Annotated in this window: 91 protein-coding genes, 16 tRNA genes and 2 rRNA genes (2 of these 109 cut by a window edge); 21 read left to right on the forward strand and 88 right to left on the reverse strand. The window is 44.0% G+C overall.

Features of this window, described 5'->3' with window-relative positions:
- Positions 1-360, reverse strand: the beginning of a protein-coding gene (locus MHI32_RS26065) for a response regulator (RefSeq protein WP_076184797.1). The gene continues 1,179 nt to the left of window position 1, outside the view; only the first 360 of its 1,539 coding nucleotides appear in the window; its start codon is at positions 358-360; its stop codon lies off the left edge, out of view.
- A 261-nt stretch (positions 361-621) separates the two neighbouring features.
- On the opposite strand from MHI32_RS26065, the gene MHI32_RS26070 reads away from it, so the two are divergent.
- Positions 622-1,824 carry an MFS transporter gene (locus tag MHI32_RS26070; RefSeq protein ID WP_340011311.1) on the forward strand — a complete coding sequence of 401 codons (1,203 nt, stop codon included), beginning with the start codon at positions 622-624 and terminating at the stop codon, positions 1,822-1,824.
- On the forward strand, positions 1,817-2,482 hold the full coding sequence (locus MHI32_RS26075) for a TetR/AcrR family transcriptional regulator (protein WP_339188480.1): 666 nt from the start codon (positions 1,817-1,819) through the stop codon (positions 2,480-2,482). The genes MHI32_RS26070 and MHI32_RS26075 overlap by 8 nt, the downstream gene beginning before the upstream one ends.
- A gap of 37 nt (positions 2,483-2,519) precedes the next feature.
- Here MHI32_RS26075 and MHI32_RS26080 read toward each other — a convergent pair whose 3' ends face one another.
- From MHI32_RS26080 to MHI32_RS26120, 9 genes are all read right to left on the reverse strand, one after another.
- Positions 2,520-3,590 carry a trifunctional transcriptional activator/DNA repair protein Ada/methylated-DNA--[protein]-cysteine S-methyltransferase gene (locus tag MHI32_RS26080; protein ID WP_340011314.1) on the reverse strand — a complete coding sequence of 357 codons (1,071 nt, stop codon included), beginning with the start codon at positions 3,588-3,590 and terminating at the stop codon, positions 2,520-2,522.
- Positions 3,591-3,597: 7 nt separating this feature from the next.
- Complete coding sequence (locus MHI32_RS26085) at positions 3,598-4,386, reverse strand: isocitrate lyase/phosphoenolpyruvate mutase family protein (RefSeq protein WP_340011317.1); 789 nt, start codon at positions 4,384-4,386, stop codon at positions 3,598-3,600.
- Between the two features lie 162 nt (positions 4,387-4,548).
- Positions 4,549-5,475: a DMT family transporter gene (locus MHI32_RS26090; RefSeq protein WP_076130480.1), complete on the reverse strand. Its 927-nt coding sequence runs from the start codon at positions 5,473-5,475 to the stop codon at positions 4,549-4,551.
- 208 nt (positions 5,476-5,683) lie between these two features.
- A complete protein-coding gene (locus MHI32_RS26095; RefSeq protein ID WP_340011319.1) occupies positions 5,684-13,060 on the reverse strand; it encodes a pectinesterase family protein in 7,377 nt (2,458 codons plus the stop codon).
- An 80-nt stretch (positions 13,061-13,140) separates the two neighbouring features.
- Positions 13,141-14,727 (reverse strand): glycoside hydrolase family 43 protein, encoded by a 1,587-nt coding sequence (locus MHI32_RS26100; protein ID WP_076130459.1) that lies wholly within the window; start codon positions 14,725-14,727, stop codon positions 13,141-13,143.
- A gap of 75 nt (positions 14,728-14,802) precedes the next feature.
- Positions 14,803-16,173: a glycoside hydrolase family 28 protein gene (locus MHI32_RS26105; RefSeq protein WP_076130458.1), complete on the reverse strand. Its 1,371-nt coding sequence runs from the start codon at positions 16,171-16,173 to the stop codon at positions 14,803-14,805.
- Positions 16,174-16,178: 5 nt separating this feature from the next.
- Positions 16,179-17,336, reverse strand: coding sequence for a glycoside hydrolase family 88 protein (locus MHI32_RS26110; RefSeq protein ID WP_076130479.1), 1,158 nt, complete (start codon positions 17,334-17,336; stop codon positions 16,179-16,181).
- 94 nt (positions 17,337-17,430) lie between these two features.
- Complete coding sequence (locus MHI32_RS26115) at positions 17,431-18,987, reverse strand: extracellular solute-binding protein (RefSeq protein ID WP_076130457.1); 1,557 nt, start codon at positions 18,985-18,987, stop codon at positions 17,431-17,433.
- Positions 18,988-19,075: 88 nt separating this feature from the next.
- Positions 19,076-20,041 carry an ABC transporter permease subunit gene (locus MHI32_RS26120; protein ID WP_305953707.1) on the reverse strand — a complete coding sequence of 322 codons (966 nt, stop codon included), beginning with the start codon at positions 20,039-20,041 and terminating at the stop codon, positions 19,076-19,078.
- A 275-nt stretch (positions 20,042-20,316) separates the two neighbouring features.
- Between MHI32_RS26120 and MHI32_RS26125 the strand changes: the two genes are divergently transcribed.
- The gene (locus MHI32_RS26125; protein ID WP_076130456.1) at positions 20,317-21,201 is read left to right on the forward strand and encodes a carbohydrate ABC transporter permease; all 885 of its coding nucleotides are present in this window, start codon (positions 20,317-20,319) and stop codon (positions 21,199-21,201) included.
- A gap of 64 nt (positions 21,202-21,265) precedes the next feature.
- Here MHI32_RS26125 and MHI32_RS26130 read toward each other — a convergent pair whose 3' ends face one another.
- The 8 genes from MHI32_RS26130 to ascB all read right to left on the reverse strand — a co-directional run bounded on the left by MHI32_RS26130 (position 21,266) and on the right by ascB (position 36,926).
- A complete protein-coding gene (locus MHI32_RS26130; RefSeq protein WP_036685428.1) occupies positions 21,266-23,512 on the reverse strand; it encodes an AraC family transcriptional regulator in 2,247 nt (748 codons plus the stop codon).
- Between the two features lie 198 nt (positions 23,513-23,710).
- Positions 23,711-26,380 carry a copper amine oxidase N-terminal domain-containing protein gene (locus tag MHI32_RS26135; RefSeq protein ID WP_340011322.1) on the reverse strand — a complete coding sequence of 890 codons (2,670 nt, stop codon included), beginning with the start codon at positions 26,378-26,380 and terminating at the stop codon, positions 23,711-23,713.
- Positions 26,381-26,559: 179 nt separating this feature from the next.
- Positions 26,560-28,632: a penicillin-binding transpeptidase domain-containing protein gene (locus MHI32_RS26140; protein ID WP_340011324.1), complete on the reverse strand. Its 2,073-nt coding sequence runs from the start codon at positions 28,630-28,632 to the stop codon at positions 26,560-26,562.
- Positions 28,633-29,177: 545 nt separating this feature from the next.
- Entirely contained in the window at positions 29,178-31,235 is a 2,058-nt protein-coding gene (locus MHI32_RS26145) for an iron ABC transporter permease (protein ID WP_076130323.1), read from the reverse strand.
- Between the two features lie 8 nt (positions 31,236-31,243).
- On the reverse strand, positions 31,244-32,266 hold the full coding sequence (locus tag MHI32_RS26150) for an iron-siderophore ABC transporter substrate-binding protein (protein WP_076184809.1): 1,023 nt from the start codon (positions 32,264-32,266) through the stop codon (positions 31,244-31,246).
- A gap of 149 nt (positions 32,267-32,415) precedes the next feature.
- On the reverse strand, positions 32,416-33,255 hold the full coding sequence (locus MHI32_RS26155) for a PRD domain-containing protein (protein ID WP_076144575.1): 840 nt from the start codon (positions 33,253-33,255) through the stop codon (positions 32,416-32,418).
- Between the two features lie 130 nt (positions 33,256-33,385).
- Positions 33,386-35,230: a beta-glucoside-specific PTS transporter subunit IIABC gene (locus MHI32_RS26160; RefSeq protein WP_339169753.1), complete on the reverse strand. Its 1,845-nt coding sequence runs from the start codon at positions 35,228-35,230 to the stop codon at positions 33,386-33,388.
- Positions 35,231-35,513: 283 nt separating this feature from the next.
- On the reverse strand, positions 35,514-36,926 hold the full coding sequence (gene ascB, locus MHI32_RS26165; RefSeq protein ID WP_340011327.1) for a 6-phospho-beta-glucosidase: 1,413 nt from the start codon (positions 36,924-36,926) through the stop codon (positions 35,514-35,516).
- 112 nt (positions 36,927-37,038) lie between these two features.
- On the opposite strand from ascB, the gene MHI32_RS26170 reads away from it, so the two are divergent.
- Both MHI32_RS26170 and MHI32_RS26175 read left to right on the forward strand, forming a co-directional pair.
- Positions 37,039-38,007 carry a LacI family DNA-binding transcriptional regulator gene (locus MHI32_RS26170; protein ID WP_076098815.1) on the forward strand — a complete coding sequence of 323 codons (969 nt, stop codon included), beginning with the start codon at positions 37,039-37,041 and terminating at the stop codon, positions 38,005-38,007.
- A gap of 89 nt (positions 38,008-38,096) precedes the next feature.
- Complete coding sequence (locus MHI32_RS26175) at positions 38,097-38,690, forward strand: YdeI family protein (protein ID WP_076098816.1); 594 nt, start codon at positions 38,097-38,099, stop codon at positions 38,688-38,690.
- A gap of 20 nt (positions 38,691-38,710) precedes the next feature.
- Here the strand turns inward: MHI32_RS26175 and MHI32_RS26180 are convergent, their stop codons facing one another.
- On the reverse strand, positions 38,711-39,622 hold the full coding sequence (locus tag MHI32_RS26180; RefSeq protein ID WP_076280281.1) for a LysR family transcriptional regulator: 912 nt from the start codon (positions 39,620-39,622) through the stop codon (positions 38,711-38,713).
- 134 nt (positions 39,623-39,756) lie between these two features.
- Here MHI32_RS26180 and MHI32_RS26185 point away from each other — a divergent pair, with 134 nt between their 5' ends.
- The 7 genes from MHI32_RS26185 to MHI32_RS26215 all read left to right on the forward strand — a co-directional run bounded on the left by MHI32_RS26185 (position 39,757) and on the right by MHI32_RS26215 (position 45,946).
- Complete coding sequence (locus MHI32_RS26185; protein WP_340011329.1) at positions 39,757-41,370, forward strand: carboxylesterase family protein; 1,614 nt, start codon at positions 39,757-39,759, stop codon at positions 41,368-41,370.
- A 44-nt stretch (positions 41,371-41,414) separates the two neighbouring features.
- The gene (locus MHI32_RS26190) at positions 41,415-42,212 is read left to right on the forward strand and encodes a sulfite exporter TauE/SafE family protein (protein WP_076098819.1); all 798 of its coding nucleotides are present in this window, start codon (positions 41,415-41,417) and stop codon (positions 42,210-42,212) included.
- 279 nt (positions 42,213-42,491) lie between these two features.
- Positions 42,492-42,989 (forward strand): DedA family protein, encoded by a 498-nt coding sequence (locus MHI32_RS26195; protein ID WP_076130315.1) that lies wholly within the window; start codon positions 42,492-42,494, stop codon positions 42,987-42,989.
- A gap of 30 nt (positions 42,990-43,019) precedes the next feature.
- Entirely contained in the window at positions 43,020-43,583 is a 564-nt protein-coding gene (locus tag MHI32_RS26200) for a methyltransferase domain-containing protein (protein ID WP_076144587.1), read from the forward strand.
- Between the two features lie 31 nt (positions 43,584-43,614).
- On the forward strand, positions 43,615-44,295 hold the full coding sequence (locus MHI32_RS26205) for a response regulator transcription factor (RefSeq protein WP_036685458.1): 681 nt from the start codon (positions 43,615-43,617) through the stop codon (positions 44,293-44,295).
- A gap of 55 nt (positions 44,296-44,350) precedes the next feature.
- Positions 44,351-45,385 (forward strand): HAMP domain-containing sensor histidine kinase, encoded by a 1,035-nt coding sequence (locus MHI32_RS26210; protein ID WP_340012771.1) that lies wholly within the window; start codon positions 44,351-44,353, stop codon positions 45,383-45,385.
- Between the two features lie 6 nt (positions 45,386-45,391).
- Positions 45,392-45,946 (forward strand): methyltransferase domain-containing protein, encoded by a 555-nt coding sequence (locus MHI32_RS26215; RefSeq protein ID WP_081383349.1) that lies wholly within the window; start codon positions 45,392-45,394, stop codon positions 45,944-45,946.
- A gap of 181 nt (positions 45,947-46,127) precedes the next feature.
- On the opposite strand, the gene MHI32_RS26220 is transcribed toward MHI32_RS26215, so the two are convergent.
- Positions 46,128-46,913, reverse strand: a complete 786-nt coding sequence (locus MHI32_RS26220) for an RNA methyltransferase (protein WP_076280285.1) — start codon at positions 46,911-46,913, stop codon at positions 46,128-46,130.
- A 41-nt stretch (positions 46,914-46,954) separates the two neighbouring features.
- Positions 46,955-47,614 carry a TrkA family potassium uptake protein gene (locus MHI32_RS26225; RefSeq protein WP_036685517.1) on the reverse strand — a complete coding sequence of 220 codons (660 nt, stop codon included), beginning with the start codon at positions 47,612-47,614 and terminating at the stop codon, positions 46,955-46,957.
- 234 nt (positions 47,615-47,848) lie between these two features.
- On the opposite strand from MHI32_RS26225, the gene MHI32_RS26230 reads away from it, so the two are divergent.
- The gene (locus MHI32_RS26230) at positions 47,849-48,085 is read left to right on the forward strand and encodes a small acid-soluble spore protein SspI (protein ID WP_076130310.1); all 237 of its coding nucleotides are present in this window, start codon (positions 47,849-47,851) and stop codon (positions 48,083-48,085) included.
- Positions 48,086-48,186: 101 nt separating this feature from the next.
- Here MHI32_RS26230 and MHI32_RS26235 read toward each other — a convergent pair whose 3' ends face one another.
- From MHI32_RS26235 to MHI32_RS26325, 19 genes are all read right to left on the reverse strand, one after another.
- The gene (locus MHI32_RS26235; protein ID WP_076184819.1) at positions 48,187-49,785 is read right to left on the reverse strand and encodes a peptide chain release factor 3; all 1,599 of its coding nucleotides are present in this window, start codon (positions 49,783-49,785) and stop codon (positions 48,187-48,189) included.
- A gap of 556 nt (positions 49,786-50,341) precedes the next feature.
- Positions 50,342-51,892 (reverse strand): glucose-6-phosphate dehydrogenase, encoded by a 1,551-nt coding sequence (gene zwf, locus MHI32_RS26240; RefSeq protein ID WP_036685526.1) that lies wholly within the window; start codon positions 51,890-51,892, stop codon positions 50,342-50,344.
- A gap of 205 nt (positions 51,893-52,097) precedes the next feature.
- A complete protein-coding gene (locus MHI32_RS26245) occupies positions 52,098-52,913 on the reverse strand; it encodes a YwmB family TATA-box binding protein (protein WP_340011333.1) in 816 nt (271 codons plus the stop codon).
- A 193-nt stretch (positions 52,914-53,106) separates the two neighbouring features.
- The gene (locus MHI32_RS26250; RefSeq protein ID WP_036685532.1) at positions 53,107-53,760 is read right to left on the reverse strand and encodes a response regulator transcription factor; all 654 of its coding nucleotides are present in this window, start codon (positions 53,758-53,760) and stop codon (positions 53,107-53,109) included.
- Positions 53,761-53,778: 18 nt separating this feature from the next.
- Positions 53,779-54,813 carry a sensor histidine kinase gene (locus MHI32_RS26255; RefSeq protein WP_076130326.1) on the reverse strand — a complete coding sequence of 345 codons (1,035 nt, stop codon included), beginning with the start codon at positions 54,811-54,813 and terminating at the stop codon, positions 53,779-53,781.
- 31 nt (positions 54,814-54,844) lie between these two features.
- Entirely contained in the window at positions 54,845-55,492 is a 648-nt protein-coding gene (gene liaF / locus MHI32_RS26260) for a cell wall-active antibiotics response protein LiaF (protein WP_036685537.1), read from the reverse strand.
- Positions 55,493-55,689: 197 nt separating this feature from the next.
- Entirely contained in the window at positions 55,690-56,394 is a 705-nt protein-coding gene (locus MHI32_RS26265) for a PspA/IM30 family protein (protein WP_340011335.1), read from the reverse strand.
- Between the two features lie 3 nt (positions 56,395-56,397).
- Complete coding sequence (locus tag MHI32_RS26270) at positions 56,398-56,865, reverse strand: PspC domain-containing protein (protein WP_076184838.1); 468 nt, start codon at positions 56,863-56,865, stop codon at positions 56,398-56,400.
- Between the two features lie 4 nt (positions 56,866-56,869).
- Entirely contained in the window at positions 56,870-57,547 is a 678-nt protein-coding gene (locus tag MHI32_RS26275) for a PspA/IM30 family protein (RefSeq protein ID WP_036685541.1), read from the reverse strand.
- Positions 57,548-57,591: 44 nt separating this feature from the next.
- Positions 57,592-57,897 carry a hypothetical protein gene (locus tag MHI32_RS26280; protein ID WP_076130307.1) on the reverse strand — a complete coding sequence of 102 codons (306 nt, stop codon included), beginning with the start codon at positions 57,895-57,897 and terminating at the stop codon, positions 57,592-57,594.
- A gap of 270 nt (positions 57,898-58,167) precedes the next feature.
- Positions 58,168-60,681, reverse strand: coding sequence for an ABC transporter permease (locus tag MHI32_RS26285; RefSeq protein WP_217696589.1), 2,514 nt, complete (start codon positions 60,679-60,681; stop codon positions 58,168-58,170).
- Positions 60,682-60,703: 22 nt separating this feature from the next.
- Positions 60,704-63,205, reverse strand: coding sequence for an ABC transporter permease (locus MHI32_RS26290; protein WP_076281977.1), 2,502 nt, complete (start codon positions 63,203-63,205; stop codon positions 60,704-60,706).
- 11 nt (positions 63,206-63,216) lie between these two features.
- Positions 63,217-63,882 carry an ABC transporter ATP-binding protein gene (locus tag MHI32_RS26295; RefSeq protein ID WP_076130305.1) on the reverse strand — a complete coding sequence of 222 codons (666 nt, stop codon included), beginning with the start codon at positions 63,880-63,882 and terminating at the stop codon, positions 63,217-63,219.
- Positions 63,883-63,955: 73 nt separating this feature from the next.
- Positions 63,956-65,653, reverse strand: a complete 1,698-nt coding sequence (locus tag MHI32_RS26300; protein ID WP_340011337.1) for an ABC transporter ATP-binding protein — start codon at positions 65,651-65,653, stop codon at positions 63,956-63,958.
- The gene (locus MHI32_RS26305; protein ID WP_076220403.1) at positions 65,613-66,650 is read right to left on the reverse strand and encodes a S8 family serine peptidase; all 1,038 of its coding nucleotides are present in this window, start codon (positions 66,648-66,650) and stop codon (positions 65,613-65,615) included. The genes MHI32_RS26300 and MHI32_RS26305 overlap by 41 nt, the downstream gene beginning before the upstream one ends.
- A gap of 113 nt (positions 66,651-66,763) precedes the next feature.
- Positions 66,764-66,943, reverse strand: a complete 180-nt coding sequence (locus tag MHI32_RS26310; protein WP_076220402.1) for a hypothetical protein — start codon at positions 66,941-66,943, stop codon at positions 66,764-66,766.
- A 42-nt stretch (positions 66,944-66,985) separates the two neighbouring features.
- A complete protein-coding gene (locus MHI32_RS26315; protein WP_175620029.1) occupies positions 66,986-67,159 on the reverse strand; it encodes a hypothetical protein in 174 nt (57 codons plus the stop codon).
- 61 nt (positions 67,160-67,220) lie between these two features.
- Positions 67,221-68,273, reverse strand: coding sequence for a radical SAM protein (locus MHI32_RS26320; protein ID WP_340012772.1), 1,053 nt, complete (start codon positions 68,271-68,273; stop codon positions 67,221-67,223).
- Between the two features lie 6 nt (positions 68,274-68,279).
- A complete protein-coding gene (locus MHI32_RS26325) occupies positions 68,280-69,524 on the reverse strand; it encodes a radical SAM/SPASM domain-containing protein (RefSeq protein ID WP_076220400.1) in 1,245 nt (414 codons plus the stop codon).
- Positions 69,525-69,867: 343 nt separating this feature from the next.
- On the opposite strand from MHI32_RS26325, the gene MHI32_RS26330 reads away from it, so the two are divergent.
- The 4 genes from MHI32_RS26330 to MHI32_RS26345 all read left to right on the forward strand — a co-directional run bounded on the left by MHI32_RS26330 (position 69,868) and on the right by MHI32_RS26345 (position 74,917).
- A complete protein-coding gene (locus MHI32_RS26330; RefSeq protein ID WP_340011338.1) occupies positions 69,868-70,551 on the forward strand; it encodes a response regulator transcription factor in 684 nt (227 codons plus the stop codon).
- Entirely contained in the window at positions 70,548-71,585 is a 1,038-nt protein-coding gene (locus tag MHI32_RS26335; protein WP_340011339.1) for a HAMP domain-containing sensor histidine kinase, read from the forward strand. The genes MHI32_RS26330 and MHI32_RS26335 overlap by 4 nt, the downstream gene beginning before the upstream one ends.
- A 102-nt stretch (positions 71,586-71,687) precedes the next feature.
- On the forward strand, positions 71,688-72,386 hold the full coding sequence (locus tag MHI32_RS26340; RefSeq protein ID WP_076184824.1) for an ABC transporter ATP-binding protein: 699 nt from the start codon (positions 71,688-71,690) through the stop codon (positions 72,384-72,386).
- A complete protein-coding gene (locus MHI32_RS26345) occupies positions 72,383-74,917 on the forward strand; it encodes an FtsX-like permease family protein (protein ID WP_340011340.1) in 2,535 nt (844 codons plus the stop codon). Before MHI32_RS26340 ends, MHI32_RS26345 begins: the two co-directional genes overlap by 4 nt.
- 88 nt (positions 74,918-75,005) lie before the next feature.
- On the opposite strand, the gene MHI32_RS26350 is transcribed toward MHI32_RS26345, so the two are convergent.
- The 9 genes from MHI32_RS26350 to MHI32_RS26390 form a co-directional block, all read right to left on the reverse strand.
- Positions 75,006-75,836: a MetQ/NlpA family ABC transporter substrate-binding protein gene (locus MHI32_RS26350; protein ID WP_036685556.1), complete on the reverse strand. Its 831-nt coding sequence runs from the start codon at positions 75,834-75,836 to the stop codon at positions 75,006-75,008.
- Between the two features lie 42 nt (positions 75,837-75,878).
- Positions 75,879-76,541 carry a methionine ABC transporter permease gene (locus MHI32_RS26355; RefSeq protein WP_340011343.1) on the reverse strand — a complete coding sequence of 221 codons (663 nt, stop codon included), beginning with the start codon at positions 76,539-76,541 and terminating at the stop codon, positions 75,879-75,881.
- Complete coding sequence (locus tag MHI32_RS26360) at positions 76,534-77,295, reverse strand: ATP-binding cassette domain-containing protein (protein WP_081387310.1); 762 nt, start codon at positions 77,293-77,295, stop codon at positions 76,534-76,536. The genes MHI32_RS26355 and MHI32_RS26360 overlap by 8 nt, the downstream gene beginning before the upstream one ends.
- 485 nt (positions 77,296-77,780) lie before the next feature.
- Positions 77,781-79,178, reverse strand: coding sequence for an ADP-ribosylglycohydrolase family protein (locus MHI32_RS26365; protein WP_340011345.1), 1,398 nt, complete (start codon positions 79,176-79,178; stop codon positions 77,781-77,783).
- Between the two features lie 3 nt (positions 79,179-79,181).
- Positions 79,182-80,138, reverse strand: a complete 957-nt coding sequence (locus tag MHI32_RS26370) for a nucleoside hydrolase (RefSeq protein WP_340011346.1) — start codon at positions 80,136-80,138, stop codon at positions 79,182-79,184.
- Positions 80,139-80,178: 40 nt separating this feature from the next.
- A complete protein-coding gene (locus MHI32_RS26375) occupies positions 80,179-81,117 on the reverse strand; it encodes an ABC transporter permease (RefSeq protein WP_036685567.1) in 939 nt (312 codons plus the stop codon).
- Positions 81,114-82,160 (reverse strand): ABC transporter permease, encoded by a 1,047-nt coding sequence (locus MHI32_RS26380; RefSeq protein WP_036685569.1) that lies wholly within the window; start codon positions 82,158-82,160, stop codon positions 81,114-81,116. The genes MHI32_RS26375 and MHI32_RS26380 overlap by 4 nt, the downstream gene beginning before the upstream one ends.
- Positions 82,153-83,715 (reverse strand): ABC transporter ATP-binding protein, encoded by a 1,563-nt coding sequence (locus MHI32_RS26385; RefSeq protein WP_076308849.1) that lies wholly within the window; start codon positions 83,713-83,715, stop codon positions 82,153-82,155. Before MHI32_RS26385 ends, MHI32_RS26380 begins: the two co-directional genes overlap by 8 nt.
- A gap of 117 nt (positions 83,716-83,832) precedes the next feature.
- Positions 83,833-84,972 carry a BMP family ABC transporter substrate-binding protein gene (locus MHI32_RS26390; protein ID WP_076308848.1) on the reverse strand — a complete coding sequence of 380 codons (1,140 nt, stop codon included), beginning with the start codon at positions 84,970-84,972 and terminating at the stop codon, positions 83,833-83,835.
- Between the two features lie 327 nt (positions 84,973-85,299).
- Between MHI32_RS26390 and MHI32_RS26395 the strand changes: the two genes are divergently transcribed.
- Entirely contained in the window at positions 85,300-86,055 is a 756-nt protein-coding gene (locus MHI32_RS26395) for an AraC family transcriptional regulator (protein ID WP_340011349.1), read from the forward strand.
- Positions 86,056-86,191: 136 nt separating this feature from the next.
- On the opposite strand, the gene MHI32_RS26400 is transcribed toward MHI32_RS26395, so the two are convergent.
- The 19 genes from MHI32_RS26400 to MHI32_RS26490 form a co-directional block, all read right to left on the reverse strand.
- Positions 86,192-86,270: transfer RNA gene (locus MHI32_RS26400), tRNA-Leu, on the reverse strand.
- Positions 86,271-86,284: 14 nt separating this feature from the next.
- A tRNA-Cys gene (locus tag MHI32_RS26405) sits at positions 86,285-86,358 on the reverse strand.
- A gap of 9 nt (positions 86,359-86,367) precedes the next feature.
- Positions 86,368-86,442, reverse strand: a tRNA-Gly gene (locus tag MHI32_RS26410).
- A 6-nt stretch (positions 86,443-86,448) separates the two neighbouring features.
- Positions 86,449-86,523: transfer RNA gene (locus MHI32_RS26415), tRNA-Gln, on the reverse strand.
- 19 nt (positions 86,524-86,542) lie between these two features.
- Positions 86,543-86,618: transfer RNA gene (locus MHI32_RS26420), tRNA-His, on the reverse strand.
- A gap of 43 nt (positions 86,619-86,661) precedes the next feature.
- Positions 86,662-86,737, reverse strand: a tRNA-His gene (locus MHI32_RS26425).
- Positions 86,738-86,760: 23 nt separating this feature from the next.
- Positions 86,761-86,834 (reverse strand) — tRNA-Trp (locus MHI32_RS26430).
- A 6-nt stretch (positions 86,835-86,840) separates the two neighbouring features.
- A tRNA-Tyr gene (locus MHI32_RS26435) sits at positions 86,841-86,926 on the reverse strand.
- 5 nt (positions 86,927-86,931) lie between these two features.
- Positions 86,932-87,007: transfer RNA gene (locus tag MHI32_RS26440), tRNA-Thr, on the reverse strand.
- A 28-nt stretch (positions 87,008-87,035) separates the two neighbouring features.
- A tRNA-Phe gene (locus tag MHI32_RS26445) sits at positions 87,036-87,111 on the reverse strand.
- A gap of 10 nt (positions 87,112-87,121) precedes the next feature.
- A tRNA-Asp gene (locus MHI32_RS26450) sits at positions 87,122-87,199 on the reverse strand.
- A 25-nt stretch (positions 87,200-87,224) separates the two neighbouring features.
- Positions 87,225-87,301, reverse strand: a tRNA-Met gene (locus MHI32_RS26455).
- A 17-nt stretch (positions 87,302-87,318) separates the two neighbouring features.
- Positions 87,319-87,394 (reverse strand) — tRNA-Val (locus MHI32_RS26460).
- Between the two features lie 55 nt (positions 87,395-87,449).
- A tRNA-Glu gene (locus tag MHI32_RS26465) sits at positions 87,450-87,524 on the reverse strand.
- A gap of 18 nt (positions 87,525-87,542) precedes the next feature.
- Positions 87,543-87,635, reverse strand: a tRNA-Ser gene (locus tag MHI32_RS26470).
- A gap of 3 nt (positions 87,636-87,638) precedes the next feature.
- A tRNA-Asn gene (locus MHI32_RS26475) sits at positions 87,639-87,714 on the reverse strand.
- Between the two features lie 60 nt (positions 87,715-87,774).
- Positions 87,775-90,700: ribosomal RNA gene (locus MHI32_RS26480) — 23S ribosomal RNA — on the reverse strand.
- A gap of 232 nt (positions 90,701-90,932) precedes the next feature.
- Positions 90,933-92,490, reverse strand: a 16S ribosomal RNA gene (locus MHI32_RS26485).
- The 16S and 23S rRNA genes sit together here with 16 tRNA genes alongside, the layout of an rRNA operon.
- Positions 92,491-92,915: 425 nt before the next feature.
- Positions 92,916-93,794 carry a nucleotidyltransferase-like protein gene (locus MHI32_RS26490; protein ID WP_076128632.1) on the reverse strand — a complete coding sequence of 293 codons (879 nt, stop codon included), beginning with the start codon at positions 93,792-93,794 and terminating at the stop codon, positions 92,916-92,918.
- 127 nt (positions 93,795-93,921) lie between these two features.
- On the opposite strand from MHI32_RS26490, the gene MHI32_RS26495 reads away from it, so the two are divergent.
- Positions 93,922-94,287: a DUF2614 family zinc ribbon-containing protein gene (locus MHI32_RS26495; RefSeq protein WP_036680151.1), complete on the forward strand. Its 366-nt coding sequence runs from the start codon at positions 93,922-93,924 to the stop codon at positions 94,285-94,287.
- Between the two features lie 117 nt (positions 94,288-94,404).
- Here the strand turns inward: MHI32_RS26495 and MHI32_RS26500 are convergent, their stop codons facing one another.
- From MHI32_RS26500 to MHI32_RS26585, 18 genes are all read right to left on the reverse strand, one after another.
- Positions 94,405-96,126 (reverse strand): glycosyl hydrolase family 18 protein, encoded by a 1,722-nt coding sequence (locus MHI32_RS26500; RefSeq protein WP_340011351.1) that lies wholly within the window; start codon positions 96,124-96,126, stop codon positions 94,405-94,407.
- Between the two features lie 210 nt (positions 96,127-96,336).
- Positions 96,337-96,768: a peroxide-responsive transcriptional repressor PerR gene (gene perR / locus MHI32_RS26505; RefSeq protein ID WP_036680160.1), complete on the reverse strand. Its 432-nt coding sequence runs from the start codon at positions 96,766-96,768 to the stop codon at positions 96,337-96,339.
- 126 nt (positions 96,769-96,894) lie between these two features.
- Positions 96,895-98,796 carry a DUF4097 family beta strand repeat-containing protein gene (locus MHI32_RS26510; protein ID WP_340011353.1) on the reverse strand — a complete coding sequence of 634 codons (1,902 nt, stop codon included), beginning with the start codon at positions 98,794-98,796 and terminating at the stop codon, positions 96,895-96,897.
- A gap of 45 nt (positions 98,797-98,841) precedes the next feature.
- Positions 98,842-99,312 (reverse strand): GNAT family N-acetyltransferase, encoded by a 471-nt coding sequence (locus tag MHI32_RS26515; protein ID WP_076146333.1) that lies wholly within the window; start codon positions 99,310-99,312, stop codon positions 98,842-98,844.
- A 122-nt stretch (positions 99,313-99,434) separates the two neighbouring features.
- Positions 99,435-100,868 carry an Asp-tRNA(Asn)/Glu-tRNA(Gln) amidotransferase subunit GatB gene (gatB, locus tag MHI32_RS26520; RefSeq protein WP_172628862.1) on the reverse strand — a complete coding sequence of 478 codons (1,434 nt, stop codon included), beginning with the start codon at positions 100,866-100,868 and terminating at the stop codon, positions 99,435-99,437.
- A 23-nt stretch (positions 100,869-100,891) separates the two neighbouring features.
- Positions 100,892-102,349, reverse strand: a complete 1,458-nt coding sequence (gatA, locus tag MHI32_RS26525; protein ID WP_340011355.1) for an Asp-tRNA(Asn)/Glu-tRNA(Gln) amidotransferase subunit GatA — start codon at positions 102,347-102,349, stop codon at positions 100,892-100,894.
- Between the two features lie 27 nt (positions 102,350-102,376).
- Positions 102,377-102,664 carry an Asp-tRNA(Asn)/Glu-tRNA(Gln) amidotransferase subunit GatC gene (gene gatC / locus MHI32_RS26530; RefSeq protein WP_036680166.1) on the reverse strand — a complete coding sequence of 96 codons (288 nt, stop codon included), beginning with the start codon at positions 102,662-102,664 and terminating at the stop codon, positions 102,377-102,379.
- 249 nt (positions 102,665-102,913) lie between these two features.
- Positions 102,914-103,297: a hypothetical protein gene (locus MHI32_RS26535; RefSeq protein WP_036680170.1), complete on the reverse strand. Its 384-nt coding sequence runs from the start codon at positions 103,295-103,297 to the stop codon at positions 102,914-102,916.
- 147 nt (positions 103,298-103,444) lie between these two features.
- On the reverse strand, positions 103,445-104,215 hold the full coding sequence (locus MHI32_RS26540) for an ABC transporter permease subunit (protein ID WP_076179765.1): 771 nt from the start codon (positions 104,213-104,215) through the stop codon (positions 103,445-103,447).
- On the reverse strand, positions 104,212-105,126 hold the full coding sequence (locus MHI32_RS26545; RefSeq protein ID WP_076179764.1) for an ABC transporter ATP-binding protein: 915 nt from the start codon (positions 105,124-105,126) through the stop codon (positions 104,212-104,214). Before MHI32_RS26545 ends, MHI32_RS26540 begins: the two co-directional genes overlap by 4 nt.
- Positions 105,126-105,317 (reverse strand): PLDc N-terminal domain-containing protein, encoded by a 192-nt coding sequence (locus tag MHI32_RS26550; RefSeq protein WP_036680175.1) that lies wholly within the window; start codon positions 105,315-105,317, stop codon positions 105,126-105,128. The genes MHI32_RS26545 and MHI32_RS26550 overlap by 1 nt, the downstream gene beginning before the upstream one ends.
- 55 nt (positions 105,318-105,372) lie before the next feature.
- Positions 105,373-105,588, reverse strand: coding sequence for a hypothetical protein (locus tag MHI32_RS26555; protein WP_076179763.1), 216 nt, complete (start codon positions 105,586-105,588; stop codon positions 105,373-105,375).
- Positions 105,585-105,914: a YxlC family protein gene (locus MHI32_RS26560; RefSeq protein WP_076136947.1), complete on the reverse strand. Its 330-nt coding sequence runs from the start codon at positions 105,912-105,914 to the stop codon at positions 105,585-105,587. Before MHI32_RS26560 ends, MHI32_RS26555 begins: the two co-directional genes overlap by 4 nt.
- The gene (gene sigY / locus MHI32_RS26565; RefSeq protein ID WP_076179762.1) at positions 105,901-106,446 is read right to left on the reverse strand and encodes an RNA polymerase sigma factor SigY; all 546 of its coding nucleotides are present in this window, start codon (positions 106,444-106,446) and stop codon (positions 105,901-105,903) included. Before sigY ends, MHI32_RS26560 begins: the two co-directional genes overlap by 14 nt.
- A gap of 545 nt (positions 106,447-106,991) precedes the next feature.
- Positions 106,992-107,621 (reverse strand): MBL fold metallo-hydrolase, encoded by a 630-nt coding sequence (locus MHI32_RS26570; RefSeq protein ID WP_076128651.1) that lies wholly within the window; start codon positions 107,619-107,621, stop codon positions 106,992-106,994.
- A gap of 4 nt (positions 107,622-107,625) precedes the next feature.
- Positions 107,626-108,192 carry a thioredoxin family protein gene (locus tag MHI32_RS26575; protein ID WP_076128653.1) on the reverse strand — a complete coding sequence of 189 codons (567 nt, stop codon included), beginning with the start codon at positions 108,190-108,192 and terminating at the stop codon, positions 107,626-107,628.
- Positions 108,189-108,803 carry a DedA family protein gene (locus tag MHI32_RS26580; protein ID WP_036680184.1) on the reverse strand — a complete coding sequence of 205 codons (615 nt, stop codon included), beginning with the start codon at positions 108,801-108,803 and terminating at the stop codon, positions 108,189-108,191. The genes MHI32_RS26575 and MHI32_RS26580 overlap by 4 nt, the downstream gene beginning before the upstream one ends.
- 350 nt (positions 108,804-109,153) lie before the next feature.
- Positions 109,154-109,912 carry a glucose 1-dehydrogenase gene (locus MHI32_RS26585; RefSeq protein WP_076219277.1) on the reverse strand — a complete coding sequence of 253 codons (759 nt, stop codon included), beginning with the start codon at positions 109,910-109,912 and terminating at the stop codon, positions 109,154-109,156.
- 216 nt (positions 109,913-110,128) lie between these two features.
- On the opposite strand from MHI32_RS26585, the gene MHI32_RS26590 reads away from it, so the two are divergent.
- On the forward strand, positions 110,129-110,467 hold the full coding sequence (locus MHI32_RS26590) for an autorepressor SdpR family transcription factor (protein ID WP_051491108.1): 339 nt from the start codon (positions 110,129-110,131) through the stop codon (positions 110,465-110,467).
- Positions 110,467-111,123, forward strand: a complete 657-nt coding sequence (locus MHI32_RS26595; RefSeq protein ID WP_076303468.1) for an SdpI family protein — start codon at positions 110,467-110,469, stop codon at positions 111,121-111,123. Before MHI32_RS26590 ends, MHI32_RS26595 begins: the two co-directional genes overlap by 1 nt.
- Here the strand turns inward: MHI32_RS26595 and MHI32_RS26600 are convergent.
- Complete coding sequence (locus MHI32_RS26600) at positions 111,112-113,754, reverse strand: O-antigen ligase family protein (RefSeq protein WP_340011360.1); 2,643 nt, start codon at positions 113,752-113,754, stop codon at positions 111,112-111,114. The genes MHI32_RS26595 and MHI32_RS26600 overlap by 12 nt on opposite strands.
- Positions 113,755-114,745: 991 nt before the next feature.
- Positions 114,746-115,343 carry the 3' portion of an SAM-dependent methyltransferase gene (locus MHI32_RS26605; RefSeq protein ID WP_076303094.1) on the reverse strand. 593 nt of this gene lie beyond the right edge of the window, so the window shows 598 of its 1,191 coding nt (coding positions 594-1,191); its start codon lies beyond the right edge, outside the window — the gene reads right to left on this strand; the stop codon is at positions 114,746-114,748.

Here is a 115,343-nt window from a genome sequence, read left to right on the forward strand (position 1 = left end):
GATCCTGCTTAATAAAGCCTCTATTTCTTCATCATCAATGGGCTTTAATAAATATTCATTTACCCGCTGGCGCAATGCCGTACGTGCATATTTGAAATCATCATATCCAGACAAAATCACAAATTTAGGAGGTTTCTCCATCACCTCATTCAACTTTGTAATAAGCTCAAGACCGTTAATTACAGGCATATTAATATCCGTAAGAACCAGTTCCGGTTTATTCTCCTGGATAAGCCTCATCGCATCCGTGCCGTTTTGAGCTTCACCACAAACTTCATAACCGAATTTTTCCCAGTCGATCATCGTCCTTAGCCCCTCAAGAACCCAGGGTTCATCGTCCACGATCAGAACCTTAAGCATGATGTTCGCTCCAATCTTATTAAGATAAGCCCGCGCTTTACACCAAAATATATAGATCATGCTATCATACTTGGATAATGATGTGAATTCATAAATTTTCCTTCTTTTGTTTAAAACAGTACTTTTTTTACTTGAAAAAACGTACAAAAAACGACATATCCTAAATTTCAGATACGCCTTTACAAGGGCCCATCATTCCATTATCATGGTTTACATCGAGTAAAGAATTACATAGTGTAAACCATATGGGAGGGCTAAGATATGAGCAGCTTATCTAAGTCTGCTAGATTTCCACTTTTCATTCTGATGTTGAATCTATTTATCGCTTTATTAGGGCAAGGTATGGTTATTCCCATTCTACCTGAGTATCTGAAGCTGTTTAATGCGTCAGGAGCTGCTGCCGGATATCTTATTGCAGCTTTTGGAGCAGCACAGTTTATTTTTTCACCTATAGGGGGACAGCTTTCGGATAAATGGGGAAGAAAATCAATGATCATTTCCGGAATGTTTTTAACCGTGCTTTCAGATCTGATATTTGCTGTCTCTACGACATTACCCCTACTCTATATCGCAAGATTTATTGGGGGTATAGGTATCGGAATCATGGTTCCTTCCAATATGGCCTACGTCGCTGATATCACCACCCATGAAACCCGCGCTAAAGGTATGGGGTACTTGGGGGCTTCCATGAATTTGGGTATGGTACTTGGTCCAGGGTTAGGCGGCATTATCGCTGGGTTTGGCATACGGATGCCTTATTTTTTTGCGGGTGGACTTGGGCTTATCGCTACGATACTTTGTTTTTATATGCCAGAGACACTCCCAAAGGAAAAACGGAAATCCGTTAACAAATGGGCCCCTCGCGAATCCATTCGTAATCAAATCGTAAATTCATTCCGGACGTCCTATTTCCGCTATCTTCTGCTCATTCTGATCATGACATTTGGTCTGATGAATTATGAAACGGTGTACGCCCTTTTTGTGGAACAAAAATACGGTTTTGATGCAACGAAAATCTCAATCATTATTACGGTTGGTGCTATTATAGGCATTATTGTGCAGATCTGGCTGCTTGATCATCTGATTAAGAGACTTGGCGAGATAAAGCTTATACGTATATCATTGGTGATGACCGCTATAACCTTATTGTTGATGATATTCAAGATCAATTTAGGTTATTTATTAGTTGTATCCGGTTTATTTTTTGCTTTTAATGCTTTTTTACGACCCACAGTAAGTACATTGATTGCCAACTCAGCTGGTGATCGGCAAGGATATGCTGCCGGATTAAATACAACGTATACCAGCATAGGAAACATACTTGGACCCATTTTAGCAGGATTGATGTTTGACAAACACATGGATATCCCCTATATTTTTGGGGCAATTATTCTGGCCTCTGCCTTTTTCATCACCCTACAAAAAACAAAAAAAGAGCAAGAACGGAGTGTAACCCATGACTGAGAACTGGCACCAGAATTTAAAAAACAGAAACCGGGAAGAATTGATTGCTGCGGCGAAGGATCTTTTTATGAAGCAAAGCTTTCTCAAAGTTAATATTAAGGATGTCTGCGACGTGGCTGGTGTAAGCCGGGTTACCTTTTATAAGCATTTCCAGTCCATGAACGAACTGATTTTTGAGGTCCAGATGGAAATTCTGGAGAGCATGACGCAATTTGTTAGAAGCGCACCTTCTTCAATTGAAATGAATGGTAAGCAAATGCTTGCTTCGATGCTTAATGCTTGGATTGATTATGCCCGGCAACACCCAGGTTACATCAAATTCATTCTTCTATTCGATTTGCATTTTGAAGCCTATGATTACAGTAAAGAACTCAAAGAAAATTACAGAAATTTTGTGATGCGGGGTAAAGAACGACATTTCTTAATGGATGCTCTGGAGGCCGGAGTTAAAGATGGATCATTAAAATTTGATACAGAACCCTTATCCACTGCTCATTTCATCTTCACGTCTATGATGGGTTTATTGCAGAAAATGAGCCTGATTTCCAAAGACGATTTCAACAACGAACTTCAGGATATTCAAATTGCTAACCGATTTGTGGACATGTTAGTTCAGTATTTAAGTACAGAAAGTGATGAATCTCCTGCCTTGAGGTAAGGGGACCCATCACTTTCTCCGTAATAGAAAGAAGTAGTTAAATGAAATTATTCTGCTTTAAGGAGCGGTTAGACTCATGTTTGATTAACCATTCTTTTCTGGCAAGCCCGCCTCCATAGCCCCCCAATTCACCATTGCTATTTATCACTCGATGACATGGAACCAAGATTGAGAGTTGATTGGTGCCATTCGCCCTTGCTACAGCGCGGCAAGCAGAAGGATTGTTGATTTTCTCTGCAAGCTCCTTATAAGAAGCTGTCTGTCCCAGAGGTATTTTCCGGAGTTCATTCCACACCTTTTGCTGAAAGTCTGAGCCCAGATAACGAACCGGCGTTGTAAATTCCGTAAGTTCACCGGTGAAATACAGCTTCAATTCCTCCTCAATTTGGTCAAGGACGGCTACCTTTTCAGGTAATATAGTTGCATTTAAGCGAATGCGTAATCTCTTGATTTCATTTTCAAGTCCCTTGCGATCCACAAATTCCAGCAGTAAAAGACTCTCTTCATCGGAGATGGCCAGCATAGAACCCAATATCGTTTCTATCCAAGTACAGTACAGCACTTTAATCTGCTTGGAATGATTCGGGACAGTCCCCATCGTTCGTGAAAAAGCATCCCTAAACCCATTGCTCGAATCGTACCCGCTTTCCAGTTGTGCGTTAATGATTGAATCCCCATTCCTAATATGTTTGAATGCCAGTCCTAAACGTCTAGAACGTGCATATTCGATAAAGGTCATTCCAAATTGTTTCTTAAATTGGCGGCGTGCCGTGTTTGCACTAATAGACAGCTCATCAAAATCTTTATCTGTCCATTTTCGTTCCGGATTGCTCTCAATAGCTTCTACAAGCAGCTTTACTTCAGGAGACATTTTTGTTGGATTGGATAGCGGCTGACACCTTTTACAAGGTCTATATGAAGCTAATAAGGCTTCCTTGGCTGTAGCAAAAAACTCACAATTTTCTTTTAATGGCTTTTTAGCGGGACAAGTTGGCCTACACATGATGCCCGTTGTTTTCACTCCTACAAAAAATACGCCCTCATAATTCGAGTTTTTCTCGACCAGCATCTTATAATATTTATCGATATCCTGCTCATTAGTTATCATTGTGTGGTTAGCTCATTTCTAAATAAAGTCCTGAGGCATCAAGCATTTGCCGGGCATTTTCTTGGAGGTTATGTTGTGCCTGAAAGAAACTACGCGGTCCATAGCTAATCCGTTTCACGCCAATATTTTGCAATTCATGATTTGAAAGCATACTGTCCATAACCATGATATTCACAGGCAGTGGCGATTTTTTAACAAATTGTTCAATCAAGCTTGGATCAGCGAGCCCCGGTATAAAAATCCCATCCGCTCCAGCGTCAGCATAAGCATAGGTACGTTCTATAGCTTGATTGACTAGATCCATCGAATGTTCCTTAGCCTTGAAAAAGATATCCGTTCTAGCGTTAATAAACACGCGCTTTTGCAGTTTGGAGGCTACTTGTTGTATGGTTTTGATCCTCCGGCTTTGTTCGCTAGTCTCCCATAGTTCATTGTTAGGATGATTTACGATCTGATCTTCAAAATTGATACCACAGATGTCTAATTGAAATAACTGCTCCATGTTATGCGCTAAAATATCCTCATCTATAGCATATCCACCTTCGATGTCTACGGTCAATGGAACCGCTACTCGTTCGGCAATCTTTGAAATCATCCAAAGCATAAGCTCAAATGTAAGCTGTTCACCGTCCGAATATCCCCACGCTTCCGCCATGGAATAGCTGCTAGTTGCTACCGCCTTTGATCCAGCTTGCTCTATTGCTTTAGCCGAGGCTACATCCCAGCAGTTGTACAGGATCAGTGGATTTTTTTGATCATGCAGCGTTTTAAAATAGTCATAGTTTTTAGTGTTCATAAGTGGTCATCTCCATTTAGTTAAGAATAGAACCACTATATAATAGACATCCATTATCGATACCAGAAAAATTAACACCAATCTTTTTTTCCACAAAAAAAACACCGATAGATAATCTAATCCTCGCAGGATCAGATCATACCATCGATGCCAGTTTGCCGATTAAAGTTCTACCTTACGGAGTGATTGTTTTGGTGATGGTTTGGATGACTTTTTCCCTGTCCCCATCGGTAGGATTTGTGGAGCTGCGATCCCGATCAGAACTACGATAATCCCGATCCAGCGAAGTAATGATACCTCTTCTTGCAGAACTAACACGGAGGCTACTACAGCTGCCGGTAACTCCGCTGCCCCTAAAATCGCGCCTAGACCTGAACCTAGCTTCGGAACCCCGATCGAAAAGAACAGAACTGGAATTACGATGCCCAACAAACCTAGAGGTAGGCCGTATTTCCAAAGCCCATCGGTAATCGCACCGTCATATAAAAACGAAGGCGAAAAAACAGTCATAATAATAACCATTGCACTAGTGGTCATATACAAGCTTTTATTAACGGCAGGTACCTGCGTAGCTACTCTTCCACTGACAAAAATATAGAAGGCAAACGACACAGCTGACATTAAGCCAAAAATCACACCAGTGGTCGTAATTCCACCTATACTCGGCTCAAGGATGCCCCCCGCTAATACTGTACCAATTAGAAGGATAACCATCGAAATCACTTTTTCCCGACTAGGAAGTTTTCGATCTACAACCGCCTCCAGAATTACACCGATCCAAGTAAATTGGAATAACAGTACAATCGCAATCGAAGCAGGTAATTGTTCAACGGCGAAGCCATAAAAAATGCCAGTTAAACTGATGGTGATCCCAGCGGCTAATAATTTCCCGCCTGTTTTTAACCCTAATTTCTTTCGAGAAAATAATAAGACCAGCAAGAGCAGCATACACCATCCAAAAAAGTATTGTGATCCTACCAATTGTTTCATTCTAAAGCCATCGTTCATTCCAAGCTTGACGATCGTAGAGAGTGAGCCATAACTACAAGCGCCTAAAAAAACTAGTAAAGCATATTTGAATAACTTCATATTCATCGTAAACCTCTTCCCTTTCTCTTGAGCAAGCTCATTAACATAATAAAGCCCCTTGTCATCGAAATGACAAGGGGCGATTGAAACCAAAGAATACATCTTTGACAAAATTCCGCCACTCCATCCACTGGATAGAGTTTGGTTTATTTACTTATAACAACTCCAATCATAATATGATAAATCACACAGGGTGTCAACTTGAAATTTAAGGATTTAGCTGGAACAATCGATAGACAATAACAGCTGCCTGAGCACGAGTTGTATTGGCTTTAGGTGCAAAGTTATCTTTGCCCACACCTTGAATAATCTTTGCTCCGCTCATGAATTGTACAGCCTCACGAGCGTAGGCTGAAACGTCAGCGGCATCATTGAAATTCACTGGCTGGTCCACTCCCACGACCGTAAGCTTAGCGAGCTGTGCTGCACGATAAGCCATCAACGCCATTTCCTCACGGCTAATCGTTTCATTAGCACCGAAGGTTCCATCAGATCTGCCCTGAATAATTCCTAGCTGCTGAGCAGCAGCAACAGAGCTGTAGTACCAAGCATCCAGCGAAACATCCTTAAATGTACTTGCCGCATTACCTTCCTCTAGCTCTAATGCAAGCATCAGCATCTTTAGGAACTGTGCCCGAGTTACATTCAGCTGTGGCCCGAAATTATGATCTCCGGTGCCATTCAGGATGTCTCTGGCGGCGAGGGCTTGAATGCTATTTTGTGCCCAGCCTAGTCCAGCGATATCCTTAAAGGAATTTTCCGCATATGCTACTGCGAATCTGCTGGAATTGTCTGGTCTAAAGATGATCTTGCCAGTTGTCAGATTAAACTGAGAGTTTCTAACCACCTCCACAGTCCCGTCTTCACGGATTTGGTAGACTACTATTTGTTCTACACCTGAAGTTGTCTTTGGTTTGTAATCCCGTTCAACCTTCAGTCCACGCCCAAAGCTGTCAAACTGTTTGCCATCAACAAAGAACTTAAACTCATAAATATCCCCGACATCTGTCTGAAGCGACAGTGTCTTCGCGTCAACTTTGCCAACTACAAGCTTCACGCTTGCGGCGTCAGATCCTGCCATCTCAAGAAGCAGGTCAGCATTTATTCGGAACGTAGACAATCCCATGTCTATTTCTAAAAGTTGAATTGCTTTTGCTCCCGCTCCAGCCAACTCACGAGCTGGCAAGGTCAGTTCAACCACCGAGCTGGCAGAGGCTGGCTTCACTGTGATTCTCAATACTCCATTCTGCATTGAGCCAATTGCTTGTTGCAGAATCGCTGAGGATACCTCTGCAATAGCTTTACCATTCACATCCGCTGTCACGGAAAGAGTAACTCCATTTGCGTTCACAGTAGGTTCCGGTTGTTTCACTGGTTTGACTGTCGTTGAAGATGAAGTACCGCCCGATTCTGAAACCTGCGATTCTGCCATAATCTCAATGGACATCGTGCCTACAACACCAGAGCCATCTTTAGCTGTCGCTTTCACGGTTACCTTGCCTGCTGCAATTGCAGTGAGCAAGCCGGTATCCGTAATAGATGCTCGCTCAGTAGCTGATCCATCCTCATTCACCACTGACCAGCTCACTGCTGGATCGGATGCATGGTCCGGCAGGACTACAGCTGCCATTTGCAGGGTTTGCCCTGACTTGATTTCGCTCACATTATCTTTGGAGGAGACTTTTATCTCCATGACGGATATAGGCATGACATGAACAACCGACTGTGCCTCATGCAGGATGTCAAATTCAACATCTGTGTTGGATCCTCGGAAAGAAATAAATCCAAGCGGCACGGCGATTTCACGGGTTGTCTTCTTCGCTTTGAAGATCATTTCTAAGAATTCCGCATCATCGGTCAGGATATTTCCTGCCTCCGTTCCAGCTACACTAACTGTTATTAGACCTGGACTGTCCTCATTAATATGAGTGATGCTGAATCCGTCTGGCAAGGTCTGAGCGGATACGAATTCCACACCAGATACGTCATATGCCATGGTAAAGTCTACAGCATACACTTCCTTGTAGACGGAGGTAGTAACATTTGTAATCCCTACACGGTAAGTGAAATCCTGTCCTGCCACCACTGTGACCGGTCCGTTCAGCGTTGCAGCGGGCAGATTACGGGCAATCTCATCTTGTCCGCTGATGTTAATCTCTAGGCTTCCGGATACTCCACTTCCATCTATAGCTCGCGCAGTTACTTGTACGCTACCGTTCTTTCTAGCTGTCAGCAAGCCCTTCTCATTAATAACCGCTTTATCCGTAGAGGTTACCCCATCTGCTTCAGTTACCGTCCAGATAACTTTAGGATTCGTCGCATTCTCTGGAAGCACAGAGGCTTGCAGCTGCAAGGCACCGCCCTTCGACTCAATGCTGCTAATTCCATCTTTACCCGTTACAGTAATTGAAGAGACATGTGCCTCAGGTATCTGCTCTTGACCCACTAAGATCTTGGATTGCTGTGGATTCCAGCCATCACTTCCACCAAGCACAGCTTCAATCGTATAGGCAGCCGCCTCTTCTGCTGTTAATTGTTTGGACCAGCTGTAACGTGAAGCTGCATTAGCACCCTCTCCGTAACTTAAAAACTCAGAGAACCGTGCAGTTTTGGAACGACCTTCATACCATTCATGCCAGCCAGTAGCACGAATATGAGCTCCCAGCTCCGTGTTAATGAAGGTAGAGCTGCCATATTCTCTCCATGGCCGGCCCAAATCAACGGTTCCAGCAGCAACGTCCTCACTGGCAGTTAGTCGATTATTGATGAACACATAACCAGGCTTACCCGCTGCCGTGGAAGGCGCAGTAACATAGCCAGCACCCGCACTTTGAATCACATTATTCTCGAATACAGCAGCGGAATTACCGAAGATAAAGTCCACTGTACCTTCAATATGGCTGTCGACGAAATAAGCTCTTCCCTTATCTGCGAACAGGGTATCCTGATATCCTAGAAGCTTAACATTTCTGTACACTCCCCGGTCTCCTTCAGCATATAAAGCGACTGCCTGACCGGCATCCCGCCCAGCACTGTTCTCAACCGTCATGTTCTCCAGTGTGAAATCAGTTGCAGCAGCCTTTAGTGTATAACTGCCGCTGGTGCCCATTTCTTTACCATCTGAGCCAATGGTTTTCGCGGAGTCACCGTTAATAAGTACGGTACCTTCCCGGCTCTCACCGATGATACTAATATTCATCTTACTAGAAGGTACAAGCACCTTCTCCTTATACGTGCCGTTCTTCACTTTAATAATCGTGGTTAGGGCACTATTATCAGGTGCTGCTTGAATAGCGTCATTAATCGTTTTATAATCTCCTGTCCCATTCTGAGCAACAATAATGACAGGAGCTGGAATTCCCTTGACCACCTCGGATGGAAGACTGGCACCCTTATCACCGATGGCGATTACCGCATATTGATAGGCAGTCCCGTTGCTCAAGCCTTTATCGGTATAATCGGTTGCTTCGATGCCGTCGGCCACGACCGCATAACTGCCACCGCTCTCCGAGCGTAGAATTTGATAGCTGCTAGCTCCATCAGCTACATTCCAAGTCAGATGGATATCAGTGTTGCCAGGCTCAGCACTAACTCCTTGTGGAGCCTGCGGCTGGCCGGAATTCTGGTATGGAACCGCTGAGGCAACAGCTGAATCTAGACTACTACGGGTACCATTTATTGCTTTGACTTTGTAATAATACGGTGTTCCGTTTACGAGCCCACTATCAGTAAAGCTTGTGTCTGATAAATCAGACCCGAGCACTTCATAAGGACCTTTCGCCGATGAGGCACGTTTGACAATATACTGGTTCGCCTCCTCAATCGCTGGCCAGCTTAGTTTCACTACACTGTCACCAGCTTCAATGGAAACGACAGGCGTTCCCAAAGGAGATTGCGGAGTAGCTTCAACAGGCGCTGATTCTTTTCCCTCTCCGGCCACATTTGTTGCAGATACGACGTAACGGTAGGTTTGCCCGTTGGCCAGACCTCCGACGCGGTAAGTTGTGCCGGCGATTTCTTTTGCCACGAGTTCATAGCTGCCTGAAGTCTCATTCCACTTCTTGATGCTGTAGCTGGCTGCATTCTCCACAGCATTCCAGCTGAGATCCAGCTGAGTATTCCGGCTTACAGCCGCGAACGATTCTGGCGCAGGCAATTTCACCGCCAAAGCGGATGGGGTAATACTAATTTCATTGGAATTTCCCGATTCACCAGTCGGCGCCATCGCCGAGATAACATAATAATAGGTAGTTTCGTTGGTAACTTCAGTATCAATATATGATGTCTCTGTAATAGCGTTGGCAATAGTCTCATAAGGCCCCCCGCTCTTAAGACTTCTCTTAATATTGTAGGAAGTTGCCCCTTCAAGAGCAGGCCAGGATAGCTGGGCTGCTTGGTTTCCTGGAAGTCCAGTCAGTCCAAGCGGTGTTTCAATCGGCTCAACATAGATCTTTAAATTATCTAAGTAATAATTTCCTGAGCCGCCGCCTGGAGTCTTGGACAAAATACGCCCAATGCCATAGCTGGCGAAATTCGTAGTTGTGAACGGAAAAGAGCCCGCAGGCTGATCATCAATATATACATCCACTTTATCGTTGTTCACATCCACCTTTAGCTTCAGGTTATACCATTGTTTTAGGGAATAAGAGTTCATCAGTTGATGATACTGGCTGCTCCCCCTGCTCATGGTTAGCGTATATTTACCTGTAGCTTCAGGAAGCGTTGGCTTTCTGCTCTCAATGGAGAATGCCGTTTTGCTTCCATCTGTACTCTGGGCCTGCAGGAACACCGAGGTTCCCGATTCTGTCGCAAACATAAAGTCAGTGTCAATAACGAGTGCACCCGTAATTGGCGCGAATTTGCGGATAAACTGCACGCTGCCGTTCGCACCATCGAACACATTCAACACTTGATCTGACGTATTCCCCTTACTGTCAGACGGTGTGGGAGATACAATAACCTTTTGAATTTCAGTCTGTGGATTTGGAGTCACATCATAATACTCTGGTGTCACACCCACAGCAACCTGTTCAAAGTCTTCATCCACATAATACACATTACCTGCTTCACCTTCAGCCGTAGCGCTGGCCTCATCGGAATCAAAGCTTTCACCAAGCTCATTCACAGCACTGACCACGTAGTAATAAGTTTTTCCGGAGCTGAGTCCGGAATCAGTATACAGGCTATCTTTAATTTCAGTATTGATCGTCTTGTATGGACCGCCTGAAACCTCACTACGTTTAACACTATACGACTTGGCAGAACCAACATCCTCCCAATTCAGCTTCACTTTTTCCTCACCTGCTGTCGCTGTAAGACCACGGGGCGCAGTAGGAAACTGATCACTAAGCGGTTTCAGCTCCACCTCACTGAAGACAGATGCATTATAACGATTAACCTCGTTATCTACCTTAGCGGCATCGGCTGCAAGACCAAAATAAACCGTATCATTCAGGTCAAGCTTCACCGTGCCTACCTTGCTCCATGTTACTTTATCCGGCGATACCAGACCTGTCACTTCATTACCAAGACGAACCAGCTTCACCCAATAAGGTGTATTGATGAAGCTGTCCGGTTCTGTTTTTACCACCTTGGCTCCTGTGGTGGAGCGGGTAATCATAACTCCCTTCTTGCCATATTTGACATAAGGGATTGCCAGCATTGTCATTTTAGAGTTCTCATTGAGATTATCACGAATCATGACACCTGCTTTGGCATAATCGTCAGTTCCCGTTACGGAGTCGATTCTAGCAATAATTTCACCATTGCCTGTCAGGGTTTGATAAGCAAAATGAAAATTATCAACAGCCGTTTCGCTCTCTGATGTTGCTCCGATAAGTCCAGCCGATTTGAGCGTAATCTTCCCGCTATCCGGATGAAGCGTAGTCACTCCCGCTATCCCTGGATGGCCAATATCCACCGAAGTCCAAGGAAGAACGGATCCAGACGTGTTGACATGAATAGCCACGTTATCAGATTGTGTCTTGAGACCCTTATTGTCTATAGCCTGAACAACGAGGTAATAGGTACCATCCTGCACATTGTTCCAATCGAAACTATAAGGTGCTGTGGTAGCTTCGGCTTGCTTCACACCATTAACGATAAATTCCACCTTAGCAATACCATCACTATCACTGGCAGAGGCTGTAACCTTCACATTGTTGCCTGACTCTATGATTTGGTTATTCACAGGATAATTGATAGCGGTTACAGGATTGTCTGTATGCTCATTCCCTGCTTTTCCCAAAACAATCAGATCATTCAGATACACTTCTAGATTCGTATAGCCCTCCGCAGATAACGTCGTCTTCTTACCATCCTCAGAATCGGTAGGGTCTAGTCCATTAGCAATCTCCCAGCTGTCATCCATACCGTCATGATCCATGTCGATTACATTGGAAGCTGTCTCTGTATAGTCTGGGTAACCGCCTATTTCAATAGGTGAATTAATATGCTGTCCAGTGCGATTCTTCACATCATTAATGACCCGCGCATCGTAAGCATCACGCCTTGGCAAAGTGGCACCAGCATCCGCCATTACATTTGCGTAGGCTTCTTCCGCCGACACTGCCGCATAGGGGTTAGGCATCTTTGCCGGCTCCGTAAGCTTAGAGATATCCGAATACTTTTGCACACCCTTCCAGTTGTCTTCAGTAACCTTCGGATTACCATCCATGATGTTCCCATCTATAAACAACCGGGTTTCTGGTGACACTTCCCCAAACAATTGATTTTTTACACTGGTGTAGGTGTTTGGACCATTTTTATAATAATTGTTAGTGATATTATATCGATAATCTTCTGCTCCCCCACCATAGGTCGAAGCGAATCCCCAGTTATAGATAACGTTATTAGACATTTCCGTCAGGTCCACCAATTTGGTCACCGTCGGCAAACGGGGGTTGCGGCTGGTGCTATGAGCAATCAGATTGTGAAGGAAACTGGCATTTTTGCCACCCCAGATTCCTCCGTAGCCGTGACGTCCCTTCTGGTGTGTCGTCATCAGCATACTTTCAGCGGATATCGACCATTGCACAGTAGTATTCTCGTTATCATACAGACTGACCACTTCATCCACCGACCAGCTGAATGAGCTATGATCGATAATGAGATCCTTATGGTACCTTGATCCAAAAGCATCATCTTCACTAGCTACCCGGTCGCCTAACCGGAAACGCATATAACGCATAATAATATTGTCAGCTTCAACAGAGGTTGTGTAATCGGCAATTGTAATTCCGTCACCTGGAGCCGTTTGCCCGGCAATCGTCAGATTTGAGCCGGTAATCTTGAGGGATTCCTTCAGATGGATGGTTCCCCCCACTCGAAAAACAATGGTCCGATTACTTTGGCTTACCGCATCGCGGAAGGAGCCGGGGATCGGAGTTTCCTTGATACCATAATCAGCCAACGTCGTTACTTCATACACAGGTTGAGCTCTTCCGCCGGTTACATATTTGCCGCCGCCTTCCGCGCCCGGAAAGGCAGGAAGCGCTTCCAAAGAAGCGGCCTCGACACCACCAAATGGCATACATGTTGCAAGAAGACTCGCAACCAGCGCCCCGGATAACCATTTTCTCTTCATACAAGACCTCCTAATATCTATTGGAATAAGAAGGGGGCCCTGTCCTCAGAGCAACCCCTTCCTTAGTAAAGCCGTGTGTATTATTCCTTGCCCTGATAACGGAAATATGCGAAATCAGCACTGCTGCCACCGAACTGCTGCATATCATGCGCCGCAATGCCAACAAAGTTCCCAGTGAAGCCTCCCGACAAAAAGCTGATATTCTGCGGATCGCCAAGTGGCTTCCACTCCGTATTGTCACCCTTAAGATAAACAAATTGCCCAGTCACTTCCTGCACCTCAACCGCGATCCGCACTGTCTCCCCTGCATTTAGTTCAATCATTACAGGCTCCGCAGTGAATTCATCGCGCTGACAGCGCATTAACCGCAGCACCTTGCCACGTCCTTCTTCATGGCTGATATACGCATAAAGATAGTTATCCTCATTCAGGTATAACAGTAGTCCTGCCATCTGCAGATAAGTATTCGGTTCATATTCAAGCGCTGTTTCAGCGCGGAAGCTTATATCCGTCTGGCGAATAGCCAGAATATGATGCTCAAACAGACTCTGCACGGACTCCCCGGCCCTGATTCTTAACCAGCCCGGTCTTTCAGCAAGGGAACACCAGCTTTCATTCCTAGGAATCCGCAATGTATTCCAGTTCTTTTTCAATTCTGGGCCATTAAAATCATCCTCAAATTCAAGCGTCCGCACTTGGTTCAGGAACTGTGTTCCTTTAGGTGCTGGTACCTTGAGCTGTGGTGTATTTCCGCCTGAGGTTAGTCTTAACCAGCCCTCCTCATTCCAGTGCACCTGCTGAACGGCAGTCTCTCTCCCCAGTATGGCGTATTCGCCTTCCAGGGGTCGCGTACACAAATGGGCCATATACCATTCACCTTCTGGTGTCTCTACCAGACTTCCATGGCCGGCACATTGAAGCGGCAGCTCGGGATTATCCCGAGAGGTCAACATCGGATTGAGCGGATCCACCTCATACGGACCAAGCAGCGCCTTGGAGCGCGCTACGGTTACGGCATGCCCCGATCCAGTGCCGCCTTCTGCCGTAATTAAGTAGTAATAACCTCCCCGCTTGTAAATATGCGGCGCTTCCGTCTTCTTCAGCGGCGTGCAATCAAAGATTTTCACAGGTTCACCTATTAATTGGCACTGGTCTGGATCGTACTCCTGAATTACAATCCCGCAGGACTTGTTGCCCTCCGTAATCCGGTAATCCCACAGCTCATTCAGCAGCCATTTGCGCCCATCCTCATCATGATACAGAGATGGATCGAACCCGCTGCTGTTTAGGTATACCGGTTCAGACCAAGGTCCCTCAATACCCTCCGCAGTGATCAGATAGTTATGACAGTCTTTAAAAGGCCGTTTAGTGCTCTTAACATCGGTATAAATCAGATAAAACAAACCGTCATAATAACTAAGCTGTGGAGCCCAGATACTGCAATTTTTCGGATTTCCCCGCAGATCCACCTGATGAGTCAGAATATCTGTGCAATGCTCCCAGTCTGCTAAGTCCGCTGATTGATACACCCTCACACCGGGCAGCCATTCAAAAGAAGAAACAGCAATATAGTACATCTCCCCCGCTCTTACAATACAAGGGTCAGGATTGAAGCCTTTTAATATGGGATTGTGAATAACTCCAGTCTGAATGTTATCTGTAATCATCTTCATACTCCTTCCTATTTCCATACATCTGCACCCTTCACCCTAAGCAAATCTGCAGTCTATCCTGTTCAATTATCAGTCTGTCTGCTCACTTAGATCTTCCTGTGACGGGATAACGGTCACCTGCTGCACTAACTCTTCAACTTTACGGGTGTTTCTCGATTGGCAGCCGGTGATATCTACCGTTTCTCCATTTTCAATATAAAAAGCCGGTCCCTCATGATTCTCGATCGTCACTTGGCGGAAGCGAATATCTCTTACGTTGCCCAGATAGAACCCACGGTTGTTCATATCCTGGATTCCTGACATCATGGCTGGACGACCAGGGATTGCATTCTCTGCCATGGAAATATCAATATCGGAAAAGGTAATTTCTGAAATGTATTGCTCCGCAAGGCCGTAAAGAAAACCTGCAGCCGCGTGAACATTCCGAGCAGTAATATTAGCAAAATGAATCCGTCGGAAGCAGGGGGTCTCCTCCGTCACCGGATAAGGATTCTTATCCCATACATATTTGTCCTTACCACGTGGTCCGCAGAAATAATAAAGATTAAGAATAAACGGACAGATCACGTCCTCCATCACGATATTGCTGACACGAATATCTTCGACAACACCTCCGCGCCCGCGTCTGGACTTCAGCCGAATGCCGCGGTCCGTCTGCTTGAACACGCAATTGCTGATCACGATATTACGGATATCTCCGCTCATTTCGCTTCCCAGCACCACACCGCCATGACCATGAATCATCGTGCAGTTAGTTATCGTGATATTCTCGCAGGCAACCCGCTCCTTCGTATCCTCCGTCCCTGCTTTAATGGCGATGCAGTCATCACCCACATCGATATTGCAGTTGCTGATGCGGACATTCACACAGGATTCTGGGTCAATACCGTCTGTATTAGGCGAATCCGCCGGATTATAGATCGACAGATTATCAATCGTAACATCATGGCAACAGATAGGATTCACAGTCCAGCTTGGGGAGTTCACGAGTGTCAGATCTCTGAGCGTGACTCTACGGCAGTTGTCGAAGCTGATAAGCTTCGGGCGGGGATACAGCAGTGAATCAGGAGAATTCCGATGTTTATCCCACCAAGGTGCGCCCCTTCCATCCAGCTTGCCTGCACCTGTAACCGATACATTCTCTAGATTTATTCCAAAAATACATGAAGCATGGACGTTCTGCTTCACACCCTCCCAACGGGAATCCACCACCGGATAATCGTTAGGATCAGAGCTGAAGCTAAGCACAGCTCCAGGACTGAGCTTCAGCTCAATATTGCTTTTCATGAAGATAGCACCCGTCTGATAGTGCCCGGAAGGAACATAAACTGTTCCTCCCCCTGCCTCGCTTGCCGCATGAATGGCACTGGCTATCGCTTCCGTTGAAGGCTCTGCACTATTAGGATGTGCTCCGTAGTCGTTTATATTGTAGATAGACATGTGCTTCACTCGCTTCCTTTCGTCACGGCGGGACGCTGCAAATATTCATATTCTCCACAAGCCAGGAGGAATGCGCCAAGCCCCTTCTGATCATTGGTTACGATCGGTTCACTGATATAATAGGCGTAAGTACCATCTCTCCGGTCTTCACCACCGAGTCCAGCGACCTGGCAGTTTTTATTCAGGTTAACCCAGCCATTTTTGGTTTCCAGCACAAATTCAGCAATAAGGCCTTGATAAGCACGGTCAAGTGTCTCGAACCAACTATCATCGAGTACACCAATCCGAATGCCCTTAGCCATTGCATAGGTGATCATGCTAGAGGCGGAAGCCTCCAAATAATTGCCTTTACGGCCGCCCATGTTTACAACCTGATACCATACTCCAGCATCCGCATCCTGAACCTGACGAAGCGCTGTCAGCGTATCTGTCAGTATACGTGCCAAAATCTCATAATCCGCGTGTTCCTTAGGGAGCATGCCGAGTACATCCACTAGCGCCATCACATACCACCCCAGCGAACGCCCCCAAAAGTTCGGAGACAACCCCGTTTCAGGATCGCACCACGGCTGTACCCGCTTTTCATCCCATGCGTGAAACAGGAGACCCGTCTCAGCATCCTTGGTATGACGCTCGCACAGAATAAATTGCCGGGTCACATCGTCCAAACCCTTGCCGCCTTCATACTCAAGTAAATACTCCAGATAGAAAGGAGAGCCCATATACAAGCCATCCAGCCAAATCTGATAAGGATATACATTCTTATGCCAAAACGCACCTTCTGAGGTTCGAGGATGCGTTGTTATCTGCTTTCTTAATAAATCTGCAGCCATTTTATATTTCGCTAACCCAGTTTCTTTATGGAGCACAAATAGGATCTTTCCGTTATTTAAGTGATCAATATTATGTTCGCTCAGGCGATATCCCTTCACAGAGCCGTCTTCCTCAATAAAATAATCCATATTATCTTTGATGAATTGATAATATTTAACCTGCCCGGTCTGTCTCCACAGCAGCTCAAAACCCTTCAAGATGACTCCATAATCATAAGACCATTTTCCATGATATCCGTTATCCTCATATAATCTTGGCGTTCGCTCCATAATCGAATCTGCCATTCGAACACCCCAGCCCATACTCCTAAGTGCATTGTTGTCTTTCATTTTTTCCTCCTGTTTGAATAGATATGGTCCTAAACGCAGCCACCCCATTTAGGACCCCTCTACTATTTTCTTAGAATATAGTCTGTAGTACTTCTTAAGGATTTACAGCTTTATAAGCAGCTTCATATTCAGTAATGATTTTGCTGCCGCCGGATTTCTTCCACTTTTCAACCTCAGCTTTAAATCCGTCCAAATCAATTTTACCTAGGATATATTTATAAGTGGCATCTGTCATAATCTTCTGCAACTCAGATCCTTGAGTAGAATAGGTCTCAGATTCCAGAGAGTAAGCAGGATTCAGTACAGCATATTTAGCATTCTCAACGATCAGCTTATCAGCTTCAACTTTGAGTGGATCAGCATCATGGATAATGAATCCATTCTCTAATGGACGAGATGCCGAAAATGGCTGAACTTCTTGCTTCCAGAGATCTGTATCCTTAATCGTAACCGCTTGTTCTCCATCGATTGTATAGTGGACATCCTTAATACCATAAGTCATCAAGCCATAGACATCTTCATTCATAAGATCATTAACAAATTTCAAGATCCGTCTTAATTCATTTTCATCCTTGACTTCGGATTTCGGGAAAGACAACAGTCCCCCAATTCCGTTATTACCAGCCCAAATGGCGCGATCCGCTTCATTACCGGTGGAAGTGATATCGTTAACCATAACCAAATCCATACCATCCTGTATGCCTTTAGACAGATTCAGCAGGTTCTTGCTGTCAAACAAGGCACCCACATAAATTCCAGCCTTTCCTTGCGCAAAATTCTGCTGCTGATCTGTTTTAGCCGTCACAGCAAAATCCTGATTGATATAACCACCATCATAAAGAGTCTTCATATAATCCATGGTCTTGACATAAGCCTCTGTATCGAACTCTGGTGTCATTTTACCCGCATCATCTACACTCCAATAGTTCGGTGTTCCAAAGTATGAGCCCAATGTCTTAAATGCTCCATATACAAGATCGCTGCGGTCCATGAAGCCTGTGGTATCCTTTTTGCCATTACCATCAGGGTCTTTTTCGGTAAACGCTTTCGCAACTTCCATCAACTCATCTGTTGTTTTTGGAACCTGCAGTCCAAGCTTATCCAGCCAATCTTTACGGAGAACAACGCCGTTTCTAGCCAAGGACTTCTGGAAAGGAACCCCGTACAGCTTACCTGCAATCGATGCCGATGTACGTGTATCCTGTGAAATTTTAGCCAAATTCGGGAACTCATCAAGATAAGGACTTACTTCCCAGAACATACCGGCCTTCAGTGCATTACGTACAGAAGAGTTATCAAGAATAGTCAGGGTAACGATGTCTGCTAGGGAATTCGATGCTAATGAAGTATTAATACGTTCTTCTTTGGAAGGATCCGGAATCCATGAGAATTCAATCTCTGTATTCGTCAATTCTTCAATTTTATCCAGAATAGGACCCGTTGGTGTTGTAGACGTTTGTAAAATGTTCAGCCAGCTAATCTTTGCTTTAGCATCTAGCACATCTGCAGGTGCGGCAGTAGTTTTAGCCGTTGAATTCGTTCCCTCATTTGAAGAATTTGACTCCTTCGCGTTATTGCCTCCTCCGCATGCAGTGAGTACTAACCCGCTACACAACATTAAGGCTGCAATTTTTTTGTAATTGCGATTCATCAACATTACCCCTTTTACTAATGTATTTGTGTTGTATCTTCCACCTCTGCCTTTAAGGCAGAGGTAAGAATTCAGCATACTATGAAGCCTAGTAAACACCATCTTCGCCGATTTTTTTGGCTAACTTGTTCGACAGCATAACGAGAATCAAGCCAACCACACCCTTGAACAGACCTACTGTGGTACTGAAACTCAATTGTCCGTTCTTTAAACCAGCTGTATAGATATAGGTATCGAAAATTTCTCCAACTTCGCGGTTCAAGGAATTGATCAGCAAGTACATATGCTCAAAGCCCAGATCCAGCGTGTGGCCAATCTTCAGAATAAGCAAGGTAATAATGATTGGGCGAATCGCCGGCAAGGTGATATGCCATGTTTTGCGTAATCTTGCCGCTCCATCCATCTCAGCTGCTTCATATAACTGCGTATCCACTACGGTAATGGCTGCCAAATAAATAATGGTTGACCAACCAATTTCTTTCCAAATGATCTGTCCGATATACACGGTACGCAACCACTCAGGAGAAGTCAAAAAGCTGATCTTCTGCATCCCAAGGGCCGCCAACATCTCATTCAGCACCCCTCCATCCACATTCATAAATACATAGGAAATGGAGACGATGATAACCCATGACATGAAATGGGGGATATAAATAATCGTTTGAATGGTGCTCTTAAATAACTTGTGCTGAACTTCGTTAAGCATCAGCGCCACTATAATAGGTAGCGGGAAGAAAATAAAAATGTTTAATGCAAACAGGATAAGTGTATTACTCAATAGCATAAAGAAGGTAGGTTCTGTAAACAATCGGACGAAATGCTTAAACCCTACCCACGGGCTATCCGCTATACCCAGAAACGGCTGATAGTCCTGAAATGCAATGATAAGACCGCCCATAGGCAGGTACTTAAAAATAACAAAATACAAAAATCCCGGGAGTATCATTAGATACAATAACTTGTTTCTTTTTAAACTCAGCCAGCTAGGCCCCGTTCGCTTTTTTCTTACTGGATTAACTTTCGTGTTCAGCATGGTGACGTTTGCCTCTTTCACCTGATCGGCCTCCTTGATCGCGTTTCTTTACGATTCCCAGATTACGATCATTCGTCCATTACGTATATAATCATCAGATACTGATACTCCGAGAACCCTACAGCTATAAGGTTTTCCAGGCCCGTGCATCTTATAGTGATTACTACAATACATAAAGATCATCTATGCCTTATCACGCTTTTTCCTCCCAAAACAAAGCCCAAGCTAATGATTATATACGGAATAACAGACCCCTGTTAAAGTTTCAATGAAACGATTACAAGGAGGATATCTGCATGTCGCAATCATCTTTTAAAAAAGAAAATATGGGTAGCCGGCTGTTTACTATTGTAAATACCACACTGCTTACACTCATTGCCCTAGCCTGTCTTTTACCCTTTGTCAATGTGTTTGCCAGTTCCTTTGCTTCAACACAGGAGGTAGTAGAAAAAAGCTTCATCCTGTTCCCGACGACATTCTCTTTGGATGCTTACCGTTATATACTGTCAACGCCTACTATTTTTAAAGGGCTTGGCGTATCCATCGGTGTAACCTTAGTGGGTACAGTTGTCAGTATGGTTCTTACCTCTTTAATGGCTTATGGATTATCTAGAAAATATCTATACGGAAGAGATTTCATCAATTTCGTAATCGTGTTCTCCATGCTCTTCAGCGGGGGAATGATCCCTACTTTCCTGGTAGTTAAATATTTCGGATTAATCGATTCCTACTGGTCCATGATCATGCCTGTTGCGATCAATGCTTTTAACCTGATCATTATGCGTAACTTCTTCCAGGCGCTGCCGGAAGGGCTAGAGGAATCAGCCAAGATTGACGGCTCTAATGATTTTGGTGTATTTTTCAAAATCATGCTTCCGCTGGCGATGCCATCTATCGCGACCCTCTCCTTGTTCTACGGGGTAGCTTACTGGAACACTTATATGAGTGCAATTTTATATATGACAGACTCCACTAAGTGGCCTATTCAAGTCCTGCTGCGCCAAATTGTTATCGTCGCCAGCGGGATGCAGGGAGATAATGCTTCTGTTGATATTATCCCACCTGCTCAAACCATCAAAATGGCGGTTATCGTAGTCGCAACCGTTCCAATGCTGCTCGCCTATCCTTTCGTACAAAAACACTTCACCAAAGGAGCCCTGCTGGGTTCTGTAAAAGGCTAAAACATTGCAGCTGCACAAACAGCCAGCCCCGGTCTCCCGGGGCTGGCTGTTTGTGTTCAGCGCCTTACTTCTCCTGTTTCTGGGTTCGGTATGCACCTGGTGTTACATGTTCTTTTTTACGGAAGGATCGAATAAAGTTCTGTGGATTATGGTACTGCAGCCTTTCAGCAATCTCTTTAATGGTCATATCCGTTTCCACCAGCCACTTCTTAGCCATTTCCAGACGATAGTTCATCAGATACTCGCTAAACGTCATCCCGTACTCTTTTTTGAAAATACTGCTTAAATAGTTCGGACTGTAATGGAGACGATCACCAATTAATTCTAGCGTTAAGTCCTGATCAAATTCCGAGCGGACAATCACCGCAATTTTATCGGATAAGAGGCGGAACTGACGGTCTGTCTTCTCCTTAACGCTGGTCACCATCGGATGGATAACTTCTTTGACCAAAATGCGTTCGATCTCTTCCGGATTACGGATGTCTAACAATCGGTGATACAACGTAGAATTGTCCTCTGTCAGCAGAACCTCTACACCCAGCAGCTGCTCCAGCTGAATCAGATTGTTGACGAAACGTATTAATGTGACTTCGAAATTCAAAGGGTTCTTACTGTGCTTCATCATTTCCCCGAGTAATGGATACAGAGAACAGGAGACTTGTTCTTCATCTCCAATCCGAATCGCGTCAAATAACTGGGACTCAAACTCAGACGGATAATGCAGTAGAACTGGACCCGAGATCACCTTCGATATATCCTCATAGAAGATGATAGACTCTTTGCCCAGATTTAAACGATGATGCAGCGCCTGCTTACTCATCTCGCAAGCTTCCCTACTAAACAATAAATTATCATAAAAATTGCTGATTCCAACGCTAATGGATAGTTTCAGGATCTCTCTAGCTGTTCGAATAATTGTCTTGGCATAGTCCAGTGCTATTCTCCGGTTCTCCTGTTCATTCGCTCCCTCAAAGATCAGGATGGTTGCTTGTGTACGGTCATTTAATAGGATAGGAATCATCCGCTTCTCCTGCGGAATTAGCTCTTCCACCAGTTTGTTAACCGCTACAAGCAGAAGATCCTTATCGCTAGCCTGCCGTTCCCCATAGTTATCCAGCTGTATTAGCAGCGTTGCATACACCGAATTCTGTGACAGCTCATAACCGAAACGAGGCAAACCCAGATTAAGCTCTTCTTGGGATATCCGGCTACGAAACAGATTTAGAATAAACTGAGTTTCCAACTTAGGCATCTCAGACTCAATCAGACCCTCTAGGCTTTCTTTCTCCGATAAGATGGTATCAATCGAATTAATAATCCAGTCTACCTCATTCTTAGGCTCTAGCTCCGCATTGGCAGGCAATAATCGGCGCTGAATCTGCCGGAATGGCTTGGTGAAATACAAAGAGATCACATAAGCGACTACCGCAATCAACAACGTAATAAGCAGTACCATCATCACAATCCCAAATCGGGTTGTCTTTAGTGCATCAGAAATTTCTGATTTATCCAAAATAGTTACGTAAATCCAATTATTATAAGAAGATTTAGCATAAATAGCTTTTATCGATTGGTGATCAGCCCGCTCCATGGCAATCGTCCCCAATTGCCCCCCGCCTCCAGCAACATTAGTGATATGGCTAAGTTGATTATTAGTCAGCAGGGACTTTCCAGTTTCCGACTCATATAAAAGCTCACCCTCCCGGTTAAGAATAAACACCGGTGTGTTTCCTTCGGTCTGAAGGGTGCTCTGCAAGGTCTGAAGGGATATATCAGATAAGGCAATCGCCTGTTTGGTCTGTGAGAATACCGGCAGGGTATTTACAAAGCGGATACCCTTATCCGTCTTAACCCAAAACAACCCCCGGCTACGGTTATTAATATAGCTCTCATAAAGTGTCCTGCTCTCTTCTTCCGTTAAATGTGAAAGCTTACCATTGGAAATCTGCCATTTCTGCTCCAAACTGATTAGAGAATAATTAACAAAATCCATCCCCATGCTGGCAATGTAGTTAAGCTGGGAATTAATCTCGCGATACTTCTCAAAATCCTGCTCGGTGATCGGATTTTGCACGACCTCCCTGAAGGAACTGGTGGTACTGTAAGTATTAAAAGCGTATTCGATGGTCTGAATTTTCTGTTCCAAGGTGTTTTTAATTTGAGTAATTAAACTCTGTTTATCATCCGCTACTCTTTCATTTACCGAATTAATCGTCGTCAGATAAATATAGCCACCGAAGCTAATAACCAGGCCAATTCCCAGCACCAGAATAGGAACAAAAATCTTGTAGAATATCCTGCCTCTTTTCATGATAGACTCCTTAAGCATGTAATTATTTTCAATTATAGCGCTTCCAATAGGTTAAACCAAATGTTTTAAATGTGTATAATCGCAACCCTATTTTTATAAAAAATAGAAAACAAAAAAACAAGGCAAAAAGCGCTTCATCAAGCCCAGTGCTCAATGAAGGTTTTTTGCCTTATATTATAATGATTTTATTCCCTATCCTTATATTTCAATCTCTTCCGTTGAATCCGAAAGACCACCACTCTGCACGCCATTATTATTGGCTACCGCAAGAACATATACTTTATATTTAACACCCTTAACAATTAATGCACCATTAACATCTCTTCTCGAGGCTACAATTGTAGGATTCGTTCCGTTAGGCGTTATCGACGTATAATACGAGGATTTCACCTCAATTGCTTCCGCTGAACCAAAACCTTGTTTGGACGGAACCACCAGAATTCGATATTCCGAAATGTTAGACTCGTTAGAGGAACGGTTGAAACTTACTAGTATTTTACCCTCATCCACACTGTACGTTACATTGGTGACAGAGGTTACCGGCAGCTTAGTGGATAAAGTTATGGCATTCGACTCTGAGGACAACACATTAGTGCCTGAGTACTTGCCGCTGCCAATCGTCAACACATACACTCTGTAACTGATTCCACTCTTTATTAAATTTCCGTTTACATCTCTGGCTGAAGAATCCAAGACTTGACTGGTGTTATTTCCTGAAGTGCCTACCGCTGTGTAATTGGAGCTAGAAACCGCATTTGCCTGGGTTAAACTAAAGCTGCTGTAATAGGAAGTAGGTACAATCAGGATTCGATACTGGCTAATGTACGTTTCATCCGTGGCATGGTTAAAGGATACTTTTAAATCCCTGCCGTCTTCGTAATCATTAACGTCCCTTACATCCAAGCTCGAAATAGGAGCCAATTTGTAATCTACATTCAACGTAATTAAAGGTGAACCAGAAGAAAGAACATTGCTGCCCGAGTAATTCCCGCTTCCGACGGTTAATACATATACTCTGTAATTGATTCCACTCTTTATCAGGTTACCGCGCACGTCCCTTGATGACGAGGTTAACACTTGATTGGTGCTGGATCCTGTTGTGCTCACTGCTGTGTAGTTGGAACTGTACACATTATTGGCGTCAGATAAACTGAAGCTGCTGTAATAGGAAGTAGGTACAACCAGGATGCGATACTGGCTAATATACGTTTCATTCGTAGCGTGGTCAAAGGATACTCTTAAATCACGGCCATCATCATAATCATTTACGTCGCTTACATCCAAATTGTAGACAGCACTCACATTGTAGTCGACAACCAACGTAATTAATGTTGACTCCGTTGAGAGAATGTTGGTGCCCAAATTCTTCCCGCTTCCAATCGTTAACACATACACTCTGTAAGGTGTTCCATTCTTAATCAAATTACCACGCACGTCTCTTGCTGACGAGGCTAACACTTGACTGGTGCTAGATCCTGTTGTGCTCACCGTTGTGTAGTAAGAGCTGGAGACATTATTCGCCTCAGATAAACTAAAGTTGTTGGAATAAGCTGTAGGCACAACTAGAATTCGGTACTGGCTAATATACGTTTCATCTGTAGCGTGGTTAAAGGATACTTTTAAATCACGGCCATCTCCAAAGTCACTAACGTCGCTTACACTTAAATTAGAGACATTGACCGAGGACAGCGTAATCGCAGATGAAGCAGCAGACAATAAATTATTGGCTGTATTACTGCCACTATCTACACCCATAACAAACACACGGTAACCAACTCCCGTCTTAATGAGGGCTCCATCTACATCCCTCGCTCCTGACGATAGGATCTGAGTGATATTGGAGCCTGTTTTGTTGACCTGTGTGTAATTTGAACTGCTAACAGCATTTGCTGCCGCCAAATTAAAAGAAGAATAATTAGTAGCTTTGACTACAAATATCCGGTAAGAACTCACCTTGGATTCATCCGATACCTTATTAAAGCTTACGGCTAAATCGCGGCCATCACTATAATCGCTCACATCACTTACTTGTACATTACTTGGAGCAACGACTACAGTATTAGTATTAAGCGATATAGTCGAAGAACTATACGAGAGAGCGCTGGTATTATTGCCTTTGCCCACTGCGAAAACATAAGCTACATAGGTTTGATTACCTTTAATGAGGTCACCATCCACATCCCTTGAATTTGCGGTCATTCTAATCGTAGGATTAGTGCCTGTAGCTAAAACAGTAGAATAATTGGCGGATGTAACCTTTTGTGCAGATGAGATATTAAAAGTGCTCCAAGCCTTTACAATCATTACCCGGTAATGATCCACAAGAGCTTCATTAGAAGATTGGGTGAAGCTGACCTGGAGATCACGGCCGTCACCGTTATCACTTACATCCTTTAACTGTACATTCGATGCCGGATTTACAGTTCCAGTTTTACCGCCGGAAGTCGTTATGGTCACCACTTTGGTACTTGGATTCCAACCCACATCATGACCCAATGACTCACTTACAAACCGTGTAGGAACCATCGTTCTTCCTTTTAAATTCTGACCCGGCACATCTAGAGTTACAGCTTTATTGTTAATCGTGGCTGTCTTTGAGCCAATCTTTAACATAATCGTTGTATCATCTTTAGTTGCAGTTACAGTTTGTGTTTTCTGATTCCACTTGATGGTGGCATTAAAGGCTTCAAAGATTGCCCGTAGGGGTACCATCGTCCGTCCATTTACCATCACCGGTGCTTGATCTGTGGACAATCGAACCCCGTCAATAAAAATACTGATGGGCGCAGTAGCAGCTTTCACTGAAGATTGAAACATCATCGGCAAAACTAATAAGCCCACTAAAATAGAAATCCATACCTTCTTCACAGATTCACCCTCCTGGAATGACGAATACATTTTTTTCCTAACCTTTTGACGCTCCTACTAGGATAAAAGTTTCACGCATTATGGTTACAATATTTTAATCTTGAACCCGTTCCTTCGATCCGCCATAAACCGCTCTGTAAAAAGAAAAAGAAAGCGCAGTGTGCGCTCTCTCCTTTGTGTTATTCGCTGATACTTTTATCCACATTTTTCTTCGGAATTCCATCCAATCCGTACTCCCAATCATAAGCATCAAAAATTTTTCTCGCTACAGGTGCTGCACTGCTAGATCCAAATCCGCCTTCAGGAATAACTACAGCTACAGCAAGCTTTGGATTTTCACGTGGTGCAAAAGCTATAAACACTCCGTTATCACGGTTTATGTTTTTACTATCCGTCTGTTGTGAAGTTCCTGTTTTACGCGCAAAATCATAGGGGAAATCACCGAAGGCACCTTTAACGTCACTGTTCATCCCTTTCTTTATCTCCCGCCAATAGGATTTATCGAAAGTAGTCACTTCATCAAGCACATCCCGTTTGAATTCTTTGATAACCTTACCTTTGGAGTCCGTGATCTTGCTTACTAGCTGTGGTTTGATTCGTTGCCCTTCATTGGCTAGTGTAGCCGCATATTGCGCCAACTGAAGAACGGTATAACGTCCCTGCTGCCCAAAAGAAGCATAAACAAGTGCCGACTGAACTGAACCCGCTTTAGCTTCAGCTTTATAATTCAAATCACCCAAGTATTCCCTTGGTAAACCTATCCCTGTTGGCACACCTAGACCGAATTCTTTCATATATGTGTCCCATACCCCAATGCCCTTAGACTTGTATTTGTCGTACAATTTTTTCCCGATCATATCAACCATATATACGTTTGAAGATTTTTCAATGGCTGTATAAGGATACAAAGAGCCGTATACATGATTGGATGAGTTCCTTACATTAGTCTCATGTCCTTCCCTACCAAATGAGGTGATCCCTTTATCTTGATAGGTAGAAGAAGTACTTATAAAGCCCTCTTTTAAGCCAATTAACACACTCAATGGTTTTATGGTCGAACCAAGCAGCACGGTGGATTCAAAATTATGCCCTGATCTTCCTGATGAGTATGGAGTTATCGTTCCATTTTGGTAATGCTTTTCAATTTTTTTATACACCTCTGGAGAGATCGAACCCGTAGCCCAGCTGTTGGTATCATAGTCAGGCATACTTGCCATAGCAATAACATTACCTGTATCCACTTCCATGGCTACAGCGTAACCTGTTAAAGCATCAGGATGTGTTTCTCCCTGAACGGTGTGTGAATGCAACCACTGAATCTGATCTTTAATGGCTTCTTCGGTCTTCAGCTGGATTTTTTTATTAAGGGTCGTCCAGATAGTGCTTCCTTTGACCGGGGGTTCAATACTGACAATTTTTTCCGCCATATTCTGCGGATCTACGGAAACTTCCTTATAACCATTCTGTCCCCGAAGCTCCTTCTGGTATTGCAGCTCCAAGCCATCAAAGCCTACTAGCTCATCCTCTTTATAGTTAAGTCCAGGGTTCTGATTATTTTTCATCGCCTGAAGTACATCCTTATAAAGATCTAAACTAGTAGAGGATTTAAAAAATTTCACGTAACCAACAGCTTGTACAGCCACCGTATCGGTATCATAATGCCTGCTACTTTCCTCTATCACTTCAAGGTTTGGATATTCGTTTTTGTGTTCTAAAAAATAAGCGATTTCTTTCTTAGTTAAACCTGATTTAATTCTTCGTGCTACATAACCAGAGAGTTTTTTTGAATATAAATCCATAGACTCAAGGATCTCTTCTGTGGTTAGTTTTTTCTCATTAGGATCACCATAAGTTTCGAAGGCTTCTGCTAACTTGCTGGCGAGTGCCTTTGATTTATTATTTGCCTCAGCAGTTAAGGTAACTTTTTTCGTAGTTTTATCTGTTTTTGTTGCGGTATATTCCTTATCCAAAGTAAGGTACAAAGATTGAACGGGCGTTGAGTATGCCAATTTCTCACCATCAGCAGCGAGGATATTCCCTCTCAATGCCGATAATGCCACTATTTTCGTATCCCGATTAGCCTCAGCTTCAGATAACGTAGGTCCTTCGACAAATTGCAAGACCGCAAGGCGTAGGATAATCACACAAAAAATAATAAAAGTGCTAAAGAAAAAAATATTGATTCTTAATTCGCCAGAGTTGTTAATAGTTTTGCTGTCGTCTTGTACACCTTTTCTGTCGAAGAGCCTCACATAATCCCACTCCTTATTTCCAAAATTCTACAGCATAAGATTAAAGTATAAACTAGCAAACGGAAATATACAAAATTAAGAATAATAGTTAAATAATTGTTCACAAATCGATAATATCCAATTAAAAAAGCAGCTTTCCCCGGTATGGGAGAATCGCTGCTTTTTGTTTATGGGCGTTGGTGGCCTGCACCAATAAATTCTCAACATTCGCTGAGGCCTACGGACTCAGATGACGTTATATGCGCATTTTTAGCCTTTGGAGCTTGGTTTCGGACTCCAATGACGTTATTTCATAGGAAGAAGGGCAAATCGGGTGCTTTTCATACCAATAGCGACTATGCGGTCCGTTGGCACTTCAAATGCGAAATAAAGCTGCGTTTAAGGTCATCTGTGTCCGATAGCTGTAGCGTAAGGGAGGGAAATCTTAAACGAATGAAACGATGTTTGAGGCGTTCTAGATGGAGTAAGCTCTAATTAATCAGGGGTGCCCCTGCAGCCATTTTACGGCTGCTGGGGCACCCCCTGATTTTTTCTTATAACAAAATCTACACTTTTCTAACCTGTGACCGGTACATTAGAAACAAGAAATACGGAGCCCCAATCAGCATAATAATAAGGCCTGAAGGGATTTCTTTCGGCGCCATTATGGTTCTTCCGAGCGTATCGGCAATGACGAGCATCAAGCCGCCAAGTAATCCTGACAAAACAATCGAGCGTCTCGTATGATGACCAATCATCATCCGCACCGCATGCGGCGCCATGAGTCCGAGAAAGCCAATTGTTCCCACACTTGCAACGGCTCCCGCTGCAAGCAAAACGCCGATAATCATAGCCCAAAGCCGCGTTCCTCGAACCGGCAAGCCCAATCCTGTTGAACTCTCGTCACCAAATGCCAACAAATCGCATTTTCGGCCCAAATAGTATGCAATCGGAACAAGTACAAGCAGGAATGCAAATAGGATGTAAAATTGATTCCAGCTTCGTCCATAAGTCGAACCCGTTAACCAAATTAAGGAGCTACTGCTCCATAAACTTCCTTTGACGATCATGACCTGGATTCCCGCAGAGGCAATAGCAGAGACTGCGATTCCAAGCAAGATCAGAACCGATGGATTCAAGGACCTGCGCCAGGCCATAAAAAAGACAAAAGCAGCAGCCAGTGCCCCACCCACGATTGCGGCAAGCGGAACTGCAAATACCGTCAATGCTGGCCAAACGGTCATTACGGCCAAAGCACCAAAGCCAGCCCCTGAGGTCACACCAATAATAGAAGCATCTGCCAATGGATTTCGAACAGCACTTTGAATCAATACACCACTGATTGCAAGTGCGATCCCTCCTGCAGCCGCTACGAGTGTACGGGGAAGCCGTAAATTCAGCAGGACGGAATAGGATTGATCCCCCCTATGGAACAGACTACTTAGCAATTCACTGATCGGTATTTTTGTTCCCCCAAACGATAAGCTTACGAGGATAATAACAATGAGCAGCACGGTCATAACTATAACCGTCGGCACAAAGCGCAGACGCAGTCCCGCCCCACCGATACTCATCGATGATTGGCCAGCGCCTGAGCCCGATATATTTTTCATCTTGGTGAGTACCAGCCAAATGAGCCACGGGGCTCCAATAATCGCCATAACTGCACCAACAGGCATTTCACCCACACTGCTTCGCACTACACGCGCTAGCGTATCCGCTGCCGTGATGAGCAAGGCTCCCCACAACGCGCTTGCAGGAATGAGCAGGCGATGCTTGCGAATCCCACTAAGTCTGACGAGATGGGGAGCCACTAAGCCGACGAAGCCAATCGGTCCAACCACGCTGACTACAACCGCAGCCATTAATACCGATAGGCCAAGTCCTGTCGCCCGAATTAACCCTACTCGCTGTCCAAGTGAACGAGCGGTTGACTCATCGAGCTCCAGCGCATCAAATTGTCTGCCGGCAAATATCGCTGCCAATAGCAGCACTACGACAAAAGGCCAGGCATATATAACACCGTCCCAATCCAACTGGATTAGGGAACCTGAACCCCATAAAAACAGATTTTGTGTTTCTGTTCTTTTAAAAATATGTATGGCCGATGTAAACGCTCCGAGCACCATGGAGACGATCATACCTGACAAAGCCAGCCGAACAGGTGTGGCTGCCTTGCCTCCACTCAATAAATAAGCGGCTAAAGCAGCAAGCAGTCCCCCTGCAACTGCGAGCAAAAATGGAAACTCATGCTGCAAAGCAGGAAAAGCTACCATACCAAGCACGACCATAAAGTATGCCCCGGCATTAATCCCAAGTGTATCTGAGGAAGCAAGCGGGTTCTTCGTTATAGTTTGCAATAATGCCCCAGCCACAGCCAGAGCAGCCCCGGCCAGCAGACCAATAACTGTACGTGGCATGCGGATATCCCAGAGCAGATTATGTTCCATTATATCTTGGCGATTCAGCAAACCATCTATTACAGTAGCTGCAGGAATCTTGGCTTCCCCAAAGCCCAAACTTAAAACGAACAGAATGAAGAGGACGGCAAAGCCGCCCCCAAATATTCCAATGATCCGCCAGTTCATGCCGATAGAGGCTTCTTTGCTACTCTTTTCGTTCATAACCGCACTCATTTCGTTAATGTATTTACAACTTCATCCACGATAACTTTGGAGGAGATCGGACCGCCGAACACCCAAGTAGTACTGCTCAATCCGAAGGTGCGATTCTCTTTTACAAAGTTAAGGCCATTCCAAACGGAATTATCCTTCAGTTCTTTCGTGAAAATATTATCATCCTCTTGGACGATATAGATTAGATTTGTATCCTGAACCGCAGGCAATGCCTCAACTGTAGAGGTACTGAATCCGTAAACTTCGAAATTTTCGGGTTTCCAGTCGTTTTTCAGACCGATCCGATCCAAAGTTTGTACCGCAAGTGAATTATCTGTAAAAAGACGCATCGTTGCTGCATTCTGGTAGCTGTATGCTTGTGTCAGTACATAGTTCAAGCCTTCTTTGCCTGCATCAGCCAGCTTTGCCTTTGCATCTGCATAATGTGCATCCAAATCAGCAAGAACCTTATCGGCTTCTGCTGTTTTACCTACTGCCGCTGCAATTGTTTTGAAAGTATCTTCCATCAGTGTGTACTGATTACCTTCTCCTTCATTCGGATACAAGCCGAAAATCAATGTTGGAGCGATACTTTTAAGTTGATCATAAATTCCTTCATGCCCACCCGTATTGGCAATAATCAGATCAGGCTTTAATGAAGCAATTGTCTCCAGATCTGGCTCGTCACGGGAACCAACATCAGTCACGTTTGCATCAAGTGGTGCTTCAGAAGTCACATACAGCTTATAGTTTTCGTTATCTGCGTTACCTACTGGCTGCACTCCCAGTGCAATAACATCCTCCGTAAAGGTCCATTCCAATACCACAACTCTTTGCGCAGGTTTGTCCAGCGTAATCTCACCTTTAGAATCCTTTAAAACAATAGGACCGCTTGTAGATTCACTGCCCGCGTTTTCAGCAGCTGGTTTGTCAGTTGCTCCCGCGTTCGATGTTGAATTATTCTTTTGGTTAGTACCACAGCCTGATACGACCAATATGATAGCAACAACCATAAATAAACTAATTAACCTTTTGTGCATTTACTTTATCCCCCTGGATTCAACGTTCGAAGTTTATTCTATGATAACAGTTATCAATCTATTGATAATGATTATCACAGAAAACATATAAGTAATCTTATACGCGATTCTCCCGAAAGTCAAAGTTAAAATTTAAGGCTTAACCGTCCCTACTCCATGATCTGGTTTGTAATTCTTTCAATGTGTATGGTCAGATACAGCATTTCATCATTTGTTAACTCCCGATTATATGTTTTATCAATATAGATTTTAATTTTCTCAACGCTTGCGAAAGCTTCCTTATACTGCTGCTTTACCAAAATAAATAAGCCATTCTCATTATCAGGAGGTGGAGTACCGTTGATGAGACGTTGTGCAAAAAATTTCAAATGAGTGATAAAACGGTAATAAGCAAGGGACTCCTCATCGTACTCTAGCCTGAAATGGCGCTTCACGATATTTAGGATGTCGTTCATGATCTTGGTGATATTCACCATGTTAGGCATCTCTTCATTTAGTTCTGCATTCACCAGATGGAGCGCAATATGTCCGGCCTCATCTTCGGGAAGTCTGACTCCGAGCTTGGAATGTATAATTTGAAGCGCAGCTTTCCCAACCTCATATTCTTCTTTATAGAATTTTTTGATTTCCCAAAGCATGGCGTTTTTAATCTTCATCCCTTTTGAGAATCTCTCCAGCGCAAAACTGATATGATCTGTCAGACTAACATAAATACTGTCATCCAGCATTTTACCGAGCTGCAGTTTGGCGAAGTTGATAATCTCTTCTGAGAGCTCCATGTGCTCGATTGGAATCTCGGAAAGCAGCGTTTTTAGCTTATCTGAAAGTTTTTGATTGCTTAAAGTGAATATCTTTTCAATTTTATCTTCTTCTAAAAAGTCTCCACGTTTTTTCTTAAAGGCCAGTCCTCTTCCCATGACTACTAGTTCAAAATTTTGGTCATCTATGACAGTAACAACATTGTTGTTTAACACTTTTTCGATCCGCATATTACAGCTCCTTACCTTTTCATTTTTACGAAGCTAGCACTTTTTTATAGTATTCTATAATAAAAAATCGATCTCTAAGTAGCAGTACTAAGAGATCGATTCCATTCATACCTTATGACTCTTCAATAGATCACACTACAACAGTCAGCAGATCTTCACCCGGTGTAATAGCTGTTTTATTGGTACCAATCACATCACTATAATTAGCCGTATTGGTAATAATTATCGGCGTTGTGCATTGATAACCTTCATTTTTTATTTGTTCAAAATCAAACTCAATCAATAGATCACCCTGTTTAACTGTTGCTCCTTCTTGCACTTTCACATCAAAGTATTTACCTTTTAGCTTCACGGTTTCTATACCGATATGAATCAAGACCTCAACACCCTCATCCGATACTACCGCAATACAATGACCTGTTCTGAAAATAGTGGATACAACTCCACTTACCGGTGAATAAAGCTTACCTTCTGTGGGTTCAATTGCAATCCCCTTGCCCATTGCTTCTGAAGCAAAGGCAGCATCATCTACTGAGGTTAACGGGATTACGTTACCAGCCAGAGGGCTTACAACGGTTGAACTTTTAACGGCGTGAGGGAGGATAACCTCGCTTTTTTCAGTATTCGTTTTTTCTTCTACAATATTCACTTTCTTTTTATCTTCATAACCAAATACCATGGTAATTACCATAGCCAATACAATGGTCACTCCTGCTATAATCGCTTGAACGGCCAGCGGAGAGAATGCAGGAAGACTTAATACGCTGACAAATGCGAAGACTTCCATCTTCACTTTGAAAAGACCACTAAGTGCTCCACCTACTCCGCCGGCAATGGTTACATAAATGAAAGTTCGTTTGTAACGAGTCAGCAATCCGTAAATAATAGGTTCTGTTACACCGGAAAGCGCGCCTGGTATAAATGTACTGCCGGCCAATGTTTTCAACTGTTTGTCCTTTGTTTTCAGGAAGATCCCCAACGCTACACCCAGCTGAGCGAAGATGGCCATGCCGGCCATTGCATATATCGGATCTCCACCCTTAGCAATATTCTCAAGAATAATTGGCACAAGTCCCCAGTGCAATCCGAGTACAGTCAAATACGTCCAAGCTATTCCCACAATTGCTCCCGTAACAATACCGCTTTTCGTACTGAGGAACAAAATAGCGTCTCCAATTAAATTCCCTACATTCACGCCAAACGGTCCGAACGCTAAAATAGTTAACGGCACAATCACAATCAAACATATCATAGGGACTAAGAACATCTGCAAATCCTTGTGTATAAACTTTCTTAGCTGCTTATCCAATAAAGCGTATATACAGATGGCGATAAAAATCGGAAACACGCTTGATGAATAGTCCGAAATTACTAAAGGAATACCTAAAAAATGTGGAGATTCAACACTTGCTAATCCCGTAATATTAGGCTCAAGTAAGGCCGCACCGATACTACCACCCACATAAGCATTCACACCCAGCCTAATCGATAACGTAATCCCTAAGAAAATGGGTAGAAAATAAAACACGGCATTACTAGCGCCGGCTAATACTTTGTAAGTTTCGCTATCCGCACTTAGAACATGTAACGAAGCAAGTACGGTTAATAGCGCTTTCAACATACCCGCACCTGCTAAAGCACCAATCAGAGGCGAAAAGCTTCTAGAAATAACATCAAAAATCAAAGTCCCTATAGGTTTCTTTACCTTGTTCTCGCCAGAGTCACTGTTAGGGGATATGGATTTGGCAATTTCTTTATACACATCAGCAACATGGGTACCCACTATAACTTGAAACTGTCCCCCTTTGCTAACGACCCCAATAATCCCTTTCATTTTCTCCAAATTTTCTTTATCAGCTTTTTGCTCATCGTTAAGTGTGAATCTTAGTCGCGTGGCACAATGAATCACATTGTTAATATTTTTCTCCCCACCGACAGATTGAATAATGTCTTTACTTAGCTGTTCATAACTCATTTTTATACACCCCTCTGTAACAGATCAATTAATCACGGATATCAGGGAACACAAAAAAACCTAAATCACATCTATGTACGAGTGAGATTATCCCCGTAATCATAAATGAAACTTAGGTTTTGCCTGCTATGCAGTAGCAATCCTGATATCCGATTAATTTAATATTTACAAATTAACATGTTCAATTAATGATGTCAACAATAAACCAGTGTCTGTATAATATTGGATAACAAAAAAAGGCCCTGATAGATCAAGAATAACTCGATTATCAGGACTTTTTTTATTAGAACAGGCTTTGTCCGTTGGATTCAATTACTTCTTTGTACCAGTGGAAGGACTTCTTACGGTATCTCTCCAGTGTACCTGAACCATCATCATGACGATCTACATAAATGAAACCATAACGTTTCTTCAGCTCGGCGCTTGTTGCGCTAACCAAGTCGATGCAGCCCCAGCTTGTGTATCCCATAACTTCCACGCCATCAGCAATAGCTTCTGCTACTTGAACCAAATGATCTCGCAAATAATTGATCCGGTAATCGTCGTTTACGATCTTCTCACCGTTCCCGTCTACAACCAGCTGATCGACGGCGCCAAGGCCATTTTCCACGATAAACAGCGGTTTTTGGTATCGGTCATAGAACATATTCATCACATAACGCAAGCCCTGCGGATCGATCTGCCAACCCCATTCGCTCGCTTCCAGATACGGATTCGGTACCCCGCCCAGCAGGTTTCCTTCTCCTCTGATCTGTTTCTCCGGATCGGCTGTTTCACATGTGCTCATATAGTAACTGAACGATATGAAATCCACGGTATGCTTCAGAATTTCTTCGTCCCCTGACTCGAAATGAATGTGAATTCCATTTTCCTTAAAGAACCGTTTCATATAGCCTGGATAATAACCTCTGCTATGAACATCCGCAAAAAACATATTTTTGTGATCACTTTGCATCGCCTTGATCAAGTCGTCCGGATGCGGAGTGAGCGGATAAATTGGCATGCTCAGCACCATGCAGCCTATTTTGAAATCAGGATTGATCTCATGACCGATTTTTACCGCCAAAGCACTTGCAATGAACTCATGGTGAATGGCCTGATACAGATCCTGCTTACTCAATTTTTCCAATGGAGTATTGATTCCGCCACTCATAAATGGGAACTCTAGGATAGAATTGATCTCATTAAAGGTCAGCCAGTATTTGACCTTGTTCTTGTAACGATTAAAGATCGTTCTCACATAACGCTCGTAAAATTCCACCATCTTACGGTTAACCCATCCATCATACTCTCGTGCCAAATGCAGCGGGGTCTCATAATGGGAGATCGTAACTAGCGGTTCGATGCCGTATTTATGACATTCGTCGAACAGGTCGTCGTAGAACTGCAAGCCCTGTTCATTCGGCTCCAGCTCGTCCCCTTTCGGGAAAATCCGGGACCAGGCAATAGACGTCCGGAATACTTTAAAGCCCATTTCCGCAAACAGCTTAATATCTTCTTTATATCGGTGATAGAAATCGATACCAATCAACTTCATGTTATCGTCGGTAGGAACTTCTGTAGGCGCAGACTTAATGCCATGCGGCATGACATCTTGGGTAGACCAGCCTTTGCCATCATCCTGATATGCCCCTTCAAGCTGGTTAGCGGCTACAGCCCCACCCCATAGGAATCCTTCTGGAAATTGTAAGTTCATATTTCTTCCCGCCTTTGCTATTGTGATAGTATAGGTTTACTGCTCTAATCCGAATCCTAACCCTTGGAACGCGTTACATGTCAAGGATTAATCTTGCAAAGGAGATAAGCCGATGTCCACACTTGACGAAATTGCTAAGCTGTCGGGCTTTTCCAAAGCTACGGTATCCCGAGTCCTGAACGATTCTCCCCATGTCAGCAAGGAAACTAGGGAGAAAATTCTCGCCATTATGAAAGAGACGGACTATGTTCCCAATCGGAATGCCATATCTTTATCCAAAGGCCAAACCCAGCAAATCGGCATGATTACCTTAGACCTCAACGAGCTTATTTTGTGCTTCATGAACAGCTTCGTCGAAATTTCCGGCCGTTACGGGTATCAGACGATTATTTATACCACCGGCGGTGATAAACAAAAGGAACTTCAGGCCTTCGAGGATCTCAAACAAAAAAGAGTCGACGCTCTGCTTATTCTGACCGCTGTTAACGATAAAAATGTCATAACTTCCTACTGCAAATACGGCCCGATTGTGTCTTGGCAACGCATGGACCATCCTGAAATACCGTCAGTTGCCATGAACCAATATGATGGATATGCACTCGCTCTAGAGCATTTGATAGAGCGGGGTTATACGCGTATCGCTAATGCTTTTGGCCGCCCAAGCAGCATAAATACCCAGAGTAGACGACTAGCTTATGAGCAAATCATGACCAAATATAATCTTCCCATCGTTGAGAAATGGTATTACTCCACGATTTATGGAATCCGTGACGGAGAGCAATTGGTGCGAACCCTAATTGGACAACCCGATCAGCCGGATGCTATTCTGTGCTCCAATGATTTGGTGGCGGTGGGCGTTCTGAGCGAAGCACGTAGACAGCAGCTGGATGTGCCCCGTGATCTAGCCATCGTTGGTTTTGATAATTCGGAGCTGTCGCAGACGCTCGGAATTACCACTGTTCGGAATCCGATTGCGGGACAGGCGGAGAACGCCTTTCTTCTGCTGGCTCCAACCCTGCTTGGACTGGATATGGAGCTGCAGCCCCTATCGTTCCAACTGATCGAACGGGAGACAACATAGGTTGCCCATTCTCAGAAGATTCCGACTGTACATTCCATAAAAAAACAGTAAAATTGTATTGAAAATTTTGATGAAGATAGGTGTTTTTTATGACAAATAATGTATTGAATCCTAGGGTTGATAAATTCTTAAGTAAAGCGAAACAATGGCGGGAAGAATATGAGCAGTTGAGAACGATCGTGCTTGATTGCGGGCTGACCGAAGATTATAAGTGGATGCATCCATGTTACACATTTGATGATAAAAACATAGTATTAATTCATGGATTTAAAGAATATTGTGCGCTTCTCTTTCACAAAGGTGCCTTGTTACAGGATCCCAATGGGATTCTAATTCAACAAACAGAAAATGTGCAGGCAGCGCGCCAAATTCGGTTTACGAATGTGCAACAAATCGTTGAAATGGAAGCTGTTCTGAAAGCCTACATTCAAAATGCCATAGAAGTTGAAAAAGCGGGTTTGGAAGTCGAATTAAAAAAGAAAGAGGATTACCTCATTCCTGAAGAGCTTCAGACCAAATTCGCTGAACTTCCTGGCTTGAAAACTGCTTTTGAAGCCTTAACGCCTGGACGGCAAAACGCATATATTTATCATTTTTCTCAAGCGAAACAATCCAAAACCCGCGTATCCCGAATTGAAAAATTCATCCCGCAAATCCTTGAGGGTAAGGGATTAAATGATTAGCGTTGCTGACAATGAGTCAATTAAGCCTTAGGGTTTATTGGCTCTTTTTTTAAATTGTCTTCTTTTAACTGCTTGTAATAATCCTCAACAAAGGCCTTGAACTTTTTAGCGACATTAGTCATGTACCGGTTGGTATACCATGAGATTTCAATGGTGCGGGTACTTATGGGTTCTTCAATGGGAAGAAGCACAACAGAGGATCCTTGAGAACCCCCCCAAGTTACAGCGGGGATAAAAGAAACCCCTAGTCCCGAACGGACTAGACTGCGTACCATCGAAGGCTCATCGCATTCATAAATGATACGCGGAGCAAATCCGGCGGCGTGACAGAGAGAATCCGTCGTTTCGCGCAGCTGCTTGCCTATTTTCAAACTGATAAAACCGTCTTCCGCGAGTTCATTCAGACGTACACTTTTACGGGTTGCGAGCCTGTGCTCATTAGGAACCGCCAGCAGGATTTCTTCCGTTAATACCGGTGTGGACACTGTTCCTGGAATCTTGAGCGGAGTAGAAGAAATACACAAATCAAAAGCCGAATAACGTGAGATCTCCTGATCCTGCTGCAATAGCTTGAATTGAGCTTCCGGGTACTTCTGACGAAATAATGTGATCATATCCGGAAGCAAATAGGAACCCGCTTGGATAAAAATCACCACAGTTCCTGTCGGTCGCTCAGACAAGTCCAATAGCTCTGTTTTCCCCTCCTCTAACGTTTGTAGGGCTAAATCAACTTTCACAAGAAACCGCTTTCCATATTCATTTAATCGAATGTATTTTCCTGTGCGATCAAACAATTTGACGTTTAATTCGCCCTCAAGATTTTTGATCATTTTACTAATAGCAGGCTGTGAGATTTGGAGTATTTCGGCTGCCAGGGTCATATTCTCAAGCTTTGCAACCGTTTGAAAGTACCGAAGCGAAAGTAAATCCAACGAAACCACCTCTTCTATAACCTTAGAGTTATGTATTTTATATATAATAATATATTTTTCATCATCATAGCAGAACACTATAATAAAGAGAATTAAAAATACATAAGAATCTGCAGGAGAAAGGGGAACTATAAATGAGCACACGAGAACCCATGGAAGAAATTATTACAGTCTCCAGTGGTCAGCTTAAGGGCATACGTCTGCCAGAACTTGGGGCGATCGCATGGTTAGGGATTCCTTATGCGGAACCTCCCATAGATAAGCTCAGATGGAAAGCACCGCGTGAGATAGAACCTTGGACAGGTGTATTGCCTGCATGCCATTTTAATAATAGCAGTGTCCAATTCATTCAAGGGGAACCTGGCGGCAGTGAAGATTGCCTCTTTTTGAATATTTGGCGACCGGATCATGCCGAGGCAGGCTTACCCGTATTCGTCTTCCTCCACGGCGGCGGAAATATTGGGGGTTCGGGACGGGATTTTCAAGGTGGAGAATTGGCGTGTAAGACAAATAGTATAGTGGTTACAGTGAACTACCGTTTAGGAGCAATGGGATTTTTCCGGCATCCCTCACTCCGAACCGGGGACCCCTTGGATGACTCAGGAAATTACGGTCTCCTCGATGTTCTTCATGCGCTAAAGTGGCTGCACAATAACATTGTTTGCTTTGGGGGAAATCCAGGGAACATAACATTAGGGGGCCAGTCTGCAGGTGCAAGAAATGCATTAGCTGCTTACCTTTCACCGCTGGGCAGAGGGCTCTTTCATAAGCTTCTTATTATGAGCGGAGGTTTAACAACGGCTGTTACGGAGCAAAGCGAAGAAAAAGCAGATGACATTTTAATAGAGTTATTAATAAAAACAGGAATGGTCAGCACTCAAGATGAGGCAAGAGTATGGATTTCCACACAATCTGCGGATAAGATTTCCGCCTTCCTATATCGTCAGAATGCCTTTCACTTTGTCAAAATCATTCGTGAGACGGGGCTTCAGATGGCTGCTTTTCCCCATTTGATCGAAGATGGCACGGTCATTCCTATTGGTGGCTTCGACAATCTAAATAACCGCGATCACCCTTCCCTGCCGATCATCCTTGGCAGCACTGCCAGCGAATTCTCCGAGTTCACTTTATGGGATACTCATTTCTTCTCCCTAGTGCAAAAGGAAGAGTTAGCCGGAAATCTGGAAGAAAAGAAGCTCTATGAAGCTGCAGTCCAATATGGGAGCGATCTGTATGCAGAATTTAATGTAGAGCAGACTACAGAGATATTATTAAGTGCAATTCCGGAGATGCCCATCTATGCTTACCGCTTCGCCTGGGGGTTAAGAGACGGAGTGATCGATCCTTATATCCGTTTTCTTATGGGTGCCCCGCATGGTGCAGACATCCCCTTCTATACAGGTGACTTTTCCGGTGTCCAGGAAAGATTTCCTGCGGATGTAATTTCCGAGCATAACGAGCCTGGGCGTAACATGCTCTCTTCCCTAATGAGGGACTATTTACGGCATTTCCTATATACCGGTAATCCTAATGCTGAGGGACAACCTGCTTGGCAACGATACACCCCTAATCCCCGGTCTGCGGAAATTCTCTGGTTAGATGCTAGCCAGGATCAAACTATTGTTCAATCCGTCTGCAAACTTGTAAAAAAAGATATCCTGTCCCAAATGGACAATGATCCCCGTTTAGCAGCAGAACAGCGCAATTGGCTAAAAAACAATTTATTTGCGGGACGTTTTTTCTGGTAAGATAAATGATTGTAGAATTCACGTAGAGGAAGGAACATGCTGTTGTGCTAACTTACTTACTGCTCTTAGTCATCGGGCTAGCAGCTGGCATTTCCGGTTCATTGGTCGGACTTGGCGGCGGGTTCATCGTTGTGCCTGCGTTGGCTTTCCTTTTTCCTGATATGGAGCCTTCACATCTGGCTGGAACATCAATGGCGATGCTGCTTTTCAACTCCATCTCAAGTACTTATGTGTACGCAAAGCAGAAGAGAATCGATTATCAAGCAGCGCTCACCTTCGCCGCCGTTTCGATTCCGGGTTCAGTAATAGGTGCACTCTTTACCAAGCAAATGGGCGGGAGAATGTTTTTCGTAAGCTTCGGTATTTTCTTAATCCTTGTCGCTTTATTGCTCTTGTTCAAGCCGAACAAACCCATCCATTGGCCTTTCAAACCAACCGTGAAGCGAAGCTTTTCCGATAATAGCGGGGCTCATTTCGAATATGCTTATCATATGCCTACCGGCATAATCATCAGTTTTCTCGTTGGCTTTGTAGCAAGCCTATTTGGGATTGGCGGCGGGAGTCTTATGGTTCCGACAATGACCTTACTTCTCGGCTTTGCCCCCCATATCGCTGTTGCAACTTCTATGCTTCAAATTTTCCTGTCAGCTATCGTAAGCACCACAACACATGCCTTTTTATTGAATGTTGAATGGTTTATGGTGTTAGCCCTAGCACCTGGCGCAATTATCGGCGGTCAAATTGGCGCACGCCTGGCAAAACGCCTTCCTGCCAAGCTGCTTTTAAAGCTATTAGCCGTTTTTCTCATCATCGTTTCGCTTCGTTTGATGATGAAAGGGTAGGTCATTATGTAAAAAGTCCTGATGGATCAAGAGTTTCTTGATCCTCAGGACTTTTTTATTGTGACTGTGGGACTGATTCCTTGATATCAACGACATTTCAAATTGCAGGGCAGAAACGGATCCCCTCTTCTATCATAATTTAGCTCCCTATGGATAAGAGACTTGGCCAATCCTATCGAATTTTAAGTCTCTTCAGGATTTCTTTAGAATTCCCCCACCTAATTCCTCAGTTTTTTTAGTTAAGATTTCTGTATTGAAGTAAGCGAAGGAGGTGGCATATTGGCCAGTAATACCGTCTTAGAGCTAATCAATCAGTATGGATATCTGATTTTTTATCTTGCTTTCACGTTAGGCCCTTTTGGAATTCCAATCCCTAATGAAATTACAATCCTCACTGGAGCTACCCTAAGCCACATGGGGATTATCAATTCCTGGATGACTTATTTCTGCATTTTATCAGGGCTATTAACGGCCTTTACGGTTGCCTACTTTGCAGGTAAATTTTTTGGGCAAAAGCTGAAGTGCAAATTTGAAGCTAATAGACATTTTAAAAAAGCAGAGCAGATTCTAAAAAAACGTGGGCGTACAGCTATGTATATCGGCATGTTTATTCCAGTTGTACGTTACATCATTCCCATGTTGATCGGGCTCAGCGGTACAAGCTATAAACGATTTGCCCTTATTTCATATCCCAGTGCTTTAAGTTGGACCTTACTGTTCTTTTTTGTAGGAACGTACTTTGGAGATCACATCCTATCAAAATTAATAAACATCTAAATCAATTCTAAAATTATGGAGGAATTCCGAATGAGCTTCAATGAAAAACTCTTATTTTTAAGAAGTTTTATTCATGATCCAAAACAGGTAGGCAGTGTTACCCCGAGTTCCCGGTTTCTGGCACACAGTATGGTTAACCAAGCCCCTTGGCATGAAGTTAAAGCAGTCGCTGAACTTGGATCAGGTACAGGTGCAATCACCCGTGTAATCAATACTAAGGTAACTAGTACAACGAAAGTGTTACTATTTGAGATGGATAAAACCATGAGGCATAACCTGAAGACAAGCTATCCGGACTTTTCCTGTTATCATAATGCTGCTAGTTTAGTAGAAACAATTAAAAGTTCACATATTCATCAGTTGGATTGTATTTTTAGTGGGCTGCCCTTTTTCAATTTTGAGCCCGAATTAAGAAATACATTGGTTGAACAGATCTACCAATCCCTTAAACCTGAGGGATTATTTATTGCATTTCAGTATTCACTTCAAATGAAGAAGCAACTCTCCGAATATTTTAATATTGATACAATAAAATATGTGCCATTTAATTTTCCTCCCGCTTTCGTCTACGTCTGTCGTAAAAGGGAAACATAATAAAATAAATATAGAAGAGGGGCAGCTTCCATTGAATACAATTCTTGTTGCAGATGATGATTCTGAAATTCGAGATGTGATTCATGTTTACTTAAGAAATGAAGGTTACCAAGTGCTTGAAGCTGCAGATGGTCAAGAGGCGTTGAGTACAATACAAACAACATCCATTCAACTGGTTATCCTGGATGTCATGATGCCTCAAATGGACGGTATCACAGCCTGTCTCAAAATTAGGGAAATATCAAATATCCCAATTATTATGCTCTCAGCCAAGCAAGAGGACATTGATAAAATCACGGGTCTAACTACCGGGGCAGACGATTACATGATCAAACCGTTTAATCCACTGGAACTACTGGCCCGTGTAAAAGCTCAGTTACGGCGTCAGTCCTTAATTGGAAAGGAAGAATTCAACTCTCTGCTTATAATTAAAAACCTGATCATAGATAAAAATAAACATTCCGTAAAGTTAAATGGAATTGAAGTTTCATTAACTCCACTAGAGTTTGCGATTTTAACCCTGCTTGCAAGCCGGCCTGGGCAAGTTTATAGTTCGGAGCAAATTTACGAGAGTGTATGGAAAGAGCCTTACGGATATTCTGACAATACCGTAATGGTTCATATTCGTAACTTAAGAGAAAAATTAGAGGAAAATCCAAGAGAACCTCTGTATATTAAGACAGTCTGGGGAGTTGGTTACAAAGTTGATTAAAATCATACGAAATCTACAAATAAATAAACGCATTCAATCCAATATCTTAATCAGGATGGTGTTGAGTTTCATAATTACCATTGCGATAAATACCTCACTTAGCATCTTGTTCTTTCATTTTGGAAATGCAACAAAATTGGATTGGGTGTTCAATTTTCTTGCCTACCTTCTTACTCCGATGTTTTTCATTATATTCGTTATTACATTTTTTACATTGACCCGGCGAATCGTCAAAGATTTAATTGTGCTGGAACAAGGACTTCAGATTATATCCGAAGGTAATTTGAGTTATCGGGTAAATGTTGTGCGCCAAGATGAACTAGGACTGGTGGCTTTGAACATCAACCGGATGGCAGAGCGCTTAGAGCAACAGATCATCAAGGAACGCGAAATAGAAAAATCCAAGATGGAGATGATCACGGGGATTTCACACGACTTACGTACCCCTCTTACAAGTATTATCGGGTATATTGAGCTTTTACGTACAGAATCGTACCAAGATAAAAAAGAATACACACGTTTTATTCAAAACACCTATAACAAGGCGCTTCATTTGAAGAAACTCCTCGATGATTTGTTTGAATATACCCGACTTAATTCGGTGGATTCCCGTTTAAATCTGGAGAGAATCGATTTGTCGCAGCTTTTGAATCAATTGTTATTCGAATTCGAACCGATCGCTCAAGAAAACAATGTCCACCTTATAAAAGATATAGATAAGAATCCAATCATCACCTTAATCGACAGTGAGAAAATAGCCAGAGCCATAGATAATCTACTTATGAACGCCTTAAAATATTCCATCAGCCCGGGAAGCATTAGCATACGAATTACAACCGATTCTGAACACTGTACCATTGCGATTGAAAATAAAGGAACTCCCCTCTCACAGGATCAAGAAAACCGTCTATTTGACCGATTTTATAAGGTTGACCACTCAAGAAAAAGTCAGGGAATTCAAACCGGAGCAGGACTTGGTCTTTCGATAGCTAGGAATATTGCTGAGTTGCACAAGGGTACTTTAACGCTTAAACACACTCATGACGTCTTCACATTCCAACTGAGATTGCCTTTCGGAGAGGATTGCTAATTGATTATGTCTGAATACTTACTTTTCTTACAAGGCTTCCTCAAAGATCCAAAGCGGGTAGGAAATATTCTACCCAGTTCGCAATTATTAGCCAATAAAATAGTCCAGTCTGTACAATGGCATAATGTAAATGCCGTTGCAGAACTTGGAGCTGGTACAGGTGCTATTACACATCTCATGACATCACAATTAACGAATTCTACAAAAGTGCTTTTGTTTGAGCGGAATAAAAAAATGAGAGAACACTTAAAAGCAATTTATCCGGAATGCATTTTCCATTCCAACGCCAGCTACTTACTCAAGAAATTGAATCAAGAAGGCATCCGTGAGTTAGATTGCATAATTTGCGGATTACCATTTTTTAATTTTTCAATTGAAATGCGTGACAAAATCCTACATCAGATTGTTAAGTCACTTAAACCAGGCGGAATTTTAGTTGCATATCAGCACTCGCTGCACATGAAAAAAAGATGGGCTAAACAACTACTTATTGAGAAAATTGAATTTGTGCCTTACACTTTCCCTCCAACATTCGTATATATTTGTCGTAAAAAAGAATGACACATGAATATTCGGAAAACAGTAATTTCTAAAGAATGTATAAGTATTGAGAATGGAAATGGCCAGGCTTATGTGCAGCCAATACTGTTGCAGGATTATAAAAAAGTCCTGATGATCAAGATTATCTTGATCATCAGGACTGGATTTAGTGTGAGAAAACTACGTTACAAACGGTGACAATTTATCCCCGCTGTCTCATGCCCTCAAACAGCAAAATCGTCGCCGCCATTGCGGCATTCAGCGATTCCGCGCGGCCTGCCATCGGGATGATGATACTCTTGTCCACGAGTCGCGCCGTTTCCGGCGAGATGCCTTTTCCTTCACTGCCAATCAGCAGCCACTGGCTGCCGTGGAAATTGTGCTCATAGCACGATTCTTCGCCCTGCAGCGAAGTGCTCACCAGCAGCGCCCCATTTTCCCGGGCCTGTGGCAAAATCTCACTTAACTCTCCCTCCACCACCGGAAGATGGAACATCGAGCCCATCGTGGACCGGATGGTCTTCGGATTATAGAGGTCGGCACAGCCTTGTCCGAGGATCACTCCGTCTGCTCCCGCTGCATCCGCACTGCGGATGATGGTGCCGACATTGCCGGGATCCTGCACGCCGTCCAGCACAACCACAAGGCTATCCTTCTTCGCTAGGATAGCTTCTACAGCCTGCTGTTCCTTCCGCACGATGGCGAACACCGGCTGCGGCGTATTGGTGCTGCTGCATTTTGAGATGATCGCCGCCGAAACGCCAATCACTTCCATTCCCTGAACGGCCTGAAGCAGCCCCTTAAGTTCAGCAGGCATTCCTTTGTCGAGGTCATAAGCTAGGCATTCCACATCTGCTTCAGCCAGCAGTGCTTCTTGAACCAGATGAACGCCCTCTACGATATATTTACGAGCCTTGTCACGATGCTTTTTCTCCTGTAACCCGGCCCACTCTTTAACCCGCGTATTTTGCGGAGACATGATTTCCATAAAGTCTTCCTTTCTTCTGCCTTGCCATTTATTCTTTGTTCCTACTGATACGCCATCTCCAGCTTCGTCAAATTATCCTTATGCCCAACAATAACAAGGATATCGCCATCGATCAGGCGATCCTCTGCACGGGGAGAGATGTTCATCTCTTCACCTTGGCGGATGGCCATTACGTTGCAGCCAAATCTTGCGCGGATGTCGAGCTCCTGTAGATTTTTTCCGAGCATCGGTCCGGATACCTTCATATCCAGAATACTGTAGTCCGGCGACAGCTCAATATAATCCAATATATTAGGCGAAGCAAGATGATGCGCAACCCGCATTCCCATATCCCGTTCAGGATAAATCACCTTGTCCGCACCAATTTTGCTTAATACTTTGCCGTGCAGTTCACCTTTGGCTTTTGCCAGAATTGCAGGCACACCCAGATCTTTTAGGATAAGTGTTGTCAGGATGCTAGCTTGTATGTCCTCGCCAATGGCTACAACCACCACATCAAAATTGCGAATACCAAGGGCACGCAGCGCCTCCTCATCCGTGGAATCTGCAGATACGGCATGAGTTACAATACTTGAAATTTCCTGTGTTCGCTGCTCGTCAGCATCAATCGCAAGTACATCAAACCCCATGCCGCTGAGCGCCTTAGCAACACTAGATCCGAAACGCCCCATACCGATGACGGCATATTGTTTTTTGGCCATGTCTATGTACCTCCCGTAGCATTCTATATCTCAAACAGTATAGCATAAGCCAAGAAGAAACGTCATTGCCGTCCTTATGGATGACAACCGTTTCTCGTAGGAATATAAGGATGATATATATGTGTCAAACTTATACTATCTTATATTTGGACAAAAACTTGAATTTCCAGCACCTTTGCAGGGCACATTATAACGAGGTCAATATCACTATATTTTCAAAAAAGGAGGTACATTATGCCCGTTACCATTGACTTGCGCCAGGCGATTATTCATAAAGTGCACGGTCAATCTGAAGAGGATTTACGTCATATGATTGAAGGCTCTGTGGACGGTCCGGAGGCAGCACTCCCGGGACTTGGCGCCGTGTTCGAAATGATCTGGAAGGATTTAGATCCCGCTAAGCAAGATAGGTTGGTTACCATGCTACATGATCACCTGGAGACTATTACCCCTGGGGATATCACATCGTAAACTGACCACAACTAGTCAAAAAACCTCCGCTCACCATGGTGTAACTTCACCTATGGAGGCGGAGGTTTTATTATTACATTCAGAAAGTTATAGCGTCCTAATTATAGTAATGCTTTTGGAGCCATTTCCAGGAATTTAGCTGTCGGGTTCTTATCCATCGCTGTCCGCATAGCATATTCGTTCTCGAACAACACGACAAAATTGCCCTTCTTATCCGTCACCAACGTTGAGTTGATTCTGAATTTGCTCGCATCCGGCTTAGTTTCATCTACGATCCAACGTGCAAACTGGTACGGCATTCTCTGCAACTGAACATCCACACCATATTCACCCTTCATGCGGTACTCAAACACTTCAAACTGCAGTTGTCCAACTACGCCAAGCAAAATATCGTCAAAGTTGACCGTGCGGAACACCTGGATCATGCCCTCTTCAGTCAGCTGATCGACACCCTTCTGGAACTGCTTCGATTTCAATGCATTTTTAATACTCACTTTAGCAAAAATCTCTGGTGAGAACGTTGGCAGCTCATCGAATTCCATATCTCCTGCTTGGCTCAAGGTATCACCAATTCTAAAAATACCTGGATCAAACAGACCGATGATATCTCCCGGATAAGCTTCCTCTACGATATCGCGGTCCTGCGCCAAAAATTGCTGTGGTTGCGCCAGCTTGATATCTTTACCGGCACGTACATGCTTCACGCTCATACCCCGTTCGAATTTCCCGGACACAATACGCAGGAAAGCAATCCGGTCACGGTGAGCCGGGTTCATGTTCGCTTGAATTTTGAACACATAACCAGTGAATTTCTCATTCGTTGGTTCTACTACCCCTATAGTACTGCGGCGTGGTTCAGGCTTCGGTGCCAGATCCAAGAAATTATCGAGGAAAGTCTGTACGCCAAAATTGTTGATCGCACTGCCAAAGAACACAGGTGTGAGTTCACCACTTAATACTTTTTCATAGTCAAAAGCATCGCCTGCTACATCCAGCAGCTCCAGATCCTGACACAGTTGATCATGCAGATACTCTCCAGCCATTTCACGAATGATTGGATCACGGTATCCGTCAACCTTTTGAACCTTGATTACGGAGTGATCGTCACCTTGGAATAGCTCTACCTGATTTTTCATCCGGTCATATACGCCGCATAGCTCACGTCCACTACCGATCGGCCAGTTCATTGGCACAGAACGAATACCAAGAACCTGCTCCAGCTCTTCCATCAGATCAAACGGGCTACGTCCTTCACGGTCCAGCTTGTTAATAAAGGTAAAGATCGGAATACCCCGTTTAGCACATACCTGAAACAGTTTGGTGGTTTGGGCTTCCACACCTTTTGCCACGTCAATAAGCATGACCGCACTATCCGCTGCAGTTAGGGTACGGTAGGTGTCCTCACTGAAGTCTTGGTGACCCGGTGTATCCAAAATGTTCACGCGATGATTCAAATAATCAAACTGCATCACGGAAGACGTTACAGAAATCCCCCGCTGCTTCTCAATTTCCATCCAGTCACTCGTCGCATGCTTATTCGCTTTACGGGCCTTAACCGTTCCCGCCAGACGGATCGCGCCACCGAATAACAGCAGTTTCTCCGTTAAAGTTGTTTTACCCGCATCCGGGTGGGAAATGATCGCAAAGGTTCTGCGTCTATCCACTTCCTTTTGCAGCTTCTGATCTATTGCTTTGTTCATTACACATATCCCTTCATATATAAAATTCCTGCTTCTGCTTCAATTACACTGGGGTTCATCAAATCGGTGCTCTGCTCATTGTTCATACCCCTTCATTTCTGAATGAATAGCTCTTAGGTCTAGCTCCAGTCCGCTTCAAGTGAAAGCATCCTCTAAAGTATATCAAAATCCGGCAGACATTATCTACTAAAAAGCGCGTGCCGCAAAATATCTCCTGAATGGTCTGGATTATGATCCCCACATATCATCGCTCAAGAAAATAGATGTATTTCCTACACTTACTTGAAGTATTAGCATTTTCATTAGCCTTTAGTTGCATTTGATGCAATTAAAAATAAGTTGTGCACGCTTTTCCGCCTTATCCGGTGATTATAGTTGCAGAAAATACATCTAAAAGACTAATCACAACGAGATAAGCGATTTTAATTGTACAAAGTGCAGTTATTAGAACAATGCCCAGATCCCCCAAACACCGTCTGAAGTCCGATCTTTTAGATCTTAGCATTACAAAAAATCTCCCTGCATCCTCTGCAGGGAGATAGCATTAACTCAAGGTTTAGTTATTCTTCAGCCAAACCACATTATCTTCATCTTGGCCGTTTACAGGCCACCAATGGAAACCTTCTTTAGCAAGCAGTTCATCTGCTTCCACTGGACCCCAAGAGCCGGCAGGATAAGAAGATAAGTCGCTAGACTCTTCGCTCCATGCTTTCGCAATACGATCCACGAATGACCATGCCGAGGATACCTCATCCCAACGAGTGAAATAAGTGGAATCGCCGCGTGCGGCATCATGTAGCAAGCGCTCATATGCTTCAGGAGAATTGATTCCAACCAGGCAGCTCTGACAGAAGTCCATAGCCAGCGGTTGAATCTCAGACTCTGAACCCGGTTTCTTGGCATTAATCTTTACATAAATGCCTTCCATTGGGTTCACACGGATTACAAGGAGGTTAGGCTCAAGTTTATGCTTTTGTCCCAAATAAACGTTGGTTGGCATACCTTTGAACTCAACTACCACTTCCGTCGTCTTCACCGGGAGACGTTTACCTGTACGGATGTAGAAAGGAACTCCAGCCCAGCGGAAGTTATCTACAAATACACGGGCAGCAAAATACGTCTCTGTATTCGACTCAGGGTCAACCTTATCTTCCTGACGGTAAGCAGGAAGGGTTTTGCCTTGGTGTAAGCCTTGAATATATTGTGCTCTTACGACATTCTCACGCACCTCATCAGATGTCGCATAAGGACGAAGGGAACGAAGTACCTTCACTTTCTCATCACGAATATCTTCTGCGAGCAGACGGCTTGGTGGTTCCATAGCAATCATAGTCAGCAGTTGCAGTATATGATTCTGGCCCATGTCCCGTAAGGCTCCCGCATGGTCATAGTAACCACCGCGTTCTTCTACACCTACGGTTTCGCCAAGTGTAATTTGAATATTGGCAATATGTTTATTATTCCAGAGCGGTTCGAAAAAAGCATTAGCAAAACGAATCACTTCGATATTCTGTACCATTTCTTTACCAAGATAGTGGTCAATCCGGTAAATTTCCTCTTCTTTGAAGACCTGACGAATCTGTTCGTTCAGCTGTTCAGCCGACTCCAGATTATAACCAAAAGGCTTCTCAATTACGAGGCGATTCCAACCCGTACTATCCAGCATCCCGCCAGCTTTAAGATTGAAGGAGACACTGCCGAACAATTCAGGCGCCAGCGCAAGATAGAACATCCGATTGCCCGGAATACTGAATTTCTCTTCAAGAACTTCAGTTTGTGCTCTTAACTCGCGGAAACCATCAATATTGTTAATGTCCAGAGATTTGTATTCGAAATGCTGAACAAACTCATTCCATTCGCTTTCTTCTCCCGCTTTGTAACGGCAGAATTCAAGGATGGATTCCTTCACATCACTTCTAAATTCTTCCTGAGTACGCGGGCGCCGCGCCACGCCAATTACCGCAAAATCTTGTGCCAGCTTACCTTCACGGTACAAGCTGTAAATCGCCGGGAAAAGCTTACGCCGGGCTAAGTCTCCGGTTGCCCCAAAGATAAAAAAGACAGCACCGGGTGTGTGCAGTGCATCAAGGGTTTGATTTTCAGCCATGGCTCCTCATCTTTCTGTATGTAATATAGTTTATTGACATGCTCAGCGTCGGTACTAACATAAGGTGAATAACGACGTTATGTCATTTTAGCATATTCCTAAAAAGGATGCTATCACATTCCTGACAAATACTCTCGGGATTTCGCAAATTTCAATTAATATTTCTTATTATTAACTATATCTGCGCTTATATAAGAGAAAATTGTCAATATTCGATGGTTATTAAAGGAAAGCCTATAGTTACGCGGTTTGTCCCCTTCTGATCTTCATGATGCACTGCGATTTGGGCAGAAACTGACTGATTTCCACTCATCACAGAACGATTCAAATTAGGAATCGAATACGTACGGCTAACCGTTGAGATATCCTTGTAGCTTTCTCCTCCGGTCACAGCTTCAAACCGGTCATGCATCAATGACTCCGTCTGTGCTAGAACTTTTTCAGGTGCTCCCTGTTCTTGCGCGCTTCCTTGAAGGGATACATTCCATTCCGCCTTAATTTTATTCTGTTCAAGAATCATACTTACTTCACGAGCAGCCGCTTGAAAGCTGGCTTCATTTTGCAGATCAGCCGCTTCTAACGTTACAATCACATAACTGTTGCCTTCGCTAAGCTCACTCCAAAATAAGGAGAGCCGCGATTCATATGGTTTTACAGCTTCTGTACGATTCGTCATATGTCCATCTTCCTCAGTACCTGACGGTACATTCAATCCGAGACTTGTGCTTAGCTTAGCAACTTCGGCAGACAGATCCGCGTAATTGCTGCTTTCTCCCTGCCACTTTAACACTAAACGCAGCGGTGAATCAGAAACGGTTGTTTCTTTTCCGAGATCAATTAAACTCACAAGAGCATGATTCAGTTCGGCTCCTGTTGAAGCTTGGTTAACGCCCTCATCAAGAACGGTTGAATTCGCTTTAACACTTTGCAGATTAACTAGCAGAGCCGCAGCGCAGCACACGATTATCATTATAAAAAAAGTCCCTTTTTTTGTTCCGTTGTTCAGCTTCATCTTCCGCATATGTCATTCTCCCTTCGAACCTCTCTAGCAATCTACTAGACAGTATGTTCGAATTAGGAGATTCTATACCTGAAATATCCCCACCAAGTGAGGGTTTATACTTCGATGCGTACTCAAGTACTTTGCGGGAGCCCCAAAACACACTTTCTTGTACAATAAAAAGGACTGAAGCAGAGGCTTCAGTCCTTTATTGTTATTCAGCTAGTCCATTTTTATATGCATAAATTGCTGCTTGGGTCCGGTCTTCCACGCCCAGCTTCGCGAGAATATTCGTCACATGAAATTTCACAGTTTTGATTCCAATAATTAGTTGATCGGCAATATCCTGATTGGATTTACCTTGCGCCAACAGACGTAATACTTCCATCTCGCGCTCCGTAAGCTCTTTATAAGCAGGTGATTCTCCTTTTGCATTGTTTCTAAAACGGTTCATCATTTTAGAGGCCACCTGTGACTCAAGCACGGACTGTCCTCTTGCCGCAGCGCGGATCGCATCCGCCACTTCACTAGCCCGCGAAGTCTTCAGCAGGTAACTAAAGGCGCCCGCTTCAATAACAGGATACATCTTTTCATCGTCCAAATAGCTTGTAAGAACAATAACTTTGATCTCTGGGTACTGCTTCATCAGCTGTTTAGTCGTTTCTATGCCATCCATCCCATCCATTACGAGATCCATTAAGACCACATCGGGATTGTACTCCTGAGCCAGCCGAATGCCTTCTTCTCCACTTCCAGCTTCACCTACGACCTCAATTCCATCCTCGGTACCTAAAACAGCTGCTAGTCCGATCCGTACCATTTCATGATCATCTACGAGTAGTACTTTAATTGCTTCCTCCATCTCCATGGTTACTCTTTCCTCCTATTATTCATTGACTAACGGAACGGTAATCTCAATACGCATCCCTTTACCCGGAGCGGTAATGAACTGAATGGAGCCTCCGATTTCATTAATCCGCTCCTGCATGTTCGACAAACCATAGGAAGCTTGTTTGGTGTCGTCCATCTCAAAGCCGATCCCATCATCACGCAACGTCAAGCGAACTGTATCTCCCCGTCTATGCAGCCGGATTTCCATTTTTTCTGCCTTCGCATGACGAAGTGTATTAGAAATCGCCTCTTGGACGATACGGAACAAGTGATTCTCTACCCCTTTTAACAGCTGCACATCAGGGTCCATTTCAAATACAATTTCGATTGGAACCTTGATCTTAAGCTCCTTGATCAATTCCTGCAGACCTTGTTCGAGGCCCTTTCCTTCCAAATAAACAGGTCTCAAATGCAGCAGCAATGCCCTCATCTCCGATTGGGCTACGGCAGACATTTCTTCTATAAGCGCAATTTGCCGCTGGGCTTTATCGAAATCTTTCTCCAAGGTCCGGCCCACCGCCGTGGCAGTCATGGAGATTGCAAATAGCTGCTGGGAAACAGCGTCGTGCAGTTCACGCGCAAGCCGCTGCCGTTCCTCCATAATAGCAGATACCCGCGCCTGCTCCGCAAGCTTCGCGTTATTCGTGGACAACCGCTGCAGCGTCGTCACTTGATTCTCCCATTTGCCGCTAATCCGGCCAAGCTGTTCTCCGAGCCTTCCCAGCTCATCATCACCTAGATCCGGCATGGACAGCGTCAAATTTCCCTTTTCCCATAATACGAGGGTCTGCCTAAGACGTTCCAACTGCCGCTTCACACGAAAGCTCTGATAAAAGCCATAACCAATCCCAAAGCCCATAGGCAGAAGAATTAGAGTGACGGCTGTCCGCACGCCAAATTTCCAGCTTTCAAAAGGCTTCAAATAGCCATATGTATACATGACATACATTATCACAAGCAGCATGACCAAAGAGAACAGAGCCCCCTCACCCATGCTGCGTGATATCATGTTTTTGTTCTTTTTTTCCATGCGGGGGACTCTCCCTTCTCTATCAAGCTTTTCAGGATAATCGTACATCTAGATCTCCCATTAAATAAGAAACACTAAATTTCACTTTGTATTCACTGCTGTCATAATTAGCTGATTTCCAATTCAGACGGTTCAACATCCCTGTATCTCGCTGGTTGCCGAATTCAATGGACCCAAAGAGCACAAAAGCTTCAATTTCCACGCCGTAATCATCGGACAGGTTAATGTCCATATCGCCAAAAATCCCTTGAAACAGCATGACCGTTTCCTTATGATCCGCCATAGCTAATGAAAGATCCACATCGGCCTCACCCAGTACATGCCAAGAGCTAAGGCTGTGCATCACCCAAGGTGAGCGGTCCCAGTCAAATCTGGATGAAAAGTTCTGCTTCTGCATAAACCCTTCCTTACGCTGTACTCTTTTGGATTTGGTAAAAAACATCCCAAGTGAGATTAAACAAATCCCCAGCACGAGCACCAAATGGTCCAGCAAAAGCAATACAGCACCTATCCCGAGCAGTTTATAGCCCTGCTTTACTTTGCCTGATGTCGTACGGTAGACTCCCAGCAGCAGGAACAGAAGCGCGACAATGGAGAAAAAGCCGAGCCATCTACCAAAAATCATCATGCAGCCAACAGCAATCAGTCCGATGGCAATCAAACGGTTTCGTTTATCCATTTCGCACCTCCTAAAAGTTTTGCGAAGCAAAACTCATTTTATACTATCGGTTAGATATCCGTCACTATGATGAGGAATATTATCACCGTTAAATATTATAGCTAGCCGCTATAAAAGCCATATCGGTATGGAGATCCATACCGTATGGCTTCTTCTTGTCCAGCATATCATATCCGTCCAAGTTTTAGGAACAGGATTTATTGTTCTTTTTTGTTTAGAGAAGGAGCCGTGGGTGTATCATTCAGCTTGTTTTTCAGTAGTGCCAATTGCTCATCCACTTTCAGTTGCTTCTCAACATCAACGGGTTTGCTATAAGCAGCGGATGGGCTGTAAGGTGCACGCATTACATCTGCTTCAGCCTCAAGCTGCATAATTTTCTCTTCCATCCGGTGGAATCCGAGTGATGCACTGCCACTTTCAATGGAATGTACGCTGCTGATTTGCGACATTTGTTTTTTAGCTTTAGCCATTTGAGCACGGGATACAAGCTCGTTACGTTTGTTGCGCAGCTTGTAGAACTCATCCTTCATGTCATGCAGTTGTTGCACTAATTCCTTAGCGTGTACTTCAGCTTGTGCGTGAAGATCACTGTACTCCACTTGCTTTTGGTCAAAGTAGATTTTTTCTTCCAACAGCTTGCGAGTTACTTCTTCTTGGCCATTTTTCAGTGCCAGTTCAGCTTGTGATCCACGTTGTGCAGACATTTTTGCTGCTTCTTCCACACGTTGCTTCATACGGCGTTCGTTAGCCATTTGTTTAGCAACTGTTACTTCTGCTTCGTGAATTTCAGCCTCCATATCGCGCAGATATTGGTTAAGCATTACGATTGGGTCCTCTACCTTATCCAACAAGTCATTTACCGACGCTTTTGTCATATCTTTAATTCTTTGAAATACTCCCATGATTTACAATTCCCCTTTCTCATATTTAGACAGTTTTTGTTTGAGTTCTTCTACTTCTTTTTGCAAAGCCTTCTTCTCAATATCCTTCATCATCGCATCCAAACCGGAGTCCGGTGCGGAATAAGCGTTGTTCTTCTCAAAATTAGGATTGTAATTTGGCTGGCGTCCATAAGGTCCATATCCGCCAGTAGCTTGTGGTCCGTGTCCATGTTCCGGTCTGCCTGAGTAGGGTCCGCCGAATGGGCCACCCGGTGCCCCAGGCCCTGGTCCAAATGGATTATAATGCGTCGGTTCCTTAGGAATGACCATTGCTGCAATGAAGTATACCGGAATCACCGCACCACCTGTAAACGGAATGCTGACCAGTAATAGAATCCGGAATAACGTGGAATCAATACCGAGTGTCTCAGATAATCCACCTGCAAGACCCGTCATCACTTTATCTCTTGTTGAACGATACAATCGACTCATAGCGCTACTCCTTTCCACCATTGTTCAGTTTCTCCTTTAGGCGAGCCATTTCTCTTTCGAGTACGGTCGCTACGGTCTCACCCGCTTGCACCGCATATTCCTGTCCCATGCGCCGCAAATCACGCAAGCTCTTTGCTTCTAATTCCCAATCCGACATCTGATCTTCCAGACGTCCGAACATTTTGGGAACATCACCACCATTGCCATAAGCACTGGCTCTTTGATTCATCCGTTGCTGCAATCGCAGCGACTCCATTCGTGCCGAATAATACTGACGTTTGCTGTACACCGTTTGATACTCTATTTTCAGCTCATTCAGCTGTGCTTCAAGTTCAAACAAGGATTGCTTGCTCTGTTCTAGCAGCCCGCTATATTGCTCCAGTTTTTCCTCGTGAATGATCTTTTCTTGTAAAGCCAGCTTCGCGAGATGATCCTCGCCTGCTTTCAGTGCCAACAACGCCTGCTCTTCACGTTTGTTTCTCATGGCAGTTGCTTGGTTCACTTGCTGCTGCAATTGCTTCGTGTGGGAAGCATATTGCTGGTACAGCCTTTCAGCTTCACTGATTTCCTCACGGGTTGAATGTAGAAATTGATCAATTAGTTTCACGGGATCTTGGCTTTGCTCCAGACGTTCGTTTAGATTAGCTACAGTAATATCCCTCATGCGACGAAAAACACTCATGATCTCCTGCTCCCTCCCTGCTTCTTGTTTAAGTACATTGCTTCTTAATAAGTACCCTTGTTACTTCTGCCCTTTAATGCTGATACGCCCCAGACGATCAACGCCACTCCTAGAAGTGGTCCAATGATCCAGGAAAGCTTCGCGATCAGGGACATCACACCAATGAACATCAGTACCCAACCAATAATCTTGCGTCCGCTCTTAATCCCGTAGTACCCGAGAACAACCAGCAATACCGGGAAAAGTAATCTGAACATTCCGTGGATCAGAGGAAGCGCAATGCCGAGCAGCATAACCGCACCAATCACAATCAGTACAACCGCTAATCCGTTTCCTTGTCTTCTTTGCATTTTTTCTCACCGCCTTTCGTTGTCCTTAACCTTATAGCCTTATTCTAGGGTAAATCGCAGACTTTCAAAACAGACCAACGACGGTTTTTCGTACTGGACCTTAGTCGAGGTAGCTGTACGACTACAGACCACTGTTGGGCTAGTTGTAGGTCATAACCAACCTTTGCACATATAAATGGGAATGCTACCCATCAAAAATTAAAAGGACACCACCCTATATAGGTGATGCCCTTTTGAACTTTCCTTTAGGGTTAACTATGCGGCTCTTTATCAAAAAACCTCGCTCCGTAATCTTTCAATAATAGTCTTCTTAGATATGCTGTGGTAACACAAAACGGGTACTACAATAGAGATCAGCATAAAGGGGATTATACTAAGTAAAATAGGGGTTAATGTAAAAGTCCAAGTAAAATAATCAAGTTCTGCTCCCATTGCGGGTACTAGGGTAGTATTTGCCAAGCTTCCTAGCACAATCGAAAACATCAGCCCTAGGAAGGCATACCCGCCCCCCTCAAAGATAAGCATTTCTTTTACCTGCTTATCCGTCATGGCTATTGATTGCAGCATGGCAATTTCTCGTTTTCTGGTTAAAATAGAAGTTTGCATGGAATTTATGAAATTCAGAATCCCAATAACACCTAGCAGAATACAAAATGCACCTCCTACCACCTCATACATAAAGATTAAACTACGAAAGGTTTCTCTAGAAGTATTCTTCGAATAGAAATCCAATCCGGTATCCGTATGTAAGCAATAGTCCTCCAGCCATTTTTCTGTCTGAGTTAAATGTTCATCATCTACGTTAAAGATTGTATACATTGGCAGCATAGAATCTGCATGGGCAAGCAGTTCATCCGAAGGCAACAAATACTCTAATCCTATATCATAATATGCCACTGAGTGAATAGCTCCCGGAAAATCAACAATGGCAAGCACTTCATATTCCTTTTCCTTTCCGTTTCCAAAACTCACTTTAACTTTATCTCCCGGATGATAAATGCTGCTTGTACCATCTAGGAATTTCTTACAGTTAGTAACATAGATTCCCTCTCCGTTCTCCCAGCGTTTTTGATCCAAAGCTCCTTCCTTTACTTGAATCATCTGTGCCGGCCACTCACTGAAACCAAATGTATTCACTATTGATCTCCGTTTCACCATTTCCTGAGAACTCAGAAATTCCTCTTGGTCCTTTTCATTCATCAATCCGACTTCTCTTTTCAGCGCAGACATTGCCTGATCACTTAAATTTTGTGTTAAAGGGAGTACATAAACATTACCGCTATTTTCAAGCCCGTCCAATGACTCTACTTGTTTTATGAACTCATTGCTTACACCGGAAGTATCAAATGGAGGCGAATTATTTATGATAGAAGTATCAGCAACCGTAAAGTCCGAAACAGACTGAAACTCAATGAACTTATTAAAATCAAAAGAATGCACAAGACCATAAGTACTATTAAGAATAACCAAACTAAGTGTAAAAGAAAGCGTGACGATGATCACTTTTCGGGGGTTCCTCTTTAAATTAGCCATTGCTAGACGAACGGATGTTATTGGTTGAGCTTTTTTCTTTTTTCTTCTTAGTTCTCCCGCCTGTTTTCCTTCAACATAACTTAGAGCTTCTATTGGAGAAACCCTTGATGCAACCTTTGCTGGCCCTAAGCAACTTAATAACACTGTGCAGAGGCTGAATATAGCGGCAATAGCAAAAATAAGCGGGTGTACACTTGTTACGACGCGCATATCTTCACCAAAAATATCGATAATAGCCGGAACAAGAAAACGACCGATCGTCCAACCTATCACTAGTCCAAAAGGAATACCGATACAAGCAAGATATATTGCCTTATAACGAACCATTCTTTTGATTTGTTTTGAGGTTGTCCCAATGACTTTTAATAAACCATAAGATTTAATTTCTTGTGCAATTGAAATATAGAATATATTGTAGATTAACAAATATCCAGCTAAGAAAATCACTGTGATTACAAGGAAACCTAGAAGTATATTTTGAGGTTCAGATCCTAGAATATCATAAGAAGCGTTAACAGTTATTTGACCATCAAAATCACTTCTGCTGGCAAGTTGTTCAGATTTCGTTTCAATATCCCACGTATTCGAAAACCAAAATTGACTGTTGATATAGCCTGAGTACACATTGGGACGGTTGTTCCATGGTTCAGTTGCCACAGGAGCTATTAAATCTGCATATTCACGAGAAAGCCAAATATTTTGACGCCAAGAGAGCGGATTTCCATCCCAAATTCCACAAACGGTAAAGGTATCTGTTATTGTTTTTTCATCTGTTTTGAAGGTTAACGAAATAGATTGACCTAATGTATGGGGAAGACCCAGCGCATCCAATACCAAGGTGCTTACACTTATGTCTTTCTTTTGCTGTGGCATGTTTCCAAGCTGTGGTAAGCTATACGCCCATTTTGCATACTTTTCCTCACCATACCTCACTTCTGTAGGTAACTTAGAAAAGGCAGCCCCCTGTGCATCACCGATAAGAACCGAATAGGAGATGTCCTTAATCATTAAATCTGAAGAGACTCTTTTATACTCAGGCATAGACATTTGATGAAATCCACCATGAGCATTGCTCCCCGCGATTCTCATCTTGTTGTCTTTCATTGACTCTAACAAACTCCCTGCAATAGTAAATACACTGGTGAACATAATCGCAGCCAAGGCTATTGCCAGAATAGCAAAATAATTTTTGCTAGATTTAAGAGAGCGCTTTGCCAATTTTTTCATAGTTTTTCCACTATTGTGTTTCAAAGTTCCCACCTCCCTTGCATTATTATTCCGCTTGTCTTAGCTGTTCAATAACACTTGAACGGGAAATAGATTTGTACAACAAACCAGGAATTATAGAACAGATCAACAAGACAACCCCCGAATATATGATTAAAGAGGTAACCGGATATCTAAACACTCCATAGCCTATATATTCATGCAATATATTAAAGACCAGATAACTAATGCCACTACCCACTATTAATGTAAGAACAAAAGCAATTAGAGCAAACCAGATTCCTTCAAAGGTGATCAGCCATTTAATCTGCTTCTTCGTCGCGCCAATAGATGCTAGAACAGCAAACTCCTGTTTTCTGGATACAATGCTTACTAATATAGTGTTAATAAAATTCAAAACACCGATGCTGCTTAAAATGATAATGATAACAATAGAAAGATTGGAAAAAGACTGCTTTAAGTCAGCAAACGCTTTTGCCTGTTCAATTTTTGAGGTGCGTGAAATGCTGCTGTCTCCGCTTGTAAGGAGTTTGACCTCATTCAACACATCCTGTTCTTTTCCTTTTTGCGCATTAATCTTAATAGAGTAAATCACAGCATCAGAATGATATTTGTTGATAACATTATTTGACACAATTAGCCATGGAGCAGCACCACTATTCATAGCATCACGTTCAAACGTCATTTGACCGCCAATTTTCACCTTATAGCTCTTGTTGTTGTCAATTACCGTAAAGGGTATCTGTACACCTATTGGAATGCCATTCCCATTAATATCAGTTACCAATGCTATCTTCCCTTTGGAAAAGTCGCTTAAATTAATCGGGTTCTTAGCAGTACGGTTATACTCCTCCAGTTTTTTATCATCAATGCCGATCAATAAACCCCAAAAGTTAGTTTTAGGATCTTCCTCATAATGTTTTTTATCTCTGAGTTCCTCATTCACACCTGCACGAAATTCATTGTAATTTCGCAGCCACTCACCATGAGTACTATCTGAATAATGCTGGAAAATAGATACTACCGTCGTTCGTTCGAGTTCACGGATCCCGTTTACTGCGGAAATTTGCGACAACAACTCAGGAGTAAAGTGCTGCTCCTCTGTTGGATTAAAACTGGCTCTGGTCATTTGGTTATACATAGCAATGTCGTATTTAACCTCTGCATTGATGTATTCCTCCGCACTGAAGGATTTTAGAAATGTGGAAAGCACCACAAGTGCAGTGCTGCCTAAGAAGAGCGTTAACACAACAAAAAGCAATCTTTTTTTACTACGGAGTATATTTTTTAACGACATATACGGTATTTTCGCGCCATGTCTACCTCTTGATTTTTGTTTTCCGGATTGTGTATCAGTATGTTTCGACGCTTCAATCGGAGAAATTCTCCCTGCCTTCTTTGCAGGTGCTCTATAGCTTAAAAATAGAGTTAACGCTGAGAAAAATAGGGCCAAGAGCAACACCCATAAGTTGACTTGCCTATCTATGGATGAGAAACCCTCATACGAAGATAAGGCAAGCGGCACTACGTAAAATGAAAGCCCCCATCCCAACAGCATCCCCACAGGCAGGGCAAAAAAGGCTACTTTAGCAACACTGTAATAGACAATTTGCTTGATTTGCGCACTAGTCATTCCCAGCATTTTCAGCAGCCCATAAAATCGTACGTCTCGAGTAATAGAGATATACGCAACGTTGAAAATAATAAGGTATCCATCAAACATAAAAAACAAAACCATTATTACTGCAACCAGTGAATCCTTGACATTCATATTCAATTTACCGTCATATGAAGGAATCAACTGCTGATTTCCATCCAAATCAATGGAGGCTCGAATCTGCTCGATTTTATCGTGATAATGTCTGGTATCTTTAAATAATAACCCTACAAGATTCGGCACTTCCTGCGGATGTTCTCTTAAAAATGTTTCTGAAAAAAAGACAATTCGATTGTTTTCAGAATTGATATTTGCCGTGTCCTCATAGAATCCAGACAGAGTAAAGGGAAGGCTCTGAACCTCTGCGTCGCCGTTTTTTGAAATATCACTGATAGCAACAGACAATGAAACCTCCATTCCAGTCTGCGGCTTTGAGTATCCCAACCTATTCAACAGCCATGTTGACATCATGATTTCATTGCCTTTAGCAGGATAGGTACCCTGCATATTATCTACAAGTGATCCGCTATATTCCTCCCAATTTGTAGAACTGATCATCTGTATATCAATCCCAGCCTGTCCCTTATTATTGACAAGTGATCCCATTTTGGTTTGAATATTCATTTCAGGCTTTAAAATATCAAATTTACTTAATAAATCTAATTGATTCTGTGTTGGACGACTCAAAATAACATTAGCACTTGTCCCGGTTTCTTTCATTTCTTGATGTTTAGATAATTTCAAGTAACTGTAAAATGTGCTGCAAGCTGCTGTAATCAGAATGGTCGTAAGAATGATGGCGCATGCCAATATAATATTTCTGGTTTTGTTTGCCTTATAGTATCTCTGAAATAATTTTCGGATGACGGATGAAGAATGATTTCTATACATTTTTTCCCTCTCTAATCCACGATTTTCCCATCCTCCATACGGAGAATCCGATCAGCACGCAAGGAAATTTCGTTGTTATGTGTAATCATAATGATTGTTTGATTTAGTTGGTGACTAGTCATTTCCAGCAGCTTGATTACCTCTTCACTTGTTTGACTATCCAAATTTCCAGTGGGCTCATCGGCAAGGATAATAGCGGGCTTCATCGCTAAAGCCCTTGCAATTGCTACACGCTGTTGTTGGCCCCCAGACAAATTGTTGGGTAAATTATTCAGCTTCTCCTTCAGTCCTAACATCCTTACAATGATGTTCACATACTCCTTATCCACCTTGTTTCCATCAAGTTCAATCGGCAGAACGATATTCTCGTAGACATTAAGTATCGGCATTAGATTATAATTTTGAAAAATGAACCCGATATTTTTACGTCTAAAAATCGTAAGCTGATCACTGTTCATCTTTGACAGTTCTTTCCCATTCACTTCTACGGTGCCAGAGGTAGGATTATCAAGGCCCCCGAGCATATGCAGTAGCGTAGACTTACCGCTGCCGGAAGTCCCAACGATAGCCACAAATTCACCTTGCTCCACACTCATTGTTATGCCATCCAACGCTTTGACAGGGTTTGGTTCACTACCGTAATACTTTCTCAAGTCGTTAGCTTTTAATATACTCATGCACAACCCCTCTATTTCTTTAGAATATCTGATGATAATAAATGTGATTATTCCCCATATGCCCTACTGTCTTTTATGAAGTGGTATACAAACGATAGTAAAATTCCTCTTCCTGCATTAATTGATGATGTGTTCCTCTCTCTATAATTTGACCTTCTTTCAAAACAGAAATTATATCTGCACCTCGAATTGTAGATAAGCGGTGAGCTATGATAATAATTGTCTTTCCCTTAAATAGTGATAGAATCTGGTCTGTTATTTCATGCTCTGTATTGTTATCCAGCATTGAAGTAGCTTCATCGAATACCATAATAGGTGCATCTTTAAAAATGGCTCGTGCGATAGCTAAACGTTGCTTTTCCCCACCGGATAAACGGATTCCATTCTCTCCTATAACTGTATGCCATCCATCCTTTAAGCCATGCACCAGATCGTATATGTTCGCTCCTTTTAATGCTCTTTCGACTTCTTGATCAGTGACACTCTCTTTGTTTAAAACGATATTATTATAGATAGTATCGTTAAGAAGAAAAATATTCTGACTGACAATACTAATCTGTCTTCTTAGACAATCTAATGTATATTCAGAAATCCTTCGCCCATCTAATGTTATTGTACCGGCAAGGGGCTCCCAAAGACGAAATATGAGTTGGATAATAGTAGTTTTTCCTGCTCCGCTTGGCCCAACGATAGCGTGAATGGTTCCCTCGTTAACGGTGAATGAAGCCTTGGATAATATTTCTGTTTGATTGTAGCCAAAGCTCACATCTGAGAACTGTATTTGTCCATTAATTTCACAACTTAATTTCCCGCTATCTTTAATGGTCGATTCTCGAGTTAGAAGAGTGTTCAGTCTATCCCACGATACATAACTTGATGCCAGATCAGCACTAATATTTAACATACTCATGACCGGAGAAATCAATCTTTGAGTATATACCTGAAAACTAAAAAGATCCCCAATCGTCATCAGTTGTGTGATGACATTAAATCCTCCCCATCCAACGATTGTGACTGTAATAATCGAGCTAATAAAATTCATAAGTGAATTATATTTAGCCATTGCTAAAGTTGTATTGATTTTAGCTCTTGTGAAATCATCTTCATTTCTTTTAATCTTTTTATTTTGAAATATTATCAGTCCGTTTTGGACAAAATTCATCAAATTCATAATTAATTCCTGCAAGGAACTTTGCAACTTTATAATCGAATGCCTACTATCTAAGGTAGCTTTTTCTATTTTTTTGTTTGACGATATTTGTAGAAAAATCATCAGCAGAATAAGGCCAATCATGACGATCGACATGTTATTTTGTAATTTGAAGATGAGAAATAACACACCGATGATCTTTATGAAGTTATATGCCATTGTTAGTAACTGTCTCGCTAAAATATCTGCTATACTCTCGACATCCTGAAGAACTAGAGTAAGCAAATCGCTACTATCTGCATAGGTATAAAATTCTCCAGACTGCTTACAAATACAATCCAGGCATTCTTCTCTTATTTTTAAGGTGATTTCCCTTTCTAGCTTTACAGTTAAATTCTGCGAAACAATCATGCTAATATACCCAATAATACTGACAACTAGAATAATAGATATATACTCCAATAAAGACGACAGATCTTTGTTGGATATAGATTGATCAATAATTTGTGAAATAAGATACGGTGTTAGAAGAGATTCTATGGTGCTAAATAAAAGACATAGCCCGATTGGAAAATAAAATTCACGTGATCCCTTTGTGTATTTCCATATTTGTAATATCATTTTTGTCTGTCTTATTTTTAACACCTCTCAGTGTGTCACTAATACAACTGATTGTCTCCAGCATAAAAGGGGTTATATTTTTCAAATCAAGTCTTACCCTAAATTCCTCTTCCAATGCCTGTATTAACGGGACGACAGTTTCAGGTACCATAATCCCCATTTCAAAAAGACTGTCATTAGCTTTCAGAGTTTCATCTATTATGTTCTCACCCGCAGTTGTAGAGACTTGTCTAATCAATTGTTCGATTTTTGCATAAACGACGTTGCTTTCTGCAAATTTAGCATTTCTTCTTTTATAACGATGTGAAGATATCGCTGCTTGCAATTCACGTTCTATCCACTGACTCTTTATACATTTATTAGATAAATTTCGATAAATATCTTTTATATCTGCATAATTTTCTAACATGATTGTTCTAGCAACTAAACCGGACCCCACAGCTGTTGCCTTGCTATTGCCTGAGAACACAAAATACTTTCCGAGTTCCGGGTTAGTAAAAACAGGGGTCATATCTGTTATTAGTTGTATTGTTTTATGTGAATTGAACCAAAATTCATTTGGTGAAGGAAAAAGACTTCCTCTTACCCCTAAAACTGAATCGAAAATGGCTGGTTCGCTTAACTTATATCGATTTCTTACAGCGGAAACTACAACTTTATTTTGTTTTAGCAATTCATCGCATATTTCTTTTATTTCATAGTTATCCTCATCCAGTAAAGATAGACTTAAGTTTATGATATGGCAGTCTATAGTAAGGCAATATTCCAGTGCTTCTCTTAATATTTGTGAACTAGTAAAGCCTTCGGCATCCAAAATAGAGATTGAAATGAATTTTGAGTCTGGACATATAGACTTGATTACTATAGCGCATGCAGTCCCATGCCCTGAACGATCCACTTCCTGCTCTTCTTTTTGAAATGAAATTGAGTCTATTAATCGCTCACCAATGAGCGTGGCCCTTATACCAGAATCAATAATCACTACTATGGGCTCCATAATGTGCTCCTGTTAAAACAATATTTTTAAACCACTACTGAGTTCCAAGTAACGAAACCCGGCAGTGGTTTTATATAATAAAATAAATCCCACAGTTTACAGAAAGTTATATATTATGCAAACCAATTATTTTTAGGTGTATATATCGTGTCATATTTTACACAACCCTTTGTGTTCCCATTAGATTTACCAACGAATTTATTATGTTCAGTACAATCATCATCACATCCTTGTCCCTGAACATTAGATTGGTTGATTGTTATTGGATTTTTAATTTTTTGCACATTTAACATTCGATTATTTCTCCTCTCGTTTTTTTAAAATTTTATTTAAGCTTAGCCAAGTGGATTCCAACGTGGAGTATATTGATAAGTGGACCAACAACCCGCTGCGCTACCATCGGCTTCTTTTTTTCCAGCCCATACTTTAACTTTGCAGTCATCTTTACATCCTTGAGCTTCTACATTGGAAGAAAGGGTGGTTTTTCTTGTGATTTTAGTGACCTTCATACGCTCAGTCCTCCTTTCTAATTTATTTTTTAATGGGGTGGGATTTATTCTACTAACGCAATTAAATAATTTTGACTAGTTCTTCAGTATAAATTGCCGATTCAATAAAAATGTGCTCTAGACAACACCTTGTTCCAGATGCTTTATTAAAATCACCTGTTTTTATCCGATTAATAATTTTGCATCTGGTGGTTGTACAATAGTGATATCGTTCACAACCATCACACTCTGCTATGACTCGATTATCCTCGGAATGAATTTCTACTAATTTTTCTTCATCTATTCCTTCAAAAATGTTTCCAATACAAAACTCTTCTACCCCGTTTGCAATAATACAAGGATAAAGTTTCCCATCTGTATCTATAGTCAATGAGCCAATTCCACCATCACAAACTGAATTTTTGGTTTTGTTAGGCGCATCATTTATAAATCCAACATCAAGTGTTGTGCTTATTTCTTGGTTATTGTGCAAATAAGATGTAATAAGCTTGCACTGTTCCAAAAGTACTTCAAGTGATTGTTCATCCCATTCCCTATCATTTTCATCCGGTACTGGCATTATATTTTGAAATCCCAACCGAATTAACTCAATAACACCCTGATTTAGCTGTGATACATTTGAGCTGGTCACAGTCATTCTGGCTACTGCATCTGGTCTTCGTTCTAGCAAACGCGATGCATTCTTTTTAACTAAATCAAATGAACCGGAGTAATTTTTATAAACTCGATTTTGGTCGTGTGCCTCCTTGGTACCATCAATACTGATTGAGACATTTTCGTATTCATTAGATAAAAGTTCTAAAATTTCATCATTTATAATTGTTCCATTGGTTGTAATCGAAAACTTTGCTTTTGGTATTGTTTTTTTGGTTTTATTTATAAATGATTTTATTTTTGGAAAAACCAACAAGGGTTCTCCTCCGTGTGTCACAATATTTATTTTCTGATCATTTATCTTCCTCATGTGTTCTAGTAAAAAGCCTGGTATCTCATTAATTATTTCTCCAGTAATTTCTTTTGAAAATTTTTCTCCTTCATAACAATAACTACATTGCAGATTACAGTCTCTTGTAAAAAAAATAGTTACATTGATTGGGATCAGCTCCTCATAAATTCATCTTTACGCCCATACTGACTCTAAAAAACTCTTCATTCCCATACAACGTTGTTCAAAATCATCTGGAGACTTCAAATCTACAATCTCGTGTATACAACTCCAACAGAAGTAGTTAACGTTACAAGTTTTACATTTTTCCATTTGTTCCGGTTCATATTGTTGCAAGCTGTCACTTAAAAACTGTTTGTCACTTAAGACTAAACACTCTTCCAACGATGCTATGTCCATGATATCCCCAAGTTTATGTTCGGGTTCTATGAACAAATTGCATGGATATATTCCGCCATCACTCTCAATCGTGAGTGTTTTACACCCTGCTGCACAGGAACATGTATAGAATTTCTGATCTTCTTTTTCCCATTTATCTTTCAACGATATATCCACACTGGTCTTTTTAGAGACTGTGGTTGTAAGCAACTCTTTATTCTGCTCTGCTTGTCCAACAAAACTTAACGCTCGTAGGATCCCTTTACAACCCAACCTTTTATTAAGCTCAAAAAATTCATCAACATAATTTTGGTTGGTAGCGCTTAATATCATAGAAGTTGTTATTTTATGAAATCCATTTTCTTGTAATAAATGAATGGCTGACACTGCTCTTTTAAAAACCCCTTTACCTCTGACCACTGAACAGGTTTCTTCGTCCACTCCATCCAAACTAATATCTATACTATTAATCGAATTTATAATATATTTGACGTTATTTTCGTTTATTAATGTCCCATTAGTCATTAGAGAAATATGACCATCAAAGTTAACTCTTAAGTAAGTAATGATTTCTTTAAAATCTGTTCGAACCAGCGCTTCTCCACCTGTTATCGTTATCGCCTCGGGGTTAGCAGCAATTATTTTGTCCAGAGCAGAGATTATCTCTTTCGTTGTAAATTTCTCATTTGTAGCACAGCTATCAACATTGACCATACAATGCTTGCAGTGGAGATTACATCGATTTGAAATAGCAAAGCTGACATCATGCAGTCTTGTCTTTGGCGTTTGAGAGTCAAACACTTCTATTCTGCTTAGAGACTGAACTACTTCGGACATATACTCACGATCCTCATCATCCGCCATTGCGTCCATTAATTCCCCAAAACTATATTTGCGTTGATCACACTCATTCAGAGTTTCTTGACAGACTCTTGGAATCTTAACCCACTTCCGATTAAGTCTATTAAAAACAATAGCTAGATCATTATTAAATAAAAACTTTGTATTGGGGGAAAAGCTTATTACATCTTTTTGTTCCAAAGTCCTTCTCTCCTCTACATAGATCTCTTGAAATATTCATTTTTTTCTTCAGTTTCGTTGTAAATTTTAATTGCATTATTAAAATAGAGATTTTTTGGTGCCCCTTCTATATTCCATGTTATTCCAAAAATTTACTATTTTATATAAAAAAATTCGTTTACAATGTTTTTTTTGAGGACTATACTAACTATTTGTTCTAGAAAATTACATTTAATATACAATAAAACATTTTTAAAGATTATAAAGAAAAGTCCACTTTCAACTGTCTACTAAATAAAAATCTCGCTTTCGAATAAATCCCGAGAATGTATAATGATCAAATAAGAAACAAAGGAGAATTACTATGAACATACTGATCGTTGAGGACGACCGTAGTTTAAATAAAGGGATCGCTCTCACTCTTTCTCAAAACAATGTCATGATCCATCAAGCCTACGATATTGCCGCGGCGGAGCATATTTTCGCAGTTAACCCTATTGATCTCATCATTCTGGACATCAATCTGCCAGACGGCAGTGGACTGGATTATTGCGAGCAACTTCGCAAGACCTCACGCGTACCCATTATTTTCCTAACCGCCAATGATATGGAGTCCGACATTATCACCGGTTTTGCATTGGGGGGCGATGACTATATCACTAAACCATTCAGCCTAATGGTGCTTCGCGCCAGAGTAATGGCAGTGCTCAGAAGAACGGAATCACTAGGGACTGGAAAAATAACATTGGGTCTCTTAGAACTCGATTTTGAGAAACTGGAGTACAGCAAAAATAAACAATCGCTCCAGCTGAGCAAAACTGAGCAAAAACTGCTGCGGCTGCTGGTGACGAATACGGGCAATATTTTGACCCGAGAACAGCTGATAGACAAGATCTGGAGCAAGGATGCCGAATTTGTGGATGAAAACGCATTGACAGTAGCCATCAAACGGCTGCGTGCTAAACTTGAGGATGACCCGGCAGCACCCAGATATATCAAGACCATTTACGGACTTGGATACATGTGGACTGAAGGGCAAAAACCATGAAAACCAATAGCCCACCTGCTAATTTCAAGCAAATTCATAGGCTCTTTTTACTGATCATCCTTATACTAGTGGCCTGTTTTATCGGCAGTATAATGTTTCTGTACGGGTTCGACCCCACTCTGCTCCAACTGACTTCTCTATTTATCATCTGTATATTAGCGACAGGAGCCGTATGGGTCTGGTTATGGAACCGCCAGATCGCAATCTATATACAGACCTTGGATACTGCGATTGAACGGGCTATACATGGCCTGCCGCCACTCACTAACTATGAAGAAACCGCTCTGTCTTCGATGGAACATAAACTAAAGCGGTATATAGGGATGGCTAAGGCGAATGAACGAAATATCCAAACAGAGAAAAACAAAATAAAAGAGCTGATCTCGGATATCTCCCATCAAACCAAGACCCCCCTCTCTAATATCATGGTATTCAGTCAGTTGCTCGAAGAGATGCCCGGACTAAATGAGAATGTCCGGCACTACATACAGCATATTAAAGCGCAGTCAGATAAGTTGGATTGGCTGATTCAGTCTCTAATCAAATTATCACGTTTGGAAACAGGAATGATCTCCCTACAGCAGATTGAGGCGAAACCGCTCATACAAACTCTGACGCAGGCTTTATCCCAGATTTATGCACAAGCGGAAAACAAACAAATTACGATCAATATTGACTGCGAGACACACATCTTAGCCTGCCACGATGTCAAATGGACAAGTGAAGCACTATTCAACCTGCTCGAGAATGCTGTGAAGTACACACCACATAACGGACAAATTTCCGTTCTTGCTGAAAGCAACGAGATGTTCACCTGTCTCCACCTTACCGATACTGGACTTGGAATCCCCAGCGAAGAAATCCCTCACATCTTTAAGCGGTTTTACCGAGGAAAGCAAGCGCGTGAATTCGAGGGGGTCGGCATCGGGTTGTTTTTGTCCAGAGAGATTATCACGGCGCAAGGCGGCCATATCAACGTCATTTCTGAAACTGGAAAAGGTACAACCTTCTCTGTTTACCTGCCCCAGCGCTGAAATAGAATGTGTCATTATGGTCAGAATTCAGACACTCTCCTGTCAGATTGATTTGCTACCCTTAAATCATGGACAAACAGATCTCATTGGAGGGGAAGAGTTATGCCGATTCTACAGACTGAAAATTTAAAAAAACACTATGGAAAAGTTGGCGCAAGCGTTAAGGCTTTGGACGGTATATCACTGTCAGTGGATAAAGGGGAGTTTGTCGCCATTGTCGGCACTAGCGGCAGCGGCAAAAGCACCCTTCTTCATATGCTTGGTGGATTAGATCGGGCAACAGAGGGCAAGGTTTACGTGGACGGGAATGATATTTTTGCGATGAGTGATGAGAAGCTGACCATTTTTCGGCGCAGATCGGTGGGGTTTGTTTTTCAGAACTACAATTTGGTACCCATACTAAATGTGCGGGAGAATATTGTGCTGCCCATTGAACTGGACGGTGGCAAAATTGACGAAACTTATCTTGATCTAATCATCCGCACTTTAGGCTTGCAGGAAAAGATGAATACTCTACCTTCTAATCTGTCTGGCGGACAGCAGCAACGGGTGGCAATAGCCAGAGCATTGGCGACCAAACCTTCAATCATTTTAGCAGATGAACCTACAGGTAATCTGGACAGCAAAACAAGCCAAGAAGTGCTGATTTTACTTAAACAGATGAGTGAAAAATTCAACCAAACCATTGTGATGATCACACACAATGAACAAATTGCTCAAACTGCTGACCGTATTATCCGTATTGAAGATGGCGTCATTTTCACTGGACAACTCCGTAGCTCCGGAGTGAGCCAGCCATGATCAGCACGAATAACCATAAGACCATTGCTACTTTAGCCAAAAAAAGCCTCAAAGCCAACCGTGCTCGCAATTTCACTATCATCTGTGCCATCGTACTGACTACGCTTTTGATCACCAGCGTGTTTACCTTGGCGCTCAGTATTAACAAATCGATGCAACGCGCACAAATGCAGACTACCGGCAGCGATTATCATGGAAGCTTCAAATATCTGAATCCTGCCGAGTTGGAGAAGCTGAAGAATCAACCATCCATCAAAGAATATGGCGTCTTCCTTAAGGTTGGCGATATAAGCACCAGTCTGTTCAAGAATCACCGGGTAGAGGTCCTTCGAATTGACGAGAATTATGCCAAACACGGTTTTATCAACTTTATAGCCGGCGGACTGCCCTCCCAAGAGAATGAAATCGTCCTAAATACTTGGGCGCTTGACTTGCTAGGAGCAAAACATGAGTTAGGCCAGACTGTGAAGCTGGATATAGACATTGGTGAAAAAGTCATAAGCCAAGACTTTAAGCTCTCCGGATATTACGAAACCGATCAAAATTTGGCGATGTCAGGATTGGCTTTTGTATCCGAAGCATTTACACAGAAGAACATTTCCCATATTGACCCGGACATCTCTGAAGCAACGGGTTCTTATGTGAACACCGCAGGTCTAGGGGTGATGTTTAATAATTCTTATAATATTGAACAGAAGGTACAAAAGATTTTGACGGACACCGGCCTGGATGTACCTTATGGTGTCAATCCGGCTTATACAAGTGTTTCTCTCTCCGATAATCTACTGAATATCATTCCTTATGCAGTTGTCATTCTTATCACCATGCTGAGCGGCTATTTACTAATCTACAATATCTTTTTTATTTCCGTCGTGCGGGATGTCAAATTTTACGGGCTGCTAAAGACCATCGGTACCACACCCCGACAACTGAAAAAGATCATCTCCATTCAGGCCCGGTCACTTTATCTCGTCGCATTGCCTTTTGGATTGGGGTTCGGGTATCTGCTAGGTCTGCTGATTCTCCCTATGGCCTCCTCATTTTTAAACGGTTCTACTGATAATGTCTATTCTGCTAGCCCGTGGATATTTATTGGTGCAGCAGCATTCTCGTTTATGACAGTATGGATCGCCGCAAGCAAACCGGGCCGAATGGCTTCGCGAACCTCGCCGGTAGAGGCTGTAAAATTTGCCGGAGTCAGCAGCGGTGGAAAACGGAATGCCAAAAAATCAAAACATGGCGCAAAACTTCACAACATGGCGTTCTCCAACCTGTTCAGAAGCAAAAAGAAGCTGATCCTGATGCTCTCTTCACTCTCCTTGAGTATCATCTTGTTCAGTACCATTTTTACAGTAATTTCCTCACTGGATGTGAATAAATATCTGCGTGCCTTTATCTCCGGTGATTTTGTGGTTCAGAATGAAGTGCTAGTCAGTATTACAGGGCCTCGAGACGGTGATCCATATAAGCTTTCAGAGGAATTAGCCAACAATCTAAGTAAAATTGACGGTGTAGAAACTGTTGATAAGGTTTACCACAGATATGTTCCATCTCCTATCGATGATGCTGTCCGGGCTATTTTGGAGCCAATGGCAGCTGCTGACCCACATCCTTATCTTCTCTCCACTTTAGAAAAGGTGGGGATGGTCTACAATCATTTATATGGATTAGATCCGGGCTGGTATGATCTTGTGGACAAGGATATTATTGAAGGGGAGTTTAACAGGCAGAAGTTTGCTTCAGGAAAATATGCGGTCATATCTGAGGCCATGTTTATAGAAGAAGATAGCTACCGCACCTATTATCATCCTGGAGATACAGTCACTTTCGAGAAGTCGGGTAAATCTTATGAAGTGATGGCAGTAGTAAAACATGATGCAGTATATGCTGCCACAACAAAATCTTACTCTATGTTAGGTTACAACATCTTCCTCCCTGCTTCGGAGCTGCAGAAGGAAATGCCGAAGGGTACAGATCCAGCCAATATCGTTTCAGCCACACTACATGTCGATCCGACTAAGCTGGACCAGGTAGAACAAGTGGTCAAAGCTTTAACAGATTCAACTGATGAATTAACTTTAAAATCAAGGGAGGATTACAAGGATGAGCTCGGTGGATTCATTCGCATTTTTCAAACCGTCGGGTATGGGCTTAGCCTGGTCATTGCTCTAATCGGGGTGCTGAATTATATCAACACTGTACTCACCGGGGTAGTCTCCCGCCGGAATGAACTTGCCATGCTGGAGAGTATTGGCATGACCAAAAAGCAGCTAAAACGTATGCTGATCCTTGAAGGATTCTACACCGTTTTGCTAACCGTCCTCATAACCTCAACATTAGGTGTATTGCTGACCTATAACCTTTCCAAAAGCATCACGGAAAATATGGCCTTTATGGTATTTCAGATGAGTTGGCTGCCGTTTATCCTCACCGTTCCTATTTTGTTAATTCTCGCTTACACAGTGACACTGAGAGCCTATAAAACGTTATCCCAAGCATCCATTGTGGAACGGCTGAGAGAAGCCGAGTAATGTAAGACACACCTAAATACTCCTATTACAAAAAGGGCAGCCCGGTAAATATCGCCGGGCTGCCCTTTTTTATAAATCCATATTCAGCTTATTTAAACGCAGGCAACGCAATATCCGCGTAATTATCCTCAAGGAACTTTTTCACTTCAGGACCGCTGATCCGTTTAGCCAGCTTTTGAATGGCGTCAGAGTCCTTGTTATCTTCACGTGCTACCAAAGTAATTGTGAATTCGGAATCTTCGCCTTCCGTAATCAGTGCATCTTTCTTCGGTGTCAATCCTAGTGGGCTCGCATAAGCCGGAGTCATGGCTACCAGATCGCCATCATCAAGCATACGGGCCAGCATTAGGAGATCGACTTCTTCAAACTTGAATTTTTTTGGATTTTCAGTAATGTCTGCTTGTGTGGCTTGAATGCCTACGCCTTCTTTTAGCTTAATAAGATCAGCTGCAGCGAACATTTGCAATGAACGGCCGATGTTAGATGGATCATTAGCCATTACAAGCGTAGCCCCTTCAGGAAGATCAGCGATAGTCTTATAACGTTTGGAGTATCCGCCATAAATAGCGTCATAAACAGGCTGTACCTCTACCAGATTAGAGCCTTTGCTTTCATTATATTGCTTCATATAAGGAACGTGTTGGAAAAAGTTAGCGTCTACTTCTTTATTAGCCAACGCCTCATTAGGCTGCACATTATCAGAGAGAACAACGATCTCCAGATCAATGCCATCTTCCTTCAGGAGCGGCTTCACAATATCCAGAATTTCTGTCATAGGTGGGATCAGTGTAGCGATCTTTAATTTGGTTAACTCATCATTACTACCTTTTGCAGCATTGTTCTCGGCTGCTTTATTAGAGCCACAACCCGCTACGACCAATACCATTAATGTAAGCACAAGTATCATTGATTTTTTCATTAGTACTACTAACCCCCAGTTTATATATTGAACTATTTTGTATTACCGCTTATCCAACAGCCTTGCGATAGTCCCCCCGGTGAACTGAACCAATTGGACTAATACAATCATCACTAGAATGGCATAGATCATCACTTCCGTCTCAAAACGCTGATAACCATAACGGATAGCGAAATCACCAACCCCTCCCCCACCAACAACTCCCATCACGGTCGAGAAGGAGATAAAGCTAATTGTAGAAGTAGTAAGTCCAAGGACTAGACCCGAACGAGCTTCCACATACAGAAATTTAAAGATCAAGCCCAGCTTCGAGGCTCCCATCGATAATGCTGCTTCAATGACCCCTTTAGGAACCTCCAGCAACGACTGCTCCACTAACCGAGCGTAATAGGCAATAGCGATTATAGATAATGGAACCGCTGCTGCAATCGTACCAATGGCGGTCCCGACCAGGAAACGAGTGACTGGAATTAGCGCAACGACCAGCAGCAGGAACGGAAAAGAGCGGATAATATTAACGATACTGTTGAGCACCAGAGACAACGTTGTATTCTCATAAAGCTGCCCTTTTCGGAAAAAAAACAACAAGGTACCCAGTGGAAGCCCCAGCAGCACGGCCGCTCCAACAGAAATACCAACCATCTCAAAGGTTTCACCAATCGAATCCCACATCTGTGCCTGATATTGAAGTACACTATCAAACATGATCTTCCCCCGCTTTACCAAGAATCTGATCGCGGTATGTCCCGGTACTGGCTGCCGCTGGACGGAATTCACCGTCTTCACGAGAGAACGAATCTACAATGCGCCCTTTTTCCATCACCGATACATGAGTACATATGCTTTTAACAACATCCATCTCATGCGTAACAATGACAACCGTTACTCCAAGACTTGAATTCACATGCTTCAGCACGTTCAAGATATCTGTAGTGGTTCCTGGGTCCAGGGAGGACGTTGGCTCGTCACACAGTAATATTCCCGGACTGTTCGCTAGTGCGCGGGCAATCGCAACACGCTGACGTTGTCCTCCGCTGAGCTGTGCCGGATATTGTTTTGCCTTATCTGCCAGTCCAACAAAATCCAGACACTCCTTCACACGCTTCATTCGTTCATGCTTTGGGACATCTGCCAGCTCCAGCGGGATCGAAACATTCCGCTCTACAGTGACGTTATAAACAAGATTAAATTGTTGAAAGATCATTCCAATCTTTTGCCTTGCTTTACGCAGTGCTTTACTAGGCATTTCGGTCAGGTTGTGGCCATCTACGGTAACCGTTCCCTCATCCGGCTGTTCCAGAAGATTCATCAGTCGCAGCAGCGTAGATTTCCCCGCACCACTCTCACCAATGATCCCATGAATGGATCCCTGCTTTACCTCCAGCGATACCTCATCTACAGCCTGATAGATGCCTTCCTTCAGCTTGAACCCTTTACTTACCCGACTCAGCGACAGTATTAGAAGCTCCCCCTTCCTTTCCCTTATATAATGAACCTCCATCAAGTGAGACATTGTATTACAATTCTCTAAAATCTGTTTTATTAAAAATCTCCTTAAATAATAAGACATTTCTTCTGCTGTGTCATCATTTTTCTTTAAATGATATACCAGGAAGGTTGATGAAAACCTAAAAACCCTTTATACCGGGCTCTTTTTACACATTTATTAATAAAATAAAAAAGGGTAGCAAAGATAATCCTGCCCTCTTGAAATCATGATTCTCCTATTGCCCCACCACTAAACGCTCCACTGTTAATATAGCCATATTTGGTTTTTTTAAGTGTATGAAATGCAGTTAAAGCTACATTTGGTTGCTTGGAGTGTGATTAAAGACCTGCTGTTACGCAAAAAAGGATGTCTAAGCCAATAGCTTAAGACATCCCATAATTCATATAGTAATCCCTGAATCCCTGATCTATCGAGTCCCATACTCGCTAAATCTTTTATGCCTTTTCGCCAAGCTCTCTGCGAATCTTCAAGAACACTTGGTAGCTGCGTTCCGCACATTCCGAAATCGCTATCGGATGAAATCCGGGCAGATCGGCATATAACGTATCGTGAAGCGGTTCGATCCATGAAGCCGGCAACTTACTTGCTCCAAGCTTCGCTCCCATAATTGAGCCCACAGTAGCCCCGTTACAGTCTGTATCCATTCCACCATATACGGAAGTGACAACTGTTTTTTCAAAGTCATTCCCGCCATAAACAAGCGACGCAGCTACAAGAGCAGCATTATTATTTGTATGGACTGCATCATAGTGGCTAAAAGTATCCCAAATGTTACGAACCAACTCCCGCTCACTTTTGGCCTTCTGCGCAATATCTATCCCCCGCAAAACATCACTGGCCAAACGACTGGTACGCGGAATCTCACTAAGGCCTATCTCTAGGATCCGTTCATTATCCTTCTCTGCAAAAGCTGCCGATATCATCGCCGCGTTAAACATCTCACCGTAGATGCCATTTTTCACATGTGAAAATGAAGCGTCGCGCCAGCCTAGTTCTGCCGCAAGCTCAGGATAACCTGCTGCGCCATAAGCCAGTCCATCTGCGCGTATAGCGGCACCAATCCACTCGCGGTAAGGGTTTAAGTGCATCCGCACTCTTTCCTGCCGCACCAGCCAATCCGCAGGCTTCTCGCCATGCAGATGAGAGGTCTCCTGCGCAAAATTCATATATGACTGTGTCTCCGCCGTGCACACCTGACTATATGTTAAATGTGTATGCCACAGCTTTCCGATATCCCAAGAATCCCAGTTCAGACCCTTCTGCTCCAGCAGCATAAGACCCAGGACAGTGTAGCGAATATCGTCATCGCTTTCCATATACTTGATCGTCTCGCGGGTACTCGCATGTGTCCATTCACTTAAGCCAAGACCATATTCAGCCTCTGCCCGTGAATGCCCAGGCGTATAGCCAGTAATTGGCCAGGCGTCCGCACCCTGAAACCATAGCTCAATATTCTCCCAGCCCGGACGGCCATCTTTCCCATAGAGATAGTCCCAATACTCCAGCGGTTTCCCGAGTGCGCAGCCGACACTTCTACCGAGCCAGGCTCCATAGAACTTATCTCTCCATTCCGCTTCGCTCCAGTCCGCCTCAAGCTTACGTGGGCCTTCTGGACGTAGATGACGAATCTCCTCCAGAGAGGATGGCTCTTGATACGGAAAATCCTCACTGATCGTAAGCTCCATTAGCTCATTGTATACCTGCATCAGCTTGAGCTCATCGGCACCAGCAGCCGCTAGCTTATCCGCAAAACCCTCAATCAGACAACCTTCTTCTCCACGCTGAGCAATTTCAAACTGCACGGTCTCTTGAAGTCTCTCCCATCCTGCCATAGGCTACTTCCCTTCAGCCGCTAGCAGCAGCTCTTGATCAAGCTTTTCCAGTGAATCAAAGATCAGCTTCATAAATGCTTCCCGGTCAACGCCCACCAATACTTGCACATTCGCTGGACGATCCGTCTTCTTCCGTCTGTCTGCAACTGTCATTCCCCGCGTCAGCTTGCCTTCTGTCTCCACCGTTACATATAGATGCTTAGATTCAAATAGTTCCGGATGCAGCAGCCAGGCAACAGCACATGGATCATGCAGCGCACTGCCGACATAGCCCATTTTTTTACCGTAAATCGAATAGAAATCCAGCAATTCTCCGACCATTGTAGACACTGGTCCCCGCTCTTTCAATGCTAGGATCTCATCTTCAAAAATAGCAGCCTTATCGGTCACATCCAGACCACTCATTGTGATCGGAATCCCCGACTCAAACACAATACGGGCTGCTTCAGGATCTACATAGATATTAAACTCCGCAGTAGAGGTGACATTCCCATAAGAGATACCTCCCCCCATCAGTGAGATTTTTTCAATTCTGTCTTTAATCTCTGGATAAGCCGTGATTAGCAGTGCGATATTTGTTAAAGGAGCCATCGGCACGAGCGTAATCTTCTCCTCTGAAGAACGGATGATATTCAGCATAAACTCCACAGCACCCTGCTCTACAGGGCGGAATTTACTTGGAGGCAAAAGCGGCCCATCCATGCCCGATTCTCCATGCGCTTCCTCACCTGTAACAAGCTTGCCGAACAGTGGGCCAGCAGCCCCTTTAGCTACAGGAATGTCAGCATTCACGAAGCTGATCACCTTCAGGGCGTTTTCCGTGATTTTATCTAAAATTTGGTTTCCACCAACCGTTGTAATCCCGCGCAGATCTAACTTCTCCGAATTTGCTATGGCAAGCAGTATCGCTATTGCGTCATCATGCCCTGGATCGCAGTCAATAATAATAGGTGTTGGCATAGTTACTCACTCCTTGTCTGTGTATCAATCATTTCAATCGCTATTTAACTAGCGGGCTTTTAAGTTTTTTATTTTTTTTTCGTGTCTCAGATACTGCGTAGATCACAAGTCCAATTACTGTGGCTACATAAGGAAGAGTGGCGATTAGCTCCGCAGGAATCTTCAACACCTGTAGCGCATTCGACAATGCATCTGCAGTACCAAATAATAAAGAGGTCAGCGCCGTGCCTACGGTCGTACTTCTTCCCATCGACTCAGCGGCAATGGCAATCCAGCCCCGGCCAGCGATCATATCGCGGGTAAACAGTGACAAATACCCCATCGACATATAAGCACCGCCTAAACCGGCAAAAAATCCGCTAAGCAGCAAAGCCATATACTGTATTTTTACAACACTTACACCCACGGATTGAGCCGCATGTGGATTTTCACCCACTGAACGAATGCGCAGTCCAAGCGGTGTACGGTTTAATAGATAGTAGACAACAAACACAGCCAATATAGAAACATACGTCAGAATGTGATGCCCCGATAAAATAGGTCCAAGCACCGGGATATCCTTCAACAAAGGAATCTGGACACTAGGTAGAACTTTACTCGCCAGCGAAGTGGAAGAACCCTTATCGCCACTAAGCAGATAGAGGATAAACACAGTGCCTCCCGAAGCGAACATATTAATGGCCACACCCCCGAGAATGATATGTGTTTTGAATTTCAGGGTGAAAAAAGCTAATATTCCAGCGATCAATGTTCCAGACAGCACCGCCCCAAGCAGACCTACCCATGCGCTATGTGTATAGCTGCTTATGATGACACCCGCTAAAGCGGCAACAAGCATAATGCCCTCCATCCCAATGTTAATGATCCCTGCACGGTTGGAGATGAGTGCGCCGAGCGCGGCGAACAGAATCGGAGTCGTCACGCGAAGGACAGAGAACGCAAAGTCAGTTGTAAAAATCACATCAAACAAACTATTCACGCTTCCTTCGCCTCCTTCAAGAGCATCCGATTTTTCCAGAATTTCAGAAATTGCTCAGCCGAAATCAGAAGAATGATAATTGCCTGTATAATTGAGATCATCTCTGAAGGTACATCAGACAGACGCGCCATCATGTCAGCCCCAATTCGAATGTACGCTAGGAATAATGCAGAGCCGATTACGGACAGCGGATTATTTTTGGCTAACATCGCTACAAGGGCACCATCCAAACCATAACCAGGCAGTGACGTCCATTGGAAACGGTTATACATCCCCAGCACTTCTACGGAGCCCCCCATACCTGCGATAAAACCTGCAATCAAGTGGACGAGAATAATAACCTTGGCTGTCTTCATACCGGAATAACGGGCAAAGTCCCGGTTGATGCCTGTCATGCGCAGCTCATATCCCCATTTCGTTTTGTATAGGAATAGATGAGCTGCAATAATAAGCACGATAACGATAATAAGACCGGTATGAATACGGGTGCCCGAGACCATTTTACTCAGCAGTGCCGTTTTCTCGAATTTGTAGGATACATTGGCAAAAGCTTTAGCATCACGCAGATGATAGTTCAGTAGGTATAGCCCTACTCCGAACAAAATATTATTGAACATTAAGGATGTAACCAACTCATTAGCATTCCATTTTGCCTTCAGAATACCAGGTATTGCCGAGAGCAACGCTCCTACAATTGAACCTGCAGCAATAGCTACCATCGGATGCAGCCAGCCGTCCAGCGTTAAATGAATAGCCAATACGGAAGTTACAACACCGGAGAAATAGAAAATCCCTTCAGCTCCCAGGTTGAACATATTGGCTCGAAACAACAAGGATACTGCCAACCCAGTGAACATGAGCGGAATCGCCATCTCAATCACATTACCAATATGACCTTTACTGGATAACGGCTCTAATAGGAATATACCAATCGTCTTCACAGGCTGATTACTGACCAAAGAGATGATCAGAAAGGCAATAGCGAGTGCAATAACGATTACCGCCGATGTCCGAATGTACTCAAAATATTTAACTTTAAACATGATTTACGGCCCTCCCGATGTGCTCCTCGTCCTGTCGATGAATCCCCAGCATATAAAGACCTAATTCTTCCTCACTAACCTTAGAGGGCTCCTCGAAAAAGGCAACAATCTTACCCTCGTACATTACTAACAGACTATCGCTGATCTCCAAGATCTCATTCAAATCTGCCGACACTAGCAAAATCGCGCAATCGTCTGAACGTAATTCCAACAACTTTTGATGTATGAACTGGGCTGCGCCTATATCCACACCCCGTGTCGGCTGTTCTGCAATAAGCAGCTGCGGTTCAGTCGAACACTCTCTAGCTACGACTACCTTCTGCATGTTACCACCTGACAACATTCCTATGGGCTGAGAAGGTCCTGAACAGCGGACTTTAAATTCCTCTACAAGGGATACTGCTAGCTTGGCAATTCGTGAGCCATTCAAAAAAAGACCTTTATTCATTGCTTTTGTACGATACTGAGTAGATAGCAGATTATCAGCTATGCTTGCCTCACTAGCGATCCCTTGCCGCATCCGATCCTCCGGTATATAGGAAACGCCTAGCTTACGAATATCCAAAATATCCGATTCACGGATATCCTTTCCCTTCACTAGTACAGAACCCTGACTTGAGACACCTCTCAAGCTACCTGTAAGAGCTTCAATGAGCTGTGTCTGCCCGTTGCCTTCTACACCAGCAATCCCAACGATCTGCCCACCACGTACCGCAAAATTGATATCCGACAATAATGCTTTGCCATCTGCATCATTCACACTGAGTCCCTGCACCGTTAGTATTGGCTCACTAACAGCCAGAATCTCTTTGTCATATTTCAGCACGACGTCTCTGCCGACCATTAGTCGCGAGATTTCCTGTTCTGTCACATCCTGTGTTTGAAAAACACCTTCACTACGGCCGCTGCGCATAATCGTAATTCTGTCGCAAATCGCTTTGACTTCCTTTAATTTGTGCGAAATAAAAACTATCGTATGGCCCTGTTCCCTTAATTGCTTAAGCTCGCGGAACAATTCCTCTGTTTCCTGTGGAGTCAACACCGCAGTTGGCTCATCAAGCACCAGAATTTTAGCACCACGCAGCAGCGCCTTAAGAATCTCAACCTTTTGTTTCATCCCAACTGTAAGATCCTCTACTTTTGCCTTTGGATCCACTGCCAGATTGTATTTCCTTGCGGTCTCTTCCGTCATGCGCACAGCCTCGGCATAATTAATGCCAACTCCTCTGCGCGGCTCCATACCCAGCACCATATTCTCTGCCACCGTAAAAGAAGGTACCAACATGAAATGCTGGTGGACCATGCCGATGCCTCTATCAATGGCGTCCTGAGCGGATTGCAGCTTTACTTTTTCACCCTTGATATAGATCTCGCCTTCACTTGGCTCTTCCATGCCGAACATAATCTTCATTAAAGTCGATTTACCTGCACCGTTCTCACCTGCAATCGCATGTATTTCTCCCTCACGTAAAGAAAAATGCACGTCTTTATTTGCAACGACGCCATTGGGATATACCTTGGTAATTCCCCGCATTTCCAGCAGAGCTGTGTACATAGGTCTCAACGCCTTTCAACTTGGAGGTCTGCAAAAATATACAGCTGGAATTCCCCTGACTAGAAGAATCTCCAACTGTAGGTTTAACTCTATAGAACTGATCTTAAGATTTAAAGCTTAAGGCTTAACTGCGTTACGAATAGCTTCTACCTCTGCGGTTTCCATCCCCATCGCATTATCCACTTTAACTTCTTTATTGATCAGCTTTTGCTTCACTTCTTCAACCTTGGCCTGAAGATCAGCCGGGAATACATTTTTATAAATATCATTCTCAGCAATACCTACACCATCATCTACAAAGCTCAATACATCACGTTTGCCCATTTCTAGCGTACCCTCTTGCAATCTCTTCACTGCACCTAGAATAGCCGTATCAATCTTTTTAATAGATGAAGTAACGATTAGATTTGCTTTTTCACTATCCGTATCGTTAATCAACATTGCCTGATCGGAGTCTACACCAATTGCATATTTTTTCTTCTCTTTAGCTGCGTCAAAGATCCCAAGACCTGTACCCCCAGCCACGTTAAAAATAACATCCACACCGGAGTTATATTGAATTAGAGACAGCTCCTTACCTTTTGCAGGGTTAACAAAATCACCAGCGTACGACACAGCCACTTTTACATCAGGATCAACGTACTGAGCACCTTGAATGTAACCGACCAAGAAAGCATTAATCCCCGGAATATCCATACCGCCGACAAACCCAATCACATTCTCAGGGGTAGCATTCGGCATATCCGATTGTGTAGCTAATGCTGCTACGGCACCTGCCAAGAAAGATACTTCATTTGTCGCATAAGACATGTTGTACATGTTATCTGGTGCTTCATCGATGTCGGTATCATAATTAATGAATTTTTTGTCTGGATACAATTCTGCCGTTGCATTAAACATCTCTGTAATTTCAGAACCGCCAGAAATAATTACATCCCAATCCTCGGAAGCGATATCGTTAAATGTAGGCTCCCATTTCGTTTTATCAACGCCCATTTCAACAACCTTTGTTACTGCACCAAGTTCATCCTTAACCTTTTGCAAGCCGTTATTAGCGGAATCAAAAAATGATTTATCCCCAAGTGTCCCCGGAATCAGCAATACAACCTTGAGTTTATCCCCTGCACCTGTTTCTCCGCCTTCGTCCGCTTTGGATCCAGTATTCGTTGAAGAACCATTATTGGACGTGTTATTCCCACATGCTGTGACCAGAACCATCACCATTAATAACAACAAAGAAAGAACTTTTTTATTCATTACTCTATTCCACCCCTAATTTTAGTTGGTTAGTAATCCGCAGAATCCCATCTTCACCCATTGTATAATTCACGGTTCAAATGGAAATTCTCTTTTTTCCAAATAAAGTATCATTAAAAGTAATAAATTTAACGTTTAGGCTCAAAAATAGCAATAAAAATACCATTATTATTAATAATCCGCTTTATTTCCGAACGAGATGGCCAGTCAGGTTGCGAACTTTCGGATTTATTGATACGATCATAACAAATATTATTAAAAATAATTATATGATTTCGGTCATAGTTTTGTACGATTCGGCTAAAACATAAGTATTGGAGGATCATCATGGATCGTGTTCTATATATTGTAAGTGCCACACATGAGCTAAATACTTATATCCCTCCACACCAGCATGAATGCTACGAACTAGTCTATTATTTACAGGGGGTAGGGACAACCAATGTTGGCCCACGAAGTTACCATTTTCGCTCCTCTTCTTTCGCGCTTGTGCCACCCAATCATAAACATGACGAGCACCACCGTGAGGATGCAAATGTATTATTTGTAGGCTTCCACTCGGAACACCCTAATATGAGTAATCTGCTCGGCGTATATGAAGATGATAAAGATCAGACCGTTCTTCAAATCCTGCTGCGAATGAAAGCAGAGTTTACACGCAAGCAAGACGGATTCTCTGAGCTTCTAAACCTACAAATGAGCGAGATTACCGTCCATCTTATGAGGCTTCTTAGTGCCTCTGGATATCAATCCCCAACAGAAGATCGAGTACAATATGTCCTTAATTATATGAATGAGCATTATCGCCATAAATTGTCCGTCGAAACACTATCAGAAATGTCCGGATATAGTTACGATCGTTTTCGCCATCTATTTAAAGAACGTTTCGGGTATTCACCCCTGCGGTATTTGCTGTTAAAACGCCTGGATTATGCAAAATCTCTATTACGTCATACTCAGATGCAAATCTCTGAAGTATCTGCTGCTGCAGGTTTTGTGAACGATGCCCAATTCTGCAATATGTTTAAACGAGAAATAGGTCTTACTCCGCGAGCATTCCGCATTAATAATCAATCAGGTTAATCACTAATCAGATTAAAAAAAGCCGTTGAAATAGAGAAACTCTCTATTCAACGGCTTACTGCTGTAAACCCAAGGACATAAAGAAAAAAGGTTTGTAAGATTGCTTATAAAAGCATTCTTACAAACCTTTTTAAGATACCGGCGAGAGGACTCGAACCTCCACGGTTTCCCACTCGATTTTGAGTCGAGCGCGTCTGCCATTCCGCCACGCCGGCACATATGAACTAAATGGAGGCGCCACCCAGATTTGAACTGGGGATAAAGCTTTTGCAGAGCTTTGCCTTACCACTTGGCTATGGCGCCATGAAAACTTGGAGCGGACGACGGGAATCGAACCCGCGACCCTCGCCTTGGCAAGGCGATGCTCTACCGCTGAGCCACGTCCGCATAAAATGGCTGGGGATATAGGATTCGAACCTATGAGTGACGGAGTCAAAGTCCGTTGCCTTACCGCTTGGCTAATCCCCAATAACATTTTAAAGTAAAATGGGGCGACTGATGGGTCTCGAACCCACGAATGCCGGAACCACAATCCGGTGCGTTAACCCCTTCGCCACAGTCGCCATATTAAGTTGATATTGTTGCCATTATTCATTTTAAAGTAAATGGGGCGGCCGATGGGTCTCGAACCCACGAATGCCGGAACCACAATCCGGTGCGTTAACCCCTTCGCCACGGCCGCCATATTAAACTTTAGAAAGAACTTGGCAGGGGCAGCAGGAATTGAACCCACACCAACGGTTTTGGAGACCGTTGTTCTACCTTTAAACTATGCCCCTAAAAACTGGTGGAGGATGATGGATTCGAACCACCGAACACTCACGTGAGCAGATTTACAGTCTGATGCGTTTGGCCACTTCGCTAATCCTCCAAGGATGGTGCCGGCGAGAGGACTTGAACCCCCAACCTACTGATTACAAGTCAGTTGCTCTACCAATTGAGCTACACCGGCATGGCACTCATTCTTTTGTGATGATAAATGGTGGCTCGGGACGGAATCGAACCGCCGACACGAGGATTTTCAGTCCTCTGCTCTACCGACTGAGCTACCGAGCCATGATGAAAATGGCGGAACCGACGGGATTCGAACCCGCGATCTCCTGCGTGACAGGCAGGCATGTTAGGCCAACTACACCACGGTTCCAAAAGATATAATTGCTTAAGTTAATTGGTTGCGGGGGCAGGATTTGAACCTGCGGCCTTCGGGTTATGAGCCCGACGAGCTACCGGGCTGCTCCACCCCGCGTCAGTAAGAAAATGTTATGGTGGAGGCTGAGGGGATCGAACCCCCGACCCTCTGCTTGTAAGGCAGATGCTCTCCCAGCTGAGCTAAGCCTCCATAAACAACAATTGTTATTGTACCAAAGTCCACTAGGATAAATCAAGTGAAAATTTGGTGACCCGTATGGGATTCGAACCCATGTTACCTCCGTGAAAGGGAGGTGTCTTAACCCCTTGACCAACGGGCCATACTAATTAAAAATTTGTGGCGGAGAGAGAGGGATTCGAACCCTCGAGACGCTTGTGGCGCCTACACGATTTCCAATCGTGCTCCTTCGGCCAAACTCGGACACCTCTCCATATGGCTCCCCGAACAGGACTCGAACCTGTGACAACTCGATTAACAGTCGAGTGCTCTACCAACTGAGCTATCAGGGAATATTCATACCAGGCTTGATGCCTGAAAACTGAATCCGAAACAAATTTGCATTCTACGTATAGGATAAGCCCTCGACCGATTAGTATTGGTCAGCTCCATGCATTGCTGCACTTCCACCTCCAACCTATCTACCTCGTCGTCTTCAAGGGGTCTTACTAATTGGGAAATCTCATCTTGAGGGGGGCTTCACGCTTAGATGCTTTCAGCGCTTATCCCGTCCGTACGTAGCTACCCAGCCATGCTCCTGGCGGAACAACTGGTGCACCAGCGGTACGTCCATCCCGGTCCTCTCGTACTAAGGACAGCTCCTCTCAAATTTCCTGCGCCCACGACAGATAGGGACCGAACTGTCTCACGACGTTCTGAACCCAGCTCGCGTACCGCTTTAATGGGCGAACAGCCCAACCCTTGGGACCTACTTCAGCCCCAGGATGCGATGAGCCGACATCGAGGTGCCAAACCTCCCCGTCGATGTGGACTCTTGGGGGAGATAAGCCTGTTATCCCCAGGGTAGCTTTTATCCGTTGAGCGATGGCCCTTCCATGCGGTACCACCGGATCACTAAGTCCGACTTTCGTCCCTGCTCGACTTGTAGGTCTCGCAGTCAAGCTCCCTTATGCCTTTGCACTCTGCGAATGATTTCCAACCATTCTGAGGGAACCTTGGAACGCCTCCGTTACTCTTTAGGAGGCGACCGCCCCAGTCAAACTGCCCGCCTGACACGGTCCCCGTACCCGATAAGGGTACTAGGTTAGAACCTAGATACGATCAGGGTGGTATCCCAACGGCGCCTCCACCGAAGCTTGCGCTCCGATTTCTACGGCTCCCACCTATCCTGTACAGATCGTACCCAAATTCAATATCAAGCTGCAGTAAAGCTCCATGGGGTCTTTCCGTCTTGTCGCGGGTAACCTGCATCTTCACAGGTATTAAAATTTCACCGGATCTCTCGTTGAGACAGCGCCCAAGTCGTTACGCCATTCGTGCGGGTCAGAATTTACCTGACAAGGAATTTCGCTACCTTAGGACCGTTATAGTTACGGCCGCCGTTTACTGGGGCTTCGGTTCATAGCTTCGGGTTACCCCTAACCACTCCCCTTAACCTTCCAGCACCGGGCAGGCGTCAGCCCGTATACTTCGCCTTGCGGCTTCGCACAGACCTGTGTTTTTGCTAAACAGTCGCTTGGGCCTTTTCACTGCGGCCCCCTCGTGCTATTCACACTACCGGGGCACCCCTTCTCCCGAAGTTACGGGGTCATTTTGCCGAGTTCCTTAACGAGAGTTCTTCCGCGCGCCTTAGAATTCTCTTCTCGCCTACCTGTGTCGGTTTGCGGTACGGGCACCTTCTCCTGGCTAGAGGCTTTTCTTGGCAGTGTGAGATCATGACCTTCGCTACTACAATTTTCGCTCCCCATCACAGCCCAGCCTTAATGATGTGCGGATTTGCCTACACATCAGCCTCACTGCTTAGACGGACATCCATCAGTCCGCGTCACTACCCTCCTGCGTCACCCCATCGCTCATAGCGGATTACGGTGGTACAGTAATTTCAAACTGTTGTCCTTCGACTACGCCTTTCGGCCTCGCCTTAGGTCCCGACTTACCCTGAGCGGACGAGCCTTCCTCAGGAAACCTTGGGCTTTCGGCGGATCAGATTCTCACTGATCTTTTCGTTACTCATACCGGCATTCTCACTTGTGTAGTGTCCAGCGCTCTTTTCAGTACACCTTCAACCCCTACACAACGCTCCCCTACCCCAGATACATAGTATCTAGCCATAGCTTCGGTGGTGTGTTTAGCCCCGTTACATTTTCGGCGCAGAGTCACTCGACCAGTGAGCTATTACGCACTCTTTCAATGGTGGCTGCTTCTAAGCCAACATCCTGGTTGTCTGTGCAACTCCACATCCTTTCCCACTTAACACACACTTGGGGACCTTAGCTGATGGTCTGGGCTGTTTCCCTTTTGACAATGGATCTTAGCACTCACTGTCTGACTCCCGGCAATAAGTATATGGCATTCGGAGTTTGACTGAGCTTGGTAATCCTTGCGGACCCCGCACCCAATCAGTGCTCTACCTCCACTACTCTTATACCGAGGCTAGCCCTAAAGCTATTTCGGGGAGAACCAGCTATCTCCGAGTTCGATTGGAATTTCTCCGCTACCCCCACCTCATCCCCGCACTTTTCAACGTACGTGGGTTCGGGCCTCCAGTGCGTGTTACCGCACCTTCACCCTGGACAGGGGTAGATCACACGGTTTCGGGTCTACGTCCACATACTAATTCGCCCTATTCAGACTCGCTTTCGCTGCGGCTCCACCTTCTCGGCTTAACCTTGCATGTTAAACGTAACTCGCCGGTTCATTCTACAAAAGGCACGCCATCACCCATTAATAGGGCTCTGACTTTTTGTAAGCACACGGTTTCAGGTTCTATTTCACTCCCCTTCCGGGGTGCTTTTCACCTTTCCCTCACGGTACTGTTTCACTATCGGTCGCCAGGTAGTATTTAGCCTTAGCAGATGGTCCTGCTGGATTCATACGGGGTTTCACGTGCCCCGCACTACTCGGGATCCGTCTCGGAGAGAATACAGTTTAGGTTACAGGGCTTTTACCTCTATCGCGGGCCTTTCCAGACCTCTTCACCTACCATATTCCTTTGTAACTCCATGTGAGACGTCCCACAACCCCTAAGAGCAAGCTCTTAGGTTTAGGCTGTTCCGCGTTCGCTCGCCGCTACTGACGGAATCACTATTGTTTTCTCTTCCTCAGGGTACTTAGATGTTTCAGTTCCCCTGGTCTGCCTCTACATTTCCTATGTATTCAGAAATGAGTAACTGCGAATTACCACAGCTGGGTTTCCCCATTCGGACACCCCCGGATCAAAGCTTGCTTACAGCTCCCCGAGGCAGTTTCGTTGTTCGCCACGTCCTTCGTCGGCTCCTGGCGCCTAGGCATCCTCCGTGTGCTCTTATTAGCTTAACCTTGATTTTTCCGAAGAAAAATCTCACTAATAACATTTACTTGTTTACACAAGTTGCTAAAAGATGTTCTAAAACGCAAATTCGTTTCGGTATCCAGTTTTCAAGGATCAAGTCTTACTTGAGAGCTTAAACTCTCAAAACTGAGCAACGAGTGAGTAACAGGCCTAAACCTGAGTTTTGGAAGCTTAGCTTCCGATTTGAATGTTCTCATTGCAGAGAACGATTCTCCATAGAAAGGAGGTGATCCAGCCGCACCTTCCGATACGGCTACCTTGTTACGACTTCACCCCAATCATCTACCCCACCTTCGGCGGCTGGCTCCCTTGCGGGTTACCCCACCGACTTCGGGTGTTGTAAACTCTCGTGGTGTGACGGGCGGTGTGTACAAGACCCGGGAACGTATTCACCGCGGCATGCTGATCCGCGATTACTAGCAATTCCGACTTCATGCAGGCGAGTTGCAGCCTGCAATCCGAACTGAGACCGGCTTTGATGGGATTGGCTCCACCTCGCGGCTTCGCTTCCCGTTGTACCGGCCATTGTAGTACGTGTGTAGCCCAGGTCATAAGGGGCATGATGATTTGACGTCATCCCCACCTTCCTCCGGTTTGTCACCGGCAGTCACTCTAGAGTGCCCAGCATTACCTGCTGGCAACTAAAGTTAAGGGTTGCGCTCGTTGCGGGACTTAACCCAACATCTCACGACACGAGCTGACGACAACCATGCACCACCTGTCTCCTCTGTCCCGAAGGCCGCCACTATCTCTAGTGGATTCAGAGGGATGTCAAGACCTGGTAAGGTTCTTCGCGTTGCTTCGAATTAAACCACATACTCCACTGCTTGTGCGGGTCCCCGTCAATTCCTTTGAGTTTCAGTCTTGCGACCGTACTCCCCAGGCGGAGTGCTTACTGTGTTAACTTCGGCACCAAGGGTATCGAAACCCCTAACACCTAGCACTCATCGTTTACGGCGTGGACTACCAGGGTATCTAATCCTGTTTGCTCCCCACGCTTTCGCGCCTCAGCGTCAGTTACAGCCCAGAAAGTCGCCTTCGCCACTGGTGTTCCTCCACATATCTACGCATTTCACCGCTACACGTGGAATTCCACTTTCCTCTTCTGTACTCAAGCCACCCAGTTTCCAGTGCGACCTCAGGTTGAGCCCAAGGTTTAAACACCAGACTTAAATAGCCGCCTGCGCGCGCTTTACGCCCAATAATTCCGGACAACGCTTGCCCCCTACGTATTACCGCGGCTGCTGGCACGTAGTTAGCCGGGGCTTTCTTCTCAGGTACCGTCACTCCGGTAGCAGTTACTCTACCGGACGTTCTTCCCTGGCAACAGAGCTTTACGATCCGAAAACCTTCATCACTCACGCGGCGTTGCTCCGTCAGGCTTTCGCCCATTGCGGAAGATTCCCTACTGCTGCCTCCCGTAGGAGTCTGGGCCGTGTCTCAGTCCCAGTGTGGCCGTTCACCCTCTCAGGTCGGCTACGCATCGTCGCCTTGGTGGGCCGTTACCCCACCAACTAGCTAATGCGCCGCAGGCCCATCCCTCAGTGACAGATTGCTCCGTCTTTCATTCTTCTCTCAGGAGAAAAAAGAAATTATCCGGTATTAGCTACCGTTTCCGGTAGTTATCCCAGTCTGAAGGGCAGGTTGCCTACGTGTTACTCACCCGTCCGCCGCTAAGTTGTTTTGAAAGCAAGCTTTCAAAACAACTCCGCTCGACTTGCATGTATTAGGCACGCCGCCAGCGTTCGTCCTGAGCCAGGATCAAACTCTCCAATTAGTATTGAAAAGAGCGATATGCTCATTTTGAAACATCTGACGAGAAAATTAATTCTCTAATTTTGGATTTCACTTACGTGATTTCCTACTCACTCGTTGTTCAGTTTTCAAAGATCAAGCTGTTTATTTCGTCGATGTGTTGTTCAGCAGCGACCTTTATAATATATCACAGCGTCCTCGTTTTAGTCAACCTTTTTTTTAATTTCTTTTTTTGGTTGTCTTTCGAAAGTTTTCGAAAGCACATCTCTGTGTCAGAGGGACGAGTTATAATTTAACACATGAACAAGGAAAGAGTCAACCATTAATTTTTCTGAATAAATATGAGCGTTTCATATTAGTAAACAAACAAAAAGAGAGTGCTCAGCCTCTCCCTATCCTTGCTCATCTCTCTATAATTAAACATCTTCTGCTGTATCTAATTCATCTCTATAATGTATAGCGGATCGCATGCCCTTCTCCCTCGTGAACATCAGCCCAAGATGTAATCTCTCGGATTAGCGAACGAGAAACCAGCTTTCGTAAAACAAGGGGTAGTTCAGACTCTAATTGACTCAGACCTGAATGCTGCAGTAATTCTTTAATGCTCCATGCTTCCTTACGGCTATTCAAAATATTAAAGAGCAATAGACAACAGTCCGTCATTTTGGACATAATCCCAAATTCACATGCAAGAAGCACAAGCTCAACACGTTGCTCTAAGGTCTCAGTACTGACCGTTAACTCCTCATAAAGTTTATGAACGGAGGTATTCATGCTTTTAACCTGCTCCCAAATAGCCGGCTCGGGGAAAGCACCCACTTCACTCACTTCTATTCTTGCCCAATGATATAAGGCTATCAATACACAGTTGTAAGCATCCATAATAAAGCCAGCCTCTATATAGCGCTTGGATTTCACATACATATGCAAAAAGCGAGCAAACTCCATAAATGCGACCCGTTCCTTAATCGGTCCTTCAAATTGTAATATCTCGCGGCGCATTTCCTCGAGTATTCCCTTGGGGTCCCAGATCACTTCCCCCCTCATCAAACTGATAAGAAGTTCGTTATTATCCCCTGCCATAACAGCCTGCTCCAAAGCAAAAAGGCCGATATGGACTGACTGGGTCCGTTGGTCACCGGCAATGGTATGGCGAACAATATGCTCTCTATCCTGTTCTTCATGCAATACTAACACTACCATATCAAAATCTTGAAGAAGTGCGCTTTGAAACGGAATATCCCCATTCTGCCGCAAAACGACCGCTCCTAAAACATTCTCATCAAACGTTTCTCCACTCAACAAAGTTACATTGGACAATTCCATGCTTCCCTCCATTAAATTTGGCGATTTTGCGTCCAGTCAGTTATAATTCAGTTATAATTATTATTCTACATATGAAAGACAGTTCCTTCTGGACAACCCAACTATATTTAGTTAGGAGCAAACACTCATGAAGTTTAAAACGGCTAAGATCAACGCTTTTCGCACATGGGGATTACTGCTCACAATGCTCGGAATGGGACTTATGGTTTTGGGTACAGCGGGCATCGTGTTTTGGGGCTCAACTGGAAAAGTATTCGCTGGAATCGGTCTTGTAATCGGTTTAATCTCAATGATGGCAAGTCTTGCAATCTATTTCTGGGCTGGGATGCTGTCAACTAGCGCAGTCCAACTGGAATGCCCTGAATGTCACAAGCTGACCAAAATGCTGGGCAAAACAGACCGCTGTATGTTCTGCCATACCATCCTTACTATGGATCCAGCTGAGGCCAATATTACTGCGGAACAACTTAAAAGTCAGCAGCTTAATCAATAAAACACATCTTACAGAAGCTTATTACTAGCGATTTATAATGCAATCAAACATTTGCTTAATACAACAAAGGGGCCCCTATATTGGGAGCCCCTTTGTTTATTATGAATGAAATAATAATTACTTATGAATCCCTTGTAATGCCTCCCACGCAGACGGATTACTAAAGCTGCGATTCCATGAACCGATGCCACCAAGCCCTAAAGACTTAGCAAGCTCAACTCTAGCTTTTAAAGAAACTTTGTCTTCGATCCATATTTTTTTAAGAGCGCCATCTTCCTTATACTCAACGTAATTCTGCCCTGCTGCCTTATCAAAGGTTGGGGTCAGCTTCTTCTCTTTAATAATTTTTTCAACGGCATTCATACTAACCGATTTAGAGCTTACTTTGGTCTTGCCATCCACCTGGGCCTCAGTCCAGATTCTAGTGTACAGTGGAATCCCTAGAATCAGCTTCTCAGGCGGCACATCGTCTTCCTCTATGATCCGGCTTAACGAGCTTCCGACCCACGGCAGAGACGCAACAGAGCCCGCTACAGGACTAGCAGCCCAATGCTCGTCATAAGCCATAACAATAAGATAATCAACTACTGAATTAAGAGCTCTACGATCAAGGAATGCTGACCACATCTCACTGTTAGATTTAGGGGTTACGTCTATGGAGACGATTAAGTTTTTGGCTTGAGCCATAGGTTTTAGCTCTCGCATAAATTGTGTAACATTCTCCCCGTCTTTCGTATATACATTCTCAAAGTCAATATTAATTCCATCCAGCTTGTATAAATCTGAATACTCGAGGATCTGTACGATCGCGTTCATCCGCTTCTCATAGCTCGACAATGCCTCAGTGGTTATGTCTGGTTCAAAGCTATTGCTGAGCAGCCCCCATACTTCCAAACCGCGCTCATGGGCCCACTGCACATACGCACTATCAGCCTGACTGCGCACATTCCCGTCACCATCTATGATACTGAACCAAGTCGGGCTAGCCACGTTAACGCCCGGAAGCTCACCGAATGTACTTGGGTCAGGTTTGCGTTGATAAACAGCTTCCCAATACAAATTCACTGACTTCCCTTTCCAGCTTCGTTCTGCCCGTGAGGGAGTGGTGCTTTTGGGTTCCACTGTCTTTTGACCGTCTGAGATAATATCACTGGCCTTGGTATAACCCGCATAACCGCTGCTTAACTGCACATACAGCCAGTCCTCATTTTCCTTATTCCAAATACTCACGATGGCACCTGGGGACATATCGGCCACGATGGGTGCGTGAATCGACGCTTCGCTGCGAAGAGCGACTGTCTTATCACCTGCTTCACCTTTCACTTTCCCCAGCGGTACAGTCTCCCCTGCTGTCATTAACAGCACAGCCCCGGTAGTCGTATCCTCTTGAATCTCAAACCCATACAGGTCTTCTAAAACATCCGCAGGAAGATAAGTTATCTTTTCCTTAACTTCAGGTGCCAGCCGCAGCTGCAGCGGACGATTGTTCAGACTAGCATCGGTTTTATCCTCTTGCATATATAGAAGTTCACTTTCCGTTGATAGGATGACAGATTTAGTCTTTTCTTCATAACGAATAGATGAGTCCACATGTTCCTGCAGTAATGGTAGAGGTAAAAGCATGCTATCACCGGTCCCTGAGGCGGAATATCCTGTTAGCTCTCCTTTTACGAAGATAGGATGTTCTAGGCCTTTCCAGTCTGGATCGATGTGCTGGCGATTTGGCAATACAAAAAACACAACCCAATAAGCTGCTGCCGCAATGAGCAAAAGTCCAAAAAAGCGTCGGAAAAGACCTCCGCGCTTTTTGACGCGTTTCTGTCTATATCTTCTGTCCAAAATATATCCTCCAAATATTAGATGATTTTAAGTTAAGTCTAACAATACGATTATAACATCCACTTGGTTCCGGATAACCAGTATAAGTTAGTCATTTTCACTATATTTTGTTATTTTGAAAAAAATAAAAACGTGAGTCCTCCGCTTTCGGATTTCACACGTTTATTGTGTAGCTTGGCTATACGCCCTTAAGTACAGTAGTATTCTGTCTTATTGTTGCTTCTCTCTGCAACATTTGCAAACTCCATGCAATTCCATACGCAAACCCGTAATTTTGAAGCCCGTTTCCTGCTCTGCATGTATCTCTACATCATGAAGCGAAGGATAACTAAAATCTTCAATCTTACCGCATAGCTGACAGATGACATGATAATGATCAGATACATTGGCATCAAAACGACTGGAACTATCCCCGTAGGTCAACTCGCGAACCATGCCGGCTTCCATAAACATCTTGAGATTATTATATACAGTTGCTACGCTCATGCTCGGAAATTTCGGCTCTAGCGCCCGGTATATATCGTCAGCTGTAGGATGATTCATTGCTTCCATCAAATACGTAAGAATCGCATGACGCTGGGGCGTTATACGGACACCTGTTGTCTTTAATTGTTCCAGTGCATGTTGTACTCCACTCCCCATTACTGTCACCGCCTTTTGAATTTAAAAATAAAAGAAATACTTCTTAAGATTGTAAGACCGATTTTTCAATATTGTCAACGAAGTCTATACATTATATTTATTATTATATAAGAAAAATTACTTTTTTCAATATTTCCTAACATTTAGATTGCTATTTCCTTCAACATGAAGCTTGAACTCGCCGGTTCCCACTTCACCTGATACTTTTTTCTTATCAATTGTAAGTTCAGGCAAATCTGAAGTAATATCACCATATCCACTGGAACCATTCACTGTATAGTTGCTTAACATCGGTAAATACAATTGAATGTCACCAACTGCGCTATAAATGTCCCAATCTCCAGCGACATCAGAAGAGCGAACATCAATGGTACCATTTAGAGATTCGGCATGTAGCTTGGATTTGGCTCCATCCACCTCTAAATTACCGTTTTTGGTAGTAATATCGATATCATTGCTATTTCCGATCGCACTAATATTGCCGACAGCCGTCGATAATTTCAAAGCACCGGTAACAACCCAAGCATTCATATTGCCTCCGCTCGTTGTTAAATCAACGCTGCCTTGAACAGATCTGGCACGGACAGCTCCATTCAGTGTTTTTCCCTTAACATTACCAAAGATACGATGAAGGATCAGCTCTCCATTCCCCGTTTCCAGAGAAATGTCTTCAATGGCTTCTACATTCTGCAACGTGATCCCGCCATTCATAGTGCGAACATCGAGGTTAAAGCGGCGATCCTCCGGCAAGTAAATGTCTAAATCCATGCGTGGCTGGCGTTTACCGGATTCTCCATAGGCCTTGCTATTCGAGGTGATTTTTATGTTGGGCCCTTCAACAACGTCCACAAAGGACTGTTCTGATATAGCTTCAGCCATCGGCCCATCCAACTGATCTACCCAAACTGTCGTTGTAATTTGAATATCATCCACTGGAGCACGGTGTAATAAAATATCACCATTAATACTATCAATAGATATTTTTGCTGTATTTAATTCCACCGGAACAATTAGCGGGGCTTTCTGATATTTGCTGCCTTTAGCCTCACCATAGTCCACTGCTGCTGCCGTCAGGTTTAGACTGACATTTTTCCATAGATATAAATAATGTTCTTGCTCTGCAACAATAAATACACTCGCAGCTAGTAATATAGCAGATAAAAGCCCACGTAAATCCAATCTGATTCTGGTTCCCTTGGCTGAACGGTTAGAGAAGATAAACATCAGCAGGAACTCAATCCCCCATAACACCGGGATGACTGGCCACCACTTCAAGAGCAGAAGCATATAGTCAGTTCCCTCTCTCCAATCCAAAAACAAAGGAACAGAAATAGCTATCAGTAATACAGAAGCCGTATATCTTCCCACGCGCCGCTTGCGAGGTTCATTGTCTTTACGCTGCACAACTGCTCTGGCAATTTCTCTAGCTCCTATAAATAAGCCACCGCATACTAAAATGACAGACACGGCCATTTCGGCATAATGTTCAATAAAGAACTGGAGCCATGTTGGTTTCTGCCGGAACAGAATAAGCAGGGCGCCCCCTAAGAGCAATAAGAGTCCAAAGGATATCCCAGGCTCGCTGACGATACTACGACGTTTAGGAGCCTCGTTTGCTTTGGTCACAGAAATAGCAAGATCATGATCCTCTGGGAAGCGAAGAAGCCTGTCCGCTGATTGCAATACGTCATACACGTTATAAAAATAGATCACTGGAATAATGAGCGCAAGTAAAATAAGCAGTGGAACATTGATCTGCATCCCGATGGATGAGAAATACAATAAAGCTGAGATATCCAAAAGAATTAGAAAGATGAAGGTGATCCCTTTTCGGAGAAGTCCAAAATACAAATGCCCCGTCCCAGGGATGAGTGCTGCCAGCAGTCCAGCAATAAATTTACGTTTGCGGTGGCGCCGCTTCGGACGCGGAGGAATAATCCTCTTCTGTATCTCATTTTCCTTAGTCTCTATATCAACAGAACCTTGCAGTTCTTCCTGCTCTGGGAGCATTGCAGAGTCATGTTTCATTTTGGACTCCTCCTTTCGTAAATAGTTGTCTATGAATATCTTTTTTCAAAGCGAACCACTCCGATGAAATTCAATCAATTCAACTCCTGGAGCGACTTCCTCCACACCGGTAGGCAGAAAACCATGTTTACTGTACAACGAAACGGCAGGTGTATTCTTTTTGCCTGTCGACACAATGAATTGCTCCATCCCTGCAAAATGCTCAAATACATATTCCAAAAGATGGCTAGCGATACCTCTACGAAAAAAGTCCGGCCCCACCATCATTCGTGTAATCGTCAATTTTCCAGGAGATTCTTCCTCTACAGCAACAGCACCCATTAGTTCCTCATCTTTATCGAAGCAGCCATAAAAACCCTCTTTAGAGCTGCTGAGCATTTCTCTCGTCTCCATCAGAGGTGGTATTTCACGAAAGCCTATAAGTTCAGCTTCCAGTCTATAGGCCTTATGCTGAAGACTCCATAATTCATTAACGGTGCTTTCATCCTGCAGATTTAGCTTGTTAATTGTATTCATCCTAACCAGTCCCCTTATATGCCGCTAAGGGCCTGCCGTTGCCGACAAGCCCTTAGCTTATTACATAAGTATATTACCCCAATTATAAACGCCTCTGGCGTCCTTTTACAGACGACAAGCGTTTAGCTGCTCAATACCTCGATGAGAAGTTTATTAGCAAGACCCGGATTCGCCTTACCTTTACTTTCTTTCATGACTTGTCCGACCAGGAAGCCGATTGCTTTCTGTTTACCCGCTTTATAATCTTCCACTGATTGCGGATTGGCGGCTACGACTGCTTCCACTATCCCTTTAATGGCACCTTCATCGCTGATCTGCACTAGACCTTTTTCCTCAACGATAACAGCTGGCAGTTTACCGCTCTCTAGCATTTCTTTAAATACTGTTTTAGCGATTTTGCTGCTGATGGTTCCGGCTGCAATCAGCCCGATCATCTCGCCTAGCCCTTGTGGTGTAATTTGTACCTGCGACAACTCCAGATTATTACCATTCAAATAGGCAAGCAAGTCACCCATAATCCAGTTAGCTACAGCCTTGGCATCCTGCGTATAGGCAAGACACCCTTCGAAAAAGTCCGCTAACAGTTTAGAGGATGTAATGACGCCTGCATCATAAGCTGTCAGGCCCAGTTCCTCGCTATAACGTGCTTTCCGAGCATCCGGAAGTTCTGGAATCGTTGAACGAATGGATTCTTTCCAAGCATCATCAATATGCAGAACGATCAAGTCCGGGTCCGGGAAGTAACGATAATCATGCGCTTCTTCTTTCCCGCGCATCGATAATGTTTTCCCTTGTGCTTCATCCCAGCGGCGAGTCTCCTGCACAACAACTCCACCATCATCCAGGATCTCAGCCTGACGATATTGTTCATACTCCAGTCCACGCAATACACCGCGGAAGGAGTTCATGTTCTTAAGCTCTGCTCTAATGCCGAATTCCTCTTGTCCTTCTGGGCGTAGACTGATGTTCGCGTCACAGCGCATCGATCCTTCTTCCATCTTGACATCGGATACGTCACAATACTGCATAATCGCACGGATTTTCTCCAGATAAGCACGAGCTTCCTCAGGGGAGCGCAGATCAGGTTCGGATACGATTTCGATAAGCGGTGTTCCCACCCGGTTAAAATCGACTAACGAGGCAAAACCGCCATCTACGTGCGTAAGCTTACCTGCATCCTCTTCCAAATGAAGACGAGTAATGCCGATCCGTTTGGTCTCTCCGTTAACTTCAATGTCGATCCAACCGTTCAGGCCGATAGGCTGATCAAATTGTGAAATCTGATAAGCTTTTGGTGAATCCGGGTAAAAATAGTTTTTGCGGTCGAATTTGCTAACATCACCAATGGTGCAATTCAGCGCCATCGCTGCTTTCATAGCGTATTCTACCGCTTGTTTGTTGAGCACTGGCAATACGCCGGGGTGACCCAAGCAGACAGGACAGGTATGAGTGTTAGGTGGGGCTCCAAATTCAGTGGAGCATCCGCAAAAGATTTTGGAGTTGGTATGAAGCTCTACGTGAACTTCCAAGCCGATGACCGTTTCGTATTTAGACATAAGTAATCCCATTCCCTCCTTTACTACAGCTGTGGACGCTGCTTGTGATGATCTGTATTTTGTTCAAAAGCATGAGCGACACGCAAAATCGTGCTCTCGTCAAATTCCTTACCGATAATTTGCAGACCTACAGGCATGCCTTCCGCAAAACCACAAGGAACACTCACGGCCGGAATACCCGCCAAGCTTACAGGAATCGTGAGAATATCGTTCAGATACATGGTCAGCGGATCTTCAGTCTGTGAACCCAATTTGAATGCTGTCGTTGGTGCTGTTGGGCCGATGACCACATCATATTTTTTAAAGATGTCATCAAAGTCCTGTTTAATCAAAGTACGCACCTTTTGTGCTTTTAAATAGTAAGCATCGTAATACCCGGAGCTGAGTGCATAAGTACCCAACATAATACGACGTTTAACCTCAGGGCCAAAGCCGCGGCTGCGGGAATTAAGATATAGATCAAGCAATCCTCCGCCTTCATCTACACGTGCGCCATAACGCACACCGTCAAAACGCGCGAGGTTAGATGAAGCTTCCGAAGAGGACAGCAAATAATAAGCTGCTACTGCGTATTCCGTATGTGGTAATGAAACTTCCTCCCAGACAGCACCCATTCCTTCCAGCACTTTAAGTGCAGACAAAACTGTCTCACGCACAGAAGCATCGACACCTGCTCCCAGGTATTCCTTAGGAACAGCAATGCGAAGTCCGGAAACATCACCAGTAAGTGAACTCAAATAATCAGGAATTTCTACTTTAGCCGAAGTAGAGTCTTGGCCATCATAACCAGCAATTGCTTGAAGCACATAGGCAGAATCCTCTACATTACGTGTTAATGGTCCAATCTGATCTAGTGAGGAGGCAAAGGCTACCAGCCCGTAACGTGATACAAGACCATAAGTAGGTTTGAGACCTACAACACCACAATAGGAAGCTGGCTGGCGGATGGAACCCCCAGTATCCGAACCTAGTGAGAAGAACACTTCGCCCGCAGCTACTGCTGCTGCAGATCCGCCACTGGAACCGCCGGGCACACGCTCTAAATCCCAAGGATTGCGTACAGGACCAAAGCTTGAGTTCTCATTAGATCCGCCCATTGCGAATTCATCCATATTTAATTTACCGATCGTTACGGCATCTGCTTGCTGCAGTTTAGAAGCTACAGTAGCGTTATAAATCGGCTGGAAGTCACTCAAAAATTGGCTGGCACAAGTTGTGCGCAGGCCTTTAGTTACAATATTATCCTTGATTCCAGCAGGAAGACCAAACAGCAACCCACGTGCTGCTCCGGATGCCAGTTTGTCGTCCAAAGCGCGTGCAGTGCTACGAGCGCCCTCCTCATTCAAGGTCAAAAATGCATTTACGTTCTTATCCCGCTCAGCGATAATCGCCAGCGATTCTTCAGTCAGTTCACGGACCGATACTTCTTTAGCAGTTAACATGCGGTGTACTTCAGGCAATCGATTTTGAAACAGGCTCAAGATTCTTCCCCCTCTCTAATTATGTAGTTATTCCAAAACAGCTGGAACCTTGAAATGTCCGTCTTCATCATCTGGAGCGTTAAGAAGTGCTTCCTCTTGCGTAAGGCTATCCTTCACAACATCCTCCCGCATTACATTGCTGACTTGCAGCACATGCGTGGTCGGCTTTACATTCTCCGTATCTAGCTCATTTAATTTCTCGGCATATTGTAAAATAGCATTCATTTGTTCTGTAAAGGTTGCCTCTTCTTCCGGGCTCAGCTGCAGACGAGCCAGCTTGGCCACATGCTGCACATCTTTAACGGTAATGCTCATAAGAAAAATCCCTCCTGTTTAAAGGGCTAAAGCGCCCGGATAACGTTTTTAATTATATTGTAGAAGCTTGGACAATTCAATGATGGGCTGTAAAACAAACGCTCCTTTATCAAAGTGAAGGGGATTCCTACACATTTTAAAGGAGCGTATCGTTAGTATATTCATAGAGAAGGGTTTTGACAGTCAGTGATTTCACAGCATTTAACAGCGGTATGACAAAACAAAAAAGCCGGCTTGCGCCGGCCTTCCTTAAATCCAAGCTCGAAGATTCACTTGTTTGATGAAATCCGCTTGGGACATGCTTTCGCTTGACGTTGATTCCGTCTCTTCTATATCCATATCTTCACCGTTCATCAAATGATGGAACAGCTTCTCATTGTACGTGGACAAAGCATAATCAATCAACGCTTCATGCGTTGCTCTCTCAGCCTCAGCTACTAATAAATGTTCTTCCGCCTCAATGTCCTCAGCCGGAACATAAAAGTTCCTATTTGCCTCTGGTACACGAATAACATAGTCAAACGCATTATCGGGATTGCGGTCGTAAGCAATTAGGTAGCCGTATTCCCCGATAGGAAGACTCTGCTCGAAAGCGTCCGCAACAATGACAATCTTCTCTCCTAAACGCAGCATCGCCCTACCTCCTAACCCCAAAATCTTTCAAGATTTTGCTTGTTTCAACAGTCTACTAAAAAAAGATAGAACTGTCTAGTTGAAGGCTGGCCGATCCTACAAATTCTATGAAAATATACTATATTTAATAAAAATATAACTTATGGTTCAAGCGGGTAAGTTATTCTTCCTTGTCAAAAGTGCAGCACCCACTAAACAAATCAAGATCAAAATAGCTGCTGAAAGATAGGGTCCAACCCTGAAGCCTTCTCCAGCCATAAGAATTCCAGCCGATAACCCGGAAAGCCCCGCAGGTGCCCATTCAAACCATGAAGGTAATAAGCTTTGGCCTAATGATAATCCTGCCATTAGCGCCAATGCTAAAAAGGCGGCAACTGGAGATTTTAAAAATCCACTAAACAACAACGTAGCTGAGACAGCACATAACAGCCACAATCCATACACTCCAGAAGCTGCGATGACATCTCCCCAAGATAGTGAACCAATCAACTGCTCCGTGTAGTAAGCTGCGCCCGCTGCACCTAATCCTAGAGCAACGATCAACAGGGTTAGCTGCGCTGCCCATTTAGCGAACACTATTGCGGCTGGAGAAACCGGCCTTACCAGAATTAATTCCATAGTTCCGCTATAGCGCTCACCGGCTAAAACATTCATCGCGCCAAGCGCCAATACTAACATTCCGATCGTTCCGTACTGTCCCAGAGATTGTGCCATCACAGCTGCGGCACTCGGTATTTCATACCCCTCTAGCAGACCTGGGGGAACCTCACCTGAAGCTTTTAATATTTCCGGCAAATAATAAGTAGTTAACGGCTGCATAATACCTAATAGGATAAAAACGACAGGTATCCAGATTAACTTATAACTGCGAGCCATTTCGAGCATTTCTCTGCGATAAAGGACCCAGGCGCTTCTCATACTCCCACCACCTTCATAAATAAATCCTCTAACGTGGAAGAACCCGCTTCAAATTGCAGTAATGGAATTTCGAGCTGCGCCGCTTCTTGCAGAATCGTCCATCGGGCCATGTCTACATCGTTCACATTAAAAATTGCCTGATCTCCGAACAACTGAGTCTCTAGTACAAACGGTTTGGCAGCAAGAGACTCCAGCCACTGAATAGCTTTTTCTTGCTTCTCTGTACGTAAACGAATAACAGGAAGGCTGTATTGTGTACGCAGCTGTGATAAAGACCCCTTCTCAGCAATCAAGCCCTGATTCATTAAAATAATATCATCGCAAATTTCTTCTGCATCATGCAGCACATGTGTAGAAAAAACTACAGTTGTCTCTTCACGTATCTCCCGCAGCAGTCCCATTACTTCTCTGCGGCCAATCGGATCAAGTGCAGATACAGGCTCATCAAGCAACAGCAGACGAGGCCGGTGCACAAGCGCCTGAGCCAGACCCAGCCGCTGCTTCATCCCACCGGAGTATCCACCAATCCGGCGACGAGCATCACCTTTAAGCCCTACACGCTCAAGCGATTCCAATGCCCTGCTGGATGCGTCTTTAGTTCCCATTCCACTAAGCTTTGCAGCGAAAACAACATATTCATGTCCAGTCATCCACCCATAAAAAGCTGGAGACTGTGGCACATATCCTAATCCTCTGCGATATTCGGCTCCAGGACGGCTCCCCTCAAATGAAATCATTCCAGAGGTGGGTTCTAGCAGCCCTGCCAGCATACGAAGTGTGGTCGTTTTCCCAGCACCGTTAGGCCCCAGTAAAGCGACGCACCGTTCTTTCTCAATTTCAAAGCTTATATCATTTACGGAAATATGCGACCCATAGCTTTTGCGCAAATTCTTAACTTGAAGGAGTGACATCAGACATCTTTCCTTCCTATTGTGAAATAAGCTACGCTGCCTAATATATTTCCGCAAATAATGATAATAATCCACATCCATTTTGGACCACGAACGTTATCCGCTTTGGCCAGAGATATCAGACCAATAATAGCAAGCAAAGCCTGCAGAATAATTAACGGCATGATTAAACCCCATTTTACCTCTTCCATGAAGTACCACTCCTTGTAATAGGATGAAAGGATGTACGAGCTTTTTACTAAAGCTTCACAACTGCTTCTTCCGTCTACGTCGCTCAGGAAGAATAACAACAAGTAAGTAGACTAATGCGGGTGACGGAACTGTAGTAATCGCCCACAATCCCCAGAACCAAGCTTTTTTCCCGCGCCGTCTTGCGTCCCGGAACAGTAAGGTCCCCTGCAGCATTAACGCTACTGCTATGCCAAACCACAACCAAAGAGGCACATCCTGCAGCTCATTCATTCTTGTACACCTTCTCTATTTCTTCTGATCCTGGCGATCCCTAAGCCACCCAGTCCTACAATAGGAATGATCGCCTGAATAATCCAATAGATCATTGGCGCAGAAGTGAGAATGGATAAAAATGCGCAGATCAGGATCAATGAGACCCCCCAGAATAACAGTAGTTCTTTGCGTTCCCTTCTCTTTCTCTGCACAGCTGCATCAGCCATTAACCACTCCAGTTCCTGTAACGAAGGTGGGGTGATGTCATCATATTGCGCATCCAAACGTTCAAGCTCTTCAGTAAGCTTGTGCAAATACAGTTCTGGCTCCTTATCCTTCTCCATCCTCATTCAGCTCCTTTCGCAATTGGTTAAGACCAAGGGACACACGCGATTTGACCGTGCCAGAAGGAATTTGCATGATCACACCGATTTCTTCATAGCTATAGCCATAATAATGCTTCAGCAGCACAGCTACCCTCTGAGCAGAGGGTAGCTTGGAAATGGAATCAAGTACTTCACTCCATTCTTCCCCCCTGCTCTCAAACCGCCAACGAATCGAACGGGTGCCCTGCGCCTGCTGTTCCCGTTTCTTCCATTCTGCCTCACGTTTCCAGCGCCGCTTTCGATCGATAAATATTCTGGTGGCTATCGTAATTAACCAAGAGGAGAACGAAGAAGAACCGTTATAGGTATTGATTTTTTCCATACATCTGACCATCGTGTCCTGTACAAGATCCTCTGCCAGCAACGGATCCATAGTCACTTTGAGTAGATATTTGAACAGAAAAGTATAATGTTCTCGCAGCAGTGAAGACAGTGCTGAAGTATCTCCCTGCTGTGCCCGTCTGATTTTCTCCAGCGCCTGATCGCTCATCTGCCCCTCCATTCAGGATTTCGTTCTTATTTGTAATACGATTATGTATAGTGATTCGTTCAATGCGCTTTAATTTTATTTTTTGAGCTCCCAGAGCTTACGCCGCCATGGCTGAAGCAATCCTGCTTCAGCAGGGAAATGCCAAAAAAGAGGCGTTCTTCTAGGCTCGCCTCCTGAATTCACTGGTATTCTCCCATCCTTATTCTCAGATTGTATGTCCCTGCGTTCGATGGAAGTACAAAAACCGCCCTTTCCAGAACATTCTGAAAAACATCGGCATTTACTGCTGCAAAAACTAGTCCATTTCTCCTTGGAGTCATACCATCCGTAATCCAACGGGTAATATATATTCTTCTCCAATCTATTTCCCCCCATGCTTTTAAACCTATATGTAGACAAAAAAAGAACGCAAACCGGGATTAATTCCGCAGTCTGCGTGCTTCGCGAGGTTAATGTTACATTTAATTAACAATATTGTAGTCCTTTTGTATCCCTTTGTCTATCAAAAATTCCTCGATTCTTGTCAGTTCTACTAGAATGATTGTTTATTGAGGGATATAAGGGTTACGAACTTTTTCAAAACCGATGGTTGTTCGGGAGCCATGACCTGGATAAACCTTCACTTCATCATCCATTTTGTACAGCTTGCCACGAATAGAATCGAACAAATCACGTTCCCTGCCACCAGGCAAATCGGTGCGCCCAACTCCCATCTTAAACAGCACATCTCCAGAGAATAAATCATTCCCGCATAGGAAGCTGACACTGCCCGGAGAGTGCCCAGGTGTATGGTACACGCGGAAGGTATGTCCGATGAATTGCAGAACTTGTCCTTCTGCCAGATCATATTCTGCAGGATCTGTAGTTAAAGGAGATGAAACATCAGGCCACATCAATGAACCATTTAGCTTAGGGCTGCTGAGCCATTCACTCTCTAGTGGATGTAAATAAACAGGGCATTTCTTAGCTTTACGAATTTCGTCTACGCCGCCCATATGGTCAAAGTGCGCATGCGTCAGCAAAATAGCCTCGATCTCCATCCCTTCAATACTCCGCACTAATGCCGCAGGATTCATACCGGGATCAATAATGATACCCTTCGTTGGATCTGCACCTGTCAGCAAGTAGGCATTGGTCTGAAGAGGACCTAAATTAAACGAACGTATATTTAGCATTGGTCTAGAATCCGGAAATCAGACTACGCAGCTCTTTTGCGATAACTGCTTGTGATTCCGTTCCTTCCCCATAAGCTTGCCCCATAGCCTTACGTACTTCTGCGATTTTGCTGTCGTAATCAGCGGCCTCGCGATCAGGATTCTCACGTTTGAACTCTCTCATTAGGCTCTGCACATGCTCTGGACGAGGACCCCAATGTCCAAGCACATATCCGCCGGTATCTGCAAAGATCACAATCGGAACAGATCTTCCGCCCATGGTCAAGAATTCATCCATAAGCTCCTGGTTCTCCTCCAAAATGAATACCTCTGTCTTCATTCCGGCAGTCTCCAAAATACGGAATACCGCAGGGACATTACGAACTACATCTCCACACCAATCAGCGGCAAGGATAAGTACTCGCAAATCATCACGATGGTTCAGGCTTTCAAAAAATTCCTTGTCACTCTCATCTTCCCAAGAAAACTTCTCATACCAGGATTCAAAAGCCTGCTGGTTCTTCGTCATGCTTTCTACAAATTGGCGCGGTGTAAGACCTTTTCCAAATTTATGAGCTACATTCGGTTTCATTTTGCAGTCCCCCTCTTCTTGGATTTAAACCACTTATACACAAAATAAATGATGATTAGTGCTAACGCTACGAGAATAATTTCGTTGGTATACTTAGCTGCTACCTCGTCAATATCTTCCCACTTATTCCCCAATGTCATACCGAGATATACGAACAAAGCACTCCATGGAATAACAGCAAGTGTAGTCAATAAAGTGAACTTACCTAAAGGCATACGAGAAATCCCCGCTGGAACGGAAATGGCATGGCGAACAACGGGAATAAAGCGTGCCGTAAAGATTACGCCTGTCCCATATTTATTGAACCACTCTTCCGAATGATCAATATGCTTTTTTTGGATAAGAATATATTTCCCGTATTTCTCCAGTACAGGCCTGCCCCCATAACGGCCAATCCAATATACAAAGATCTGGGCAATCACTCCGCCTATCGTACCAAACAATACTGCGCCGAAAAAATTAATATCTCCACTCCATACCAAGAAACCACCGAAAGCCAATACAATTTCACTAGGAATAACTTCAATCATCAGTCCGATCATAATCCCAAAATAACCAAGACTCTGAATCCATTCAAATAATGTCGAGATCAGATCAGAAATAAAATGCAAACGTGCTCCTCCTCCCTTTTCCGCAGAATATGGCTACATGTATCAAGCTAATCGCCTTTGGCATCTTTATAAGACACTAAGCGTTTAAGCGAGTGAAATATAAGAACATAAAAGCATAGATACTAATCTTATACTTTCTTATATTTTTAAAAGCTTTGCCGCTCTGCTATATTTTCCAGTTTCTCTTAGCCTATTCTAGCACAAGCAACCTTATCACTTCTACTTACGCGGCAAGCAGCTTCCATCTTCCAATCCATACTTAAAAAGAGTTTGAGTAATAGGCATAAACAAAAAAGGTGAACAAATTCCACCAATAAAGGGAAAATGAACACCTTTTTATCTGCGCTCAATCAATAAGCCATCCAGCCGGCATCCGCCGTTATCACCGATCCATTCAAAAAGCTTGCAGCATCTGAAGCTAAAAATAAAGCTACTGAAGCAATCTCACTGCTCTCCCCTGTCCGTGGCATCGACGCCATACCTTCGCCCGCTTTTTGACTCCCAAAAGGACTTGGATCAGACAGATCAATATTTGTCTTTACCCCGCCCGGTGCTATGGCATTACAGCGAATTCCAAGCTTAGTGTATTGAAATCCTATATTTTTGGTCATCCCGATTACAGCATGCTTAGAGGAAGTATAAGCCACTCCCGCACGCGAGCCCGCTAAGCCGCCAATAGAGGCTACATTGATGATACATCCGCTTTCCTGCGCCATGAAAATCGGCAAAACCTTACGAATGGCTCTCATCGGACCGGTTACGTTGACCGCAAGCACCTGCTCCCATAAGTCATCAGTGATCTCGTGCGCTGGCGTCATTTTATCCATAATTCCGGCATTATTAACAAGGATATGAAGGCCTCCGAACTGTGTGGTTGCGGCATCAATCATTCGCTGTGTGTCCTCTTCCTTCGAGACATCAGCCTTTACGGGGTAGACGACTCCGTGTCCCTCACCCTTTTCCGCCTTTTTGGCTACCGCTTCTACATTCGCCAGATGGATGTCCGCAGCAATCACTTTAGCACCCTGTCGGGCAAAAAGCAGAGCAATCGCTTCTCCGATCCCCGATCCTGCACCCGTAACAACTGCGACTTTATTGGTTAGTATCATATATCCGCTCCTCTACATCGTATGTTCGGTGCATCAAGGAATGCATGCCCTTCGTTAGTATGAACAGGAGGAGGCTTTGAACGGTCCTTAATTTTAAAGATTCGGTGACACTTTTACACACGCTATTGCTAAGTGAATACTGCATTGACAGCTATTAAAACAAAGAGTTATTATATATTTAGATAATTATTTAAATATCGAAAGGCAGGGTGGAATATGAATGAATCCTTCAAAGCACTAGCTGACCCTACCCGTCGCCAAATCATTCGGTTACTAAGGGAGAAAGATCGAACCGCAGGTGAAATCGCAGATTTTTTCAACATGTCTAAGCCAAGCATTTCTCACCATCTGAATGCGCTGAAGCATGCCGATCTTGTACAGGATGAGCGAAAAGGACAATTTATTATGTACTCGCTAAACACAACAGTCCTCGAAGAGGTTCTCGGTTGGTTATTGGAGCTCACTGGGACAGGTAAGCAAACGGAGACGGAGAGTAAATCACTGGACGGAAAGCAGCAACGTCAGGATATCGATTCCAAAAAGGAGGCGGATTAATGATGAAAGATTTCAAATGGAGATGGCAGGATACCCTCATCGTAATATTAGGTTTAGCTACATTAGCCTACGCTCTGATCAATTACAGCAAGCTTCCGCAGGAGTTACCGGCACAATTTGGAATTACGGGTAAGGTCAACAGATACTGGGACAAAAATATAGCTATTTTTGTGTTCGGAATCTTAGGCATTGTGCTCCCGCTGATCATGCAGTTCACACGCAGCATCGACCCTAAGCGGGACAATTACAAAAAATTCGAAAATGCCTATGCCATGAGCAGACTTACTATTGGGATGCTTTTTAATCTAATGCTGGTGCTATCGATTGCTTACGGTCTAGGTAAAGATATAAACGTTGGGAAGATCGCCATAGGAGCTGTTGGAATAATGTTTATTGCTCTTGGCAACTACATGCCACAGGTAAAAGATAATTACTTGTTTGGGGTTCGTACAGCCTGGACGCTCGCCAACCCTGAGGTATGGCGAAAAACACATCGCCTATCCGGGATAATGTGGATGATCGGTGGCCTACTTATTTTTGCAGGAGCCTTTTTGAGCGGAGCCTTGTCTCAGCTTCTTATTATTACGGCACTCGTACTTGCAATTATCGTGCCCATTCTCTACTCCTGGATGATTTCACGTCCGCTAAAATCGTAAAGCCAGCATACTAAGCCGTCGACTCAAGTCGTCGGCTTGTTCTGTCATTTGGAACTCACGGTCATTATGTTGCCCTCCTTTATTAGCCTCTTCTTCTGCCAACCTTCTATATTCCAGAAGAAGTTCATTCCCAGAGGCGACGCAGACTAGGCCTTCCTTTCGATTTCCTTCTGCAAGCTTTTTTTGCCCCATAAGAAGCATCCCTTCAATCGCCTTCACCCACTTGGCATTGTTGTACTTATCCAGCCTAAAGCTCTGGTCTATCCAATATAACGCTGCCCCCGGATGGTCACTGCTCATCCATCGTTCAGCTAGCTCCCAGCTTAAGCTGGCATTCTCGGGAGAATACAACAAACTCTGCCGAAGCAGACTCACGCTCTGTTCACCCGAGAGCAGCCTAGATAATGCTATAGCCGTTCGAGGTGACCGGGGATTCCACCCCAGCGATTGCTGTAGCAGCTCTACCTTCACCGAAGGATCCACCGACATAATCGCTTGTCGATAGAACTTCTCTCCTTGAGCGGCGTGAAAAGATAGCACCCCCAGCAGAAGCAAAAAACAACATGCCGCAGTTCCGATTAGTCGGCGAAAGCGGATTTGGGGCGGTTTCTTGGGTGTGGAGTTAGCAATTAGCGGATTCGCTGGTGTAGAGACATTGGTGAGCGGATTCGTAGATGTGGATTGAGCGATTAGCGGATTCGCTGGTGTAGAGACACCGGTGAGCGGATTCGTAGATGTGGATTGAGCGATTAGCGGATTCGCTGGTGTAGAGACATTGGTGAGTGGGTTCGTAGATGTGGAGTGAGCGATTAGCGGATTCGCTGGTGTAGAGACATTGGTGAGTGGGTTCGTAGATGTGGATTGAGCGATTAGCGGATTCGCTGGTGTAGAGACATTGGTGAGTGGGTTCGTAGATGTGGATTGAGCGATTAGCGGATTCGCTGGTGTAGTGACATTGGTGAGCGGGTTCGTAGATGTGGATTGAATTGGCAGCTTGGTCTCAGACTGAGGGTGGGTTGGCGCAGATTGATGTTTCTGCTTATCCTCAGCCAGAGCAAGCGCTGGCAGCCAGAATAGCAGCAGCCAAAATAATCCGTAGCTCCAGTCAAAATCGACGACGCTGTGTAAGACGATGACCAGAAACGGCGGCAGCAACCGCGGCGATTTAGTAGCCAGCAGCCAGCCTGTTGCCAACAGCATAAGGAGTATGGCTGCAAGACCAACGAATCCTAAGTTCAACAGGATGTCGAGGTATCCATTATGCACCTGGCTGCCTACATAAGGGCGAGATTGGGCGGCAAGGTATGCATGCCGCCAAGTCTCACCCCCACGTCCCAGCCAAGGTGCCTCTGCCGCTAGCCGCCAGGCGTCGCGGTAGAACAGCCCGCGCGCGGATACCGTCGATGACGGTCCGGTGATCCGCTCGCGCACGTGCAGGAGGACGGCGATCCCCGCCGCCGTCCAACCTGCCGCCGCCAATGCCAGCATGGCGGCTCGGGCAGTGCCCGCCGCGCTGCGCTGGCGGCGGCACAGCCACAGGCCGGCTAGCAGCGCGCCGGCCCAAAGCCCGGCCAGCAACAGCAGGCCGGGCACAGGCTCTATCGCCAACCCGGCACGGGCCAGTTGGCGGTAGAGTAGCGCCGCGGCGGCCACGGGCGCGGCGCCAGCAGCAAGAAGCGACGCGATTAGCTGCCGCTTCCAGAGCAAGACGGCGGCGCAGGCGCAAGCCGCCGTCAGCCATGCGCCGCGCGACTCGCTGAGGAGCAGCGCGGCGGTGTACGGGAACAGCGGCAGCAAACGCAGCAGCGCGGCGGTCGTGCTTCCCGCTTTTCCCTGCTCCGCTTCCACGCCTCCTGCCCCTTTGCTCCTCCGTTCTGCTTCTGCGCACTCCATCCCCAGCCCAACACTTCTTACTCCCAACATATTCACGCTCTTTTTTGGCTCCCCGTAATAAACAGCAACAGCAAATAGCCGTTCCAGCAGAAAAACAGCCATAACAGCACCAAAAGCATTCGGATATTCCATCAATCCTGCTAACCTAACCCCTGTGGCACTCACTTCCGATGAATTGCTGTAGGCCACAGCGAAAGGCAACTTTACCACTCCACAAACAGCCAACAAAGCGCTCATGCTCAAAAACATACCCGCCATAGACCAAGTTACATTTACAATCCGCCGCCCCACCCGGTTCACCGCACAAAAACAAACCAATAATGCAAAGCTAGCATACAAGCCCCACCGCAGCGTTTCATTCATAGTTCCCTGGGAGGAAAGCGGCCCGCGCAACCAATGAATCACATAAAGCGATAGAATAATTAAAGGGACGCTTAATAATATTCTTAACGCTTTATTTTCTCCGCTAACTTCACTAACTCCATTGACTCCCGTAATACCTCTTACTGCATCTGCACCTACTCCTCCCCCACTTTTTCTCCATGCACCAACCCCAACAAGATAATAAAGCGAGCACGCACAACACAGCACAAACCATAAGGTTAGAAAGGGATACATCTCCTCAGTAAAAAACAATCCCCGCAACAAACAAGCACCCACCCCAGCCGTTATCACTAAGGCTCCACACATATATGCGATTGATGATTCCAGACTCCGGTCTTTTTTAAAACGCCACATTTAGATACCCCTGTATTCGTTAATTTATCTCTATCCTTTCCACATTTCACTTATACAAGACTAGAACGCAAAAAGACGATACCTCTCCACAAAGGAGCCGCACCGCCCTAATTCCCATAAAAAGCTATATAATTGTAAAAAGTGCAACTACTCCCGTGCTCTCGCCGCTTACTTCCACTTTAATTGTATTTTGTACAACTGTTTTTCAAGAATCCCGCCATATGCGGAGTATTGTTCGTTTTTAAGTGTACAAAGTGCAACTAAATTACTAAAACGCAGCTTCTGAGCATATCCAGTTGCACAAAGTACAACTAAACCAACTCGCCATTAGATCACACTAGCCGTACCGTCCTAACCATTAGATCGCACTCACTGCAACATCCTAGCCATTAGGTCACACTAGCTGCACTATCCGAATTCTCATCAAAAAAGCTATATAATTGTAAAAAGTGCAGCTATTCCCGTGCTCTCGCTGCTTACTTCCACTTTAATTGTACTTTGTGCAACTGTTTTTCAAGAATCCCGCCATATGCGGGGTATTGTTCGTTTTTAAGTGTACAAAGTGCAACTAAATTACTAAAACGCAGCTTCTGAGCATATCCAGTTGCACAAAGTACAACTAAATCAACTCACCATTAGACCGCACTAGCCGTACCGTCCTAACCATTAGATCGCACTCACTGCAACATCCTAACCATTAGATCACACTAGCTGCACTATCCGAATTCTCATCAAAAAAGCTATATAGTTGTAAAAAGTGCAGCTAATCCCGTGCTCTCGCTGCTTACTTTCACTTTAATTGTACTTTGTGCAACTGTTTTTCGAGAATCCCGCCATATGCGGAGTATTGTTCGTTTTTAAGTGTACAAAGTGCAACTAAATCACTAAAACGCAGCTTCAGAGCATATTTAATTGCACAAAGTACAACTAAACCAACTCGCCATTAGATCGCACTCACTGCAACATCCTACGCTTTCTACCTTAATATCCTCTACCCTTCTACCGAACTCTCAGTAGGAAGCAGATCGGCACATACGCGTTCGAGGTAGGGTTTTGCTCCCAGAAAATCGCGGAATGCGGTGTATTCGCGCCATTTGACGGAGTTGTCCCCGGCTGAGCTCTTAACGGCACGAATCAAAATGTTCTTCGGTGTATTCTCCAGATCGATGAATTCCAGCAGCTGGCTGCTATAACCCATCATGTCGAGCAATTTGGCGCGAATGGCGTCTGTAGCCAAGGCGGAAAAACGCTCTTTCAATATGCCATGCGAAAGCATAGGGCTCATTACTTCATTTTCGATTTGTGCGAATAATTCATGCTGGCAGCAAGGCACGGACAAAATAACAGACGCTCCCCAACGTACTGCTTTTTCAAGGGCAGCATCGGTAGCTGTGTCGCAAGCATGAAGTGTGATCACCATGTCCACCTGCTCCAGCTCATTATACTCGGCAATGTCACCCACGAAGAACTTCAAGTGATCATAACCGATTTTGGCAGCAAGTTCGTTACAATGCTCAATCACATCTGCTTTTAAATCTAACCCAATGATATTAAGCTCCCGCTTCTTGCGAACGGTCAGATAGTGATAC

This window comes from Paenibacillus sp. FSL H7-0690 (genome assembly GCF_037980415.1).
Taxonomy (GTDB): domain Bacteria; phylum Bacillota; class Bacilli; order Paenibacillales; family Paenibacillaceae; genus Paenibacillus_AQ; species Paenibacillus_AQ odorifer.

Bases quoted from the DNA above. Each gene is read 5' to 3' on its own strand.
- MHI32_RS26070 (WP_340011311.1), top strand. From the start codon at position 622: ATGAGCAGCTTATCTAAGTCTGCTAGATTTCCACTTTTCATTCTGATG.
- MHI32_RS26075 (WP_339188480.1), top strand. From the start codon at position 1,817: ATGACTGAGAACTGGCACCAGAATTTAAAAAACAGAAACCGGGAAGAA.
- MHI32_RS26080 (WP_340011314.1), bottom strand. From the start codon at position 3,590: ATGATAACTAATGAGCAGGATATCGATAAATATTATAAGATGCTGGTC.
- MHI32_RS26085 (WP_340011317.1), bottom strand. From the start codon at position 4,386: ATGAACACTAAAAACTATGACTATTTTAAAACGCTGCATGATCAAAAA.
- MHI32_RS26090 (WP_076130480.1), bottom strand. From the start codon at position 5,475: ATGAAGTTATTCAAATATGCTTTACTAGTTTTTTTAGGCGCTTGTAGT.
- MHI32_RS26095 (WP_340011319.1), bottom strand. From the start codon at position 13,060: ATGAAGAGAAAATGGTTATCCGGGGCGCTGGTTGCGAGTCTTCTTGCA.
- MHI32_RS26100 (WP_076130459.1), bottom strand. From the start codon at position 14,727: ATGATTACAGATAACATTCAGACTGGAGTTATTCACAATCCCATATTA.
- MHI32_RS26105 (WP_076130458.1), bottom strand. From the start codon at position 16,173: ATGTCTATCTACAATATAAACGACTACGGAGCACATCCTAATAGTGCA.
- MHI32_RS26110 (WP_076130479.1), bottom strand. From the start codon at position 17,336: ATGAAAGACAACAATGCACTTAGGAGTATGGGCTGGGGTGTTCGAATG.
- MHI32_RS26115 (WP_076130457.1), bottom strand. From the start codon at position 18,987: ATGAATCGCAATTACAAAAAAATTGCAGCCTTAATGTTGTGTAGCGGG.
- MHI32_RS26125 (WP_076130456.1), top strand. From the start codon at position 20,317: ATGTCGCAATCATCTTTTAAAAAAGAAAATATGGGTAGCCGGCTGTTT.
- MHI32_RS26130 (WP_036685428.1), bottom strand. From the start codon at position 23,512: ATGAAAAGAGGCAGGATATTCTACAAGATTTTTGTTCCTATTCTGGTG.
- MHI32_RS26145 (WP_076130323.1), bottom strand. From the start codon at position 31,235: ATGAACGAAAAGAGTAGCAAAGAAGCCTCTATCGGCATGAACTGGCGG.
- MHI32_RS26150 (WP_076184809.1), bottom strand. From the start codon at position 32,266: ATGCACAAAAGGTTAATTAGTTTATTTATGGTTGTTGCTATCATATTG.
- MHI32_RS26155 (WP_076144575.1), bottom strand. From the start codon at position 33,255: ATGCGGATCGAAAAAGTGTTAAACAACAATGTTGTTACTGTCATAGAT.
- MHI32_RS26160 (WP_339169753.1), bottom strand. From the start codon at position 35,230: ATGAGTTATGAACAGCTAAGTAAAGACATTATTCAATCTGTCGGTGGG.
- ascB (WP_340011327.1), bottom strand. From the start codon at position 36,926: ATGAACTTACAATTTCCAGAAGGATTCCTATGGGGTGGGGCTGTAGCC.
- MHI32_RS26170 (WP_076098815.1), top strand. From the start codon at position 37,039: ATGTCCACACTTGACGAAATTGCTAAGCTGTCGGGCTTTTCCAAAGCT.
- MHI32_RS26175 (WP_076098816.1), top strand. From the start codon at position 38,097: ATGACAAATAATGTATTGAATCCTAGGGTTGATAAATTCTTAAGTAAA.
- MHI32_RS26185 (WP_340011329.1), top strand. From the start codon at position 39,757: ATGAGCACACGAGAACCCATGGAAGAAATTATTACAGTCTCCAGTGGT.
- MHI32_RS26200 (WP_076144587.1), top strand. From the start codon at position 43,020: ATGAGCTTCAATGAAAAACTCTTATTTTTAAGAAGTTTTATTCATGAT.
- MHI32_RS26210 (WP_340012771.1), top strand. From the start codon at position 44,351: ATGGTGTTGAGTTTCATAATTACCATTGCGATAAATACCTCACTTAGC.
- MHI32_RS26215 (WP_081383349.1), top strand. From the start codon at position 45,392: ATGTCTGAATACTTACTTTTCTTACAAGGCTTCCTCAAAGATCCAAAG.
- MHI32_RS26220 (WP_076280285.1), bottom strand. From the start codon at position 46,913: ATGGAAATCATGTCTCCGCAAAATACGCGGGTTAAAGAGTGGGCCGGG.
- MHI32_RS26225 (WP_036685517.1), bottom strand. From the start codon at position 47,614: ATGGCCAAAAAACAATATGCCGTCATCGGTATGGGGCGTTTCGGATCT.
- MHI32_RS26230 (WP_076130310.1), top strand. From the start codon at position 47,849: ATGCCCGTTACCATTGACTTGCGCCAGGCGATTATTCATAAAGTGCAC.
- MHI32_RS26235 (WP_076184819.1), bottom strand. From the start codon at position 49,785: ATGAACAAAGCAATAGATCAGAAGCTGCAAAAGGAAGTGGATAGACGC.
- zwf (WP_036685526.1), bottom strand. From the start codon at position 51,892: ATGGCTGAAAATCAAACCCTTGATGCACTGCACACACCCGGTGCTGTC.
- MHI32_RS26245 (WP_340011333.1), bottom strand. From the start codon at position 52,913: ATGCGGAAGATGAAGCTGAACAACGGAACAAAAAAAGGGACTTTTTTT.
- MHI32_RS26250 (WP_036685532.1), bottom strand. From the start codon at position 53,760: ATGGAGATGGAGGAAGCAATTAAAGTACTACTCGTAGATGATCATGAA.
- MHI32_RS26255 (WP_076130326.1), bottom strand. From the start codon at position 54,813: ATGGAAAAAAAGAACAAAAACATGATATCACGCAGCATGGGTGAGGGG.
- liaF (WP_036685537.1), bottom strand. From the start codon at position 55,492: ATGGATAAACGAAACCGTTTGATTGCCATCGGACTGATTGCTGTTGGC.
- MHI32_RS26265 (WP_340011335.1), bottom strand. From the start codon at position 56,394: ATGGGAGTATTTCAAAGAATTAAAGATATGACAAAAGCGTCGGTAAAT.
- MHI32_RS26270 (WP_076184838.1), bottom strand. From the start codon at position 56,865: ATGAGTCGATTGTATCGTTCAACAAGAGATAAAGTGATGACGGGTCTT.
- MHI32_RS26275 (WP_036685541.1), bottom strand. From the start codon at position 57,547: ATGAGTGTTTTTCGTCGCATGAGGGATATTACTGTAGCTAATCTAAAC.
- MHI32_RS26280 (WP_076130307.1), bottom strand. From the start codon at position 57,897: ATGCAAAGAAGACAAGGAAACGGATTAGCGGTTGTACTGATTGTGATT.
- MHI32_RS26290 (WP_076281977.1), bottom strand. From the start codon at position 63,205: ATGTATAGAAATCATTCTTCATCCGTCATCCGAAAATTATTTCAGAGA.
- MHI32_RS26295 (WP_076130305.1), bottom strand. From the start codon at position 63,882: ATGAGTATATTAAAAGCTAACGACTTGAGAAAGTATTACGGTAGTGAA.
- MHI32_RS26300 (WP_340011337.1), bottom strand. From the start codon at position 65,653: ATGATATTACAAATATGGAAATACACAAAGGGATCACGTGAATTTTAT.
- MHI32_RS26305 (WP_076220403.1), bottom strand. From the start codon at position 66,650: ATGGAGCCCATAGTAGTGATTATTGATTCTGGTATAAGGGCCACGCTC.
- MHI32_RS26310 (WP_076220402.1), bottom strand. From the start codon at position 66,943: ATGTTAAATGTGCAAAAAATTAAAAATCCAATAACAATCAACCAATCT.
- MHI32_RS26315 (WP_175620029.1), bottom strand. From the start codon at position 67,159: ATGAAGGTCACTAAAATCACAAGAAAAACCACCCTTTCTTCCAATGTA.
- MHI32_RS26330 (WP_340011338.1), top strand. From the start codon at position 69,868: ATGAACATACTGATCGTTGAGGACGACCGTAGTTTAAATAAAGGGATC.
- MHI32_RS26335 (WP_340011339.1), top strand. From the start codon at position 70,548: ATGAAAACCAATAGCCCACCTGCTAATTTCAAGCAAATTCATAGGCTC.
- MHI32_RS26340 (WP_076184824.1), top strand. From the start codon at position 71,688: ATGCCGATTCTACAGACTGAAAATTTAAAAAAACACTATGGAAAAGTT.
- MHI32_RS26345 (WP_340011340.1), top strand. From the start codon at position 72,383: ATGATCAGCACGAATAACCATAAGACCATTGCTACTTTAGCCAAAAAA.
- MHI32_RS26350 (WP_036685556.1), bottom strand. From the start codon at position 75,836: ATGAAAAAATCAATGATACTTGTGCTTACATTAATGGTATTGGTCGTA.
- MHI32_RS26355 (WP_340011343.1), bottom strand. From the start codon at position 76,541: ATGTTTGATAGTGTACTTCAATATCAGGCACAGATGTGGGATTCGATT.
- MHI32_RS26365 (WP_340011345.1), bottom strand. From the start codon at position 79,178: ATGGCAGGATGGGAGAGACTTCAAGAGACCGTGCAGTTTGAAATTGCT.
- MHI32_RS26370 (WP_340011346.1), bottom strand. From the start codon at position 80,138: ATGCCAACACCTATTATTATTGACTGCGATCCAGGGCATGATGACGCA.
- MHI32_RS26380 (WP_036685569.1), bottom strand. From the start codon at position 82,160: ATGTTTAAAGTTAAATATTTTGAGTACATTCGGACATCGGCGGTAATC.
- MHI32_RS26385 (WP_076308849.1), bottom strand. From the start codon at position 83,715: ATGTACACAGCTCTGCTGGAAATGCGGGGAATTACCAAGGTATATCCC.
- MHI32_RS26390 (WP_076308848.1), bottom strand. From the start codon at position 84,972: ATGAATAAAAAAGTTCTTTCTTTGTTGTTATTAATGGTGATGGTTCTG.
- MHI32_RS26395 (WP_340011349.1), top strand. From the start codon at position 85,300: ATGGATCGTGTTCTATATATTGTAAGTGCCACACATGAGCTAAATACT.
- MHI32_RS26490 (WP_076128632.1), bottom strand. From the start codon at position 93,794: ATGGAATTGTCCAATGTAACTTTGTTGAGTGGAGAAACGTTTGATGAG.
- MHI32_RS26495 (WP_036680151.1), top strand. From the start codon at position 93,922: ATGAAGTTTAAAACGGCTAAGATCAACGCTTTTCGCACATGGGGATTA.
- perR (WP_036680160.1), bottom strand. From the start codon at position 96,768: ATGGGGAGTGGAGTACAACATGCACTGGAACAATTAAAGACAACAGGT.
- MHI32_RS26510 (WP_340011353.1), bottom strand. From the start codon at position 98,796: ATGAAACATGACTCTGCAATGCTCCCAGAGCAGGAAGAACTGCAAGGT.
- MHI32_RS26515 (WP_076146333.1), bottom strand. From the start codon at position 99,312: ATGAATACAATTAACAAGCTAAATCTGCAGGATGAAAGCACCGTTAAT.
- gatB (WP_172628862.1), bottom strand. From the start codon at position 100,868: ATGTCTAAATACGAAACGGTCATCGGCTTGGAAGTTCACGTAGAGCTT.
- gatC (WP_036680166.1), bottom strand. From the start codon at position 102,664: ATGAGCATTACCGTTAAAGATGTGCAGCATGTGGCCAAGCTGGCTCGT.
- MHI32_RS26535 (WP_036680170.1), bottom strand. From the start codon at position 103,297: ATGCTGCGTTTAGGAGAGAAGATTGTCATTGTTGCGGACGCTTTCGAG.
- MHI32_RS26540 (WP_076179765.1), bottom strand. From the start codon at position 104,215: ATGAGAAGCGCCTGGGTCCTTTATCGCAGAGAAATGCTCGAAATGGCT.
- MHI32_RS26545 (WP_076179764.1), bottom strand. From the start codon at position 105,126: ATGTCACTCCTTCAAGTTAAGAATTTGCGCAAAAGCTATGGGTCGCAT.
- MHI32_RS26550 (WP_036680175.1), bottom strand. From the start codon at position 105,317: ATGGAAGAGGTAAAATGGGGTTTAATCATGCCGTTAATTATTCTGCAG.
- MHI32_RS26555 (WP_076179763.1), bottom strand. From the start codon at position 105,588: ATGAATGAGCTGCAGGATGTGCCTCTTTGGTTGTGGTTTGGCATAGCA.
- MHI32_RS26560 (WP_076136947.1), bottom strand. From the start codon at position 105,914: ATGGAGAAGGATAAGGAGCCAGAACTGTATTTGCACAAGCTTACTGAA.
- sigY (WP_076179762.1), bottom strand. From the start codon at position 106,446: ATGAGCGATCAGGCGCTGGAGAAAATCAGACGGGCACAGCAGGGAGAT.
- MHI32_RS26570 (WP_076128651.1), bottom strand. From the start codon at position 107,621: ATGCTAAATATACGTTCGTTTAATTTAGGTCCTCTTCAGACCAATGCC.
- MHI32_RS26575 (WP_076128653.1), bottom strand. From the start codon at position 108,192: ATGAAACCGAATGTAGCTCATAAATTTGGAAAAGGTCTTACACCGCGC.
- MHI32_RS26585 (WP_076219277.1), bottom strand. From the start codon at position 109,912: ATGATACTAACCAATAAAGTCGCAGTTGTTACGGGTGCAGGATCGGGG.
- MHI32_RS26590 (WP_051491108.1), top strand. From the start codon at position 110,129: ATGAATGAATCCTTCAAAGCACTAGCTGACCCTACCCGTCGCCAAATC.
- MHI32_RS26595 (WP_076303468.1), top strand. From the start codon at position 110,467: ATGATGAAAGATTTCAAATGGAGATGGCAGGATACCCTCATCGTAATA.
- MHI32_RS26600 (WP_340011360.1), bottom strand. From the start codon at position 113,754: ATGTGGCGTTTTAAAAAAGACCGGAGTCTGGAATCATCAATCGCATAT.